At 71.1% G+C, this 115,343-nt stretch carries 101 protein-coding genes and 1 tRNA gene (1 of these 102 running past the window's edge); 66 read left to right on the top strand and 36 right to left on the bottom strand.

The genetic code is table 11. From position 1 onward, the window contains the following. The 4 genes from ACFY2Q_RS15370 to ACFY2Q_RS15355 all read right to left on the bottom strand — a co-directional run. On the bottom strand, positions 1–2,699 hold the 5' portion of the coding sequence (locus ACFY2Q_RS15370) for a multifunctional oxoglutarate decarboxylase/oxoglutarate dehydrogenase thiamine pyrophosphate-binding subunit/dihydrolipoyllysine-residue succinyltransferase subunit (RefSeq protein ID WP_387130573.1). It extends 1,042 nt beyond the left edge of the window; 2,699 of the gene's 3,741 nt are visible here — the first part of the coding sequence; the start codon lies at positions 2,697–2,699; the stop codon falls past the left edge of the window. A 256-nt stretch (positions 2,700–2,955) separates the two neighbouring features. Then, positions 2,956–3,780 (bottom strand): ABC transporter permease, encoded by an 825-nt coding sequence (locus ACFY2Q_RS15365; RefSeq protein ID WP_387130571.1) that lies wholly within the window; start codon positions 3,778–3,780, stop codon positions 2,956–2,958. Next, complete coding sequence (locus ACFY2Q_RS15360) at positions 3,777–4,712, bottom strand: ABC transporter ATP-binding protein (protein WP_387130569.1); 936 nt, start codon at positions 4,710–4,712, stop codon at positions 3,777–3,779. The genes ACFY2Q_RS15365 and ACFY2Q_RS15360 overlap by 4 nt, the downstream gene beginning before the upstream one ends. A 141-nt stretch (positions 4,713–4,853) precedes the next feature. Beyond that, positions 4,854–5,501 (bottom strand): hypothetical protein, encoded by a 648-nt coding sequence (locus tag ACFY2Q_RS15355; protein ID WP_387130567.1) that lies wholly within the window; start codon positions 5,499–5,501, stop codon positions 4,854–4,856. Positions 5,502–5,651: 150 nt separating this feature from the next. On the opposite strand from ACFY2Q_RS15355, the gene ACFY2Q_RS15350 reads away from it, so the two are divergent. The 8 genes from ACFY2Q_RS15350 (at position 5,652) to ACFY2Q_RS15315 (ending at position 14,166) form a co-directional block, all read left to right on the top strand. Then, complete coding sequence (locus ACFY2Q_RS15350) at positions 5,652–6,437, top strand: GNAT family N-acetyltransferase (RefSeq protein WP_387130565.1); 786 nt, start codon at positions 5,652–5,654, stop codon at positions 6,435–6,437. Further along, positions 6,434–7,384 carry a lysophospholipid acyltransferase family protein gene (locus ACFY2Q_RS15345; RefSeq protein WP_387130563.1) on the top strand — a complete coding sequence of 317 codons (951 nt, stop codon included), beginning with the start codon at positions 6,434–6,436 and terminating at the stop codon, positions 7,382–7,384. The genes ACFY2Q_RS15350 and ACFY2Q_RS15345 overlap by 4 nt, the downstream gene beginning before the upstream one ends. Before the next feature lie 142 nt (positions 7,385–7,526). Continuing rightward, complete coding sequence (locus tag ACFY2Q_RS15340) at positions 7,527–8,138, top strand: PadR family transcriptional regulator (protein WP_387130561.1); 612 nt, start codon at positions 7,527–7,529, stop codon at positions 8,136–8,138. Between the two features lie 99 nt (positions 8,139–8,237). After that, positions 8,238–8,939 (top strand): response regulator transcription factor, encoded by a 702-nt coding sequence (locus tag ACFY2Q_RS15335; protein ID WP_387130559.1) that lies wholly within the window; start codon positions 8,238–8,240, stop codon positions 8,937–8,939. Beyond that, positions 8,936–10,492, top strand: coding sequence for an ATP-binding protein (locus tag ACFY2Q_RS15330; RefSeq protein WP_387130557.1), 1,557 nt, complete (start codon positions 8,936–8,938; stop codon positions 10,490–10,492). Before ACFY2Q_RS15335 ends, ACFY2Q_RS15330 begins: the two co-directional genes overlap by 4 nt. A gap of 62 nt (positions 10,493–10,554) precedes the next feature. Continuing rightward, the gene (locus ACFY2Q_RS15325) at positions 10,555–12,096 is read left to right on the top strand and encodes a trypsin-like peptidase domain-containing protein (protein ID WP_387130555.1); all 1,542 of its coding nucleotides are present in this window, start codon (positions 10,555–10,557) and stop codon (positions 12,094–12,096) included. Between the two features lie 174 nt (positions 12,097–12,270). After that, entirely contained in the window at positions 12,271–12,951 is a 681-nt protein-coding gene (locus ACFY2Q_RS15320) for a BON domain-containing protein (RefSeq protein ID WP_387130552.1), read from the top strand. Positions 12,952–13,050: 99 nt separating this feature from the next. Further along, positions 13,051–14,166: a glycosyltransferase family 4 protein gene (locus ACFY2Q_RS15315; protein ID WP_387130550.1), complete on the top strand. Its 1,116-nt coding sequence runs from the start codon at positions 13,051–13,053 to the stop codon at positions 14,164–14,166. A gap of 26 nt (positions 14,167–14,192) precedes the next feature. On the opposite strand, the gene ACFY2Q_RS15310 is transcribed toward ACFY2Q_RS15315, so the two are convergent. After that, positions 14,193–15,749, bottom strand: coding sequence for a protein kinase (locus ACFY2Q_RS15310; protein ID WP_387130548.1), 1,557 nt, complete (start codon positions 15,747–15,749; stop codon positions 14,193–14,195). Positions 15,750–15,915: 166 nt separating this feature from the next. Here ACFY2Q_RS15310 and ACFY2Q_RS15305 point away from each other — a divergent pair, with 166 nt between their 5' ends. The 7 genes from ACFY2Q_RS15305 (at position 15,916) to ACFY2Q_RS15275 (ending at position 24,562) form a co-directional block, all read left to right on the top strand. Further along, a complete protein-coding gene (locus tag ACFY2Q_RS15305; RefSeq protein WP_387130546.1) occupies positions 15,916–16,749 on the top strand; it encodes a patatin-like phospholipase family protein in 834 nt (277 codons plus the stop codon). After that, positions 16,750–17,766 (top strand): 1-acyl-sn-glycerol-3-phosphate acyltransferase, encoded by a 1,017-nt coding sequence (locus ACFY2Q_RS15300; RefSeq protein WP_387130544.1) that lies wholly within the window; start codon positions 16,750–16,752, stop codon positions 17,764–17,766. It abuts the gene before it with no gap. A gap of 9 nt (positions 17,767–17,775) precedes the next feature. After that, the gene (gene cutA / locus ACFY2Q_RS15295; RefSeq protein ID WP_387130542.1) at positions 17,776–18,096 is read left to right on the top strand and encodes a divalent-cation tolerance protein CutA; all 321 of its coding nucleotides are present in this window, start codon (positions 17,776–17,778) and stop codon (positions 18,094–18,096) included. A gap of 132 nt (positions 18,097–18,228) precedes the next feature. Beyond that, complete coding sequence (locus tag ACFY2Q_RS15290) at positions 18,229–21,837, top strand: SCO7613 C-terminal domain-containing membrane protein (protein WP_387130539.1); 3,609 nt, start codon at positions 18,229–18,231, stop codon at positions 21,835–21,837. A gap of 136 nt (positions 21,838–21,973) precedes the next feature. Beyond that, a complete protein-coding gene (locus ACFY2Q_RS15285; protein ID WP_387130537.1) occupies positions 21,974–23,023 on the top strand; it encodes a fatty acid desaturase family protein in 1,050 nt (349 codons plus the stop codon). A gap of 94 nt (positions 23,024–23,117) precedes the next feature. Continuing rightward, positions 23,118–23,411, top strand: a complete 294-nt coding sequence (locus ACFY2Q_RS15280; protein WP_387130535.1) for a 4a-hydroxytetrahydrobiopterin dehydratase — start codon at positions 23,118–23,120, stop codon at positions 23,409–23,411. Then, a complete protein-coding gene (locus ACFY2Q_RS15275; protein ID WP_387130533.1) occupies positions 23,408–24,562 on the top strand; it encodes an FHA domain-containing protein in 1,155 nt (384 codons plus the stop codon). The genes ACFY2Q_RS15280 and ACFY2Q_RS15275 overlap by 4 nt, the downstream gene beginning before the upstream one ends. A 104-nt stretch (positions 24,563–24,666) precedes the next feature. Here the strand turns inward: ACFY2Q_RS15275 and rocD are convergent, their stop codons facing one another. The 4 genes from rocD to ACFY2Q_RS15255 all read right to left on the bottom strand — a co-directional run bounded on the left by rocD (position 24,667) and on the right by ACFY2Q_RS15255 (position 28,232). Further along, positions 24,667–25,881: an ornithine--oxo-acid transaminase gene (rocD, locus tag ACFY2Q_RS15270; RefSeq protein ID WP_387130934.1), complete on the bottom strand. Its 1,215-nt coding sequence runs from the start codon at positions 25,879–25,881 to the stop codon at positions 24,667–24,669. Beyond that, positions 25,881–26,696: a dimethylargininase gene (gene ddaH, locus ACFY2Q_RS15265; protein ID WP_387130933.1), complete on the bottom strand. Its 816-nt coding sequence runs from the start codon at positions 26,694–26,696 to the stop codon at positions 25,881–25,883. The genes rocD and ddaH overlap by 1 nt, the downstream gene beginning before the upstream one ends. 342 nt (positions 26,697–27,038) lie before the next feature. Beyond that, complete coding sequence (locus ACFY2Q_RS15260; RefSeq protein ID WP_387130531.1) at positions 27,039–27,869, bottom strand: thrombospondin; 831 nt, start codon at positions 27,867–27,869, stop codon at positions 27,039–27,041. Between the two features lie 132 nt (positions 27,870–28,001). Next, on the bottom strand, positions 28,002–28,232 hold the full coding sequence (locus ACFY2Q_RS15255; RefSeq protein ID WP_387130529.1) for a hypothetical protein: 231 nt from the start codon (positions 28,230–28,232) through the stop codon (positions 28,002–28,004). A 426-nt stretch (positions 28,233–28,658) separates the two neighbouring features. Here ACFY2Q_RS15255 and ACFY2Q_RS15250 point away from each other — a divergent pair, with 426 nt between their 5' ends. The 3 genes from ACFY2Q_RS15250 (at position 28,659) to ACFY2Q_RS15240 (ending at position 30,646) form a co-directional block, all read left to right on the top strand. Continuing rightward, positions 28,659–29,546 carry a helix-turn-helix domain-containing protein gene (locus tag ACFY2Q_RS15250; protein ID WP_387130527.1) on the top strand — a complete coding sequence of 296 codons (888 nt, stop codon included), beginning with the start codon at positions 28,659–28,661 and terminating at the stop codon, positions 29,544–29,546. Then, positions 29,542–29,757, top strand: a complete 216-nt coding sequence (locus ACFY2Q_RS15245; protein ID WP_387130931.1) for a DUF397 domain-containing protein — start codon at positions 29,542–29,544, stop codon at positions 29,755–29,757. Before ACFY2Q_RS15250 ends, ACFY2Q_RS15245 begins: the two co-directional genes overlap by 5 nt. A 79-nt stretch (positions 29,758–29,836) precedes the next feature. After that, positions 29,837–30,646, top strand: coding sequence for an Fpg/Nei family DNA glycosylase (locus tag ACFY2Q_RS15240; protein ID WP_387130525.1), 810 nt, complete (start codon positions 29,837–29,839; stop codon positions 30,644–30,646). Between the two features lie 81 nt (positions 30,647–30,727). On the opposite strand, the gene ACFY2Q_RS15235 is transcribed toward ACFY2Q_RS15240, so the two are convergent. From ACFY2Q_RS15235 to ACFY2Q_RS15225, 3 genes are read right to left on the bottom strand one after another with little or no spacing between them, the layout of a single operon-like run. Then, positions 30,728–31,594: an aminoglycoside phosphotransferase family protein gene (locus ACFY2Q_RS15235; RefSeq protein WP_387130523.1), complete on the bottom strand. Its 867-nt coding sequence runs from the start codon at positions 31,592–31,594 to the stop codon at positions 30,728–30,730. A 36-nt stretch (positions 31,595–31,630) separates the two neighbouring features. Beyond that, a complete protein-coding gene (locus ACFY2Q_RS15230) occupies positions 31,631–32,236 on the bottom strand; it encodes a YdeI family protein (RefSeq protein WP_387130521.1) in 606 nt (201 codons plus the stop codon). A 54-nt stretch (positions 32,237–32,290) separates the two neighbouring features. Then, positions 32,291–33,067, bottom strand: coding sequence for a hypothetical protein (locus ACFY2Q_RS15225; protein WP_387130519.1), 777 nt, complete (start codon positions 33,065–33,067; stop codon positions 32,291–32,293). An 89-nt stretch (positions 33,068–33,156) separates the two neighbouring features. On the opposite strand from ACFY2Q_RS15225, the gene ACFY2Q_RS15220 reads away from it, so the two are divergent. From ACFY2Q_RS15220 to ACFY2Q_RS15210, 3 genes are all read left to right on the top strand, one after another. After that, a complete protein-coding gene (locus ACFY2Q_RS15220; RefSeq protein WP_387130517.1) occupies positions 33,157–34,026 on the top strand; it encodes a phosphotransferase in 870 nt (289 codons plus the stop codon). A gap of 241 nt (positions 34,027–34,267) precedes the next feature. After that, positions 34,268–35,533, top strand: coding sequence for an AGE family epimerase/isomerase (locus tag ACFY2Q_RS15215; RefSeq protein ID WP_387130515.1), 1,266 nt, complete (start codon positions 34,268–34,270; stop codon positions 35,531–35,533). Continuing rightward, positions 35,530–36,483, top strand: coding sequence for a carbohydrate kinase (locus tag ACFY2Q_RS15210; RefSeq protein ID WP_387130513.1), 954 nt, complete (start codon positions 35,530–35,532; stop codon positions 36,481–36,483). The genes ACFY2Q_RS15215 and ACFY2Q_RS15210 overlap by 4 nt, the downstream gene beginning before the upstream one ends. 196 nt (positions 36,484–36,679) lie before the next feature. Here ACFY2Q_RS15210 and ACFY2Q_RS15205 read toward each other — a convergent pair whose 3' ends face one another. From ACFY2Q_RS15205 to ACFY2Q_RS15195, 3 genes are all read right to left on the bottom strand, one after another. Beyond that, positions 36,680–37,663, bottom strand: a complete 984-nt coding sequence (locus tag ACFY2Q_RS15205) for a LacI family DNA-binding transcriptional regulator (RefSeq protein WP_387130929.1) — start codon at positions 37,661–37,663, stop codon at positions 36,680–36,682. Positions 37,664–37,732: 69 nt separating this feature from the next. Then, positions 37,733–39,112, bottom strand: coding sequence for an FAD-dependent oxidoreductase (locus ACFY2Q_RS15200; RefSeq protein WP_387130511.1), 1,380 nt, complete (start codon positions 39,110–39,112; stop codon positions 37,733–37,735). A 12-nt stretch (positions 39,113–39,124) separates the two neighbouring features. Further along, positions 39,125–40,273 (bottom strand): glutamate--cysteine ligase, encoded by a 1,149-nt coding sequence (locus tag ACFY2Q_RS15195; protein WP_387130509.1) that lies wholly within the window; start codon positions 40,271–40,273, stop codon positions 39,125–39,127. 228 nt (positions 40,274–40,501) lie between these two features. Between ACFY2Q_RS15195 and ACFY2Q_RS15190 the strand changes: the two genes are divergently transcribed. The 3 genes from ACFY2Q_RS15190 to ACFY2Q_RS15180 all read left to right on the top strand — a co-directional run bounded on the left by ACFY2Q_RS15190 (position 40,502) and on the right by ACFY2Q_RS15180 (position 43,174). Further along, positions 40,502–40,795, top strand: a complete 294-nt coding sequence (locus tag ACFY2Q_RS15190) for a DUF6412 domain-containing protein (protein WP_387130507.1) — start codon at positions 40,502–40,504, stop codon at positions 40,793–40,795. Positions 40,796–40,895: 100 nt separating this feature from the next. Continuing rightward, positions 40,896–41,624: a YidC/Oxa1 family membrane protein insertase gene (locus tag ACFY2Q_RS15185; RefSeq protein ID WP_387130505.1), complete on the top strand. Its 729-nt coding sequence runs from the start codon at positions 40,896–40,898 to the stop codon at positions 41,622–41,624. 131 nt (positions 41,625–41,755) lie between these two features. Then, entirely contained in the window at positions 41,756–43,174 is a 1,419-nt protein-coding gene (locus tag ACFY2Q_RS15180; RefSeq protein ID WP_387130503.1) for a chitinase, read from the top strand. Between the two features lie 35 nt (positions 43,175–43,209). Here the strand turns inward: ACFY2Q_RS15180 and ACFY2Q_RS15175 are convergent, their stop codons facing one another. After that, on the bottom strand, positions 43,210–43,881 hold the full coding sequence (locus ACFY2Q_RS15175) for a DedA family protein (RefSeq protein ID WP_387130501.1): 672 nt from the start codon (positions 43,879–43,881) through the stop codon (positions 43,210–43,212). 86 nt (positions 43,882–43,967) lie between these two features. Continuing rightward, positions 43,968–44,582: a DUF1349 domain-containing protein gene (locus tag ACFY2Q_RS15170; protein WP_387130499.1), complete on the bottom strand. Its 615-nt coding sequence runs from the start codon at positions 44,580–44,582 to the stop codon at positions 43,968–43,970. An 80-nt stretch (positions 44,583–44,662) separates the two neighbouring features. Here ACFY2Q_RS15170 and ACFY2Q_RS15165 point away from each other — a divergent pair, with 80 nt between their 5' ends. Next, positions 44,663–46,315 carry an alpha-amylase family protein gene (locus ACFY2Q_RS15165; RefSeq protein ID WP_387130927.1) on the top strand — a complete coding sequence of 551 codons (1,653 nt, stop codon included), beginning with the start codon at positions 44,663–44,665 and terminating at the stop codon, positions 46,313–46,315. Between the two features lie 42 nt (positions 46,316–46,357). After that, positions 46,358–47,116 (top strand): 3-oxoacyl-ACP reductase FabG, encoded by a 759-nt coding sequence (gene fabG / locus ACFY2Q_RS15160; protein WP_387130497.1) that lies wholly within the window; start codon positions 46,358–46,360, stop codon positions 47,114–47,116. 112 nt (positions 47,117–47,228) lie between these two features. Here fabG and ACFY2Q_RS15155 read toward each other — a convergent pair whose 3' ends face one another. Both ACFY2Q_RS15155 and ACFY2Q_RS15150 read right to left on the bottom strand, forming a co-directional pair. After that, a complete protein-coding gene (locus tag ACFY2Q_RS15155) occupies positions 47,229–47,645 on the bottom strand; it encodes a hypothetical protein (RefSeq protein ID WP_387130495.1) in 417 nt (138 codons plus the stop codon). Next, a complete protein-coding gene (locus ACFY2Q_RS15150; protein ID WP_387130494.1) occupies positions 47,638–48,033 on the bottom strand; it encodes a hypothetical protein in 396 nt (131 codons plus the stop codon). The genes ACFY2Q_RS15155 and ACFY2Q_RS15150 overlap by 8 nt, the downstream gene beginning before the upstream one ends. A 243-nt stretch (positions 48,034–48,276) precedes the next feature. On the opposite strand from ACFY2Q_RS15150, the gene ACFY2Q_RS15145 reads away from it, so the two are divergent. Continuing rightward, positions 48,277–49,179, top strand: a complete 903-nt coding sequence (locus ACFY2Q_RS15145) for a Gfo/Idh/MocA family protein (protein ID WP_387130925.1) — start codon at positions 48,277–48,279, stop codon at positions 49,177–49,179. Between the two features lie 127 nt (positions 49,180–49,306). On the opposite strand, the gene ACFY2Q_RS15140 is transcribed toward ACFY2Q_RS15145, so the two are convergent. Then, a complete protein-coding gene (locus ACFY2Q_RS15140) occupies positions 49,307–49,498 on the bottom strand; it encodes a DUF2795 domain-containing protein (protein ID WP_387130492.1) in 192 nt (63 codons plus the stop codon). A gap of 101 nt (positions 49,499–49,599) precedes the next feature. Here ACFY2Q_RS15140 and ACFY2Q_RS15135 point away from each other — a divergent pair, with 101 nt between their 5' ends. Then, positions 49,600–50,853, top strand: coding sequence for an erythromycin esterase family protein (locus tag ACFY2Q_RS15135; RefSeq protein WP_387130491.1), 1,254 nt, complete (start codon positions 49,600–49,602; stop codon positions 50,851–50,853). 79 nt (positions 50,854–50,932) lie between these two features. On the opposite strand, the gene ACFY2Q_RS15130 is transcribed toward ACFY2Q_RS15135, so the two are convergent. The 3 genes from ACFY2Q_RS15130 to ACFY2Q_RS15120 all read right to left on the bottom strand — a co-directional run bounded on the left by ACFY2Q_RS15130 (position 50,933) and on the right by ACFY2Q_RS15120 (position 54,262). Next, positions 50,933–53,140, bottom strand: a complete 2,208-nt coding sequence (locus ACFY2Q_RS15130; RefSeq protein ID WP_387130489.1) for an MMPL family transporter — start codon at positions 53,138–53,140, stop codon at positions 50,933–50,935. Next, the gene (locus ACFY2Q_RS15125; protein WP_387130487.1) at positions 53,140–53,727 is read right to left on the bottom strand and encodes a TetR/AcrR family transcriptional regulator; all 588 of its coding nucleotides are present in this window, start codon (positions 53,725–53,727) and stop codon (positions 53,140–53,142) included. Before ACFY2Q_RS15125 ends, ACFY2Q_RS15130 begins: the two co-directional genes overlap by 1 nt. Before the next feature lie 100 nt (positions 53,728–53,827). After that, complete coding sequence (locus tag ACFY2Q_RS15120) at positions 53,828–54,262, bottom strand: winged helix-turn-helix transcriptional regulator (RefSeq protein WP_387130485.1); 435 nt, start codon at positions 54,260–54,262, stop codon at positions 53,828–53,830. 75 nt (positions 54,263–54,337) lie between these two features. Here ACFY2Q_RS15120 and ACFY2Q_RS15115 point away from each other — a divergent pair, with 75 nt between their 5' ends. The 5 genes from ACFY2Q_RS15115 to ACFY2Q_RS15095 all read left to right on the top strand — a co-directional run bounded on the left by ACFY2Q_RS15115 (position 54,338) and on the right by ACFY2Q_RS15095 (position 60,440). Continuing rightward, complete coding sequence (locus tag ACFY2Q_RS15115; protein ID WP_387130483.1) at positions 54,338–55,801, top strand: MFS transporter; 1,464 nt, start codon at positions 54,338–54,340, stop codon at positions 55,799–55,801. Then, positions 55,798–56,757, top strand: coding sequence for a DNA polymerase domain-containing protein (locus ACFY2Q_RS15110; RefSeq protein ID WP_387130481.1), 960 nt, complete (start codon positions 55,798–55,800; stop codon positions 56,755–56,757). The genes ACFY2Q_RS15115 and ACFY2Q_RS15110 overlap by 4 nt, the downstream gene beginning before the upstream one ends. Positions 56,758–56,848: 91 nt before the next feature. Next, positions 56,849–57,295, top strand: a complete 447-nt coding sequence (locus ACFY2Q_RS15105) for a helix-turn-helix transcriptional regulator (protein ID WP_387130479.1) — start codon at positions 56,849–56,851, stop codon at positions 57,293–57,295. A gap of 91 nt (positions 57,296–57,386) precedes the next feature. Then, positions 57,387–59,747 (top strand): ATP-binding cassette domain-containing protein, encoded by a 2,361-nt coding sequence (locus ACFY2Q_RS15100; protein WP_387130477.1) that lies wholly within the window; start codon positions 57,387–57,389, stop codon positions 59,745–59,747. A gap of 114 nt (positions 59,748–59,861) precedes the next feature. Next, a complete protein-coding gene (locus ACFY2Q_RS15095; RefSeq protein ID WP_387130475.1) occupies positions 59,862–60,440 on the top strand; it encodes a dihydrofolate reductase family protein in 579 nt (192 codons plus the stop codon). Here the strand turns inward: ACFY2Q_RS15095 and ACFY2Q_RS15090 are convergent. After that, positions 60,422–61,126 carry a helix-turn-helix domain-containing protein gene (locus tag ACFY2Q_RS15090; protein ID WP_387130473.1) on the bottom strand — a complete coding sequence of 235 codons (705 nt, stop codon included), beginning with the start codon at positions 61,124–61,126 and terminating at the stop codon, positions 60,422–60,424. The genes ACFY2Q_RS15095 and ACFY2Q_RS15090 overlap by 19 nt on opposite strands. Positions 61,127–61,190: 64 nt before the next feature. After that, positions 61,191–61,817, bottom strand: coding sequence for a TetR/AcrR family transcriptional regulator (locus tag ACFY2Q_RS15085; protein ID WP_387130471.1), 627 nt, complete (start codon positions 61,815–61,817; stop codon positions 61,191–61,193). 124 nt (positions 61,818–61,941) lie between these two features. Between ACFY2Q_RS15085 and ACFY2Q_RS15080 the strand changes: the two genes are divergently transcribed. After that, a complete protein-coding gene (locus ACFY2Q_RS15080; protein WP_387130469.1) occupies positions 61,942–64,074 on the top strand; it encodes an ABC transporter permease in 2,133 nt (710 codons plus the stop codon). A gap of 153 nt (positions 64,075–64,227) precedes the next feature. Here ACFY2Q_RS15080 and ACFY2Q_RS15075 read toward each other — a convergent pair. From ACFY2Q_RS15075 to ACFY2Q_RS15060, 4 genes are all read right to left on the bottom strand, one after another. Next, positions 64,228–64,299 (bottom strand) — tRNA-Arg (locus tag ACFY2Q_RS15075). Between the two features lie 92 nt (positions 64,300–64,391). After that, entirely contained in the window at positions 64,392–65,087 is a 696-nt protein-coding gene (locus ACFY2Q_RS15070) for a winged helix-turn-helix domain-containing protein (protein WP_387130467.1), read from the bottom strand. A gap of 415 nt (positions 65,088–65,502) precedes the next feature. Beyond that, entirely contained in the window at positions 65,503–66,171 is a 669-nt protein-coding gene (locus ACFY2Q_RS15065; protein WP_387130464.1) for a DUF305 domain-containing protein, read from the bottom strand. A gap of 9 nt (positions 66,172–66,180) precedes the next feature. Further along, a complete protein-coding gene (locus ACFY2Q_RS15060) occupies positions 66,181–66,993 on the bottom strand; it encodes a DUF3105 domain-containing protein (protein ID WP_387130462.1) in 813 nt (270 codons plus the stop codon). A 98-nt stretch (positions 66,994–67,091) separates the two neighbouring features. Between ACFY2Q_RS15060 and argS the strand changes: the two genes are divergently transcribed. The 10 genes from argS (at position 67,092) to ACFY2Q_RS15010 (ending at position 85,666) form a co-directional block, all read left to right on the top strand. Continuing rightward, positions 67,092–68,765 carry an arginine--tRNA ligase gene (gene argS, locus ACFY2Q_RS15055; RefSeq protein ID WP_387130460.1) on the top strand — a complete coding sequence of 558 codons (1,674 nt, stop codon included), beginning with the start codon at positions 67,092–67,094 and terminating at the stop codon, positions 68,763–68,765. Position 68,766: 1 nt separating this feature from the next. After that, on the top strand, positions 68,767–70,152 hold the full coding sequence (lysA, locus tag ACFY2Q_RS15050) for a diaminopimelate decarboxylase (RefSeq protein ID WP_387130458.1): 1,386 nt from the start codon (positions 68,767–68,769) through the stop codon (positions 70,150–70,152). Positions 70,153–70,160: 8 nt separating this feature from the next. After that, positions 70,161–71,471 (top strand): homoserine dehydrogenase, encoded by a 1,311-nt coding sequence (locus ACFY2Q_RS15045; protein WP_387130923.1) that lies wholly within the window; start codon positions 70,161–70,163, stop codon positions 71,469–71,471. Positions 71,472–71,609: 138 nt separating this feature from the next. Then, positions 71,610–72,659 carry a threonine synthase gene (thrC, locus tag ACFY2Q_RS15040; protein WP_387130456.1) on the top strand — a complete coding sequence of 350 codons (1,050 nt, stop codon included), beginning with the start codon at positions 71,610–71,612 and terminating at the stop codon, positions 72,657–72,659. Between the two features lie 148 nt (positions 72,660–72,807). Continuing rightward, positions 72,808–76,113 (top strand): efflux RND transporter permease subunit, encoded by a 3,306-nt coding sequence (locus tag ACFY2Q_RS15035; protein ID WP_387130454.1) that lies wholly within the window; start codon positions 72,808–72,810, stop codon positions 76,111–76,113. 155 nt (positions 76,114–76,268) lie between these two features. Continuing rightward, entirely contained in the window at positions 76,269–77,084 is an 816-nt protein-coding gene (locus ACFY2Q_RS15030; RefSeq protein WP_387130452.1) for a polysaccharide deacetylase family protein, read from the top strand. Between the two features lie 11 nt (positions 77,085–77,095). After that, complete coding sequence (locus ACFY2Q_RS15025; RefSeq protein ID WP_387130450.1) at positions 77,096–78,340, top strand: MFS transporter; 1,245 nt, start codon at positions 77,096–77,098, stop codon at positions 78,338–78,340. 63 nt (positions 78,341–78,403) lie between these two features. Then, entirely contained in the window at positions 78,404–79,348 is a 945-nt protein-coding gene (gene thrB, locus ACFY2Q_RS15020) for a homoserine kinase (RefSeq protein WP_387130448.1), read from the top strand. Positions 79,349–79,642: 294 nt separating this feature from the next. Next, positions 79,643–81,874, top strand: a complete 2,232-nt coding sequence (gene rho, locus ACFY2Q_RS15015; RefSeq protein ID WP_387130446.1) for a transcription termination factor Rho — start codon at positions 79,643–79,645, stop codon at positions 81,872–81,874. A 237-nt stretch (positions 81,875–82,111) separates the two neighbouring features. After that, the gene (locus ACFY2Q_RS15010; RefSeq protein WP_387130443.1) at positions 82,112–85,666 is read left to right on the top strand and encodes a phosphodiester glycosidase family protein; all 3,555 of its coding nucleotides are present in this window, start codon (positions 82,112–82,114) and stop codon (positions 85,664–85,666) included. Positions 85,667–85,718: 52 nt separating this feature from the next. Here ACFY2Q_RS15010 and ACFY2Q_RS15005 read toward each other — a convergent pair whose 3' ends face one another. After that, the gene (locus ACFY2Q_RS15005) at positions 85,719–86,615 is read right to left on the bottom strand and encodes an AAA family ATPase (protein ID WP_387130441.1); all 897 of its coding nucleotides are present in this window, start codon (positions 86,613–86,615) and stop codon (positions 85,719–85,721) included. Between the two features lie 273 nt (positions 86,616–86,888). Between ACFY2Q_RS15005 and rpmE the strand changes: the two genes are divergently transcribed. Both rpmE and prfA read left to right on the top strand, forming a co-directional pair. Further along, positions 86,889–87,113, top strand: a complete 225-nt coding sequence (gene rpmE / locus ACFY2Q_RS15000) for a 50S ribosomal protein L31 (RefSeq protein ID WP_387130921.1) — start codon at positions 86,889–86,891, stop codon at positions 87,111–87,113. Positions 87,114–87,247: 134 nt separating this feature from the next. After that, on the top strand, positions 87,248–88,336 hold the full coding sequence (prfA, locus tag ACFY2Q_RS14995; RefSeq protein ID WP_387130439.1) for a peptide chain release factor 1: 1,089 nt from the start codon (positions 87,248–87,250) through the stop codon (positions 88,334–88,336). A gap of 47 nt (positions 88,337–88,383) precedes the next feature. On the opposite strand, the gene ACFY2Q_RS14990 is transcribed toward prfA, so the two are convergent. After that, positions 88,384–89,931 carry a diguanylate cyclase domain-containing protein gene (locus ACFY2Q_RS14990; protein ID WP_387130437.1) on the bottom strand — a complete coding sequence of 516 codons (1,548 nt, stop codon included), beginning with the start codon at positions 89,929–89,931 and terminating at the stop codon, positions 88,384–88,386. A 72-nt stretch (positions 89,932–90,003) separates the two neighbouring features. Between ACFY2Q_RS14990 and prmC the strand changes: the two genes are divergently transcribed. The 4 genes from prmC to ACFY2Q_RS14970 all read left to right on the top strand — a co-directional run bounded on the left by prmC (position 90,004) and on the right by ACFY2Q_RS14970 (position 94,431). Further along, positions 90,004–90,951, top strand: coding sequence for a peptide chain release factor N(5)-glutamine methyltransferase (gene prmC / locus ACFY2Q_RS14985; protein ID WP_387130435.1), 948 nt, complete (start codon positions 90,004–90,006; stop codon positions 90,949–90,951). Further along, a complete protein-coding gene (locus ACFY2Q_RS14980) occupies positions 90,951–91,598 on the top strand; it encodes an L-threonylcarbamoyladenylate synthase (protein WP_387130920.1) in 648 nt (215 codons plus the stop codon). Before prmC ends, ACFY2Q_RS14980 begins: the two co-directional genes overlap by 1 nt. After that, a complete protein-coding gene (locus tag ACFY2Q_RS14975; protein WP_387130433.1) occupies positions 91,599–92,210 on the top strand; it encodes a phosphotyrosine protein phosphatase in 612 nt (203 codons plus the stop codon). Positions 92,211–92,316: 106 nt separating this feature from the next. Continuing rightward, positions 92,317–94,431, top strand: coding sequence for a transglycosylase domain-containing protein (locus tag ACFY2Q_RS14970; protein ID WP_387130431.1), 2,115 nt, complete (start codon positions 92,317–92,319; stop codon positions 94,429–94,431). Positions 94,432–94,625: 194 nt separating this feature from the next. On the opposite strand, the gene ACFY2Q_RS14965 is transcribed toward ACFY2Q_RS14970, so the two are convergent. Further along, complete coding sequence (locus tag ACFY2Q_RS14965; RefSeq protein ID WP_387130429.1) at positions 94,626–96,089, bottom strand: SDR family oxidoreductase; 1,464 nt, start codon at positions 96,087–96,089, stop codon at positions 94,626–94,628. Positions 96,090–96,124: 35 nt separating this feature from the next. Between ACFY2Q_RS14965 and glyA the strand changes: the two genes are divergently transcribed. From glyA to ACFY2Q_RS14900, 13 genes are all read left to right on the top strand, one after another. After that, a complete protein-coding gene (gene glyA / locus ACFY2Q_RS14960) occupies positions 96,125–97,411 on the top strand; it encodes a serine hydroxymethyltransferase (RefSeq protein ID WP_387130427.1) in 1,287 nt (428 codons plus the stop codon). Next, complete coding sequence (locus tag ACFY2Q_RS14955) at positions 97,408–97,839, top strand: hypothetical protein (RefSeq protein ID WP_387130425.1); 432 nt, start codon at positions 97,408–97,410, stop codon at positions 97,837–97,839. Before glyA ends, ACFY2Q_RS14955 begins: the two co-directional genes overlap by 4 nt. 191 nt (positions 97,840–98,030) lie before the next feature. Next, positions 98,031–98,252: a hypothetical protein gene (locus ACFY2Q_RS14950; protein ID WP_387130423.1), complete on the top strand. Its 222-nt coding sequence runs from the start codon at positions 98,031–98,033 to the stop codon at positions 98,250–98,252. Between the two features lie 42 nt (positions 98,253–98,294). Continuing rightward, a complete protein-coding gene (atpB, locus tag ACFY2Q_RS14945) occupies positions 98,295–99,074 on the top strand; it encodes a F0F1 ATP synthase subunit A (protein WP_387130421.1) in 780 nt (259 codons plus the stop codon). A 94-nt stretch (positions 99,075–99,168) separates the two neighbouring features. Continuing rightward, on the top strand, positions 99,169–99,393 hold the full coding sequence (gene atpE, locus ACFY2Q_RS14940; RefSeq protein ID WP_355591314.1) for an ATP synthase F0 subunit C: 225 nt from the start codon (positions 99,169–99,171) through the stop codon (positions 99,391–99,393). Between the two features lie 29 nt (positions 99,394–99,422). Continuing rightward, a complete protein-coding gene (locus ACFY2Q_RS14935) occupies positions 99,423–99,953 on the top strand; it encodes a F0F1 ATP synthase subunit B (RefSeq protein ID WP_387130419.1) in 531 nt (176 codons plus the stop codon). Then, the gene (locus tag ACFY2Q_RS14930; protein ID WP_387130918.1) at positions 99,950–100,774 is read left to right on the top strand and encodes a F0F1 ATP synthase subunit delta; all 825 of its coding nucleotides are present in this window, start codon (positions 99,950–99,952) and stop codon (positions 100,772–100,774) included. Before ACFY2Q_RS14935 ends, ACFY2Q_RS14930 begins: the two co-directional genes overlap by 4 nt. A gap of 90 nt (positions 100,775–100,864) precedes the next feature. Continuing rightward, on the top strand, positions 100,865–102,517 hold the full coding sequence (gene atpA, locus ACFY2Q_RS14925; RefSeq protein WP_387130417.1) for a F0F1 ATP synthase subunit alpha: 1,653 nt from the start codon (positions 100,865–100,867) through the stop codon (positions 102,515–102,517). A 4-nt stretch (positions 102,518–102,521) separates the two neighbouring features. Then, on the top strand, positions 102,522–103,451 hold the full coding sequence (locus ACFY2Q_RS14920) for a F0F1 ATP synthase subunit gamma (protein ID WP_387130415.1): 930 nt from the start codon (positions 102,522–102,524) through the stop codon (positions 103,449–103,451). Next, positions 103,451–104,887 carry a F0F1 ATP synthase subunit beta gene (gene atpD / locus ACFY2Q_RS14915; protein ID WP_387130413.1) on the top strand — a complete coding sequence of 479 codons (1,437 nt, stop codon included), beginning with the start codon at positions 103,451–103,453 and terminating at the stop codon, positions 104,885–104,887. The genes ACFY2Q_RS14920 and atpD overlap by 1 nt, the downstream gene beginning before the upstream one ends. A 219-nt stretch (positions 104,888–105,106) precedes the next feature. Further along, on the top strand, positions 105,107–106,246 hold the full coding sequence (locus ACFY2Q_RS14910) for an LCP family protein (protein ID WP_387130411.1): 1,140 nt from the start codon (positions 105,107–105,109) through the stop codon (positions 106,244–106,246). Between the two features lie 90 nt (positions 106,247–106,336). Further along, a complete protein-coding gene (locus tag ACFY2Q_RS14905; protein ID WP_387130410.1) occupies positions 106,337–106,618 on the top strand; it encodes a F0F1 ATP synthase subunit epsilon in 282 nt (93 codons plus the stop codon). Between the two features lie 13 nt (positions 106,619–106,631). Beyond that, a complete protein-coding gene (locus ACFY2Q_RS14900; protein WP_387130408.1) occupies positions 106,632–107,087 on the top strand; it encodes a DUF2550 domain-containing protein in 456 nt (151 codons plus the stop codon). Positions 107,088–107,226: 139 nt separating this feature from the next. Here the strand turns inward: ACFY2Q_RS14900 and ACFY2Q_RS14895 are convergent, their stop codons facing one another. Next, complete coding sequence (locus ACFY2Q_RS14895; RefSeq protein WP_387130406.1) at positions 107,227–107,799, bottom strand: cob(I)yrinic acid a,c-diamide adenosyltransferase; 573 nt, start codon at positions 107,797–107,799, stop codon at positions 107,227–107,229. On the opposite strand from ACFY2Q_RS14895, the gene murA reads away from it, so the two are divergent. After that, positions 107,798–109,240: a UDP-N-acetylglucosamine 1-carboxyvinyltransferase gene (gene murA, locus ACFY2Q_RS14890; protein WP_387130404.1), complete on the top strand. Its 1,443-nt coding sequence runs from the start codon at positions 107,798–107,800 to the stop codon at positions 109,238–109,240. The two genes, ACFY2Q_RS14895 and murA, sit on opposite strands and share 2 nt — an antisense overlap. Positions 109,241–109,339: 99 nt before the next feature. Then, positions 109,340–110,188 (top strand): 3-hydroxyacyl-CoA dehydrogenase family protein, encoded by an 849-nt coding sequence (locus ACFY2Q_RS14885; protein WP_387130402.1) that lies wholly within the window; start codon positions 109,340–109,342, stop codon positions 110,186–110,188. A gap of 42 nt (positions 110,189–110,230) precedes the next feature. Here the strand turns inward: ACFY2Q_RS14885 and ACFY2Q_RS14880 are convergent, their stop codons facing one another. Further along, the gene (locus ACFY2Q_RS14880) at positions 110,231–111,076 is read right to left on the bottom strand and encodes an ABC transporter permease (protein WP_387130400.1); all 846 of its coding nucleotides are present in this window, start codon (positions 111,074–111,076) and stop codon (positions 110,231–110,233) included. Next, positions 111,073–111,924 carry an ABC transporter ATP-binding protein gene (locus ACFY2Q_RS14875; protein WP_387130398.1) on the bottom strand — a complete coding sequence of 284 codons (852 nt, stop codon included), beginning with the start codon at positions 111,922–111,924 and terminating at the stop codon, positions 111,073–111,075. The genes ACFY2Q_RS14880 and ACFY2Q_RS14875 overlap by 4 nt, the downstream gene beginning before the upstream one ends. A 151-nt stretch (positions 111,925–112,075) precedes the next feature. On the opposite strand from ACFY2Q_RS14875, the gene ACFY2Q_RS14870 reads away from it, so the two are divergent. Beyond that, on the top strand, positions 112,076–114,082 hold the full coding sequence (locus ACFY2Q_RS14870) for a protein meaA (RefSeq protein ID WP_387130396.1): 2,007 nt from the start codon (positions 112,076–112,078) through the stop codon (positions 114,080–114,082). Between the two features lie 190 nt (positions 114,083–114,272). On the opposite strand, the gene ACFY2Q_RS14865 is transcribed toward ACFY2Q_RS14870, so the two are convergent. Further along, positions 114,273–114,569: a DUF1540 domain-containing protein gene (locus ACFY2Q_RS14865; RefSeq protein ID WP_387130394.1), complete on the bottom strand. Its 297-nt coding sequence runs from the start codon at positions 114,567–114,569 to the stop codon at positions 114,273–114,275. Between the last annotated feature and the right edge of the window lie 774 nt (positions 114,570–115,343).

The following is a 115,343-nucleotide window of genomic DNA, read 5'->3' as shown; positions in this document are numbered from 1 at the left end:
TCGACGGACATCTTGGCCCGCCGGTCGAGCAGTTGCTGGATCCGCTTGTGCGGGGTGAAGCCCTCCGGCAGGTTGACGTGCGCCTCGCCGATCGCCTTCACCACTGACGCGTCGGTGGCGGTGTCGACCTGCGGCTCCGGCTCCTCCTCGCGGCGCGGCCGGTTGAGCTGCCGTGGTGCCGAGGCGGCGTCCCGGGTGGCCTTGAAGACCTTCTCCAGCTGCGCCTGGTAGTCCCGCAGCAGCTCCTCCGCGTCCTCCACGGTGATGTCGCCGCGACCGATCAGCTCCTCGGTGTAGAGCTTGCGCACCGAGCGCTTCGAATCAATGATCTTGTACATCTGAGGGTTGGACATCGACGGGTCGTCGCCCTCGTTGTGCCCGCGCCGCCGGTAGCAGACCATGTCGATCACGACGTCCTTGTTGAACGTCTGCCGGTATTCGAAGGCCAGCCGGGCCACCCGGACCACGGCCTCCGGGTCGTCGCCGTTGACGTGGAAGATCGGCGCCTGGATCATCCGGGCCACGTCGGTGCTGTAGAGGCTGGACCGGCTGTATTCCGGGGCGGTGGTGAAGCCGACCTGGTTGTTTACCACCACGTGCACGGTGCCGCCGGTGCGGTAACCGCGCAACTGCGACAGGTTGAGCGTCTCGGCGACCACACCCTGCCCGGCGAACGCGGCGTCACCGTGCACCGCCAGCGGCAGGACTGTGTAGCCCTCCAGCTTGAGGTCTATCCGGTCCTGCTTGGCCCGGACGATGCCCTCCAGCACCGGGTCGACGGCTTCCAGGTGCGACGGGTTGGCCACCACCGACACCTTGACCGAGTGGTCACCGTCGGGCGTGGTGAACTTGCCGTTCTGGCCCAGGTGGTACTTCACGTCGCCGGAGCCCTGCGTCGAGCGCGGGTCCAGGTGGCCCTCGAACTCCGAGAAGATCTTCTCGTACGGCTTGCCGACGATGTTGGCCAGCACGTTGAGCCGACCCCGGTGGGCCATGCCGATGACGACCTCGTCCAGCCCGCCCTCGGCGGAGCACTCCAGCACCTCACCGAGCAGCGGGATCAGCGACTCGCCGCCCTCCAGCGAGAAGCGCTTCTGGCCGACGTACTTGGTCTGGAGGAAAGTCTCGAACGCCTCGGCGGCGTTGAGCCGGTTGAGGACGTGCTTCTGCTCGTCGGCGGACGGCTTCTCGTACTTGAGCTCGATCCGCTCCTGCACCCAGCGCCGCTCCTCCGGGTCCTGGATGTGCATGTACTCGATGCCGACCCGGCGGCAGTACGAGTCGCGCAGCACACCAAGGATCTCGCGCAGCTTCATCCGCTTGCGGCCGGCGAAGCCGTTGACCGGGAACTCGCGGTCGAGGTCCCACAGGGTCAGCCCGTGCTGGAGGACGTCCAGGTCGGGGTGCTTGCGGATGGTGAACTCAAGCGGGTCGGTGTCGGCCATCAGGTGACCGCGCACCCGGTACGCGTGGATCAGCTCGTGCACCCGGGCGGTCTTGTTGATCTGCCCCTCGGAGTTGACCGCGACGTCGCGCATCCACCGCACGGGCTCGTACGGGATACGCAGCGAGGTGAAGATCTCGTCGTAGAAGCCGTGCTCACCGAGGATCAGCTCGTGCATCACCTTGAGGAACTCGCCGGACTGCGCGCCCTGGATGACCCGGTGGTCGTACGTGCTGGTCAGCGTGATGATCTTGCTGACCGCCAGTTCGGCGAGAGTGGTCTCGGACATGCCCTGGTAGGGCGCCGGGTATTCCATCGCGCCGACGCCGATGATCGCGCTCTGCCCCTGCATCAGCCGCGGCATCGAGTGCACGGTGCCGATGCCGCCCGGGTTGGTGAGCGAGATCGTGGTGCCGGAGTAGTCCTCCATGGTCAGTTCGTTGCGCCGCGCCCGCCGGACCACGTCCTCGTACGCCTGCCAGAACTGCCGGAAGTCCATCTGCTCGCAGCCCTTGATGGAGGGGACCACCAGGTTGCGGCTGCCGTCCGGCTTTGCCAGGTCGATCGCGATGCCCAGGTTGACGTGCGCCGGGCGGACCACAGCCGGCTTGCCATTGGCCTCGGCGAACGAGTTGTTCATCTCGGGGTGCTGGACCAGCGCCCGGACCATCGCGTAACCGACCAGGTGCGTGAAGCTGACCTTGCCACCGCGCCCACGGGCGAGGTGGTTGTTGATCACGATGCGGTTGTCGACGAGCAGCTTGGCCGGGACCGCGCGCACGCTTGTCGCGGTGGGCACGCTCAGCGAGGCGTCCATGTTCTGGACGATCTTCGCGGCGACACCCCGCAGCGGCGTGGTCTGCGGGCCGTCTGCGCTCGGCGTGGCTGCCTTGGCGGCCGGCTTCGCCGGTGCGGCTGCCTTGGTGGGGGCTGCCTTGGTCGTGGCGGCGGGCGCGGCGGCCTTGGCCGGCGCCGGCTTGGCGGCGGCCGGCTTACTGGTGCTCGGCTGGCTGACCGTGGCGGTCGCCTCCGGCTGCCCGTCCGGCTCGGGAGAGGCGGCGGGCTTGCCCGTCGCCTCGGCCCCGCGTGGTGTGCCGGCGCCCGGCGCCGGTCGATAGTCGGCGAAGAAGTCGTGCCAGGCCGAATCAACACTGGTGGGGTCGGCGAGATACCGCTGGTACATGTCCTCGACGATCCACTCGTTCGGGCCGAAACCCGCCAGTGGGTTCTCCTGCGAAGTCTGCTGGGTCGACACGGCCGGTAATCGCCTCTTTCACGCGGGTTTGTGTGTCACGCGGTGTCCGTCGCGCCCAGTTAGGAGCACGGACAGGACGGCTCCCAGGCTACGCCGTATGGATCCGTCAGGCATTTCCGCCTCGGTCCCGTGGTCGAATTCACAGAAGATGCCAGAAGTTCTGGTAACGCTGCGTGCGCCGTCGGCAACTGGTAACAACCACCAGTTTGAGGGCCCCGGGGCGGTGGCCGTGCCGCCGCCACCCCGGGAGCCGCGGTCAGGAGATGTCGCGCCGACGCATCAGCAACGTGCCGACCACGCCGGTGACCACCGCGTACCCGATGAGCACGGCGGCGCCCGCCCAGCGCGGCGGGTTGCCGGGGATGTCCGCCCCGGTGACCATCAGCGACGAGGCCAGCGACGGCACCAGCAGTTGCAGGTTGTTGATCCAGTCGCCCCAGCGGGCGGCCAGAATGCCGATCACCACGATGGCCCCGATCGAGCCACCCAGGTACAGCAGGATGCCTGTCACCGTGGCGCCGATCTGGCTGCGGATCAGCACGCCGATGCCGACGCCGAACACCGCCCAGAGCAGGTACGCGAGCAGGTTCAACCCGACCGCCCGCCAGGCCGCGTCGTTGCCGAGTTGCGAGCCCAGCCCGACCGAGTTCAACACGGCTGCGCCGGCGACCAGGTTGAACGCGGTCGTGACCAGCCAGAACAGCAGCGCCAGCACGCTCGCCGCAGCCAACTTGGCGGCCATCACCGCGGTGCGGTGCGGGTTGGTGAGGAACGTCGTGGTCACCGTCTGGTGGAAGAACTCGCTCGTCACCACGATGATGCCGAGCAGCATCACGATCAGCAGACCGAAGAACTGCCCGTTTGTGAACAGGTTCGACGAGAGCGCGTCCGCGCTGGCCGCCGCCGTCAGGGTGTCGACCTGGTCGGCCGGCACCTCGCCGAACTCCTCGCTGGCCAGGACGTCGGTCTGCAACCAGTTGATGAGCAGGGTGAGCGCCCAGAGCGGCAGGCTGATGAGCGCGAAGACCCACCAGGTGTTGGTAGTACGGATCTTGAGCAACTCGGATCGGACGAGGTTCATCGGATGCCCGCCTTTCCGGCCGTCAGCTCCAGGAAGACCCGTTCCAGGTCGGGCCGTTCGGTTGTCAGTTCGTGCAACTCCACGCCGGCGGCCAGGGCGGCCCGGCCGATCGTCGGGGCGTCCACCCCGGCAACCAGCAGGGTTCCGTGCTCGTCGGTGTCGACGGTGGCCGACTGCGCCTTCAGCGCGGCGACAAGCGTCTCGGCCTGCGGGGTGCGGACCCGCACCCGGGCGCTCTGCGCCATCGACCCGAGGACCTGGTCGACGGGCCCCTGCCGGACGAGCTGCCCGGCCGCGATGATCACCACGTCGTCGGCGAGCAACTGCATCTCCGACAGCAGGTGGCTGGAGACCAGCACGGTGCGGCCCTCGTGGGCGAGGTTCTTGAGGAACCCACGCATCCAGCGGATGCCCTCCGGGTCGAGCCCGTTGGCCGGCTCGTCGAGGACCAGCACCTGCGGGTTGCCGAGCATCGCCGCGGCGATGCCAAGACGCTGCTTCATGCCCAGCGAGTAGCCCTTGAACTTGCGCTTCGCCGCAGGCGTCAACCCGACAAGGGCCAGCGCCTCGTCGGCCCGCTCCTTGGGCAGCCCGGCCGCCGCGCAGATGACCCGCAGGTGGTTGATGCCGGTACGGCCCTTGTGCGCGCTGGATGCCTCAAGCACCGCGCCGACGTGCCGCAGCGGGTCGGTGAGGTCGGCGTACCGCTGGCCGCTGATGGTGGCTGTGCCAGCGGTGGGCGTGACAAGGTTCAGCAGCATGCGCAGCGTGGTGGTCTTGCCGGCGCCGTTCGGGCCGAGGAAGCCGGTCACCCGCCCCGGTGCCACGGTGAAGGACAGGTTGTTCACCGCCCGGACGCTCTTGTACTGCTTGGTCAGACCGGACACCACGATCTGACCGTCGCTGGTGGGGCTTCGCTGCCCGTCAGTCATCGTTCTCCTCCCGTGTGTGGCGTCGAGGTACGCCGTGGCACAGCGTGACCGCCCGTCGCAACAAGGTCAATCAGGCTAGGTCCGTACGGCGTGGTCCGTCTCGCGGTGGAGGCGTGTCCTACCTTTGGACGACGGCGCAGGTCAGCGGCCGATCCAGGTGGCTCGCGCAGCGCCGAGCAGAGCGCCGTCCGGGCCGTACAGACTGGTGTGCACGAGCGCCTTGCGGCCGTCGAGGCCGATCAACGCGCCGGTCACCACGCAGTCGTCGCCCGGTGCCGGCCGGGCGGTGATCTTCGCCGCGATCCGGCCCAGCAGATAGGGGCGGCCCGCCGCGAGCACGGTCCAGCCGCCGGGGCAGTCCAGCGCCGCCCAGACGGTGGCCTCGCTCACCTGCTCGGGTGCCCGAAACGGCGCGGCCGTCCGGCCGTCCGGCAGCCGGCCGGGAAAGATCCGCAGACCGTCCGCCCGTTCCGGACCGCAGACATAGCAGCCGGGAAACGGATGCTCGACCAGGCCCGGGTAGCGGGTCGCCGCGGCCAGCGCGGTCTCCCGGTCAACCGGGGGTACGACGGCCTCCACGTTCCCGGCCGGGCGGACCTCGGCCACCAGGTCGCCGGCCGGGTCACGGACCTCGCCGTCGACCAGGCTCAGCGTGGTCTCCAGCGGTGGCGGCCGACGGAGCGTCACCTCCACCGGGCCGGCTGCACCCACTGCGGCGGCGAAGACACCGGCGCTCCAGCCGCCGTTGCCGGAGCCGGCGGGCCCGTTGTAGCGGGACTCGATGCGCATCGTCGACCTCCGTGGGGTGTGGCCGGCGGCGTCGCCGGTACGTCCCGCAGCCTCGCACGACTTGGGTCGGGCTCATCTGCCGGCAGGCGTTCACCCGATCGACACCGGTGGTCACCGAGGTTGGCAACCCGGGGCACCTACACAGATCCCATGGCCGTTCTGCATGTCGCTGGCGCACCTCTGACGACCAGCGGATACACCCTGCTGATCGCCGACGACCACACCCAGGTCGCGGCCGCGCAACGCCTGCGCCACAAGGTGTTCGCCACCGAACTCGGCGCCACCCTCCGCCCCGGTGGGGCGGGGTTGGACGTGGACCCCTTCGACGCACACTGCGACCACCTGATCGTCCGCCACGAGAGCACCGGCGAGGTGGTCGGCACGTACCGGCTGCTACCGCCCGGGCGCACCAACAAGCGGTACGCGGAGGGCGAGTTCGACCTCACCGCCCTCGACCCGCTGCGCGACGACCTCGTCGAGGCGGGCCGGTCCTGCGTGCACCCGGACCACCGCTCGGGTGCGGTGATCAACCTCATGTGGGCGGGCATCACCAGGTACCTGCACCTGCGTGGCCCCCGCTGGCTCGGCGGCTGCGCCTCCGTCCCGGTCGCCGACGGCGGTCGGACGGTCGCCGAGGTGTGGGCACAGGCACAGGCCCGGCACCTGTCGCCACCGCCGCTGCGGGTCCGGCCGCTGCGGCCCTGGTTCGCCGAGCCGGCCGCTGCTCCCGCCGAGCCGGCCGCCGCGCTCGACCCGTCGGCCGGGCGGGCCGCGGTTCCGCCGCTGCTGCGTGGTTACCTCCGGCTCGGCGCGTGGATCTGCGGCGAGCCGGCGTACGACCCCGACTTCGGGTGCGTGGACTTCTACGTCCTCTTCTCCCTGGACCGGATGAACCCGCGCTACCTGCGCCACTTCCTGGGCGGAGAGCAGCGGTGACCGCCGTGCCGCGCGACCTGTGGCGGCCGTCGTCCGGCTGCGGCGAGCAGTGCCTGCCGGCGGCCGGCGAGGTGCCGACGGTGCCTGTCGCCCGCCGGGTGCTCCGGCTGGTCGCCGCGACAGGAATGCTGCTGGCCGGGGTGGGTGTGGCGGTGGTGCTGCCGGTGCTGCCGGCGCGCGAACGGCAGGCGTTGCTGGGCGGCTGGGCGCGGGCCACCGTGCGGGCGTTCGGGGTCCGGTTGGTGATCAAGGGCCGGCTGCCCCGGCGGCGTGCGCTGCTTGTCGCCAACCACGTCTCGTGGCTGGACGTCCTGGCCGTGCTGGCTGTCGCGCCCACCCGCCTGGTGGCGAAGCGGGAGATCCGCTCCTGGCCGCTGCTCGGCCTGCTCGCGGCGGCGGGGGGCACGGTCTTCGTGGACCGTTCCCGGCCGCGGGCGCTGCCGACCACCGTGCGGCGGCTCGCGGACACGCTGCGCGCCGGCCGGTCGGTCGCGGTCTTCCCGGAGGGTACGACCTGGTGCGCCGGCGACCGAGCGGCACAGTGCCGCCCCGGGGGCGGGTTCCGGCCGGCGATGTTCCAGGCGGCCATCGACACGGGCAGCCCTGTGGTGCCGCTGCGGCTCAGCTATCGCTGTGCGGCCACCGGGTCCACCACCACGGCAGCGGCCTTCCTCGGTGCGGACATCCTGCTGCGCTCGGTGGCCCGGGTGGTCGCGGCGCGGGAACTGGTGGTCTCGGTGACGATCGCCGGCGCGCTGCACCCGGCCCCTGACGCCGACCGGCGGTTGCTGGCCCGGGCCGCCGAGTCGGCCGTACACCTGTTGCCCACGGGGAACGCCGCGGCGCGGGCCCGGCTGCGGCCGGTGCCCACAGTTCCTCCGGCGGTCGGGCCCCCGGTAGCCCAGGGGCTGCCCGATCCCGAACGGGAACTGGACCTGGCGGCCTGACCGGATCGAGGTTGGATTTCGGCCACCAATCGGAGGTCGCCAGCGACAGTCTTGTGGTATCGCGATGTATCGCGTTACTGTCGTCTCGTCGACGCGCGCCGGCGCGTTGTCGAGGGGAGGATCCCATGGCCGAGGAGCTGCCGTGACCGCCGTGTTCAGCCACGGGCGGCTCCGGCTCTATCTGCTCAAGCTCCTCGACGACGGCCCGAAGCACGGCTACGAGCTGATCCGCCTGCTGGAGGACCGGTTCCTCGGGCTGTACGCGCCCAGCGCCGGCACCATCTACCCCCGCCTGCAACGGCTGGAGGCCGAGGGTCTGGTCAGCCATATCGCGGCCGGTGGCCGCAAGACGTACGAGATCACCGACGCCGGCCGTGCCGAGCTGCGCCAGCGGGCCGGCGAGTTGACCGCGCTGGAGGCGGACATCGCCGCCTCCGTGGCGGACCTCTCCAGCCTGGCCGGTGAGATCCGCAGTGAGGTACGCGGGTCGGTACGCGACCTCAAACGGGAGCTGAGCGAGGCCACCCGGCAGACCCGGCAGACCCGGTGGGAGCCCCCCGCACCGCCGCCCCGGCCGACGTCGGCCACCGGGCCGCAGGCCGAGCTGCTCGACGAGTTCGACAAGCGGCTGGCCGCGTTCACCGCCGAGGTGGGCCGGGTGGTGCGCGCCCGGCAGTTCAGCGACACCCAGCTGAGCACGGCGATCAGGCTGCTCGACGGCGCCCTCGACGGGCTTCGCCGGCTGCTGCGCTGACGGTGGCGACGCCCCCGGTGCGAGGATCGTCGGACGACTCACAGGGTCTTTTCAGGAAGCGTCCAGCGCCGGCGCAGTGAGGTCGCCGATGATGGGCCCATGCCGGCTACCCAAACCGAGGCGCGACTTCTCGTTGTCGAGGACGATCCCAACATCCTCGAACTGCTCTCCGCGAGCCTGCGCTTCGCGGGCTTCGACGTGGCCACCGCGACAAGTGGCAGCGCGGCCCTGAACGCCGCCAAGGACCACCGGCCCGACCTGGTGGTCCTCGACGTGATGTTGCCGGATCTGGACGGTTTCGAGGTCATCCGGATGCTCCGCGAGGGCGGTACGCGTACCCCTGTGGTCTTCCTGACCGCGCGGGACGCCACCGACGACAAGATCCGTGGGCTCACCCTGGGCGGCGACGACTACGTCACCAAGCCGTTCAGCCTGGAGGAGTTGACCGCCCGTATCCGCGCCGTGCTGCGCCGCACCACCTCCGGCGAGCAGGCCCCGTCCCGGCTCACCTTCGCCGACCTGGAGTTGGACGAGGAGACGCACGAGGTGCACCGGGCCGGGCAGCGGGTGCAGCTCTCGCCGACGGAGTTCAAGCTGCTGCGCTACCTGATGCTCAACGCCAACCGGGTGCTGTCCAAGGCGCAGATCCTCGACCACGTCTGGAACTACGACTTCCGTGGTGACGACAACATCGTCGAGTCCTACATCTCCTACCTGCGACGCAAGATCGACACCACTCAGCCTCGGCTGATCCACACCCTTCGCGGCGTGGGGTACGTGCTGCGCAAGCCGGCGGCGTGAACGCGGTCCAGCAGGCGAAAGGGCGGGTCCGCAGCGTGCCGCTGCGGGTGAAGCTTGTCACTTCGGTGCTCACGCTTGTCGCCGTCGCGCTGCTGGTGATCAGCTCGCTGACCGCGTACTTCTTGCGCAACTACCTGCAGGGCCAAGTGGACGGGCAGATCAGGTCGACCGCTCAGGGGGTCGGTCAGCTGCTTCCGAAGCTGCGCAGCGGACAGGTCAACGCCATGTTGCCCAGCGACTACGTCGTGTCGGTGGCTGACGAGCAGCGGGTCTACCCGGCGATCTACGACGACATCAGTCTCGATCCCGTTCAGCTGCCCACCTTCCCCACCAGCCGTGATGGCTTCGTGGAATTGGAGGGGGAGCCGCGGACGGTCGTGTCCCACGACGGCTACACCCGGTGGCGGGTCTACTACGCGGCCCAGCCGGACGGTTCGGTGCTGGCCGTGGGTCTGCCGTTGACCGAGGTGGACCGGGCGGTGAAGCAGCTCGTCTGGATAGACCTGCTGGTGGGCGGCGCGGTGCTGATCCTGCTCGCCTCGGTGGGCGCGGCGATCATCCGGACCAGCCTCAAACCGCTCGTGGAGATCGAACGGACCGCCGCGGCCATCGCCGGCGGTGATCTGACCCGCCGGGTGCCCGACCCTGAACAGGGGCATGAACATCCCACCTCCGAGCTGGGACGGTTGTCCCGCGCCCTGAACGCGATGCTCACCCAGATCGAGGCAGCGTTCACCGCCCGGGCCGCGTCGGAGAGCGCCGCCCGCTCGGCGGAGAGCAGCGCCCGGGACGCGGCTGCCGCCGCTCAGGCGTCCGAGGCGCGGGCACGCCGCTCCGAGGAGCGGATGCGGCGGTTCGTCGCGGACGCCTCACACGAGCTGCGTACCCCACTCACCACCATCCGGGGCTTCGCCGAGCTGTACCGGCAGGGCGCGGCGCGGGCCCCGGAGCAGACCGCCGGCCTGCTGCGCCGGATCGAGGACGAGGCGGCCCGGATGGGTCTGCTGGTGGAGGACCTGCTGCTGCTCGCCCGGCTGGACCAGGAGCGGCCGCTGTCGCTGGCCCCGGTTGAGCTGCCGGTGCTCGCCTCCGACGCGGTGCAGGCGGCCCGGGTGATGGCTCCGGACCGGCGGATCGATCTGGAGATCGAGCCCGGTTCGGGGCCGCTCGTCGTCTTCGCCGACGACGCGCGGTTGCGTCAGGTAATCGGCAATCTGGTGACCAACGCGTTGACCCACACCCCGCCCGACGCCCAGGTGAGCCTGCGGCTGCGCGCCGAACCGGGGAACCTCGCCGTGGTGGAGGTGGCCGACACCGGCCCCGGTCTCTCCGCCGAACAGGCGGAGCGGGTCTTCGAGCGGTTCTACCGTGCCGACGCGGCACGGACCCGGCGAGCCGACGGGATCACCAGCACCGGCCTCGGCCTGGCCATCGTCGCGGCGCTGGTCGCCGCGCACCATGGCTCGGTGGAGGTTGTCGAGACGCCGGGCGGCGGGGCCACCTTCCGGGTTCGGCTGCCGCAGGTGCCACACGTCGACGACGTGACGGAGTGACTTTCAGGCAACTTCCAGGACGATTCCAGGTTGGTTGCAGTGCCCGGGGAGAAGGTAGTGCCATGACCGAGTTCGAGTCCGACCCGCAGCGCCGGCCGGCACCTACCGACGCCGAGCCGTCGCACCCCACCGCCGAGCTGCCACGCGACGTGCGCGCGCAGTCCGACTCCCCGACCACCTCCGTCCCGACCAGCGGCGACGCGGAGAACACCACGGCGACCCCGGCCGCCGCCGACGCCCCGGCCCCCACCTCCGGGTACGCCGGCCAGCCGACCGGTTACGAACCCCCGACTGCCACCCCCTCCGCCGCGCCGTACCCGGTCTCCGGCAACCCGACGTACGGCCAGTTCGGCTATCCGCAGCAGCCTGCCGGCCAGTACCCTGCCGCAGCCTGGTACGCGGGTCAGCAGTCCGGCTGGGCCGGCGGGGGCCAGCCGGGCATGGCTTACCAGCAGCACGCCCAGCACCAGCAGCACGCCCAGCAGCACTCGGGGCAGCCGGTGCCGCCATGGGGCCCGCAGGCCACGCCGCCCGGCACCGGGCCGCGGCCGAGTCGGATCGCCAAGTTCGCCGGCGCCGGTGTCGCGGTGTTCGCCCTCATGCTCGGCTCCGGCGTGGCCGGTGGCGCGCTCGCGCTCGCCCTCGACGGCGACAACGGCGGTGTCACCCGCACCTACACGGCGGCCCCGGTGCTCAACAGCGCCGACCTGCCGAAGATCGCCGCCGCCGTTCAGGACAGCGTCGTCTCCATCAGCACCAACAGCGGTGAGGGCTCCGGCGTGGTGCTCAGCGCCGACGGATACGTGCTCACCAACAACCACGTGGTGGCCTCCGCCTCCGGGGACATGGTCCAGGTTGTCTTCGCCAACGGCACGAAGGCCGAGGCGAAGATCATCGGCACCGACCCGAAGACCGACCTGGCCGTGGTGAAGGCCAACGGCGTGAGCGACCTCAAGCCGGCCACCTTCGGCGACAGCGACGCCATGCAGGTCGGCGACCAGGTGCTCGCCCTGGGCAGCCCGCTCGGCCTGCAGGGCTCGGTGACCGCGGGCATCGTCAGCGCCCGGGACCGCACCATCCGGGCCGGCGACAACCAGCCCCAGGACCCGAGCCAGCAGGGCCAGGCGGTCAGCTCCATCTCCGGCCTGCTGCAAACCGACGCCCCGATCAACCCGGGCAACTCCGGTGGCGCGCTCGTCAACACGCGGGGCGAGGTGATCGGCGTCAACACCGCCATCGCCACGTCCGGTCAGAGCACCGGCAACATCGGCGTCGGCTTCGCCATCCCGAGCAACAAGGCCAAGGACGTCGCCGGCAAGCTCCAGCGCGGCGAGAAGGTCAGCCACCCGTCGCTCGGGGTCGGCGTCAACCAGGCCGAGGGCGGCGGCGCGCTCGTCGCGTCGGTCACCCCGGGCAGCCCGGCCGAGAAGGCAGGCCTCCAGCGTGGCGACGTCGTCACCCGCTTCGGCGACAAGCCGGTAAACGACTCCGACGACCTGGTCGGTGCCGTGCAGGCCGGCAAGGTCGGCGACCGGGTCGAGGTGCAGTTCAAGCGCAACGGCGCCGAGAAGACGGCAACCGTGACGCTCGCCGAGACGTCCTAACCGACAGCTGACACCTGCCCCCCTCCGGCGGCGGGTGGCGGAGCCAAGGGGGTTGGCTCCGTCACCCGCCGCTTTTTGCCCTGGACGGCGGTTCACCCGGATCGGGTGAACCGCCGTCACCCGTTGGCCCGGCACGTTCGGCAGGCGAGCCGGCGACCGTACGGGGGTGGGGGCATGAGCACGTTGGTGGTGGTGGTGGATGGTCACGACGACGAGCGGATCCAGCGCGATGTCCAGGCCGAGTTGGCCTGGGACCCGCGGTTGCGACCGAACGAGATCGGCGTGAGCGTCGACCGGGGCGTCGTGACCCTCACCGGATTCGTGGACGGCGCCGCACGCGGCTGGGCCGCGACCCGCTGCGCACAGCGGGTCCGTGGCGTCCGCGCGGTCGCCGACACCATCGAGGTACGCCTGCCGGGGACACCGGGGCGTACCGACGCCGAACTCGCCCTCGCCGCCTCCCGGGCCCTGGAGTGGGACAGCTTCGTGCCCGACGAGGCGCTTGACGTGACGGTCGCCAACGGCTGGCTGATGCTGCGCGGCGAGGTCGAGTTCGGGTGGCAGCGCCGCGCCGCCGAGGGAGAGTTGCGCCGCCTCGACGGCGTACGCGGCATCACGAACCTCGTCGAGGTACGACCACCGGCGTCACCGGCCGGCGAGGAGTTGCGGCAGGACGTCCAGCGGGCGCTGGCGCGGACGCTCGGCGGCGATCGGGTGACTGTGGACGTGGACGGCGACACGCTGGTCCTCGCCGGGGTGGTCCGCTCCTGGTGGGAGCGGGACCAGGTCGAGCGGGTGGCCTGGTCCGCCCCGGGGGTCCGGGTTGTCCACGATCAGCTCCTGGTGGGCGGGTGAGCGTCCGTCTTGTCCGGTTTACCGACGACGCCATGGGGAAACCGCCGCGGACGCGCCGAACGGTGGCGACACCTGACCGGGGATCAACGGGGAGGACTCGTGGCAGTGAACCACCCGCCTGCCGACCGCCCGCCGCAGCGGTCGTTGCGCATCGCGATGGTGGTCCCGCCGTGGCTGTCCGTGCCGCCACCCGGCTACGGCGGCCTGGAGCAGGTGGTCGCCGCCCTCGTGGACGCGTTGACCGCGCACGGGCACGCGGTGACTCTTTTCGGTGCCGGTGACCAGCACGGCACCGACGCCGACGGCTTCGTCTCGACAGTTGCCGAGGTCCAGTACGAGCGGCTCGGCGAGTCGCTGCCGGAGCTGGCCCACCTGGCCCGGGTCAACCGCATGATCCACGCGTCCGACTTCGACGTGATCCACGACCACACGACGATCGGCCCGCTCGTGGCCCGCCGCCGGGCCGTACCGACCGTCGCGACCGTGCACGGCAACCCGGTGGGGGAGTACGGCGACGTGCTCAGCGACGTCGACGAGGGCGTGGCACTTGTGGCCATCTCGCACGCCCAGCGTCGGCTCAACCAGGCCCTGCCCTGGGCCGGCACCGTGCACAACGCACTGGACCTGCGCGGTTTTCCGCGCAAGACCGCACCCGGCCCCGGGCCGGTGCTGTGGCTGGCCCGGTTCAGCCCGGACAAGGGTCCGGACATCGCCATCCGCGCCTGCCGGGAGGCGGGGCTGCCGCTGCTGCTGGCCGGCAAGTGCAACGAGCCGGCCGAGCGCCGTTACTACGATCAGGTCGTCGCCCCACTCGTCGACGAGGACGTGACGGTCGTGCTCAACGCCGACCGTGCCGAGACGCTGCGGATGCTTGTCGACGCCCGCTGCCTGATCATGCCGATCCAGTGGGACGAGCCGTTCGGCATGGTGATGCTCGAAGCGATGGCGACCGGCACGCCTGTGGTGGCGCTCGACCGCGGCGCGGTGCCCGAACTGGTGCGGCCGGGTCTGACCGGGCTGGTCTGCCAGCGGCCCGACGAGCTGCCCGCAGCGCTACGGGCGTCGATCGAGCTGAACCCCGCCGACTGCGTGGCGCACGTCGCGGAGAACTTCTCGGTGGAACGGATGGCGTACGGCTACGAGGACATCTTCCGGCGTGCCGCCCTCGGTCGGCCCGAGGCGGTCCGCGAGGCGGCCCAGGTCGCGGCCCGCTGACCCACCCGGGTGGCGGTGGGCCGGGATCAGACCCGGGCCGCGCCCAGCTCGGCGATGGCGGCGTCGAGCCGCTGCGCGTACTCCGGACTGATTCCGCCCTCGCCGAGCCGGACCGCGACCTTCTCGCGCAGCCGGGCCACCGGCGGGGCCAGCTCGTCCCGGCCGGAGCTGACCGCGGCGGTCAGGTTGCGCAGCTCGTTGCGCAGGTCGAGGGCGATGTCGGAGCGGATCTCGCCAGCGCTCAGACCGGCCCCGATCAGGCCATCGACCCGGTTGGCGGCCTCCAGGAGAGTGCCCGGCGCCGGTGTGGGGGCGCCGGTGGACGGCAGCGCCGACGGCGGCCCGCTCGGCCGGGACGGCTCGATGGCCGGCGGATCGGACGGGGCGTCGGTGGGCGCGGGCGCCACCGGGGCAGTCGAGGGCTGCGTCTGATGATCCGGCTGCCGATCGGGCAGCAGGGCCACACCGACAAGTGCCAGAGCGACAAACAGGGCCGCCGGGATCAGCAGCAGCGCCAGGCGTCGGCGCGACCGGCCGGGCTCGTCGCCACCCGGAGCCCCCACGACCGTCGCGCCGGTCGCGGTCACCGCCGTCGGCCCAGCCGCCTGCCCCGCCGTGGGGTGAGTCGCGGTCACCGCCGTCGGGTCGGTGGCCGGCAGGGCTGTCGGGTCGGTGGCCGGCAGGGCCGGTGCCGGTGCCGGTGGCATGGTCTGGGTGGGTACCCGGATGGCGGCGGTCGGCGGATCGGCCGGTGACAGATTGCCGCGTAGCACGGTGGCCACCTGGCGGGCCGTGGGCCGGTCGGCCGGGTCCCGGGAGAGACTGCGCAGGCAGATCCGGGCCACCGGTGGCGGCAGCTCGGGCAGCTCGGCAAGCGTCGGCGGTAGCCCTTTGGCCAGCGCTTCGCTGAGCTGTTCCCAGGTGTCCGCCGGGTACGGCACCCGGCCGGTGAGCGCCTCGTGCAGCAGGACACCTAGCGAGTAGACGTCGGTGGCCGGCTGGGCGGGTGCGCCGTCGAGCCGTTCCGGGGCGACGTACGCCGGGGTGCCGAAGGTCTCCCCGTCCTCGTCCTCGTCCGGCGCGCCGATGCGGGTGGCGATGCCGAAGTCGAGCACCTTGACACCCGTAGCGGTCATCATGACGTTGGCCGGGGTGATGTCCCTGTGCACGATGCCGAGCCGGTGCGCGGCGGCCAGCGCGTCAGCGATCTGGGCACCGAGCGCGATCGCCTCGGGCCACGGCAGCGGCCCCTCGGTCAGCCGCAGCTCCAACTCCTCGCCGCTGAGCAGCTCCATCACGACGAACGAGGTAATGGACCCGTCCGGGTCGACCGTCTCGCCGTAGTCGTGGACAGACGTCACGTGCGGGTGCACCAGTTGGGCGGCGGCTCGGGCTTCCTCCCGCACCATGCCCCGGAAACGCGCGTCGGCGGCCAGTGAGGGCGCGAGCACCTTGAGCGCCACGACCCGATCGAGCACCTCGTCCCGGGCGCGCCAGATGACCGACATGCCGCCGGCCCCGATCTGGTCGACCAGCCGGTACCTACGGGCCAGCAATCGGCCCGATTGCAGTGCTGTGTTCACGGATCGCACCTGCCCTCTGGGGTGGGAGCGGTATCAGGTTGCGCGAATGTGTCCTGCCTGTCAACGGCGATGACCCGAGTCGTCGGCGGGCGGTGCCCGCTGTGCGTCGACGGTCCTGCGCCGGTGGCCCACCGGGCGGCAGCGCACCCGTGCCAGGATGAGAGGCATGGCGGGGGGACCAGTTGCGTTCGTCCTCGGCGGCGGCGGAGTGCTCGGCGCGGTCGAGGTGGGCATGTTGCGGGCACTGTTCCGTGCCGGGATCCAACCCGACATGGTGCTCGGCACCTCGATCGGTGCGGTCAACGGCGCGCTTGTCGCGGCCGACCCGACCGAGGCGGTGACCGACCGGCTGGTCCGGCTCTGGGCGTCACCGGAGGCCAGCGAGGTGTACGGCGACTCGGTCGCCCGGCAACTGCGCCGCTTCGCCGCGCGTACCCACCTGCACTCGCCCCGGCCACTGCGCCGGCTGCTGGAGTCCGAGTTGGGGGTGGACACCACATTCGCCGACCTGCGGGTGCCGTTCCGCTGCTGTGCCGCGCACATCGAGCGCGCGGCCGAGCACTGGTTCACAAGCGGCCCGGTGGTGCCGGCCGTGCTGGCGTCGGCCTCGGTGCCGGGCCTGCTCCCACCCACCGAGATCGACGGTGCGCACTATGTGGATGGTGGCATCGTCAACTCCATACCCATCGGCGAGGCGGTGGCCGTCGGCGCGACGCAGATCTTCGTCCTCCAGGTGGGTCGGATCGAGCGGGAGTTGACGCCGCCCCGGCGGCCGTGGGAGATCGCGCAGGTGGCGTTCGAGATCTCCCGCCGGCACCGCTTCTTCCGCGAGATGGCCGCGCTGCCCGAGGGGGTCGAGGTGCACGTCCTGCCGACCGGGGGGCTGAATCCCCGCGACGACACACCGTGGGCATATCGGGACATGGCGGCGGTGGGACGGCGGATCAGCCGTGCGTACACCGCGTCCCGCCGGTACCTCGCCGCCAACGTGGAGCGGTAAATGCCGCTGCCCCCAAGGTGGCTGCGCCGGTTGTTGATCGCCCCTGCCGTGGTGCTGCTGGCGATAGCCGTGGTGACCACGCTGCCGGTGTGGGCGCTGCTCGCCATCGCCGCGTCCCCGCTGGTCCCCGGTCGGCTGCGCCCGCTGCGACTGCTCTGGATCGGCTGTGTCTACCTGGTCTGGGACGCAGCCGCGCTGCTCGCGCTCTTTCTCCTGTGGGTCGCCTCCGGGTTCGGCTGGCGCACCCGCTCGCCCGCCTTCCAGCGCGCACACTACGTGCTGGCCGGCTGGTTCCTGCGGGTGTTGTTCTGGCAGGCCCGCTGGACGCTGAGGCTCAGCATCGACGTGGTCGGCACCGATCCGGACACCGCTCTGCCCGGCCGGCCCGAGCTGGTGCTGTGCCGGCACGCCGGGCCGGGCGACTCGTTCATCCTGATCCACGGGCTGGTCAACTGGTTCTCTCGGGAACCGCGGATCGTGCTGAAGGACAGCCTCCAGTGGGACCCGGCGATCGACGTGCTGCTCAACCGTCTGCCCAACCGCTTCATCGCGCCGACGCCGGAGCGCGGCGAGGAGACCGTACGCCAGGTTGGACACCTGGCCGCCGGGCTCGACGACGACGACGCCTTCGTGATCTTCCCAGAGGGTGGCAACTTCACCCCGAAGCGGCGGCTGCGCGCCATCGCCCGACTGCGCTCCCTCGGCCTGGAGCGCATGGCGCAGCGTGCCGAACGGATGCGCCACGTGCTCGCCCCGCAGCCCGGCGGGATGCTCGCCGCGCTGGACGCTGCTCCGGACGCCGGTGTCATCTTCGTCGCCCACACCGGCCTGGACCGGATGCTCACCGTCGCCGACGTGTGGCGGGAACTGCCCATGGACAAGCGGATCGTGATGCGGTTCTGGTCGGTGCCCCCCGAGGAGGTGCCGACCGGCCGTCAGCAGCGCATCGACTGGCTCTATGACTGGTGGGCGCAGATCGACAGCTGGATCGCGGCCAACCGGGACGTTCCCGCGTAGGGTTCGGTCGTGGACCAGATCTGCGTGGTGACGACTGTGGTGGATGCGCGTTCGGTCGCCGACGTGCTGGCGGCCGCGGCAGTCACCGGGCGGCTCGCCGCCTGCGCCCAGGTCGGTGGTCAGGTGGACAGCACCTACTGGTGGCGCTCCGGTGTGGACACCAGCACGGAGTGGTCCGTGCAGTTCAAGACCGCACCGGATCGGCTCGCCGCGCTCGTGGACCAGATCCGGGCCAGCCACCCGTACGAGGTGCCGGAGATCCTGGTGTCCAGAGTGGAAAGTGGTGACCCCGGTTACGCCACGTGGGTGCACGAGCACACGCGGCCCTGACATCGGACGTTTCAGCCGCCAGGCCGCCCAGCGGTGCATGAACGTCCAGGGTCGCCCACTTATCAGTTCGGAAAGCCGTACCTAGGTACGCGCACTCTGGGCAGTTATCGATCTTGCCTGGATGATGGCCGGGTGGACGACTCACGCTACCCCTGCCCCGCCTGCGGTGCCTCCGCTGATCTGGAGGCCGGCTGCACCGGTTGCCGCCGCCCACCCGACCCGGTGGCGGCCGAGGTGGTTCGACTGGGGCGGGAGGTCGCCCGGCTGGGGCCGGAGGTGGAGCGGGCTCGCCGGACGTACACCGAGTTGGCCGGACAGCTGACGGCGGCCTCGCGGCGGCGGGCCGAGCTGGCGGCGGTCGTCCGCGCGGCGCGGCAGGTCGTGCCGGCACCGCAGGTCGCTCAAGCACCGCAGTTCGCTCAAGCACCGCAGTTCGCTCAAGCACCGCAGTTCGCTCACATGCCGCAGGTCGCGCCGGGGCAGCAGGTCGCGCCGAGGCAACCCTTCGCGCCGGCACCGATGGTCACGACGGGTTCGGGGCCGCGTGCGGCGGAAGCCTCGACCCGCACGGTGCAGGGTCTGCTGTTCGTCCTGGGTGGACTCCTGCTCGGCACCGCGGCGGTGGTCTTCACGGCCGTGGCCTGGGCGTCGGTGGGGGTCGGTGGCCGGGCGCTGATCCTCATGGCCGTCACCGCGCTCACTCTGGCCGCCCCGCTGGTGGCGGTCCGTCGAGGGTTGCCGGGCACGGCGGAGACGTTCGCCGCGGTGGGGTTGCTGCTCGTGCTGCTCGACGGGTACGCGGCCTGGTCGGTGAACCTGGGCGGGGTGGCCGGTTGGCCGGGCACCAGGTACGCCGCGCTGGTCGGGGGGGCCAGCGCGGCGGTCGCCATGGGGTACGCCCGGTTGAGCGGGTTGACCGGGCCGTGGTTCGCCGCCCTGGTGGCCGCACAACCGGTGCTGCCGTTGCTCGCCGCGGAGACCGATCTCGGTGCGGCCGGCTGGACGCTTGTCCTGCTCGGGGTGGCGCTGCTGAACCTGGCGGTGCTGTACGTGCTGCGGAACGGGGCCGGCTCGGCGCGGTTCGCCGGCCAGATCGTCGCCGGCGCCGGCCAGATCCTCGCGCTTGTCGCAGCCGTCAACTGCGCCCTGGTGCCGCTGTCGTACGGGGAGGCGTTCGACTCGCCGCTGCTGGCTGGTGCGCCGCTGCTGCTTGTCGCGCTGACCGGGCTCGGAGCGTCCTTGCTGGTCGGCGGCCCGGCGCTGCGGGCCACGGCCGCGGGGCTGCTGGTGCCGGTGCTCGCGGCCGCGCTTGTGCGCCCGGTGGGCGAACTGCGGCCGTCGCTGCTGCTGCTCGCGGCGGCGACGGTGGCACTCGGCCTGGCCGGTGCGGTGCGACAACTGCCGGCCGACTGGCGGACCGGCCCGCGCGCAGGGGCGCTCCTGGTCGCGGTGGGTGCGGCGCTGACCGCGCTGCTGATCACCGCCGCATTGGCGTTCATCACCGTCGGCCGGTCGCTGCCGCCGTGGGGTGGGGCCCCCCTGGGGCCGGACCTGTCCTGGGGATGGCAGGTCGCTCCCGCCGTGGCGTTGACGTTCGGCGCGTCGGCGCTGCTGCTGCCCCGCCGCGCGTGGGGGGTGCTCGCGTCGGCAGGCGCGGTGGCGGTGCTGCTCGCCGTGCCCATGGCCTGGACGGCGTCGTGGCCGGCCGTGGTGGCCCTGGACCTGGCGGGCGGGGTCGTGCTGCTGCTCGCCGCGCTGGTCCGCCCGTCGACCCGACCGGCCATCCTGCTCAGCTGGGCTTTCGGTGGTGCTGTCCTGCTCGCCCACGCGCTGCTTGTGGCACTTGCCGCCCCCGTCGGGTTCCTTGTGGTGCTCGGCACCGTCGCGGTGCTCGGTGTGGCGCTGGCGGTGCGCCGGGCCGTCGGGGCGTACCGGTGGGTCGCGGGTGTCGGTCTGCTTGTCGCGCAGGTCGCGCTGCCCGGCATCGCCGTGGTGGCGTTGTTCGCGGCGGGCGCACCGCCCTGGTGGCAGGCCCGCGCCGCGCTGGCCACCGCCGGGCTGGCGCTGGCCGGGGTGCTCGCGGTGCGTCGCCACCGGGCGAACCTGACCGGGTACGCGGTTGGCGGCGCGATCATCGTGGCGTCCGCATCCGGGCTCGCGCCGCTTGTCGTGGCGCGCGACGAGCCCGTGACGTTGTACGCCGCGCTGGCGGCGCTTGGTGTCGCGTTCGTCGCCCGGTGGGGCCTGTCGACGACCGGTGCCGAGCCGGCCGGGGCGGGGGAGCAGCCGGCAGCCGACGAGACGTCGGGCACGCAGCCGGGAGTCGGGGGGCCGTCGGCGGTCGGGGGGCCGTCGACGGCGTTGAGCGCGGTGGGTGTGGTGCTGGCGGGGGTCGCCGTGCTGGCGGCGCTGCCGACGGTGCTCAGCGCGCTCGTGGCGCCGTACGACGGGTGGGGAAAGGTCTGGGCCGGTGTGCCGGCCGTCGTCGCCGACCCGGAGCGGTTCCCCGCCGGGCTGGCGCTTGTGGCGGTGGCGCTTGTCGCCGTACTTGTCGGTCGAGGGGCGCGCCCGCCGTGGCTGCCCGCGCTGCCGTTCGCCGCTGTCGCGCTGCCGGTGCTGCTCGTGGCAGCGGGCGCACCCTGGCCCGTGCTGCCGGCCGCGATGCTGCTCTCCGGGGTTGCCGCACTCGTGTACGCCGCCCTGGCGGCACCTCGGCCGGCGCTCGCGCTCATCGCCGTACCGGTGGGGGTGGTGCTTGTCGCGGTAGGGGTGGCGGGGCTCGTGGCCAACCGGGCGGGCACGCTCGCCGCGGAGGGGGTGCTGTTCGTGGCGGCGGTCGTCATCGCCGTCGCGGCGCGGGCTGCCGGGGTGCGTGTCACAGGTTGCCTCGCGGCGATCGGGGCAGCGTGTGCGCTGGCGGTGACCGCTCCGCTGGCCGGAGGGCAGCCGCTGCGCGCGGCGGCGTACCCGTTGCTGGCGGTGGCCGCGCTGGCCCTCGCCCTCGGTGCGTTCACCGCACGGCCGCGGCCCGCAGGGGCGGCTGCGGCATCAACTGTCCCACCGTCGACACCGCGCGCCCAGGTCGGTCCGGTGTTGGACGCCGCCGCGCAGGCGGTGGCGGCGGTGGCGGCGCTGCTTGCCATCGAGGTGGCGCGGCACCTCGCGACGATCTGTGTGCTCTGGGGTGTAGCCGTCGCGCTGCGGCTGCTGCGCCGGAGCGAGTCGGCCGGCCGGCGGTGGGCGTTCGCCGTCGCGGCGGGCGGCAGCGAGTTGCTGGGGGCGTGGGTGCTGCTGGCCGCCGGCGGGGTGACCGTGCTGGAGGCGTACACCGTGCCGGCTGCGGCGCTCACCCTCGGCGCGGGCCTGCTGGCGTTGCGCACCCGGCCCGACCTGACGAGTTGGCTGGCGCTCGGCCCGGGGCTGGCTGCGGGCCTGCTGCCGAGCCTGGCGTCGGTGCTTGTCGGGTCGGACCCACAGCCGTGGCGGCGGCTGCTGCTCGGTGCGGCGGCGCTCGGTGTGGTGCTGGCCGGAGCCAACCGCAGCTGGCAGGCTCCGGTCCTGCTCGGCGGCGCGGTGCTGGCGGTCCTGGCGCTGCACGAAGTGGCCCTTGGCTGGGACCGGCTGCCCCGATGGATCTACCTGGGCGCTGGCGGGTTGGCGCTTATCGCGCTCGCCGCCACCTACGAGCGGCGGCGTCGCGACCTGACCCGGCTGCGCAACGCGGTGGGCCGGCTGGGCTGAGAGCGAGTGGGGGGTAGGGCTCGCCCTACCCCCCACTCGGGGGTTGCCAGGGTTACTCAGCGCAACTGCTTGCCGGATACTCAAATGGTGAACCCGGCCACTCCGGCACGGGTGTGAGCGGGGACGGGGAGCAGCGATGGCGCTCGGAGCGGTGGCAGAACCGCCGGTACAACGGCGAGGCAGTGATTACGCACAGTTGTCCCGACGGATCAGCCAGGCCGGCCTGCTGGAGCGCCGGCCCGCCTCGTACGTCGCCCGGATCGTGCTCACTCTCGGTGCATTCGTGGCCGGTTGGGTCGCTGTGTTCCTGGTCGGCGACTCCTGGTGGCAGGTGCCGCTCGCGGCGTTGATGGCGGTGGCCACGACCCAGGTCGCGTTCCTCGGTCACGATGCCGGGCACCGCCAGATGTTCCGTCGGCGCGGCCCCAGCGAGCTGGTGGGGCTGGTCGCCGGCAACCTGGCGGTCGGGCTCAGCTACGGCTGGTGGGTCGACAAGCACAACCGGCACCACGCCAACCCGAACCACGAGGACGAGGACCCGGACGTCGGCGCGGGCGCCCTGGTGTGGACGCCCGAGCAGGCGCTGGAGACCCGTGGGTTCGGCCGTTGGATGGCTCAGCGGCAGGCGTACTTCTTCTTCCCGATGCTCTTCCTGGAGGGCCTGAGCCTGCACGTGGCGAGCATCCGGGCGATCGTCGGCCGTTCGGACGGCCGGTACAACACGCCGATGCGGCACCGCGCCGTCGAGGCGGTGCTGTTCGTCGCGCATACCGTCGGCTACGTGGCGCTGCTGCTGGCGGTCATGTCGCCGGGCAAGGCGTTGCTCTTCGCCGTCGTGCACCAGGGCCTGTGGGGTCTCTACATGGGCTGCGCGTTCGCGCCGAACCACAAGGGCATGCCGATGCCGACCGCCGACGAGGAGTTGGACTTCCTGCGCAAGCAGGTGCTGACGTCCCGCAACGTGCGGGGCAGCCGGTTCGTGGACACCGCGCTGGGCGGGCTCAACTACCAGATCGAGCACCACCTGTTCCCGAACATGCCCCGGTCCAACCTGCGCCGGGCGCAGCCGATCGTTCGGGCCTACTGCGCCGAGCAGGGCGTCTCGTACGCCGAGACCGGGCTTGTCGAGTCGTACCGGCAGGCGCTCGGTCACCTGCACGAGGTGGGCCGGCCGCTGCGCGGCTGAGCGGAGACGGCCGCTGTGCGGCCGGCATGAGGGTTGACTGGCGGGGCGGCATCTGATGATGCCGCCCCGCAGTCGCCACCGGTAGGGTCTGGTCATGGCAGACCTGCTCACCGCGGACGCGGTGCGAGAAGAGCTGGGCGGGCTGACCGACTGGTCGGGTGACCCGACCGGCATCGGTCGCACGGTCCAGCTCGGCAGTTTCCCGGACGCCATCGCCGTGGTGGACCGGGTGGCGGCGGTGGCCGAGGAATCCGACCACCATCCCGACATCGACATCCGATGGCGGACCCTGACCTTCCGCTGTGTCACCCACTCGGCCGGTGGGGTCACCCACCGGGACATCGAGCTGGCTCGGCGGATCGACGACATCGTCCGGAGCGCGGCATGAGATTCGAGATCAGCAAGGTTCTGGACGCCATCGAGGGTCGGGTCTGCACGGACCCGTCACTGGCCCGGGCCGTGCTCGACCTGGCCGAGGTGATCCGCTACCAGGACATCGACGGCGGCCGACCGGCCAGCCTGCTGCGACTCGGCATGGTCATCGACGCGCTCTCCCGCGAGTTGGAGGAGGACAGCGTCCAGGTGTACGCGGTGGTGCACCGGGCCCTGCTCTCCGACGCGGACCTCACCTCCAACGAGCGGATGGTTGTCCGCCGCTGGGCCGATGACGGCCTCGTCGAGGTGCTCGACAACCCGGGCGACCGGATGCTTGAGGTCGCCGACCTGCTCGGGCTGCCCGTGCTCAGCCGGGTTCGCTTCGACGGCCTGCGCGGCCGGTTCCCGTGGCTTGTCGAGCAGCCCGGTCGAGTGGTGGCCCCGGTGCCGGGTGCCGGCGGGCCGGTGTTCGTCGCGCACGTCGGTGGCGGGCACGCGCCGGTCGCCGGCAAGCGTTCGCCGACTGGCGTGAAGCTGCTGGCCCGCCAGTGGCGTTGCCCGGAGTCGGGTTGCGCGTTGTTCGGCGGCGGTGGTGGGGGTGGCGCGTTCGCCGACCTGGCCGGGGGTGCCGACCGCAGCCCCGCAGCGCAGCCGCCGCCCGCGCTGCGCAACGGCGTGCCCACCTGCCCCCGGCACGGCGTACGCCTCGGTGACGGTGGCCCACGGCCACGCAGCGAGGTGCTCGCCGTGCGCGTCGGCGGCCTGGTCCGGCGGCGGTTCGTGCTCACCGAGGACCAGCCGGTGGTGGCCGGTCGTGCCCCGGAGCAGGACGGCGGAATCATGCTCGGGCAGTGGCTCAACGACGAGGCGCGGCGGTGGATCAGCCGCGGTCACGTCCATTTCGAGCTGCGGGTCGGCGAGGTCATCGTGACCGACATCAGCACCAACGGCTCCGGCATCCGGCCCTCCGGCTCGATGGCCGAGTCGGACCGGATTCCGCTGGCACCCAAGCAGTCGAGGGTGCTGGGCGAGAACGACATGGTGGAGCTCTACCCGGGGGTGCAGATCGGTCGCGCCGAGGAGTTGCCCACCGGCGCCCCGTTCACCCCCACGTCGGTGATGGCCGAGGCGCCCACAATGGCGATGCGCCTGCCGCGCCCCTGACGAGGCGGCGGTCGGGCCAAGCTCCGCACAAGATCAGGGAAAGTGCTGCCTCGATGACGTCCGAGGCAGCACTTTCCCTGTAGTTGCGGTTCAGTGGCGGTCCGTCAGCCGGCCAGCACCTCGGCCAGCCGGGCCACCGCCAGGTCGATCTCCTCCTCGGTGATCACCAGCGGCGGGGCGAGCCGGATGGTGGAGCCGTGGGTGTCCTTGGCGAGCACACCCCGCGCGGCGAGCCGCTCGCACGCCTCCCGGCCGCTCATCAGCGCCGGGTCGATGTCCAGACCGGCCCACAGGCCGCGCACGCGGACCGCGACCAGACCCTTGCCGACCAGGGCTTCCAGGCCGTTGCGCAGCCGCTGCCCAAGCTCGACCGAGCGGCGCTGGAACTCGCCGGTGGCGAGCAGCCGGACCACCTCGATGGCCACCGCGCAGGCGAGGGGGTTGCCGCCGAAGGTGGAGCCGTGCTGGCCGGGCTTGAGGACGCCGAGCACGTCGGAGTTCGCGGCCACCGCGGAGACCGGCACGATGCCGCCGCCGAGCGCCTTGCCCAGCAGGTACATGTCCGGCACGACGCCCTCGTGGTCACAGGCGAAGGTCGCGCCGGCCCGCCCCAGACCGGACTGGATCTCGTCGGCGATGAAGAGCACGTTGCGGTCGGTGCAGACCTGGCGTACGCCCGACAGGTAGCCCTCGGGCGGGATCACCACGCCCTGCTCGCCCTGGATCGGCTCCAGCAGCACGGCAACTGTGTTCTCGTCGATCGAGGCGGTCAACGCGGCCAGGTCGCCGTAGGGCACGACAGTGAACCCCGGGGTGTACGGCCCGAAGTCGGCGCGAGCGTCCTCGTCGGTGGAGAAGCTGACGATTGTGGTGGTCCGGCCGTGGAAGTTGCCCTCGGCGACCACGATGTTGGCCTGACCGGCGGGCACGCCCTTGACCTGGTAACCCCACTTGCGGGCGACCTTGATCCCGGTCTCCACCGCCTCGGCGCCGGTGTTCATGGGCAGCACGAGGTCCTTGCCGCACAGTTCGGCCAGCTCACGGCAGAAGTCGGCGAACTGGTCGTGGATGAACGCGCGGCTGGTGAGCGTCAGCCTGTCCAGTTGCTCGTGCGCGGCGGCGATCAACTGCGGGTGCCGGTGACCGAAGTTGAGCGCCGAGTAGCCGGCCAGGCAGTCCAGGTAGCGGCGGCCGTCCACATCGGTGAGCCAGGCGCCCTCCGCGGACGAGATCACCACCGGCAGCGGGTGGTAGTTGTGCGCTGTCCAGCGCTCGGCGTCCCGGACCGCTCCCGGCGTACGCAGGATGTCATCCACGATCACTTGCTTGCCTTTCCCTGACGGAGTCGCAGCGTGCAGCACTTCGGTCCGCCGCCAGCCTTACGCAGCTCGGACAGGTCGACACCGATGGTTTCGTAGCCCCGGTCGCGCAGCTTGGTGGCCAGGTCGGTGGCCTGCGCCGGCAGCACCACGTGCCGGCCGTCGCTCACCGCGTTGAGGCCCAGCACCTCGGCGTCGGCCATTGTGGCGTGCACCGCGTCCGGGAAGAGCCGCCGCAGCACGGCCTGGCTGCCGGGGGAGAACGCCTCGGGCAGGTACGCCACGGTCCGCTCGTCGAGCACGGTAAGCGCGGTGTCCAGGTGGTAGAAGCGCGGGTCGACGAGCTGCAAGGTGATCACCGGATAGCCGAAGACCTCCTGCAACTGGGCGTGCGCGGCGTGGGAGGTGCGGAAGCCGGTGCCGGCCAGCAGGTGCTCGCCGGCCAGCAGGATGTCGCCCTCGCCCTCGTTGACGTGCTTCGGGTCGTACATCTCGAAGCCTGCGGCCTCGAACCAGGCCCGGTAGGCGGGCGCCTCGTCGGCGCGCTGCGGGTCGCGGAACTGCACGGCCATCGCCTTGCCGTCGATCACGGTGCCACCGTTGGCGGCGAAGACCATGTCGGGCAGGCCGGGCACCGGAGTGATCTCCTCGACGGTGTGGCCCAGGTCGCGGTAGACCTGGCGCAGCCGCTCCCACTGCCGGACGGCCAGCGTGGCGTCGACCGGAGCGCTCGGGTCCATCCAGGGGTTGATCGCGTAGTCGACGGCGAAGTACGTCGGCCGGCACATCAACAGGTGCTGGCTGGTGGCGTCCATCGTCATTGTCCTGCTCCCAGGGGTCGGGCGCGCCCTGGCCACCGTGGCCCACGGGCTGGCGCCGTTGCTCAACGCTATGCGGCGTCAGCGGCAGGATCCACCACCGAGAGTTGCGCGGACCGAACATTCGTTGCGTCTGAGCGGTCTGCGGCTGTGATTCGTTGCGTGACGAGGGTTGGCGAACCCGACCCCGATTCCCGTCGGACCCCGGACACACTTCAGGGGCGGCGAACCGCCGCCCCTGAAAGAGTGTGCCCGGCCGGTGAACCACCGGGGGGTCGGGCTGCCGGCGAACCGCCGGGTCTTTCACCGGCGCACCGCCGGCGAGCCGAACAGTGCCCGCTAGAAACGATCCACAAACTGTGAGTCAAGCCACTCGCGGAAGCGCTGCACCCAGTCGCCGTCGGTGGTCGGCCAGTCGAACTGACCGGTCATCGCCAGCACGCCGATCACCACTGCCGCGAGCCCGATCAGCACGCCGAAGAGCGCGTCGGTCTTGCCGGCGACGTGCCGGCGGCGGGTGGCCATCAGGCCGAGCACCGAGAGCACCGCGCCGAACGCGCCGAGCCCGATGCCGTAGCCGGCCAACGTGCCGGTCAGCACGAACAGCGCACCGGCGACGGCCACGATCAGGCCGAGGGTGGCGAGCAGGCTGGCCCGAGGCTTCGGGCCGCGCGTCACCGCCGGCTCGGCCACCTGACGGTCGGCGGTCGGGTCGACGGGACGGTCCGTCACGCTGTCCGCCGGTCGTCCGGGACGGTCCGTCACGCTGTCCGCCGTTCGGGTGGGGCGGGTCTCGCTGTCCACCGCCGTGGTGGTGGCGGAGCGGCTGTCGCTCTCCACAGGCGTGGTGGTGACGGGGCGGGTCTCGCTCTCCGTGGGCCGGGTGGTGGCGGCTCGGGCCACCGCGGCCCGCTTGGCGGCCTGCCGCTCGGCCTCGCCGGCCTCGTCGGTTGGCACTGCGGCGCTGCGGTACGTCGTATCGTCGGCGTCCCGGTCCGTGACCACCGGGCGGGCGGTGCCGCCGTCATTCGACCGGCCACCGGTCATCACCGTGTTCCCCCGGTCGTTGACCGGGGTGTCGCGGCCGTCAACGCGGCCGTCGAGGTTTTCGTCCTGCGTCGGCGTCGGCGCCGGCTCGGATCGGCCGGACAGCGAAGGAATCTTGACCACTACACACCTCCTGTTGAATGCGTGGTGGCCGACGGCATCGGGTGGCACCCACGCGGTACCGCCCCGGAATACCCCGCTGGGCGTTTTCTGACACCAATGCCGGGTACGCCGGCCGATGCCCTCCCGTGTCGATCACGGGTCGGTGGGGAGCACGCGCACTCCGGCCAGTTGCACGTACACCTCTCGGCGCTCGACGGCCAGACCCTTGCCGTCGAGGACATAGCCGGTCAACCAGACCCAACCGGGGTACGTCGGGCGAGCGTCCACACTCACCAGCCGCAGACGTAGCGCCCGCCCGCCGGCGAACTGGACCGAGCACTCCTCGCCGAGAAGCAGCAGGCTGCCGGGTTTCAGCTCGGTCACGTCGGCCAGTGCCCACGGCTGATCGGGATGCGGTGGCGGGCTCGGCAGGGCAACTCGGCGCCGCAACGGCACATCATGCGCCAGTGCGCCCAACTCCAGACCGGTCGATGCCTGCGTGCCAGGGTCAGCGCGGTGACCAAGAGATATTCGTTGTACGACACACGCACCGCGTCGTCCCTCCGCAGGAATGGCGTCACCACAGCCGACCCGCTAACGCGGATGGCTGCGACAGTGGACTATTGCCGACGCTATTTCCGGTGACGCTGCACGGGAGGCTCCGGCGCGTGACAGCGTGTTCCATGCTGGCCACCTTGTGCAACACGCCAAGCCGTTCTAATCTCAACCCGAATTGACGCACGATGAATGCACTAAAAATATGTGCGGGGTGAAACACCCGGTGTTGCAGGAAGGGCGCGGCGGTGTTGCATGACGGATGAAACAAACGGGTCCACGGTGCCTCGGAGGCAGCTCGGGCGGCTGCTCACACAGCTTCGCGAGGCCGCCTCGGTGACGCTGGAAGCCGCAGCCGAAGCGCTGGACTGCTCCCGGCAGAAGGTGTGGCGCATCGAGAAGGGGCTGGTCCCGGTGCGCGTGGTGGATGCGCGTGCCATGTGCGCTCTCTATCGCGTCCCCGATGATATGAAAGAGATCGTCGCCGGGCTCGCGAAGGAAACTCGCGCCACAGGGTGGTGGCATTCCTACGGTGATGTCGTCCCGTCGTGGTTCTCGCTGTATGTCGGTCTGGAATCGTCCGCCGTCGCGCTGCGCCAATATGACGCGGAACTAATCCCCGGGCTTCTGCAAACCCGCGAGTACGCCACCGAACTGTTCCGCAGGAAGAACCCCACCATGAGCGCGGAGGACCGGGAAAAGCTTGTGGAGGTCCGGCTGCAACGGCAGGGCATCCTCGTTCGCCGGCTGCCCGCCGCACCCACGCTGCGGGTCGTCCTGAGTGAGGCCGTGCTCCGCCGCGTGATCCCCGACCGCCGGGCCATGGTGGGGCAGTTGCGGCACCTGCTCGACGTGGCGACCCTGCCGACCGTGAGCCTGCGCGTGCTGCCGCTCGCCGCCGGTCCGCCGCTGGCAAGCGAGACGGGCACGTTCGTCCTGCTGGGCTTTGCGCAGGCGCTCGGGCGGGCGTCGAGCGAGCCGACCACCGTCTATCTGGAGAACATCACCGGAGCGCTCTACCTGGACAAGCCGGCCGAGGTGGCAGCGTTCGAACATGTCTGGTCTGATCTGGAAGCGCTCGCATCGAGTGAGGCAGAATCAGAGAAAATGATCACTTCGATCATCGAGGAGCATCATGATTGACCTTGCCGGTGCCGTCTGGCGCAAGAGCACCCGCAGCGGCGGGAGCGGTGGCAACTGCGTCGAGGTGGCCGACAACGTTCCCGGTGTCGTCGGCGTCCGGGACAGCAAGGCCCCGACCGGCCCGACGCTTGCCTTCGCCCCGGCCGCCTGGGCCGCCTTCGTGACCGGCGTGCAGGGCCAGCACCCGAGGCTGACGACAGCGCGTCCCTGACCGGCGTGCGGCAGCGCCAGCGCCGGGGCTGAGGCAGCTCAGGCGTCCGCTCCGAACGGGCTGGCTATCCTTGGCCCCCGTGCCAGAGGGACACACGATTCATCGCCTGGCAGCCCGGCACGCCGAGCTGTTCGCCGGGGACAAGCTGCACGCCAGCAGCCCGCAGGGCCGCTTCGCCGAGGGCGCCGCGCGGCTCTCCGGCACCATGCTGGAGAGCACCGAGGCGTACGGCAAGCACCTGCTGCACCACTACGCCGGCGAGCTGACCCTGCACGTACACCTTGGGTTGTATGGCAAGTTCACCGACGGGCCGGGGGAGCCCCCGGAGCCCGTCGGCCAGCTACGGCTGCGGTTGGCCAGCGACAGGCACTGGCTGGACCTGCGCGGCCCCACCGCCTGCGAGCTGCTCACCCCGCCCGAGGTCGCCGCGCTGCGAGGCCGGCTCGGGCCGGATCCGCTGCGCGGCGACGCCGACCCCGAGCGGGCGTACGCCAGGATCTGCCGCAGTCCGACGCCGCTCGCCGCGTTGCTGCTGGACCAGTCGGTGGTGGCCGGCACCGGGTTGATCTTCGTGACCGAGGCGCTGTTCCGGGCCGGGTTGCCGCCGACGATGCCCGGTCGAGGGCTGACCCGCTCCGGCTGGGACGCGCTCTGGGCCGACCTGGTCGGGCTGATGCGACTCGCGGTCACGCACGGTCGGATCGACACCGTCCGCGACGCGCACCTGCCGGAGGCGATGGGCCGGCCGGCGCGGGTGGACCGGCACGGCGGCGAGGTGTACGTCTACCGCCGCCCCGGCGCGCCCTGCCACATCTGCGGCACCGAGGTCAGCCGGGGCGAGCTGGCCGGCCGCAACCTCTACTGGTGCCGCACCTGCCAGGCCGGCTGAACCCGCCGCGCCGCACGCCGCCCCCGCATGATCGCACCGCGTCCGCGCGGTTGATCGCGCTGGACCCGCGCCGGCGCTCGGTCACCTGCCGTCGAGCAGCCAGCGGACCACCTCGATCTGGTGCGGAAGGACGACCTCGCCGTCGATGCTCCAGGCCAGCGTCTGCCCGATCGTCCAGCCCCGGACCCGCTCCCTGTTGAGCTCCAGCTCGGCGCTGAGTCGGTCCAGTCGGTGCCGGACAGCGGCCCGCGAGTGGCCGAGTTCCCGGCCGCGCACCATCGGCACCACCGAGAACTCCCGTTCGCCGGTTAGCGGCTTCGGGTCGATCACCAGCCAGGGTTCCCGGTCGGCGGCGAGGACGTTGCCGGCGTGCAGGTCCTGGTTGACCAGCACCTGCTCGCCCTGGCTCGACGACAGACCGCCGAGCAGGTCGAGGGCGGCGTCGAGGAGTCGCCGCTGGTAAGGCCGGCCGGCCCGCTCCCAGTTGCCGGGCATCCGGTCGATCCAGCCGGCGGCCTCGGCGGCCAGCGGGGTGAACGGTTCGCCAGCCGATCGCCAGAGTCGAGGCAGCAGGCCGACCGTCACGTCCAGTGCCCTGTCCATCGGTAGCTGGTGCAGGGCAGTGCCGGGTCGGCAGCGTTCCACAAGGAGGGCGCGTCGGTGCGGGTCGTGGGCGAGCAGCCGGACTGCGCCGTCGCCGTCCCAGTGGGCAAGTGCGTCGGCTTCGTGCCGGCTGTCGTCGTCCGGGTACTGGAGTTTCAACACGGCCGCCGTGCCGTCCGCCAGGTCGGCGGGCACAGCGAGGGAGGCGTGGGCGTACTCGAAGGGTTTTCCGAGCCGCAGTGACCACCGCTCGGCGCACTCGGCCAGCCAGGTCGGGAGCGTGGCCAGCCAGGCCCGGCCGGCGGGTGACGCGCGTACCCAGTCAAGTCCTTCGGGCAGATCCATCCGGCCATCCTGGGGCATCGACAGGTGCGGCGACGGTCACTGGGTCGTCGGAGGCTTTGCCTTCTGGGGGTAGATCGTCTCGTGGCGGGCCAGCATGGCGACGTACTCGCCGATCTTGCGCTCGCGGGTCTCCGCCCGTTTGACGGCGTTGAGCCGGTGGATGAGGGCGAAGCGGTTGGTCTTGGTGAGCACGTCGAACATGGCCTGGGCGGCGGGGTTGACGGCGATGGCGGCGAGCAGGTCGGCCGGGACCTCGGCCGTCGACGGTGGGGCGTAGGCGGCGGCCCACCGTCCGTCGGCCTTGGCGGCCTCCACCGCGGCGCGGCCCGAGGGCTGCATTCGCCCCTGCGCCTCCAGCCGGGCCACGTGGGCGACGTTGATCTGGGACCAGGAACTGCGGGGGCGGCGCGGGGTGAACCGGATCCAGGAGGTTTCCGCGTCCCGTTTGCGTGCCTGCCCGTCGATCCAGCCGAAACACAGGCCTTCGTCGACCGCATCCTGCCAGGTCAGCGCGGTAACGGTGCCGCCCTTTTTGGTCAGGGCGAGCCAGACGCCGGGCGACGTGGCGTGGTTGATCGACAACCAGGCGCGCAGCCCGTCGCCGTCCGCGACGATCAGCTCATCCAGCTCGGCGCTCGTCATGGTCGGCAGGCTATCGCCGCACTACGACAACAGCCCCGGCTCCGTGTCGCACGTTCAGCTCCGGACGATGATCGTCGCGTCGTCGGCGGCGACGCCGTCGCGGGCCTCGACCTCCCGGACCAGGCGGATGACCTCGGCGGGGCCGTCGGATTCCAGCAATCGCAGCAGCCCGGCCCAGTCGGTACGCCCGAAGGTGTCCACGAGTCGACTCGCACCGTTGCTCAGCAGGGCTGCCGTGGTCACCTCGTCCGCCGGACAACTGCCGCAGATCGCCTCGTCCACCACTCGCGGGTCGTCCTTGGCCACCCAGAAGCCGCCCGGGTTGTTGCGTCGGGCACGCAACTCCATCAGCAGTCGCCGGTACTCGTCGCTGCCCCCGCGGAGCCCCTTCAGCCGGGCCTCGAAGGACCTGGCGATCACCACCTCACGCGGGTCGTGGGCGACGAGCGGCACGTTCCCGGCCCGGCCGACGAGCACCACGGCGTCACCGAGGACGAGGTGCTCGACGAGCCCGTCGGCGCATCGGAGGATCGCGACGGCCGCGTGCGGGCTTATCGAATGGGCCACGTCGCACGTGTCGCGGTGTTCGTCGGTGATCCGCTCGATGCTCTGGGCCAGCACGTCACGCAGGCTCCGGTCCAGCGACAACGCGCCCAGGAGGGCGCCGCCCAGGCGGCTGGCGTACCAGGCCACGCCGTGTTTGCAGACCTCGTCGGCGCCGGCGATGCCGCCCGCGCCGTCGACAAGCACCAGGCCCGACGCAACGGCACCGGCAAAGTCCTCATTGGAACGCCCCGGGTGCCCCGCATCGGTCGCCATCGTCACGCGCACGGCCCGATCGTCGCAGATCACCCATCGACGCGCAGCGGCCGAAGCTCGGATCCCCCCGCCACGGTCGGTCGCTTCGTATCATGCCGGGCGTGGCTTCCGCGCTCGACAACCTCTCGCCGCAGCAGCGGGCGCTTGTCGACACGTGGCTACCGGGCGCGACCGTCGAGAAGGATCACAGCTGGGGCCTTGTGGCGACCACAGTCCTCGAAATGACCCACGCCGGGTCGCGATTCGTCGTCAAGGCGGGCGGCGACGATGACCATCACATCCAGCGGGAACTCCACGCCCACCGCCACTGGCTGCGCCCCTGGACCGACAGGGGTCGTGCGCCGGCCCTCGTGCGGGGCAGCGCAGAGGCGAAGCTGCTACTCACCCGATACCTGCCGGGCGAACTGGTGCTCGGCAGCGCGTACGCCGACGACCCCGGCATCTATCGGCAGGCAGGCGAGCTGCTGGCCCTGTTGCACGCGCAGACCGCCGTCCGGGGTGACAACTATGAGAAGAGCGAGAACGAGAAGTCGCTGACGGCCCTCAGTGGGCCACACCGAATCGCCCCGAGCACCGTGCAGCGATTGCGAGCCGAGATCGCCGGCTGGCCGACGCCGCCCGCGACCCTCGTACCCACCCACGGCGACTGGCAGCCCCGGAACTGGATCGTTCATGACAGCGCCGTGAGCATCATCGACTTCGGGCGTGCCGCGCTGCACCCCGCGGCCTCGGACTTCGGCCGGCTGGCCGACCGCGACTTCCGGCGTAACCCGGCTCTGGAGGCGGCCTTCCTCGACGGGTACGGGACCGATCCTCGCGAGCCGGGCGCCTGGTATCGCAGCCGGATCCGCCAGGCGATCGGCACCGTCACCTGGGCCTACCGGGTGGGCGACGAGGCGTTCGAAGCCGAGGGCCACCGCACGTTGCGCCTGTTGCAGGCAGAGGGCAAGGGCTCCGTCGGCAGCATGTGAACCACGCGTTGGCGCGTTCGGGCACGGGCATTTGACAGTCGAGCCGACTGCGGAGCAGGCTTGAGAGCTGACAACGATGTCAACGGACAAAAGGTGATGAACCGTACCCGCGCATTTCTCGTCGACGCACCCGGCCGGCCAGCCGGATCGCGGCGGCCCGTGGCCGTTTTCCGGCGCGGACCCGGTTCGTCCGCCCATCCTGGCCGTATGTCCCTTCCCTACCCGGCGGTGAGCAGCTGAGATGACCGACGTGCCCCGATCCACAGCCGAAACTGCCCCCGCCCCGGCAGGGTCACCCGACCTGCCCGACCTCGACGAGTTCCTCGCCGACCAGACCCGCGCGCTGCTCGACACGGCCCGCAGCGCGCTCCGGCCCGAGGGCGCTTTCTGGTGGCTTACCGACGACCGCACCCCCGACCCCGACGAACCGTTGTTCACGTGGATCACCTGCCGGATGACCCACGTGGCCGCCCTCGCCTACCGCAACGGCGACCCGGACGCCGCCGCCCTTGTCGACCACGGGGTGACGGCACTGCGCACGCTGCTGCGCGACGACACCTACGGCGGTTGGTTCGCTGCCGTGGACCAGCAGGGCGAGCCGATCAACGAGCGCAAGGCCGGGTACGACCACGCCTTCGTGCTGCTCGCCGCGTCAGGCGCGGCCCGAGCCGGGCGACCCGGCGCCGACAAGCTGCTCGCCGACGCACTGGCCGTGGTGCTCGACCGATTCTGGGACGACGACGCCGGCGCGGTCCGCGAATCGTGGAACCGCGACTGGACCGCCACCGAGGACTACCGGGGCGCCAACAGCAGCATGCACATGGTCGAGGCGTTCCTCGCCGCGAACGCCGCCACCGGCGACGCGAGCTGGGCGGACCGCGCCCTGCGGATCGCCACCCACCTGGTGCACGGCGAAGCCGCCCGACACGACTGGCGGTTGCCCGAGCACTTCACCGCCGACTGGACGCCGCTGCCCGACTACAACCGGGACCAGCCCGCCGACCAGTTCCGGCCGTACGGCTCCACGATCGGGCACTGGCTGGAATGGGCCCGGCTGCTGCTGGAGTTGGAGGCCGTCCTGCCGCAACCGCCCCGCTGGCTGCTCGCCGACGCCCGCGCCCTGTTCGCCGCCGCCGTGCGACGCGGCTGGGCGGTCGACGGCGCCGACGGCTTCGTCTACACGATCGACTGGGACGACCGGCCGGTGGTCCGCTCCCGAATGCACTGGGTGCTGGCCGAGGCCATCGGCGCGGCGGTCACCCTGCACCGACGCACCGGGGACGCCGTCTACGCCGACTGGTTCCAGGTCTTCTGGGCGTACGCCCGCCGCAACCTCATCGACGCCACCGGGTGGCGGCACGAACTGGACGCGCAGAACCTGCCCTCGGACACGGTGTGGCACGGCCGACCGGACGTCTACCACGCGTACCAGGCGGTGCTGCTGTCCCGTTCCGCCGACGGGCTCGGCGGCCCCGGCCCGCTCAACCCGGGCGAGGTGACCGCATGATCGTGGTGGCGGGCGAAGCCCTCATCGACCTGGTGGTCACCGCCGACGGGCAACGGGCGGTGCCGGGCGGGTCGCCCGCGAACGTCGCGGTCACCCTGGCCCGGCTCGACCAGCCGACACGCCTGCTGGCCCGGATCGGCACCGACGAGTACGGCCGTCAGCTCACCGAGCACCTCAGCGCCAACCGGGTGGACCTGGCCTGGGCGGTCCGCGCTGAGCAGCCCACCTCGGTCGCGGTCGCCACCCTGAACGCCGCCGGGCAGGCCAGCTACGAGTTCCGGCTGGCCGGTGCCGCCGACTGGCAGTGGACGCCGCAGGAGTTGCCCGACCTGACCGGGACACCGGCGACCGCCCTACACACCGGGTCGCTCGCGCTCGCGCTGGCACCCGGCGCGCAGGTCCTGGAAGATCTGCTCGCCCGCGAACGCAAGCGGGACGCGATCACCATCTCGATCGACCTCAACCTCCGCCCGAGCATCGTCACGGACCGGGCGGCGGAGCAGGCGCGAGTACGCCGGCAGGTGAGCCTCGCCCACCTGGTCAAGGCCAGCGACGAGGACCTGGCCTGGCTCCACCCGGACCGCTCGGTGGCCGACGTGATGGCCGAATGGCGCGAGGCCGGGGTGTCCTGCGCGGTGGTGACCCGGGGAGGGGACGGCGCCTGGCTGCTCGCCCCGGACGGCTCACTGCACGAGCAACCAGCGGTACGCACCACAGTGGTCGACACCGTCGGCGCCGGCGACTCGTTCACCGGCGGCCTGCTGGCCGCGCTTGCCGACCTCGACGCGCTCGGTGACCGCACGGCCGACCGACTCGCCGCCGTAACCGAGCCGCAGTGGAATGCGGTGCTCCGCCAGGCCGCGACGGTGGCCGCACTGACCTGCGCCCGCCGTGGCGCCGACCCACCCCGCCGCACCGAGGTAGAAACCCTCCTCCACCCCACGCCCTAACCCCGCCCCCGCCCTCGCTCCTGCCCCGCCCTCGCTCCTGCCCCGGCCCCGCCCCGCGCCCCGGCCCCGCCACTCTCGCCCCGCGATCTTGCACTTTCTGCCCCGGCAAATGGTGCATTCAACGCCAATAGGCGACCGAAAGTGCAAGATCGCGGGGGCGGGGTGGGGCGGCTCGCGGGGTGGGGTGGGGGGGTGGTTAGGGGGGTGGCTGGGTTGGTAGGCCGCGGCGGAGTAGCCGGGTGGGGAGCACTGTTGTCGCTGGTGGGGAGTCGTCGCCGGCTATCCGTTGGAAGAGGCGCTCGGTGGCGACCCTCGCCAACTCCCTCGTGTCGTACGCGACGACCGTCAACGGCCGGGGCATCAGGTGGGCCAACTCGAAGTCGTCGAAGCCGACAAGCGCCGCGTCGCTACCCCGACGGTGCAGCTCCTGAAGCGCGCCGACGGTGAGCCGGTTGTTGCCGCAGAAGAACGCGGTGGGCGGGTCGGGAAGGTCGAGCAGCGTGGCGACCGCGCGGGCGGCATCCTCCGGCGCGATGAGCCGGTCGCGGAGCAGCGACTCGTCCGGGTCGACTCCGGCGTCGGCCAGCGCCGCCCGTGCGCCGGTCAGCCGCTCGCGCATGGTGGACACGCTTGGCGCGCCGAGCAGGAGGCCTACCCGCCGGTGCCCCTCGTCGAGCAGCGCGGCGACCCCGGCCCGGCCGCCACCGCGGTTGTCCAACAGCACGGCGTCGGCGAGCAGCCCCTGCGGGGGCCGGTCCAGGAAGACCACAGGCACGCCCAGCTCGACCTCGCGGCGCAGGAACGAGTGGTCGGGGCCGGCCGGCACCACGAGCAGCCCGTCGACCCGGCGTTGGGTGAAATCCTGGAGTACGGCGCGTTCCCGCTCCGGATCCTCCTCGGACGAGGCGGTGATCAACATGGTGCCGTGCGCGGCGGCGATCTCGGCGGCGACGCTGGCGATTGTGGCGTAGAACGGGTTGGCGATCTCCTCGATGAGCAGCCCGACGGTGGCGTTGAGCTGCCGGGAGCGCAGGTTGCGGGCGATGTCGTTGCGCCGGAAACCCAGCTCGGTGATGGCGGCCAGCACACGCCCGAGCAGTTCCTGACCCACCGGCTCGTCGTTGACGACCCGGGAGACCGTCTTCAGGCTGACCCCGGCGTGCCGGGCGACGTCGACCATCGTCGGGCGGCGCGCGGTCGGCCGGGTGGGGGTCTGGGTCACGGGGTGGTCCTCCACGGCGGGCGCGGGTCAGCGGTCGACGGCGGCGAGCGCGTCGACCGCCTTTCGGGCGGCGATCAACACCGGATCCCAGACCGGCGCGTACGGCGGAGCGTAGCCCAGGTCCAGTGCCGTCATGTCATCCACTGTCATGCCGTTCCACAGCGCAACGGCTAGCGTGTCGATCCGTTTGGCCGCCTCGGACCAGCCGACTATCTGCGCGCCGAGCAACCGGCCGCTGGGTCGTTCGGCGATCAGCTTGACGGTCATCGGCCGGGCGCCGGGGTAGTAGCCCGCGCGGCTGGTCGACTCGGCGATCACCGAGATGAAGTCGAAACCGGCTTCGGTGGCGTCCCGTTCACGGAGGCCGGTCCGGCCCACCTCCAGGTCGCAGACCTTCGTCACGGCTGTGCCGATCACGCCGGTGAAGGTGGCGTACCCGCCGCCGATGTTGATTCCGGCCACCCGGCCCTGCTTGTTGGCGTGCGTGCCCAGCGGCACGTGCACGGGCATCCCGCTGACCCGGTGCAGCGTCTCCACGCAGTCGCCGGCCGCCCAGACCCCGCGCAGCCCCGGCACCCGCATGCGGCGGTCCACCCGGATCCCGCCGGTCGGGCCGATCGGCAGCCCGGCAGCCTCGGCGAGCGCGGCGTTGGGGCGTACACCGAGGCCAAGGACCACGACGTCGGTCGGAATCGGCCCCTCGGCGGTGACGACCGCGGACACCCGGCCGTCCTGCTGTTCCAGGCCGGTCACCTTGAGGCCGGTGCGGATCGTGACGCCCAGGCCGCGCATCGCCTCGACGACCAGCTCGGCCATGTCGCCATCCACGGTCGACATGGCCTGGTCGGACGCTTCGACCAGGGTGACGCCCAGGCCGCGTTGGATAAGCGCCTCGGCCATCTCGACGCCGATGTATCCGCCGCCGACCACCACTGCCCGCCGCGGCTGCGGCGCGGCATCCAGCCAGTCGCGCAGCGCGGCTCCGTCGTCGAGGGTCTGCATGCCGAACACGCCACCCGCGTCGGTCTGCGCCCACGGTGGCTTCACCGGCACCGCGCCGGCCGCGTACATCAGCTCGTCGAAGGGCTCGCGGACCTCGCCGCCGCCGTCCAGGTCCCGTGCGACGACCTCGCGGCGTTCCAGGTCGATGGCGGTCACCTCGTGGCGCATCCGCACGTCCATGGCGAACTTCGAGCGGAACGTCTCCGGGGTCCGCGCGATCAGCTCATCCGGGCCGGCCACCTGACCGCTGATCCAGTAGGGGATGCCGCACGCCGAGTAGGACGTGAAGTGCCCCCGCTCAAAGACAACGATCTCCAGGTCGGTGTGGTCCCGGCGGCGTCGGGCCTGGGATGCCGCCGACATGCCGGCGGCGTCCCCGCCGATGACTATCAATCGTTGCGCCACGTGAACATCCTGTCACGAAGATCCTGAGCCACGGGTCTGTCGCGCCACGTCCTGCACCACGTCGACGAGCCGCCCGGTGCGGGCGAACACCGCCCGCTGCCGGGCCGCGCCCGTGCCATGCCGGCGCAGCCCGCCCAGCAGGTCGGTCACCTCGGCCCAGTCGCCGTGCTGCTCCAGGGCCGGGCGCATCCGCTCCACGAACCGGTCCAGCAGTTCCCACGCCGGGCGCAACTCCCCGGTGGTCACGTCGACGCCCTGGCCTTCCAGGCCGTCGTGGGCGGCCCGCCAGTGCGCGCCGACGAGCAGGTGGTGATCGGTCTGTAGGGCCGGGCGGTCGGCGTCGACGTCGGCCATGGCGGTGGCCACCAGAGCACGGACCAGCGCGGCGACAAGCACGGCGTCGTCCACTGACGGGCAGACGTCGCCGATCCGCAGCTCCACGGTGGGGTACTTCGCCGACAGCCGGGCGTACCAGTAGAGCATCCCCTCGTCGAGCATCACCCCGCTGGCGATCAGTTGGCGGATCAGCCGCTGGTAGTGCTCGTGCGACTCCAGCCAGGGCGTCGGCGCCACCGACGGCCAGCGCTCCCACTCCACCGAACGCCAACTGGCATAGCCGGTGTCCTCACCCCTAGCGAACGGGGAGTTGGTGGTGATCGCGTGCAGCATCGGCAGCCACGGCCGGACGTGGTTGAGCACCTGTACGCCGGTCTCCGGGTCGGGGACGCCCACGTGCACGTGCATGCCGTTGTTTCCCGGGCCGGGAACGAGCAGCCGGAACCGTTCGATCATCCGGTCGAAGCGCGGCTTGTCCACCACCGGCGGCACCGGCCCGTCGACCGGCCCGGTGCCGATGGCCAGCAGCCGTACGCCCGCCCGCTCGGCGGCGTCCGCGAGCGCGCTGCGCAGTACGCCGAGGGAGTGCCGGATCGAGGACAGCTCCAGACCGGGCGGGCTGCCGATCTCGATCTGGCTGGTCTGGAACTCCCGCTCCACCTGCCCGCGCAACTCCGCCGGCACCTGCTCCAGCACGAGGTCGACGGCGGGGACCGCGGCCCCGGTGTGCGGGTCGACGAGCAGGAACTCCTCCTCGACACCCACGGTGAGCAACTCGGTCCCCGCGGCCGTCCCGCTGGGCGCCTCCGTCACCTGGCCCGTCATCGCGACACCACCGTCCGTTCCAGCCGTTCGCGGTCGATCCGCGTCGGTCAGTCGCTTGGTTACCCACCGTGGTGACGCCGGGAAACGTGGCAAACGGCGCGTCGCCCCGCGTGTCGGCCCGCCCGGGCTCCTGCGTCGGGACCTGAGCGCACACCGCCTGCCCGTGGGCGTCCGAGCGCTCGTCGCCGTTTGGCCGACCGGAGTGACACCGGGTCCTATGCTGAGCCCGTGCCGGCACCGCTGGGGTTCCTCTGGGTGGAGTGGATGTCCGCGTTCACCCAGCTCACCCTGCTCGCGGAACGCCCGACCGACATGCTGGCGGGTGCCGCGCTGACCGCCCTGGTGCTGTTCACCGCGCTGCTCGCGGCGCGGGTGCCCGGCCCCTCCGGAGGGCCGGGCTTCGCGCGCCGCTGGGCCGGGCTGCGGGCCCGCTCCCGCGGCCGCCGGATGCCCCGTCAGATCGACCCGGACGCCGCCGGGCGACCCCGACCTCGCGCACCCGGTCACCCCTCGGCCGCGTAGCGCCACACCGCCGCGCGGCCGATCCCGCCGTCACCGGTCCTTCCGCCCGGCGGACGCCGCCGGGGGAGGACCCCACCGGAATCGGACCGAGGGGTTTCCCATGCTCGCCTTCGCACCACTGCACAGCGTCGTCGGCGCGGCCGGCGCCGCGCTGTCCTGGCTCACCGATCTGCTCGAACCGCTTGCCGGCGGCATGGCGACCGCCGCCGCCATCGTCCTGTTCACCATCGCCGTGCGGTTACTGATCTCCCCGCTGACCGTGGCGCAGGTCCGCGGGGAGCGGCGCCGCGCGGCGCTCGCTCCACAGGTCCGCGACCTTCAGCGGCGGTACGCGAACGACCCCGCGAAGCTTCAGGGTGAGGTGTTCGCGCTGTATCGGTCGGCCGGCGCCAACCCGATCGCGGGCTGCCTGCCGCTGCTGATCCAGGCGCCGTTCCTGCTCGTCCTGTACCGGCTCTTCGGCACCAGTGAGGGCGGCACCGGCCTGCTGACCGAGCGGCTGGCCGGGGTGCCGCTCGGCCACCATGTCAGTGACGGGTTGTCCGGGGCGGCCGGCCCGCTCTTCGGCGTCCTGCTGGTCCTGCTGCTGGTGGTGGCGTGGTGGTCGTCGCGGCGTGCCCGTCGGGCGTCGGCGGCGGTCGGGACGGTGGCCGGTACGCCCACCGAGGGGCCGGGTGCCGCGACGCTCGGCCGGCTGCTGCCCCTGCTGCCGTTCACGACCGTGCTGGTGGCGCTTGTGCTGCCGCTCGCCGCGGTGATCTATCTGCTGACCACTACCGCCTGGTCGGCGCTGGAGCAGGTGGTGCTCCGGCGTCCGCAGGCCGCGTAGCGGGGACGGCCCCTGCCCGCGATCGGGCAGGGGCCGTCGGCAGTGCCCCTCTGGACAGGAACAGTTAACTGTCTTAATAATTAGCGCCTACGTTGACATCCATGGATGCCCAATCGGGCGTGGAGGGCCGCATGAAGCCTGCCAGATCCCTTGTCCTGTCCCTCGTCACCGCACTCGCCGCGACGCTCGGCGCGGCCTGGGTCGCGCTGCCCGCGTTCGCCGCCGGAGCAACCGCCAGCTTCGTCAAGACCGCCGAGTGGGGTGCCGGCTGGGAGGGGAAGTACACGATCACCAACGGCGGCGGCTCGACCATAAACGGTTGGAACCTCGTCTTCGACCTGCCGTCCGGCACCACCCTGGGCAGCTACTGGGACGCGTTGCTCACCTCCGCCGGCCAGCGGCACACCTTCACCAACCGCTCCTGGAACGGCAGCATCGCCCCCGGTGCGTCGGTCTCCTTCGGCTTCCTGGCCAGCGGCTCCGGCTCGCCGACCGGCTGCCAACTCAACGGGGCACCCTGCGGCGGCGGCACCCCACCGACCACAGCGCCCCCCACCACAGCGCCGCCGACCACGGCACCCCCCACCACAGCGCCCCCGACCACGGCACCCCCCACCACAGCGCCCCCGACCACGGCACCGCCGACCGGCGGGTTGCCGAAGCACCTGCTCACCGGCTACTGGCACAACTTCGACAACCCCGCCGTCGAGCTGCGACTGCGCGACGTCCCGATCCAGTACGACCTGGTCGCGGTCGCCTTCGCCGAGGCCACCGCCACACCGGGCGCGCTCACCTTCGGCGTCGACCCCGGGCTCTCCGCCGCGCTCGGCGGCTACACCGACGCGGACTTCACCGCCGACGTGCGTACGCTGCACAGCCGCGGCCAGCGGGTGATCCTCTCCGTCGGGGGCGAGGCCGGCCGGGTCACTGTCAACGACGCGGCGTCGGCCACCGTGTTCGCCGACACCGCCGCCGCGCTTATCGCCCGTTACGGCTTCGACGGCATCGACATCGACCTGGAGAACGGGCTCAACCCGACCTACATGGCGCAGGCGCTGCGAGCGCTGCGGGCCAAGGTCGGCGCCGGCCTGATCATCGCGATGGCCCCGCAGACGATCGACATGCAGTCCCCGGCCAGCGGCTACTTCAAGCTGGCCCTGGACATCAAGGACATCCTCACCGTCGTCAACACCCAGTTCTACAACTCCGGTGCGATGCTCGGCTGCGACCAGAACGCCGCGTACTCCCAGGGCACTGTGAACTTCATCGTCGCGCTGGCCTGCATCCAACTGGAGGCTGGGCTGCGCCCCGACCAGGTCGGTCTCGGCCTACCCGCGGGCCCCGGTGCGGCCGGTGGCGGCATCGTCGCGCCCAGCGTGGTCAACGCGGCCCTGGATTGTCTCGCCCGGGGCACCAACTGCGGCAGCTTCCGGCCGCCGCGCACCTACCCCGGCATCCGGGGTGCGATGACCTGGTCGGTGAACTGGGACGTCAGCAACGGCAACGGCTTCGCCCGCACGGTGGCCCCGCACCTGGACACCCTGCCCTGAGTCGTCGCCAACCGCCCGGCTGACCGGGACGCGGATCAACGACCGGCGGTCACCGACCGCCGGTCGTCGCGCTCCCGGCGGCGGCGGATCTTACGGAGGGCCCAGCTCGCCAGCATGACGACGAAGACCGCGATGATGGCGTAGTTGAACCAGTCGCTGTACCGCCCGACGTCCTGCCAGCGGCTGCCCAACAGGTATCCGGCGCCGACGACCAGGCCGTTCCACACGCCGCTGCCGATCGTGGTGAGCAGGATGAACTCGCCCAGCGGCATCCGGTTGGCCCCGGCCGGAACGGAGACCAGGCTGCGGACCACAGGCACCACCCGGCCGATGAGCACCGCCCACCTGCCGTGCCGCTCGAACCAGCGGTCGGCCCTCTCCAGGTCGTCGCGGTCCACAAGCGGAATGTGATCCAGCCACCGCTTGAGCCGCTCCTCGCCCAGCGCCGCGCCCAACCAGTAGAGCGCCAGCGCGCCCACAAGCGAACCGACCGTCGCGGTCAGCACCACCAGGAAGACGTTGAACTGGCCCTCGTGGGCCAGGAAGCCGGCCATCGCCAGCACGATCTCGCTGGGGATGGGCGGGATGATGCTCTCCAGGGCCACCAGCAGGGCCACGCCGAGCGGACCCATCGCCTCGATCACCATGGCCACCCAGCCGGTCAACCCGGTGAACTCGGACGGGTCGCCAGCCTGGGCGTAAGCCATTGGTCGTCCTTCCGCGCCGGTGAGGGGGGATCAGACCCTCATACCCACTGGCGGGCGACGCACACACACCCGGCGGGACGCGGCGGTCAGTGCTCCGGGTGCACCGCCGTGTCCGCCGGCCCCTGTCGCCAGCCGCTGAACCGCACGGTGAGCCCGGCCCGCGACGGCGCGCAGCAGAACGGGCCGGCCGTGACCTGTGCCGTCGGGTCCAGCGGCGTCAGCCGGACCAGCCGCCACGGCTCGTCGTCCACCCGGGCGCGCACGGTCAGCGCGTCGCCGGCCCGGCTGACCCGGATCGTGACCTCCCGGCCCGCCCACTGCGGCACCGGGGCCACCGACCAATCGGAGAACTCCCGCGTCACCACCGCGCCGAGTTGCAGATCGCCGTCGCTCATCTCGACGCCGGCCTTGGTCCAGGTCCGCTCGTCCGCCCGCACCAGCACGCCGGCCTGGTCGAACTGCTCGCTCAGATCGAGGGCGAAGCTCACCTCCATGGCGCTGCCGACCGGCAGCGGCGCCAGCAGGGCCGGGGCGTCGTCGTGTACGAAGCCGTAGCTGGTACGCCGCCAGAGGTCGCTCTCCGCCGCCGGCTCGACCACCAGCTCCCCGGCCGGGCCGTGCTCGACGCGCACCGGCTGACGCAGCCAGGTGCCCCGGGCCCAGTCCAGCGGTTCGCTCGGCGGTACGAGGCTGATCTCCATGCCCCGAACGGTACCGCCGGAGCGGGCCAGCCCCGACGGCCGGGTTTGCCGCGATGATCAACCGGAAATGTTCGTACGGCATGGGTGACCGTTGGTATTCCGAAGCCGTTGTTTACTGCCTCGACATCGACACGTACGCCGACTCCGACGGTGACGGGGTCGGTGACATCCGTGGATTGATCGGCCAGTTGGACTATCTGGCCCGGCTGGGCGTGACCTGCCTGTGGCTGCACCCGATCCACCCGTCACCCAACCGCGACGACGGCTACGACGTCACCGACTTCTACAACGTGGACCCGCGCTTCGGCACCCTCGGCGACTTCGCCGAACTGCTGCACCAGGCGCAGAACCGGGGCATCCGCGTGATCATCGACCTGGTGGTCAACCACACCTCCGACGAGCACCCGTGGTTCCAGTCCGCACGCTCCTCACCGGACTCGCCGTACCGTGACTGGTTCGTCTGGTCCGACACCGAGCCGGACGACAGGCACCAGGGCATGGTCTTCCCCGGGGAACAGCGCGAGACCTGGAGCTACGACCGCACCGCCAAGGCCTGGTTCTACCACCGGTTCTACAAGTTCCAGCCGGACCTCAACATGGCCAACCCGCAGGTCCGCGCCGAGGTCAAGAAGATCATGTCGTTCTGGCTCCAGCTCGGTGTCTCAGGCTTCCGGATGGACGCCGTGCCGTTCATCATCGAGCTGACCGAACCGGGCAACCCGAACTCGCCAAAGGACTTCGAGTTCCTCACCGAGATGCGCCAGCACGTGCAGTGGAGGCGCGGCGACGCCGTCCTGCTGGCCGAGGCGAACGTCGAGCCCGACGAACTGCCGACGTTCTTCGGCGACAGCAGCGGCTCCGGCAACCGCATCCACATGCTCTTCGACTTCATGCTCAACGGTCGGCTCATGCTCGCCCTGGCCCGGCAGGACCCGGAGCCGCTGATCGACGCGCTGCACGACACCCCGAAGCTGCCGGTCGGCGGGCAGTGGGCCACCTTCCTGCGCAATCACGACGAGATCGACCTGTCCCGGTTGACCACCGAACAACGCAACCAGGTGTACGCGCAGTTCGGCCCCGACGAGAACATGCGCATCTACGACAGGGGCATCCGTCGCCGGCTCGCCCCGATGCTGGGCAACGATCGGCGGCACATCGAGCTGGCGTACGCCCTCCAGTTCTCCATGCGCGGCACTCCGGTGCTGCGCTACGGCGAGGAGATCGGGATGGGCGAGGACCTGTCGCTGCCCGGTCGGGAGGCGATCCGTACGCCGATGCAGTGGTCGTACGCCGCGAACGCCGGCTTCTCCACGGCGGACCCGGAGAAGTTGGTCCGCCCGGTCATCGACAAGGGTGAGTTCGGCTACCAGAAGGTCAACGTCACGGCCGCGCGCAGCGACACCAAGTCGCTGCTGGCCTGGTTCGAGCGCATGATCCGGACGCTGCGGGAGGCGCCGGAGATCGGCTCCGGGTCGACCACCCACATCGACGTGGCGATGCCGGCCGGCGTGCTGGCGCACCGGGCGGACGGGCCGACCGGGACCATGGTGTTCGTGCACAACCTCGGCACGGACGACGTCGAGGTGGACCTGAGCAGCCTCGAACCGGAGGCCGACATGCCGATCGACGTGCTCTCCGACCGTGGCTACGGCGAGTTGGGCAAGCTCGGCGCGGTCAAGGTCTCCGGGCACGGATACCGGTGGATTCGCCTATGCCGGGGTCGGGGGTTCTGACGCTAAGCTCCTCCGATCACCCCAAGTTACCCGGAGGTAGTCATGTCGGAGGAGCCCCGCGTCGCCATCGTCACCGGAGCCGCACGCGGTATCGGTGCGGCCACCGCCCGGCGGCTGGCCGCCGACGGCATGGCCGTCGCTGTCGTCGACATCGACGAGGCGGCCACCAAGGAGACGGTGGACGCCATCGCGGGCGCGGGCGGCCGTGCCCTCGGTGTGGGCGCCGACGTGTCCGACCGGGCGCAGGTCGAGGCGGCCGTCGAACGGGTCGCCACCGACCTGGGCGCGCCCACCGTGCTTGTCAACAACGCCGGCGTGCTCCGCGACAACCTGCTGTTCAAGATGACGAACGCCGACTGGGACACGGTCATGGGCGTACACCTGCGCGGCGCGTTCCTGTTCAGCCAGGCCGCGCAGAAGCACATGGTGGAGCGCAAGTGGGGGCGGATCGTCAACCTCTCCAGCACCTCCGCGCTTGGCAACCGGGGCCAGGCCAACTACGCCGCCGCCAAGGCGGGCCTGCAGGGCTTCACCAAGACCCTCGCCATCGAGTTGGGGCCGTTCGGGGTGACCGCCAACGCGGTCGCCCCCGGCTTCATCGTCACCGACATGACCGCGGCCACCGCCGCCCGGATGAAGGTCGACTTCGAGGCGTTCAAGCAGCACGCTGCCGCCGAGATCCCTGTACGCCGTCCGGGCCTACCGGAGGACGTCGCGCACACCATCTCGTTCCTGACCAGCGAGGGCGCGGGGTTCGTCTCCGGCCAGGTCATCTACGTCGCTGGCGGCCCGCGGGCCTGATCGTCTCGCCGACGGGGGCGCTCCATCCACCAGGGAGCGTCCCCGTTCGCGCGGTCGTTGTGCGGTCTTCGCGCGCTCGGGTCGGCGGTGCGGTGCGGTTTGTTTTGGGCGGTCAGGCCACGTCGCGGCGGGTCCGCCAGAGCCAGAACAGGCCGAGCACCGGCAGCACCAGCGGGATATAGCCGTATCCGCTGCCGAACTGCGACCACACGGTCTCGTCCGGGAAGAGTTCCTTGTCGACCAGGCTCAGAACACCGACCGCGACGACCCCGACCAACTCCACTGAGCAGCAGACCAGCGCCACCCGGCGGCCGGCGTGCCCGGCGCGGGCTAACCCCACAGCGGCCACGATGTAGATGAGCGCGGCCACAGCGGAGAGCAGGTACGCCACCGGCGCCTCGTCGAACTTGGTGGCGATCTGCAGGCCGGCCCGGCTGGTCGCCGCGATGGCGAAGATCAGGTAGACGGCGATCAGCAGGCGACCCGGCCCGCTGTTTGTGGTACGCCGAGCCGGTCGTGTCTCAACCACCGAGCACCTCCCAGGTCTGCTGCAACCGGACCACCACCACCGGCGTCACCAGGCAGACCGCGCAGACGATCCCGGAACCCCACCGGGTCGGCTCCATCCGGGCCAGTACCCAGGCCAGCGGCGGCAGGCAGACAAGTGTGACGAGGTAACCGAAGAACGCGCCCGGCTCACCGGGTCGATCGCCGCCACCGATCGCGACAAGCGCGACCACACCCAGCGCGAGCAACGCCAACTCCAGCAGGGCCAGGCCGGCGAACTGCACCCGGTCCGGTGGCCTGTGACGTACGGCCATGACCAGCGCCCACACCGCGACGAGCAGCGACAGCACGATAGATACCGTCGCGAGGATCCCATCCACCGGCGAGTTGGCCGCCGCCGCGCTGGTCATCGGCCACACCCGGTCGTTGCCTCGGTCACCGGCACAGCCTACTAACCGTCGTAGTACCCCCTCGATTCCGCCTCGCTGTCGTCGCGGTGCTCGTTGTCGTCCGCTGCTCGTCGTCGCGCGGCCACCACGACCATCCCGGCACTCCGGTTGGTCAACCCGCCGCCGGCACGCCCGCTGCGGCGACTAGCGTGGATCAGGGCCGTGGCGTCGCCGCGGTGGGGGAAGACAGCGGAGGTACACGTGCTGCGGTTCGGCTTGTTCGGCACCGGTCACTGGGCGATCGAGACGCACGGGAAGGCGTTGCACGCACACCCGGACGCGGAACTCGTCGGGGTGTGGGGGCGCAACCCGGAGCGGGCCGCCTCCCTGGGCGAGATGTACGGGGTGCCGACGTTCAACGACATCGACGCCCTCATCGAGCAGTGCGAGGCGGTCGCCGTCGCGCTGCCGCCGGACATCCAGGCCGACATCGCGGTCCGGGCGGCCACGGCCGGCCGCCACCTGCTGCTGGACAAGCCGCTGGCGCTCACCGTCGCCGACGCCGACGCGGTGGTCGCCGCAGCCGAGGCGTCCGGGGTCGCCTCGGTCGTCTTCTTCACCCAACGGTTCCAGCCGAACGTCACCGCGTTCCTCGCCGCGACCGCCGCCGCAGGTGGCTGGCAGCACGGTCGGACCACCGCGTTCGCGTCGATCTTCCAGGAGGGCAGCCCGTACGGCGGGTCGCTGTGGCGCCGGGAGCACGGCGCGCTCTGGGACATCGCCCCGCACGCGCTCTCGATCCTCCTGCCGGTCCTCGGCCGCGTGACCCAGGTCGCCGCCATGGACGGGCCGAGCGGGATGGTGCATCTGCTGCTCACCCACGACGGCGGCGCCACCAGCAGCGCCTCGCTCTCCCTGGACGCCCCGACCGAGGCGATGGCCCGGGAGTTCGTGTTCTACGGCGAGAACGGCATCGAGACCGTTCCCCAGGGCGAGTACGACGCCGCCACGGCGTTCGGCGTGGCCATCGACCAGCTCATCGAGCAGGTACGCGCCGGCACCCGCGACCACCGCTGCGACGTCCGCTTCGGCCGCGAGGTGGTCAACATCATCTCCGCCGCCGAAACCGCCCGCGAAACCTCCCGCACAGTCCCCGTCCGCTCGTAACCGCACCCCACCCGACCCGCCCGGTCCGGGCCCCTGCTCCCCCCGGTGATCATGAAGTTATTGCCCTCGATCCCGGCGCGTCGTGACAATAACTTCATGATCACCGGGGTGGGGGAGGGTTTGGTCTTTAGGCGGGGGGCGTTAGCGCGGCGGCCAGCTCGTTCGGTGACTCGAACTGCTCCACCGGCAACGCCCGCAACGTCTGTAACAGGGCTGTGCTGGCCCCGTTCTCCTGTGCCCAGCGGACCAGGTCCTCGCGGGAAACCGGGTAGTCGAGCCCGGCCAGGTAATCCTGCAACTGCACCCCGGTGACGGCCATGCCGGCCGGCTACCCGCTCGGTGTGGGCGTACACGGATGGACGGCGTGTTGCCGGCGGCGCGCCGACGGTTTGTCGAAGCGGTCGTCGGGTAGCCGCTGCCATGCTGGTTCAGCGGCTCGGCGCGCCGAGCGACTTCGACCCGTTGCTGGAGCGCGTTCGAGACGCCCGGGTGGTGATGATCGGTGAGTCCACCCACGGCAGTTACGACTACTACCGGCTGCGCGAGCAGCTCACCCGACGGCTGATCGCGGAGGGCGGCTTCTCCTTCGTGGCAGTGGAGGGCGACTGGCCGGACTGCGACCGGGTGCACCGCTCGGTCACCGCCGCGCCGGGCGGCGCGTTGGAACCACAGAACGCGCTGGAACGGTTCGAACGGTGGCCGACCTGGATGTGGGCGAACGCCGAGGTGGCGAGGTTCTGCAGCTGGCTGCGGGCGTGGAACCTGGAGCGGCCGGAGCACCAGCGGGCCGGCTTCCACGGGCTCGACGTGTACAGCCTCTGGGAGTCGATGCAGGCGATCTTCGACTACCTGGGGGAGGAGGACCCGACCTCGCTGGAGGCGGCGCAGGACGCGTACCGGTGCTTCGAGCCGTACGGCAAGCGGGTCGAGGATTACGGCGCGGCCAGCCGGTTCGTCTCCGCCCGGTGTGAGGAGGAAGTGATCCGGCTGCTGGCGCGGACCCGGGAGCAGGCGCTCTCCGGCGGCCCGGACCGCTTCTCGGCCTGGCAGAACGCCGAGGTGGTGGCCGGCGCGGAACGCTACTACCGGGCGATGGTGGCCGGCGGCCCGGATTCGTGGAACATCCGGGACACCCACATGCAGGACACCCTGGACCGGCTGCTGGAACGGTACGGCCCGGACGCCCGCGGGATCGTCTGGGCGCACAACACGCACATCGGTGACGCGCGGGCCACCGACATGGCCGCGGACGGGATGGTCAACATCGGTCAGTTGGCCCGGGAGCGGCACGGCGACGACGCGGTGACGCTTGTCGGGTTCGGCAGCTACCGAGGAACTGTGATCGCCGCTCCCCGGTGGGGTTCACCGCCGGAGCCGATGGTGGTGCCGCCGGCGCGGGAGGGTTCGGTCGAGCGGCGGTTGCACGAGCTGATGCCGGAGCGGGCGGTGCTCGTCTTCGGTGGCGACCAGCCGGACTGGGTCACCGACACCGCTGACCACCGGGCGATCGGGGTGGTCTACGACCCGTCCTTCGAGTCCTGGGGCAACTACGTGCCGACGCGACTCGGTGAACGCTACGACGCGTTCATCTGGTGCGACGAGACGACAGCCCTGCACCCGCTGCCCGTCCCCGCCGTCCCTGGCGAGATGGAGACGTACCCAGCCGGGGTGTGATCAGGGCTGGCGCCGATCATGGAGTTGTGGTGCGTCGGACGAACGCCAGCACCACAACTCCATGATCGACCGGTCGGGCTCAGACCTGGGACGGGGCCCTGTCATTCAGTTCGGTGCGCAGCTTCTCGCCCTCGATGTCGACGTTGGGCAGGACGCGGGACAGCCAGCGTGGCAGCCACCACGCCCGGTCGCCGAGCAGCGACATCACGGCGGGGACGATCGTCATGCGGACCACGAAGGCGTCGATGGCCACACCGATGGCGAGCGCGAAGCCCATCGACTTGATCACCGGATCCTCGAGGAACACGAAGCCACCGAACACGGAGATCATGATCAGGGCGGCGGCGGTGACCACCCGGGCACCGTGCCCCATGCCGCTGATCGTGGCCTGCCCGGCGGTCTCGCCGTGTACGTAGTCCTCCCGCATCCGCGACACCAGGAAGACCTCGTAGTCCATGGCGAGGCCGAACAGGATGCCGATGAGCAGGATCGGCAGGAAGCTGATCAGCGGAGCGGGGCTGTCCAGGCCCACGAGGCTGGCGAGGTGCCCCTGCTGGAAGACCGCGACAGTGATGCCGAACGTGGCGGCGACGGTGAGCAGGAAGCCCAGCGCGGCCTTGATCGGCACCAGCAGCGAGCGGAACACCAGCATCAGCAGCAGGATCGAGAGCCCGACCACCAGCAGCAGGTAGACCGGCAGCGCGTCGGAGAGTTTCTCGGAGACGTCGATGCCAACGGCGGTGACACCGGTGAGCAGCACCTCGGCGTCGGGGATCCCGCCCACCGAGTCGCGGATGTCGTTCACCACGGTTTCGGTGGCCTCGTCGGTCGGGCCGGTCTTGGGCACCACCCCGAGCAGCGCGGTCCGACCGTCCGGGCTGACCTGCGGCGGCGTCACCGCGAGGACGTTCTCGGTGCCCTGGATGAGGGCGGTGACCTGCGGCACGGCGGCAGAGGTGGCCTGCGGCGTGTCACCGGCGACCACCACCGCGAGGCGGCCGGTGAAGCCCGGCCCGAAGCCCTCGGTGGTCAGGTCGCTGGACACCCGCGCGGGCGAGCCGACGGCCGCCGTCGACGGGTCCGGCAGGGCCAGGCGCATGTCCGGCGTGGGCAGCGCGAGCAGCCCCAGGCCGAGCAGGCTGAGCAGGATGACCGGTACGCGGAACCGGGTCACGAACCGCGCCCAGCGGAAGCCGAAGGCGGATCGGTCCTCGGTCGGCGCGGTCGCGGGCTGCTCGGCGCGGTCCGGGCCATCGGCCGACCCAGCAGCACCGGCGCGCAGCCGGCGGGGGAGCACCCGGCGGCCGGCGAAGCCGAGCAGTGCGGGCTGGAGGGTGATCGCGACGAGCACCGCGACGGTGACGGTGCCGGCTGCGGCGAGACCCATGACGGTGAGGAACGGGATGTTCACCACGGCCAGCCCGGCCAGGGCGATGACAACTGTGGCGCCCGCGAAGACCACTGCGGAGCCGGCGGTGCCCACGGCGCGGCCGACCGCTTCCTCCGGTGAGAGGCCGTCGATCAGGTTCTGCCGGTGCCGGGAGGTGATGAACAGCGAGTAGTCGATGCCGACCGCGAGACCGAGCATCAGCGCGAGGATCGGCGCGGTGCTGGTCAGCTCGATGACACCGCTCAGCGCGAACAGGCCGGCCATGCCGACGCCCACGCCGATCAGGGCGTTGAGCAGGGTCATCCCGGCGGCGACAAGCGAGCCGAACGTGATGACCAGAACGATCGCGGCCACCAGCACGCCGAGCGCCTCGGTGGAGCCGACCTCCGGCTCACCACCAAGCACCTCGCCGCCCGGTGCGACCTGCCAACCCTTCGCCTTGACGGCGGCACCGACCTCCCCGTACGCGGTGCGCTGCTCGTCGGTCACCCCGTCGGAGCCGTTCGCGAACTGGACCTGGACCAGCGCGTACCGGCCGTCGGGCGAGACCGCGCCGACCTGGAGTGGGTTGACCGCGCCGACCACGCCGGGCAGCGCGGAGGCCTCCTGGACCAGCTCCTGCACCACGGCCTGGCCCTCGGGGGTGGCCAGTTGGCCGTCCGCCGGTGCCTTGACGGCGATGGTGCCGGTGGCGCCGCTGGCCGCCGGGAACTGCTCGGCGAGCAGGTCGAGGGCGCGCTGGCTCTCGGTGCCGGGCATCGTGAAGTTGCTCGCTGTCGGGCCGCGCAGGGTCGCCGCGGCCAGACCGGCACCGACGAGTACGACGAGCCAGAGCGCGACGACGAGACGTCGCCGGCGCAGCGCGCCCCGGCCGAGCCGGTAGAGCAGGGTGGCCATCAGGAGTCCTTGTCCGTGGTCGTGGATTGTTGGGGCAGGGTTGCATCGACGGGGGCGATTGCCCGTCGGGCGAGGGTGAGCAGGGCGACGCGCAGGTCGTCGTCTCCTACGTCGGCGAACTCGGCGCACGCCTCGGGGATGCCGGCGAGCAGCACGAGCGCGGTGATCCGGGCGACTGGCTGGTCGGAGTGCCCGGCCAGGGCGTCGCGCAGGCGTTCGGAGATCTGCTGGATGTGGGCGAAGGCCGGCTGGCAGAGCAGCTCCGCGAATTCGCCGCGCAGGAGCGCGATCTCCCGCCGGAACCGGACGGCGAGGTCGACGAAGCCGACTGCGGCGGCCTCCTGGCCGTCGGCGCCGGTGCGGCCAACGAGTTGCTCGTCGAGGTCCCGCAGCACCGCGATGGCCGGTGCCATCAGCTCGGCGAGGAGGGCTTCCTTGTTGGCGAAGTGGTAGAGCACTGTGGCCTTGGAGCAGCCGACCTCGCGGGCGATGTCCTGCAGGGAGGTGCCCCGGTAGCCGCTCACCGCGAACTGCCGCGCCGCTGCGGCGAGGATCTCGCCGTGCGTCTCGGACACTGCTCTCACCATGACTGGTCCACCTCCGCAGACCAGCATGCCTGACCGATCGGTCAGACCCTGACCGATCGGTCAGATAACACTCGTGGTGTTCCCCACACCCGGGCCGGGTTTATCCGGCGTGCTCCCTGTCGTACCTGGTCCGGGCCTCGGCGATGGCGCGGCGATGCCGCTCGGCCCAGTTGGTCAGCGCGACCAGGGCCTCGTACAGCTCCAACGCCATCGGCGTGGCCGTGTACTCGACCTTGGGTGGCACGGTCGGGTAGACCCGGCGGTGCAGCAGGCCGTCGCGTTCGAGGTTGCGCAGCGTCAGCGTGAGCATACGGCGGCTGATCCCCTCGATGTGCCGCTCCAACTCGGTGAAGCGCACCGGCCCGTTGGAGGCGGCCACCAGGATGCTGATGCTCCACTTGCCGCCGACCCGGTCCAGCACCTCGCGGACGGTGCACGCCCGGGCCTGCCCCGGGGTGAACGGCACGTCTTCGGCCGCGCAGGCCAGCTCCGCCGCGACCAGCGCGGACACATCGCTGTTCCTCTGGGACATCACAGTGCCTCCTTCCGCTCGGACTCATGGTCACAGACGATGACGTCGGTAACAAACCGTGCACCAAGGAGGAGTTTCATGGACCGGGTCGTCCCGTCCCGTTGGCCGGCGCTGCTCGTGCTCTGCGCCGGAAGCATGATGATCATTCTGGACGGCAGCGTGGTGGCTGTCGCGCTGCCCGCGATCCAGCGCGACCTGGGCTTCACCGCCCCGGGCCTGGCCTGGGTGGTAAACGCCTACCTGGTCGCGTTTGGCGGGCTGCTGCTGCTCGCCGGCCGCCTGGGCGACCTGCTGGGCCGGCGGCGCGTCTTCCTGGCCGGCGTCACGCTGTTCACTCTGGCCTCGCTGGGCTGTGCCGTGGCCACCGGGCCGGCCCTGCTCGTCGCCGCGCGGTTCGGTCAGGGTGCCGGCGGTGCGCTGGCCATGGCGGTAAGCCTCGGCATGATCGTCCGGCTGTATCCCGAGCCGGCCGAGCGGGCTCGTGCCATCGCGGTCTTCGCCTTCACCGGCGCGGCCGGCGCGTCGATCGGGACGGTGGCCGGCGGGTTGCTGACCGAACTGGCCGGCTGGCGGTCGATCTTCCTGGTCAACCTGCCGATCGGCGTGCTCATCCTGGTCGCCGCCGTCCGCACCCTCCCCGCCGAACGCGGGATCGGCCTGCGGGCGGGCCTCGACGTACCCGGGGCCCTGCTCGCCACCTCCGGCCTGATGGCTGCGGTGCTGGGCATCGTGGGCACCGGCGAGCACGGCTGGACCAGCCCTCGGACCCTCGGCGCGGCGACGCTCGCGACGCTGCTGCTCGGCGGATTCGCCGTCCGCCAACGCACGGCGCCGACTCCGCTGCTGCCCGGCCGGGTGCTGCGCGTGCCGGGCCTGGTCGCGGCGAACAGCGTGCAGTTCCTCATGGTCGCCGCGTACTTCGGCTTCCAGTTCCTGCTCGCCGTGGAACTGCAACTGGTCCTCGGGCTGGACGCGGCGGCCACCGGCTGGGCCTTCCTGCCCACCCCTGTGGTGATCGCCGTGATCTCGCTCGGCCTGGCCGGCCGGCTGATCGCCCGCTGGGGCGCCCGGAGCGTGCTGGTGACCGGGCTCGGCCTGGCGACAGTCGGCTTCCTGCTGCTCGCCCGGCTTACCGTCGACGGCGGCTACCTCACCGACGTGCTCCCCGCGATGGTGATCTTCGGGGTTGCCGGCGGTCTGACCCTGCCGGCCGTCACCACCCTGGCCATGGCCGGGGCGACCGACGCGGACGCCGGGCTCGCGTCCGGGCTCGCCAACACCACGCAGCAGATCGGCGGCGCGGTCGGCCTGGCCGCGTTGAGCACCCTGGCCGCCGCCCGCGCCGACGGCCTGCGGGCCGCCGGCTGGGACGAGGTGGCCGCGCTGGCCGGCGGCTACCGGGTCGCGTTCGCCGTGGCCGCGGCCCTTGTGGTCACCGCGCTGGCGGTCGCGTTGGCCACCCTGCCCCGCGCGGAAAACCGGAAACGACGCGCGCCGGAGCGGTTGACCGACAGCTCCCCCGCCGGGAGGGTGATCGGGTGACCGAGGCTGACGAGACCCGCGACGGCGTGGCCCTTACCAACCTGGACCAGCCGCTGTCCGACCGCGCCGACGCGACCAAGCGGGACCTGGTCGACTACCTCGACGCGGTCCGGGACCAGATCCTGGCGCAGCTGCGGGACCGGCCGCTGTCGGTCATCCGGGTGCGCCCGGGGCAGCCGCCGTTCATGCAGAAGAACCTGCCGAAGTACACCCCGGACTGGGTGCGCCGGGTGCCGGTCTGGGCCGAGGCCTCGCACCGGGAGATCTCGTACGCCCTCTGCGACGACAGGCGGACCCTGCTCTGGTTCGCCAACCAGAGGGCCGTCGAATATCACCCGACTTTGGCCACCGCAGCCGACCTGGGCCGCCCGACCCACCTGGTGCTCGACCTGGACCCGCCCGAGGGCGATGGGTTCCGCGCGGCGGTCGGCGCGGCCCTGCTGGTCCGTCAGGCGCTCGCCGACGCCGGTCTGGCCGGGGCGGTCAAGACCAGCGGCGCCAAGGGCGTGCACGTCTTCGTCCCGGTGGCCGGCGAGCCCACGGCGGAGGAGTTGGCCGCCGCCACCCGCGCTCTCGCCGTCCGCGCCGAGCGGCTGGACCCGGCGCTCGCCACCACGGCGTACATCAAGGAGGACCGGGGCGGCAAGGTCTTCGTGGACGCCACCCGGGCCGGCGGGGCGACGGTCGTGGCCGCGTACAGCCCTCGGCTGCGTCCCGGGATGCCGGTCTCCTTCCCTGTCGACTGGGCCGACCTGACCGAGGTGACCCCTGCCGACTTCACCATCCGGACCGTGCCGCCGCTTGTCGCCGAGACCGACCCGTGGGCCGCGCTGATGCCGGCGCCGCAGCCGCTGCCCGCCGACCTGGTGGCCGAGGGCCGCACCATCCCGGTGGCCCGGGTGCAGGCCATGCACGAGGGCAAGCGCCGGGCCCGCGCCCGCCGCGAAACCGCCTGACGGTACGCCCCGAAGCGCCGCGCCCCGACCTGGCCGCGTGCCGTGCCTCGGTGATCGAGGTTTGTCGGTGGTCTGTGGCACGATTTTCCGGGTGAGCAGCAGACCTGCCGCAGCGCGCCTGGACGATCTGGCGCGGCTGCGCCGCGTGCGCGACCGGATCGACCGTGAATACGCCCAGCCGCTCGACGTCGAGGCCCTCGCCCGGGGCGCGCACATGTCGGCCGGGCATCTCAGTCGGGAGTTCCGGCTCGCCTACGGCGAATCTCCGTACAGCTATCTCATGACCCGCCGCATCGAGCGCGCGATGGCCCTGCTGCGGCAGGGCGACCTCAGCGTCACCGATGTCTGTTTCGCTGTCGGCTGCTCGTCGCTCGGCACCTTCAGCACCCGCTTCACCGAACTTGTCGGTGTGCCGCCAAGCATCTACCGCCGGGATGCGGCGGACGCGACCGAGGGCATGCCGTCCTGCACTGCCAAACAGGTGACCAGACCGGTCAGAAATCGAGAAGCGCAGGTTACGCCACCGCGCCTAGCGTGACCGCCACGGGTCGAGGTGGCGCGGGCAGCCCTGGTGCCACCGCCGAGCGCAGTCCCGCCCCAGCGTCAGCCTGCCCGACAGATGGAGAGACATGAGCAAGCATGCCGCCGACAGTCACGACCTGATCCGGGTGCAGGGCGCGCGCGTCAACAACCTCAAGGACGTCACGGTCGAGCTGCCGAAGCGCCGTCTGACGGTGTTCACAGGCGTCTCCGGGTCGGGCAAGAGTTCGCTCGTGTTCGGCACCATCGCCGCCGAGTCGCAGCGCATGATCAACGAGACGTACAGCGCCTTCGTGCAGGGGTTCATGCCGACGCTGGCCCGGCCCGAGGTCGACGTGCTGGACGGGCTGACCACGGCGATCATCGTCGACCAGGAGCGGATGGGCGCCAACGCCCGATCGACTGTCGGCACCGCCACGGACGCCAACGCGATGCTGCGTATCCTCTTCAGCCGGCTCGGGCAGCCGCACATCGGCTCGCCCAACGCGTTCTCCTTCAACGTCCCTTCGGTCCGGGCGAGCGGCGCGATCACTGTCGAGCGTGGCGCCGGCAAGACCAAGACCGAGAAGGCGACATTCAACCGGCTCGGTGGCATGTGTCCGCGCTGCGAGGGCATGGGTTCCGTCACGGACTTCGACCTGTCCGCGCTCTACGACGACAGCAAGTCGCTCAACGAGGGCGCCATCACCATCCCCGGCTACAGCATGGAGGGCTGGTACGGCCGCATCTTCCGTGGTTGCGGCTACTTCGACCCGGACAAGCCGATCGGCAAGTTCAACAAGAAGGAGTTGCAGGATCTGCTCCACAGGGAGCCAACCAAGATCAAGATCGAGGGCATCAACCTGACGTACGTCGGCCTGATCCCGCAGATCCAGAAGTCGTTCCTCTCCAAGGACGTCGACGCGCTGCAACCGCACATCCGCGCCTTCGTGGAGCGGGCCGTGACGTTCACGACCTGCCCCGAGTGCGGCGGCACCCGGCTCAGTGCGGAGGCCCGGTCCTCGAAGATCAACGGTAGGAACATCGCCGAGGTCTGCGCCATGCAGATCAGCGACCTGGCCGGCTGGGTCCGGGGCATCGACGACTCCTCGGTCGCCCCACTGCTCGCCGGGCTGCAACACCTCCTCGACTCGTTCGAGGAGATCGGGCTGGGCTACCTGTCCCTGGACCGGCCGTCGGGCACCCTCTCCGGCGGCGAGGCGCAGCGCACCAAGATGATCCGCCACCTCGGTTCGTCGCTCACCGACGTCACCTACGTCTTCGACGAGCCGACCATCGGTCTGCACCCGCACGACATCGCGCGGATGAACAACCTGCTGCTGCGGCTGCGCGACAAGGGCAACACGGTGCTTGTCGTCGAGCACAAGCCGGAGGCCATCGCCATCGCCGATCACGTGGTCGACCTCGGCCCCGGCGCCGGTACGGCCGGTGGCGAGGTGGTGTTCGAGGGCACCGTGGCCGGGCTGCGGGCCAGCGACACCCTTACCGGGCGGCACCTCGACTACCGGGCCGGCGTGAAGCCGTCCGTCCGGACGCCGTCGGGTCTGCTGGAGATCCGGTGCGCGAGCACCCACAACCTGCGCGACGTCGACGTCGACATCCCGTTGGGTGTGCTTGTGGTGGTGACCGGTGTGGCCGGGTCGGGCAAGAGTTCACTGATCCACGGCTCGGTGTCCGGCCGGGAGGGCGTGGTGTCGGTCGACCAGAGCGCGATCCGCGGGTCGCGGCGGAGCAACCCGGCGACGTACACCGGGCTGTTGGAGCCGATCCGCAAGGCGTTCGCGAAGGCCAACGGGGTGAAGCCGGCGCTGTTCAGCGCCAACTCCGAGGGCGCGTGCCCCGGCTGCAACGGCGCCGGAGTCATCTACACCGACCTCGGAATGATGGCCGGTGTGGCGGCCACCTGCGAGGAGTGCGAGGGCAGGCGGTTCCAGGCGTCCGTCCTGGAATACCGCTTCGGTGGCCGCAACATCAGCGAGGTGCTGGCCATGTCGGTGACCGACGCGGAGCGGTTCTTCGCCGAGGGCGAGGCGCGCACGCCGGCCGCGCACGCCATCCTCGACCGGCTCGCCGACGTCGGCCTCGGTTACCTCAGCCTCGGCCAGCCGCTCACCACGCTGTCCGGCGGCGAGCGGCAGCGGCTCAAGCTGGCCACGCGGATGGCCGAGAAGGGCGGCGTCTACGTCCTCGACGAGCCGACCACAGGCCTGCACCTGGCCGACGTGGAGCAGTTGCTCGGCCTGTTGGACCGGCTGGTCGACTCCGGCAAGTCGGTGATCGTCGTCGAGCACCACCAGGCGGTCATGGCGCACGCCGACTGGATCATCGACCTGGGCCCCGGGGCCGGCCACGACGGCGGCCGGATCGTCTTCGAGGGCACCCCGGCCGACCTCGTGGCCGCCCGCTCGACGCTCACCGGCGAACACCTCGCCACGTACGTCGGCGGCTGAGCGCCGGCGTGCGTCGTGCGGGCAGAGGCCCGTGTCGTTTTCGTCCAAGACGGCTGCCGCGGCGCCACCTAGCGTGGACCCCGGCAGCCGTCCTGACGTATGAGGAGAAGCACGATGCGTGACCTGGTCTACACCGGTTTCATGTCGCTCGATGGTGTGGTGGATTCCCCGGGCGGTGGGCCGGGGGAGGAGCACCGCAGCGGCGGGTGGGTGTTCAAGGATCTCGAGTTCGTCCCGGAAGCCTGGTCGCTGAAGGGCGAGGAGTTGGCCGACACGACGGCGCTGATGTTCGGCCGCCGCAGCTACGAGGCGTTCGCGCCGGTCTGGCCCGGCTCGGAGGACCACGCCGCCTACAAGGACCTCCCCAAGTACGTGGTGTCGAGCACGCTCTCCGACGATGCCCTGGTGGACGGGTGGGGGCCGACGACGGTCCTGCGTTCGACCGAGGACGTCGCGGCGCTCAAGGAGGGCGAGGGCGGTGCGATCTTCATCCACGGCAGCGCGGAGTTGGCCCGGCGGCTGTCCGACGCTGGCCTGATCGACAGGTACCACCTGCTGGTCTTCCCCGTCCTGCTCGGCGCCGGCAAGAGCCTCTTCGGCCGGGCCGACCGGGACAAGCACATGCTGACGCTGCGCGAGTCGGAGAGCTACCCGAACGGGATCCTGAAGCTGGTCTACGACGTCCGGCGCTGATCGACGTCGAGGGCGATAGCGCCGCCGACGCCCTCGCGTAACTGCCCGACGGTCCGTCCCACGTACGCGCGGAGCGCCCGCGCCAGGTGCGGCTCGTCGTAGTAGTCGAGCTTGGCGACCACGTCCGGGGTCGGCTCGCCGGCAGCCAGCAACTCCGCCGCCGTACGGGCCCGCTCGATCTGCCGGACCGCGCCCCGCGACAACCCGGTGGCGGCGCGGAACCGGCGTTCGACGGTACGGTCCGAGAGGGCCGGCCGGTGACCACGCAGCACGTCGACGATAAGCACGTCCCGGACCACGGCCCCGGCGCGGACGAGCCTGTCGACCAGGGCCTCGGCGTCGTCGGGGCCGGGCGTCTCCCAGCGCGCACCGTCCAGCCGGAACGTCCGGTGTGTGGTGTCGGGCAGCACGATGCCGCCGTCGACAAGTGCGGGCACCGCCCGCAACGAGGTGCCCACGGCGAACTCGATGCCCGTGAACGTCGCGCCCTGCGGGACAGGCGCGGTGCCCGTGCGGGTCTCCGGGCCGGTGATGCTCGCGTACGCGCGGCCGGCCTGCTTCCAGAACACCAGGCCCCACCGCGCCCCGGCCACGGACGTCATGGAGGTGGTCTGCTCGCTCGCGCACGTCCACACCGTGTCGACCCACGGCGAGTCCGACCGACGTGTCGTGAACCGCAGCCCCATGGGCGAAGAATACGCCGCAGCGATCATGGCGCGCGGCGACTGGATCTTCGACCGGCGGCTGAGGTCAGCTCTCGGCTCGGCCCGGTCGGCTGATGGGGGCGGAGAGCATTCCGGTGATGGCGTCGACGAGGAAGTCGCCGACCTGCGGCCATCGGGGGTCTTCGCCGTCGCGTTCGGCGCGTGCCTCGACCTCGGCGGCTGCGGTGCTGACGATGCGGGTGATCAGGCGCGCGCGGCCGGCGACGATGTCCGGGTCGAGGTGTCGCAGCCGTGCCGCGAGTGACGCGCGCAGTTGCATCGCCTGTGGCGTGGTGTCCTGGGTTTCCCGCACGAGCGGCAGCGTGGCGGGGTTGTGGAGCACGTTGTCGAGGAACCGGGCTCGCCAGCTCGGTCGCGGCAGGTGGTCGAGGACCCGCATGCTCGGCTCCACGAGGCCGCGTATGTCGCCGAGGACAGAGTCCTCAGGTGGGGGCATCTTCTCGCGTTGTTGCGCCACGTCGTGCACGTGGCGGGCCATGAGTGCCTTGAGTAGGCCCTCGCGTCCGCCGAAGTAGTAGCGCACCGCCGAGTGGTTGGTGTTGCCGGCCGCCTCTGCCACTCTCCGGTCGGAGATCTCCGCGACGCCCGACTCGGCGAAGAGCCGTTCGGCCGCGTCGAGCAGGGCGGTGCTTGCCGCCACCGACCGCCTCATGACCGGCTCCTTCGCTCTCTTCGCCCCGGATGTGACTCAGGTCAACCTAGCCGGATTCCCGGTTTCGACAGGCGCCGCCTACAGTTCGTAAGTCACCTGGCTTACAAACTGATCTGGAGAGTGCATGGATACCGAAGCCGTTCTCGAGGCTGCCGACGTGATCGACGGTCGCCCGCCCGGCCCGGATCGCAAGGAACACATCATCCGAATGGTCGCCCTGTTCGTGATGCCGTTCCTCATGGTCACGATGATGTTCGCGACCTACATGTCGACCATGCACTCACCGCACCCCCGGGACATGCCGGTGGCGGTCGTCGGCAGCGGCGCCACCGCGCAGGCGATCGTCGACGGCCTCAACGCCGCTCCGGGTGGCAGCACCGAGGCCACGCTGGTGCCCACCCGCGACGACGCTCTCGACCTGCTGCACGACCAGAGAGCCGCCGGCGCGCTCATTTTGCCCTCCGAGGGCAGCACCAGCGCGACGATCCTCACCGCCTCGGCGGCCGGCGCCGCGCAGGGCGCCACCGTCCAGCAGTTGCTCGCCCCCGTGGCCGTCGAGAACAGCTGGCAGGCCACCACCGAGGACGTGGCACCGCTGCCCGACGGTGACCGGGCCGGCATCGTGGTCCTGTTCGCCGCCATGGGCATGATGCTGGCCGGCTACGTGCCGCTGAGCATGATGGTGATGGGCACCCCCCACCTGCTGCGGCTGCGGCGGTTCCTGCCCGTGCTGGCCGGCTGGTCCGCCTTCACCAGCTCGATCATCTGGCTCATCCTCGGCCCGATCGTGGGTGCCGTCGAGGGCCACTACCTCACCTTCCTCGGCGTCGGCATGCTCGCCACCGGAGCCGTCGGCATGGCCCAGCTGCTGTTCTCCAAGGTGATGGGGCCCCTCGCGGTGCTCCCCGGCATGCTGCTCTGGGTCGTGTTCGGTATGCCCGCGTCCAACCTGGCGCTGTCCGTCCACAACATGCCCGGGTTCTTCCAGTTCCTGCACGGCGTGCTCCCGCTCCCGGCGGCCGGTGAGGCGCTGCGCTCGATCCTCTATTTCGACGGCGCCGGTCTGGGCGGCCACCTGATCGTCCTGGCCGTGTGGATCATCGCTGCGCTCGCGCTCTGCCTGCTCAAGGAGCGCAGCGCGACCGGGGACGTCCTCCCCGGCGTTCCGCCGATCCCCGACCCCGAGGCGAAGGCGCCCGCCCTCGCCGGCGGGCCGCCGCGCTCCAAGCGATTCCGGTACGTCGCCGCGGCCGCCTTCCCGCTGTCCATCCTCGTTGTCGTCGTGGGCGCGATGGGCTTCTCCATGCACAAGCCGCAGCCGCACGACATCCCTGTCGTCGTGGTCGCCGCGACGCCCGAGGTGGCCCAGCAGACCGCCGACGGCCTCAACACCCAGCTCGACGGCATCCTCGACGTCACAGTCGCGAACACCACCGAGGAGGCCACCGAGCAGATCCGTGCCCGCGACGTGGTCGCCGCCTTCGTCCTGCCGTCGGCACCCGATGCCCCGGCGGCGCTCTACTCGGCCTCCGCGGCCAACCCGAGCCAGCAGTCAACGATCCGCGCGATCTTCCAGCCGATCGCTGCGGCCCAGGAGCTGCCGCTCACGATGACTGACGTGCAGCCCCTGAGTGACACCGACACCGGCGGCAGCAACAGCATGTACGTCGGCATGTCATGGATCATGGCCGGCTTCCTGTTCCTGGCCGTCCTGCGCGGGGGCGCACCACACCTGCGCCGCCTGCCACAGTTCCTGCCGCTGCTGGGAGGCTGGGCGGTCGGCATGTCCGTCTGGCTGTGGTTCCTCTTCGACGTGCTCATCGGCGCCATCAGCGGCAACGCCCTGGAGATGATCGGCTACGGTGCCCTGACCATCTTCTCGGTCTCCCTGGCCACCGGAGTCCTCACCCGCACCATCGGCCTGGCCGGCATCATCCCGATGATGGTGGTGCTGATGATGGCCGGCCTGCCCGCCTCCGGCGGCGGCATGTCGGTGTACCTCGTCCCCGAAGTGTTCCGACCCCTCCAGGACGTGCTGCCGCTGCCGGCGGCGGTCGACATCGCCCGCTCGCTGCGCTACTTCGACGGTGTCGGCGTCGGGCAGAATCTGCTGGTCATCGCCATCTGGGGTGCCGTCGGGCTGGTCCTCAACCTGCTGATCGACAAGTGGCTCAACCGCCGCTCGGATACCGACGCCGAGGACGCCGGCCCAGTGCCGGAGGCGCCGGTGAAGCTGGTGCCGGCCGACGCGCACTGAACCCGAGGTCCACCGCCGACCCCGCATGGGTCGGCGGTGGACCGAACGGATCGATCCGTTCGGTCCACCCGAGTGCCTCATACATGCACCAAGGCCCCTGACCGGTTTCCCTGGTCAGAGGCCTTGTTCTGCTCTCGAACTTCTTAGCAAGTGTGCCCCCGGCAGGATTCGAACCTGCGCCCCCGCCTCCGGAGGGCGGTGCTCTATCCCCTGAGCTACGGGGGCTCAGCGACTGGAGAAGACTAGCAAACCCGCTCCGTGAACGCCGAATCGGTATCGGGTGAGCCGATCGTGTCGACGACCGGCTCACCCGGCGTTCAGGCCGCCGCGATCGCCCGCCCGCAGCTGGGCAGCGGGTGCAGGACGATCCGCCGGGGCAGTCGGCGCGGCCACTCGTTGCGCGGCCAGGAGCCGTCGACGATCAGGTGCACGGTGCGCTGCTCCTCGCCGCTGAGCCGCAGCACGAAGTCGCGGGGAAGCGGCGGGTCGACCGTCGGAGTGGTGATCATGAACCGCACCCGGCCCCGGGACGAGACCGCGGAGATCACGTCGGCGGCCGGCATGGTGCCGCGCAGCCGCACCCGGCCGATCCAGTAGACCTCCGCCAGGTGTTCCTGGGCGGCCCGGGTGATCGCCGGGTACTCGGTGCGTACCCAACGCTCGACCGCGCTGACGCAGAGCCCGCAGGCGCGCTCGCGCGGTTCCCGTGGACCCAACCCCCAGGCCCGCAGGTACGCCCCGACGGCGCCCGCCTCCAGCGGCAGGTCGAACCGGCTCTGGATGAGCGTGGTGAGGCTCTGCCGCGTCCACAGCTCCTCATCCAGGCCGAACTCGTCGGGGTGGACGCCCCGCAGCGCGTCGATCAGTTCGAGTTCCTGTTCGCGGCTGAGCATTCCCGGCTCGCCCTGCCGCTGTCCGCGACGGACGGCTGCCACCGCCCCGTCACCGCCGATGGTGTGGCGTCGGCACCAACTGGTGACCGAACGCCGTGCGTCTCTGAGTGCAACCCCCACGTCTTGGGCAACGAGCCCGAATCGCAACTGGTCACGATATGTGGGGAGAAAACTCTCTAAGCAACGTAATAGGTTGGACCGCTCTAAACGGTTATACCGGGCGCGGCCGGACAAAGGCCTGCATGTCGGTCGGGTCGATCATGCGGCGGGCGCAGCGGTCGGCTTTTGATCCACTCCATGTCGCCGATATGGGGGCATCCGCTCGCAGGGACACCCCCATGTCGGCGACATGGAGTGGATCAAGCTAGGCGCCTCGGCCCGGCCCGGCCCCGGCCTCGGCCCGGCCCGGCCCCGGCCCCGGCCCGGCCCGGCCTGGCTCGGCCCGGCTCGCACCGCACCTACGCCGGACAGGCGCGGGCCCGCGCCTACCGCCGACGTGCGGCGGGGCGCGGGCCCGATGTGTCCGTGCGGCGGGTCAGCCCTTGGCCTGCGCCTGGAGCTGCCGGAGGTTGTTCAGCTCGGTCTGCTGGGTGGACTTCATGGTCTGCGCCACCCGCACCACCTCGTCGTTGTCGGTCTCGCCGAGCACCGCGTCGATCATGTGGATCCCGCCCAGGTGATGATTGATCATCAGGGTCAGGAACTGCCTGTCGACCTCGATGCCCTGGGCGTCGCGCAGCGCGGCCATCTGCTGCGGGGTGGCCATCCCCGGCATCAGCCCGTCCCTGACGGCAGCCCCGTCGGACATCCAGGCCATCGGCCGTTCCGTCCCGGTCGGGCTGAGGCCCCACTCCCGCAGCCAGGTCTGCATGGCGCCGATCTCGCCCTGCTGCCCGGTGGCGATGTCCACTGCCATCTGGCGGACGGCAGGCAGCGTCGCCGACCGGTAGGCGGTGAGGCTCATCTCCACGGCCTGGGTGTGGTGCGTCGTCATGTCCCGTGCGAAGCCCGCCTCGACCGAGGCGTCGCCGGGTCGGGTGAGCTGCGGGGTGAGCAGCCCACCGGCGTACCCGAGCAGCAGGCCCACCACGAGCATGATGGCGAGCGCGGGGACGCCGTAGCGACGCGCCGACCCCCGGCCGCCCTCGTCGGGGTCGGCCGGTGCCGCGTCGTGCTCGCTGTCGGTGGTGGTGGGCGCAGTCATTCGCCGTCCTTACTGGGTGGGCATCTGGGCCTGGAGGTCACGCGGCGTGGTGCCGGTGGCCGTCACGCCCTGGTTGCACAGTGCGGTCGGACCCTCGATGGAGGCGTTCACCCGCAGGGACTTGATGAACTCGTCGATCCGCGAGTCGTCGGCGTTGTCGACCTTGAGCTGGTAGCCCCACGCCTGGAGCGAGATCGGCTTGTCCAGACCCTCGAACGGGCTCATCATCATCTTCTCGACGCCGCGAACCTTGCCGGCGAGCTTGTCGACCTGGTCCTGCGGCAGGTTCGGCTGGTAGGTGATCCACACCGCGCCGTGCTCCAGGCTGTGCACCGCGTGCTCGCTGGCGATCGGGGCGTCGTAGACGTCACCCATGCAGTTCTGCCAGGCGGCGTTGTGCTCCCCGCCCACCGGCGGCGAAATCTTCCAGGTCAGCGGGCCCGACTTGTGCGACTCGTACTTCAGGCTGTCCGGGTCGGACTTGCGGATGTTGGCGATGCCCTCGATGGCGTTCGCGCGCTTGTCCCACGGCTTGGCGCCCTGGAACGACGCCCAGGCGCCGTACCCGATGATGCCGGCCGCGAGCACGCCCACGGCGACGAAGAGCGCGATCGGGCCCCAGGCCCGGCCCTGGCTCACCTTGACCGGCGTGACCGGCTTGCGGGGGCCTTTGCCGCCTGCCCGTGGGCCGCCGGCTGGCTTGCCGGTCGGCTTGCCGGAGCCGGCCTTGGTGCCGGACGCAGGCCGGCCCGCAGCCGGCTTCTTGCCGGTGCTGACCACGGTCGGGCGGCGCTCAGGGCCGCCCGGGGTGCTGATGCTCATCGTGCCTCGTCAGGTCGGTCGGTCGGGGGAGGTGGCGGGCCGGATGATGCGCAGGGTTGCCGCCGAGTGCCCGAGTCTACCCCCGATAACATGGGGTGGTGACTCCTGCAGAACTCGCCTCGGTCGTCCTCACCGCCGCTCACGCCGTCTTCGACGAGCGTGGCCTGGATCACGCCGCGCTGCCGGAGCGCACCGTGGTGGAGCGACCGCGCAACCCCGAGCACGGCGACTACGCGTCGACGCTCGCTCTGCAGTTGAGCAAGAAGGTGGGCGTCCCGCCACGGGAACTGGCTGCCGCACTGGCCGACCAGTTGGGTCGGGCGTCCGGCGTCAAGTCGGTGGAAATCGCCGGGCCGGGCTTCCTGAACATCCGCCTCGACGCCGCCGCCGCCGGCCAACTCGCGCGGCTGATCGTCGAGGCCGGCGCGGAGTACGGCCGCAGCGACCGGCTCGCCGGCGAAAAGATCAATCTGGAGTTCGTCTCGGCCAACCCGACCGGGCCGGTGCACATCGGCGGGGTCCGCTGGGCGGCCGTCGGTGACGCGCTCAGCCGGCTGCTGCGGGCCACCGGCGCCGAGGTGGGCACGGAGTACTACTTCAACGACGCCGGCTCCCAGATCGACAGGTTCGCCCGCTCGCTGCTCGCCGCGGCGAAGGGCGAACCCGCGCCGGAGGACGGCTACGGCGGGGCGTACATCGCCGAGATCGCGACCGAGGTGCAGGCCCGGCGGCCCGACGTGCTGACCCTTGACGACGCCGCCGCCCAGGAGGTGTTCCGGGTCGAGGGTGTCGCGCTGATGTTCGACGAGATCCGCTCGTCGCTGCGCGACTTCGGCGTGGAGTTCGACACCTACTTCAACGAGAAGGACCTGCACGACAGGGGTGAGCTGGATCTCGCCCTGGTGCGGCTGCGCGAGCAGGGTCGGGTCTACGAGTCCGAGGGCGCCACCTGGCTGCGGACCACCGACTTCGGTGACGACAAGGACCGGGTGCTGCGCAAGTCCAACGGCGAGTGGACGTACTTCGCCGCGGACTGCGCCTACTACCTCGACAAGCGGGAGCGCGGCTTCGAGCGGATCGTGATCATGCTGGGCGCCGACCACCACGGCTACGTCGGGCGGATGAAGGCGATGGCGGCCTGCTTCGGTGACGACCCGGACCGCAACCTGGAGATCCTCATCGGGCAGCTTGTCAACCTGCTGCGCGACGGCGCCCCGTTGCGGATGAGCAAGCGGGCCGGCACGGTCATCACGCTTGAGGACCTTGTCGACGCGATAGGCGTGGACGCCTCCCGGTACGCCCTGGCCCGCTACTCCAGCGACTCGCCCATCGACATCGACATCGAGCTGTGGACGCGGGCGAGCCGCGACAACCCGGTCTACTACGTGCAGTACGTGGCGGCTCGGACGGCAAGCGTGGCCCGGCACGCCGCCGAGGTCGGCCTGACCCGGGGCGAGGCCGACGCGTTCCGCCCCGACCTGCTCGGCCACGAGAAGGAGAACGAGCTGCTCAAGGCGCTCGCCGAGTTCCCCGCCGTGGTCGCCTCCGCCGCCGAGCTGCGCGAGCCGCACCGGATCGCCCGCTACCTCGAAGAGCGCGTTGCTCAGGCGTACCACAGGTTCTACGACGAGCCGTCCTGCCGGATCCTCCCGCGCGGCGAAGAGCCGATCTCCGACGCCAAGCGGGCCCGGCTCTGGCTCAACGACGCCACCCGCACCGTGATCGCCAACGGCCTGCACCTGCTCGGCGTCTCCGCGCCCGAGAGGATGTGACATGAGGGCTCACGAGGCCGGTGCGATGCACGGCGACATCGGCAGCCGGGAGCCGGCGTGGCTGCGTACCCCGGAGGACGTCAACGCCCTGGTCCCGGCGCTGTGGCCGCGCAGCGTGACGCGCGCCGCCGACGGCGCGGTCGCCGTCGCGGGCCTGAGCGTCCGCGACATCGCTGCCGAGTTCGGCACCCCGGTGTACGTCCTCGACGAGGCCGACCTGCGTTCGCGCTGCCGGGACTTCCGGGCGGCCTTCCCGAACGAGGACATCTACTACGCCGGCAAGGCGTTCCTCTGCCGAGCGGTAGTCCGGATGATCGCTGAGGAGGGTCTCCACCTGGACGTCTGCACCGGCGGCGAGCTGGCCACAGCGCTGTCGGCGGGGATGCCGCCGGAGCGGATCGGCTTCCACGGCAACAACAAGTCGGTGGCCGAGCTGAGCCGGGCGCTGAACGCGGGTGTGGGCCGGATCATCCTCGACTCGTTCACCGAGATCGACAGGCTCACCGCGCTGGCCCGTGAGCGGGGCGTCCGGCCCCGGGTGCTGGTCCGGGTCACCGTGGGTGTCGAGGCGCACACCCACGAGTTCATCGCCACCGCGCACGAGGACCAGAAGTTCGGCTTCTCGCTGGCCGGCGGCGCCGCCGCCGAGGCCGCGTTCAAGATCCTCGACGAGGGCGTGCTGGAGCTGCGTGGGCTGCACTCGCACATCGGCTCGCAGATCTTCGACGCGAGCGGCTTCGAGGTGTCCGCCCGCCGGGTGCTCGCCCTCCAGGGGCAGATCCGCGACGCGCGCGGGGTGGAGCTGCCCGAGCTGGACCTGGGGGGTGGCTTCGGTATCGCGTACACCACCCAGGACGACCCGGCCTCTCCGCAGGACCTGGCCAAGCGGCTGCGCAAGATCGTCGACTCGGAGTGCACGGCGGAGAACCTGGCCGTGCCCCGGCTGTCGATCGAGCCCGGCCGGGCCATCGTCGGGCCGGCCGTGTTCACCCTCTACGAGGTCGGCACGGTCAAGGACCTCAACGGCCTCCGGACGTACGTCAGCGTCGACGGTGGGATGAGCGACAACATCCGCACGGCGCTCTACGACGCGTCCTACTCGGCGACGTTGGCCTCCCGGGCATCGACCGCGGAGCCCCTGCTCGCCCGCGTGGTGGGAAAGCATTGTGAGTCCGGGGACATCGTGGTGAAGGATGAATTCCTGCCCGCCGACGTGCAGCCCGGAGATCTTGTAGCAGTGCCCGGCACCGGTGCCTACTGCCGGAGCATGGCCAGCAACTACAACCACGTGCCTCGGCCAGCGGTCGTCGCGGTGCGGGACGGCCAGGCGCGTCTGATCGTCCGGCGGGAAACGGAAGAGGACCTGCTCGCATTGGATGTTGGATGACGTCACCTGTGCGTTTGGCGCTGCTCGGCTGTGGCACGGTCGGCCAGGAGGTCGTCCGGCTGCTGCACGAGCAGTCGGCCGACCTGACCGCCCGGATCGGTGCTCCGCTGGAGATCGCCGGCATCGCCGTACGCCGGCTCGGCCGCGACCGCGGTGACCTGCCGGTCGATGAGTCCCTGTTCACCACCGACGCGCTCGGCCTGGTCAAGCGCGACGACGTGGACGTGGTGGTCGAGGTGGTCGGTGGCATCGAGCCGGCCCGCACCTGGCTTGTCGAGGCGCTGCGCGCGGGCAAGAGCGTGGTCACCGCCAACAAGGCGCTGCTCGCCGAGGACGGCGTGGCCCTGCACGAGGCGGCCGCCGACGGTGGCGCCGACCTCTACTACGAGGCGTCCGTCGCCGGGGCCATCCCGCTGCTGCGCCCGCTGCGGGAGTCGCTGCACGGCGACCGGATCAACCGGGTCACCGGCATCGTCAACGGCACCACCAACTTCATCCTCTCCGCGATGGACGCCACCGGCGCCGGCTTCGCCGAGGCGCTCGAAGAGGCAACCGAACTGGGGTACGCGGAGGCCGACCCGACCGCCGACGTGGAGGGCTTCGACGCGGCGGCCAAGGCGGCGATCCTCGCCTCGCTGGCGTTCCACACCCGGGTCGCCGCCGCCGACGTGCACCGCGAGGGCATCACCGAGGTGACCGCCGCGGACATGGCCAGCGCCCAGGCGATGGGCTGCACGATCAAGCTGCTCTGCATCGCGGCCCGGGGCGTCGACCAGGCCGGCCGCGAGACGGTGAGTGTCCGGGTGCACCCGGCGATGATCCCGCGCAGCCATCCACTGGCAAGCGTCGGTGACGCCTTCAACGCGGTCTTCGTGGAGGCCGACGCGGCCGGGCAGTTGATGTTCTACGGCCGGGGCGCGGGTGGCGCGCCGACCGCGAGCGCCGTGCTCGGCGACGTGGTGGCGGTGTCCCGCAACCGGCTCGCCGGGGTCCGCGCGGCAAGCGAGAGCGCGTACGCGGCCCTGGCGGTCCGGCCGATGGGCGAGGCTCTGACCCGCTACCACATCAGCCTCGACGTGGCCGATCGTCCGGGTGTGCTGGCCGCGGTGGCCGGCGTGTTCGCTCGGCACGACGTGTCGATCTCGACAGTGCGACAGGGTTCCGCCGGCGGAGCGCCCGGGCGGGACGGCGACGCCGAGTTGGTCATCGTCACGCACGTCGCGCCGGACGCCGCGCTCGCCGCGACCGTTGGTGAGCTGCGTGGCCTGGACATCGTCCGATCGGTCACGAGTGTGCTGCGGGTCGAGGGCGGGGCCTGAATCGTTGCACCGGTCGTGGGGCGTTCGCTCGTCCCGCCAGGTGGGTAACCCGGGGTGTGCCACCGGGCGCTCCGACAGGCTGGTCCATGGTGACCGTGTGCGCAGGTCGGCGCGAGGATCAGAGGCGAGGAGAGCGACATGTGGCGGGGTCTGATCGAGGCGTACCGGGATCGGCTGCCGGTCACCGCGGCCACGCCCGTCGTCACGTTGCACGAGGGGAACACCCCGCTGCTGCCGGCGCCGGTGCTGTCGGCCCGGCTCGGCTGTGACGTCTACCTCAAGGTCGAGGGTGCCAACCCGACCGGCTCCTTCAAGGACCGGGGGATGACCGTCGCGGTGTCCAAGGCGGTCGAGGCCGGCAACAAGGCGATCATCTGCGCCTCCACCGGCAACACCAGCGCGTCCGCCGCGGCGTACGCGGCCCGTGCCGGTCTGACCTGCGCGGTGCTCGTGCCGCAGGGCAAGATCGCGCTGGGCAAGTTGGCCCAGGCGCTTGTGCACGGGGCGAAGCTGCTCCAGGTGAACGGCAACTTCGACGACTGTCTGGCGCTCGCCGCCAAGCTGGCCCAGGATCACCCGGTCGCGCTCGTCAACTCGGTGAACATCGACCGGTTGCAGGGCCAGAAGACCGCCGCCTTCGAGATCGTCGAGGCCCTCGGTGACGCGCCCGACATCCACTGCCTGCCGGTCGGCAACGCCGGCAACATCTCCGCCTACTGGATGGGTTACTCCGAGGAGCTCGCCGCCGGCACCACCACGCGGGCACCGAAGATGTACGGCTTCCAGGCCTCCGGGGCGGCCCCGATCGTGACCGGCCAGGTGGTGCCGGAGCCGTCGACGATCGCCACCGCGATCCGGATCGGCAACCCGGCGAGCTGGACCAAGGCCCTCGACGCCCGGGACGCCTCAGGTGGCCTGATCGCCGCGGTGACCGACCGGGAGATCCTGTCGGCGTACCGGCTGCTCGCCCGCGAGGTCGGGGCCTTCGTGGAGTTGGGCAGCGCGGCAAGCGTGGCCGGCCTGCTCCAGCAGGCTGCGGCAGGTGCGGTGCCGGCCGGTTCGACTGTCGTCTGCACGGTGACCGGTCACGGCTTGAAGGACCCGGAGTGGGCGATCTCCACGGCACCCGCCCCGCTGACCATCGCCAACGACCCGCTGGCGGCGGCCCGCGCCCTCGACCTGGCATAAGGCGGTAACCACCCGACCGGGTGGGCGGCGGTGGGCTGCGGCCTGCCGCCGTCGAGCGGGCGTGGGGGCGGCGAGTGCCGGCGTGATCGAGTCCGGCACACTCTCGGATATCCCCGCACGCAATCTCGTTCAGGAGTGAACCAGGCCGATGTCGCTGCTCGCCAGATTCAGCCTCGCCAACCGAGGGCTCGTCGCCCTCATCGCGGTGGTGATCACGGCGTTCGGAGCGTTCGCCGTGCCGTCGTTGAAGCAGCAACTGCTGCCATCACTGGAATTCCCGGGCGCGTTCATCGTGGCCGCCTACCCCGGCGCCGGACCCGAGATCGTCGAGTCGCAGGTGACCGAGCCGATCGAGAACGCCCTGCAGGGCATCCCCGGCCTGGACAAGATCAGCTCCACGTCCCGTGAGGGCTCGGCGACCGTCCAGGTCCAGTACGTGTTCGGCACCGACCTGGACGACGCGGTCAACAAGATGCAGACCGCGCTGAGCCGGATCGACGCCCAACTGCCGGAGAACGTCGACCCGCAGGTCATCGCGGGCGGCACCGACGACCTGCCGGCGATGGTGCTGGCCGCCGCCGGCGCCGGTGACGAACGGGCCCTCGCCGACAAGCTGCGCTCTGCCGTGGTGCCCGAGCTGGAGGGCATCGACGGGGTGCGCGCGGTCGAGGTGACCGGGACCCGCGACGACATCGTGGTGGTCACCCCGGACCCGGCCAAGCTTGCCGCGGCGAAGCTCCCGCCGACCGCGATCGGATCGGCGCTCAAGACCAACGGCGTGTCGATGCCGGCGGGTGCGGTCACCGCTGACGGCCTGGCCCTCCCGGTGCAGGTCGGTACGCCGGTCGCCACCCTGGACGACCTGCGCGGCATCGTTGTCGCGCCCGGCCCCGTCCCGGTGCGTCTCGGTGACGTGGCGACAGTCGAGCAGACGCTCGCCCCGGCCACCGCGCTCACCCGGACCAACGGCAAGGAAAGCCTCGGCATCATGATCACCGCCGCGCCGGACGGCAACGCGGTGGAGATCTCGCACGAGATCCGGGACCGGCTCGCCGACCTCAAGGACGCCTCCGGCGCGGAGCTGACGGTGGTCTTCGACCAGGCGCCGTTCGTCGAGAAGTCGATCGAGTCGTTGACCACCGAAGGTCTGCTGGGCCTGGTGATGGCGGTCATCGTCATCCTGGTCTTCCTGCTGTCGGTGCGTTCCACGATTGTCACCGCGGTCTCCATCCCGCTCTCCGTGCTCGTGGCGCTGCTCGCCCTGTGGATCGGCGACTACTCGCTCAACCTGCTCACCCTCGGCGCGTTGACAATCGCGGTGGGCCGGGTGGTGGACGACTCGATCGTGGTGCTGGAGAACATCAAACGGCATCTGGAGTACGGCGAGGAGAAACAGCACGCCATCATCACAGGCGTCCGTGAGGTGGCTGGCGCGGTGACCGCGTCCACCCTCACGACGGTGGCGGTGTTCGCGCCGATCGCGCTCGTCGGCGGGTTCGTCGGGCAGCTCTTCGCGCCGTTCGCGATCACCGTGACGGTGGCACTGCTGGCCTCGCTGCTGGTCTCGCTGACCGTGATCCCGGTGCTGGCGTACTGGTTCCTCAAGCCGCGCGGCGGCACCGTCGACGACGAGGCGGTGCGGCGCGGCGCGGAGGAGAAGGAGCTGCGCAACCCGTTGCAGCGGGCGTACCTGCCGGTGATCGGCTTCGCCACCCGCGAGCGGTCGACCCGCTGGATCACGGTCGGGCTCGGCTTGGTGGTGCTCTTCGGCACGTTCGGGCTGGCGCAGAAGTTGGAGACCAACTTCCTGGACGACTCGGGTCAGGACACGCTGAGCTTCCGCCAGGAGTTGCCGGCCGGCACCGGGCTCGCCGCCACCGACGAGGCGGCCAAGCGGGTCGAGGCGGTGCTCGGTCGTCTCGACGGGGTCGAGACGTACCAGGTGACCGCGGGTGGCGGGGACAACCCGTTCGCGGGCGGCGGCGGCAACAACGTCGCGAGCTGGTCGCTGACGCTCGACGGTGACACCGATGCCAAGCAGATGCGTACGCGGCTGCGCGAGGAGTTCGACAAGCTCGGCATCGACAAGGAGGAGATCACCTTCGCTGGCGGGCAGGACGCCTCGACCAGTCGGCTGGAGGTGATCGTCCAGGGCAGCGACCCGGAGGCGCTGAGCCGCGGCGCGGAGGCCGCCCGGGCGGCGATGGCGGGGGTGCCGGACGTCGAGGACGTGTCCACAAGCCTCGCCGAGCAGGTGCCGCGGGTAAACGTGGCAGTCGACCGGGTCGCCGCTGGTCGGGTCGGGCTCACCGAGGCCGCTGTGGGCCAGCTCGTGTCGCAGGCGTTCCGTGGCGCTCCGCTGGGTCAGGTGGCGCTCGACGGCCGCCAGCAGAACGTGGTGCTGCGGTTGAGCGCGACGGCGCCGGTGTCGGTGGAGGAGTTGCGTGCCCTTCCGGTCGGCCCGGTGAAGCTGGACGACATCGCCGACATCACGCAGGCCGAGGGCCCGCAGCAGGTCACCCGGATCGACGGTGAGCGCAGCGTCTCGGTGACCGGCACGGCGACCGGCTCGAACCTGGGCGCGACGAGCCAGGAGTTGCAGAAGCGGCTGGACGCCATAAATGTGCCGGGGGCGACCTTCGCCATCGGCGGGGTCAGCGCCGATCAGGCGGACGCCTTCGGCGACCTGGGCTTGGCGGTGCTTGCCGCCATCGCGATCGTGTTCCTGATCATGGTGGCCACGTTCCGTAGCCTCACCCAGGCGTTGATCCTGCTGATCTCCATCCCGTTCGCGGCGACCGGCGCGATCGGCCTGCTGCTCATCACCGGGACGCCGCTGGGCGTGCCGGCGTTGATCGGCGTGCTGATGCTCGTCGGCATCGTGGTGACCAACGCGATCGTGCTGCTCGATCTGATCAACCAGTACCGGGCGCAGGGCATGGGCGTCCAGGAGGCGGTGGTCGAGGGTGGCCGGCGCCGACTGCGCCCGATCCTGATGACCGCCATCGCGACCATCTTCGCGCTGTTGCCGATGGCGCTCGGGTTGACCGGCGAGGGCGGCTTCATCTCCCAGCCGCTCGCGGTGGTGGTGATCGGTGGCCTACTCAGCTCGACGCTGTTGACGCTGATCCTGGTGCCGACCCTCTACACGATGGTGGAGCACACAAAGGGTTCGCTGCGGGACCGGCGTCGCCGTCGGCGTTCCGGGGCCGAGGACCGCCCGGCGGGTCCGGAGAACGCCGAGCCGACCAGCCCGAACCAGGTGGCGGTGCCAGCCGGCGCGTCGACTTCCAGGTCCGCCTCGGGTGCCGGTTCAGCAGCCGCGGGGGAGGGCTCGCAACCGCCTGCTGGGCGGCCCTCGGGTGCGCTTGTGGACGGCACCGACCAGTTCGAGGTGCTGCGGCTGCCCCGTAGCCGCACCTCGCCGCTGCCCCCGGCGGAGCCGACCGAGTAGCCGACCTTGCAGTTTCGCCACGCCCCCGGCAGGTGCCTACCTGCCGGGGGCGTGGTGTTTCGTGGACACTCCGATGGTGCGACCAAACCGGCACTTAACGTCACGTAATGCATACTTCTAGTAGGGATGCGGTGTGCGACGAAGCGGGGCGGCGGATGAGCGAGGGCGCGCGGAGGTGGTCCCGACGCGACCTGCTGCGCCGGAGCGCGCTCCTGGCCGGCGGGGCGGTCTTCGGAGCGGTAGCGACCGAGACGTGGTGGCGCACCCGCCGACTGCCGATCGGCGGTGGCCCGGCCAGCGCCACTGTCGGCAACAGGATCCAGGACGTCGGCAGCGGTGCGCTGACAGCCGTGTGGTCGGTGGCGACCGAGCGTCCACTTGTGGCGCTCACCTTCGACGACGGGCCGGCCCCACAGTGGACGCCAATGGTGCTGGACACCCTGGCCCGGCACCAGGTGCCCGCCACGTTCTTCCTGGTCGGCGCGAAGGTCAGGAAACACGCCGACGTCGTACGCGACAGGCTCGGCGAGCACGAGGTGGGCAACCACAGTTGGGCCCACCATGACCTTGCCCAACGGGACGCCGCCGAGGCGTACGACGACCTGAGCCGCAGCCATGACGCCATCGCCGACGTGACCGGAAGGACGCCCCGACTGATCCGCCCGCCGTACGGGCACATGGGCGGGGCGGTGCTGCACGCGGCGGCGCGGCTGAACTGTCGCCTGGTGCTCTGGTCACTGCAGATGGTGGAGGGGCAGTATCCCGACGACCCGGCCGGACACGCCCGGCGGATCGTGGGCGACGTCCGGCCGGGAACGATCCTGCTCGGGCACGATGTGGGGCCGCGGAATCGCCTGGTCGCGCTGAACGGCCTACCGGACATGATCAATGGATTGCGGGATCGGGGCTACACCTTCGTGACCGTCTCGACGCTGCTCGGAGCCGGCGTAAGCCCCGCACAGACCGGGTAGGGTCCCGCTCCGTGGCGACCACCCTCTCCGTCCTCACCGGCAACCGGAGCTTCCGCAACCTGTTCCTCGCCGAGTTGGTGGTCTTCGGTGCCGACTGGTTCGTCATGGTGCCGCTGCTGGTGCTGCTGCCCCAACTGACCGGCAGCGGAGTCTGGGGCGCGCTGGTGCTGGCGGTGGACACCGGCATCGTGGCGCTCCTGCTGCCGTACACCGGCACCGTGGCCGACCGGTTCGACCGGCGGAAGATCATGATCGCCGCGAACGTGGCCGCCCTGGTGGGCGTGCTGCTGCTGCTCGGCGTCCGCAGCGCCGGCACGGCGTGGCTCGCGCTCGTGGCGATAGGCGTGGTCGCCGTGGCCAAGGCGTTCTACTCACCGGCCGCCCAAGCCGCGCTGCCGAACGTGCTCCGGCCGCACGAACTGGCCGCCGGCAACGCGGTCGCGGGCTCGGCCTGGGGCACCATGACTGTGGTCGGCGCCTCGCTCGGCGGCGTACTCAGCTCGGCTGCCGGCCCGTACATCTGCTTCTGGGTGGCGGGGGTGGGCCTGCTGCTGGCCGCGGGCCTGGCCACGCGGATCCGCCGGCCGTTGCAGGCGGCCCGCGACCCGGAACTGCCGGCCCAGCGGACCTGGCCGGCGGTCCGCGAAGCGCTCGGCTACATCGGGCACCGGCCCCGCGTGCTGGCGCTTGTCACAGTCAAGTCGGCGGTCGGCCTGGGCAACGGGGTGCTTACCGTGTTTCCGCTGCTCGCCACCGTGTACGGGGTCGGTCCGCTCGGTGCCGGCCTGCTCTTCGCGGTACGCGGGGCCGGGGCGTTGGTGGGGCCGATCCTGATGCGGCGGGTACTCACCAACCGCTCGTGGCTGCTGCCCGGGCTCGCGTTGTCCATGTCGCTCTACGGCCTGTCCTACCTGGGCACGTCGGTGGTCCGCTGGTTCCCGTTGGTGCTGCTGCTGGTCTTCGTGGCGCACTTCGCGGGCGGCAGCAACTGGGTGATGTCGAACTTCGCCCTCCAGGGCGAAGTGCCGGACCGGTTGCGCGGGCGCGTCTTCGCCACCGACATGATGCTCGCGACGCTTGCCATCTCGGTGAGCCAACTGGCGGTGGCCCTGGTGGTGGACGTGGTGGACGCACGTGTGGTGCTTGCCGGCTGTGGCCTGGTCACCCTCGTGTACGCGATCGGCTGGCGGATCGCCACCCGCCGGCTGTCGCTCACCGACCCGGCCGCCGAGCCGATTCCGAACCCGACCGGTTGACCTGGCGGTCCCATGCTGCGGGCAGCGGACCGGAACGTCGGTGCGGACCCCTAGCATGGGCGCGTGCCGACCAACTTCACCGCCGGGCCGGTTCGGGTCCGGGTTCCCGCGACCAGCGCCAACCTGGGCCCGGGCTTCGACGCGCTCGGCCTCGCCCTCGGGCTCTACGACGACCTGGCTGCCGAGGTCGCGCCCGCCGGCGTCCGCGTGACGGTGACCGGCCAGGGCGCCGGCGAGTTGCCGGACGACGACCGGCATCTGGTAATTCGGGCCATGCGCGCCACCTTCGACGTGCTCGGTGCGCAACCCGACGGGCTGAGCGTGGAGTGCGTCAACCGGATCCCGCAGGCACGTGGGCTGGGCTCATCGTCCGCCGCGATCGTCGCCGGGGTCCTCCTGGCCCGCGCACTGGTCGCCGACGGGGAGCACCGGCTGGACGAGCCCGGCGTGCTCGGGCTGGCCGCCGAGATCGAGGGCCATCCGGACAATGTCGCGCCGTGCCTGCTCGGTGGCTTCACACTTGCCTGGTCCGAGCCCACCGGTGCCCGCGCGGTGTCCCTGCCGGTCGCCGAGGGGGTCCGGCCCACGGTTTTCGTGCCGGCTGAGCGTGGCCTCACCGCGACCGCGCGGGCCGCTCTGCCGGCCACCGTCCCGCACGCCGACGCCGCGTTTACCGCCGGGAGGGCGGCCCTGCTGGTCCACGCGCTTACCGCTGACCCGGCCCTGCTGCTGCCTGCCACCGTCGACCGACTCCACCAGGATTACCGCGCGGCCGGGATGCCGGGCACATCTGCCCTGGTCAGCGCGTTGCGAGCAGCCGGTGTGGCGGCTGTGGTCAGTGGGGCTGGGCCGACCGTGCTGGCGCTGAGCGAGCCGCCAGCGGATTTCCCGCTGGGAACAGACTGGGAGTTCTGGAAGTTACCGATAGACGTCAGCGGTGCCCGGGTCGCCCGGGGTAGACTTGGACACGCCGAGCGGGACCCTGTTGCCGCAGGTCGGAAGAGTTGATTACGCTCTAGGCCTAGCACAGCCGCGAAGCACGCGATCTCCTGCGGGGCGGCGCACCCCCGAAGCTCTCGGCGGTCAGCCCGTCACCCCTGCCCAAGGCCCACGCCGCGCCGCAGTTTCCACAGGTCGCCGCAGACGGCGAGACCTGCTCACCGATGTTGGTGAGTCGGGAAACCACCGGCTGCTGTGTCACAGACTCCCGCGACGCGTCCTTGCGAGGCGGGTGCACCGAGGCCGCCCGGCCACCTGAGTTCCGACTCCGGGCAGTCCCGGCCTATCGAGGGAAGGAATCCATTGAGCGACACCACCGACGTGACGTCGGATGTTTCCAACGTCGCTGGCGATGCCACCGCAGCCGCCCCCGCCCGTCGTCGGCGCAGCGGCACCGGTCTGTCGGCGATGCTGCTGCCAGAGCTGCAGAGCCTGGCTGCGTCGCTCGGCATCTCCGGCACGGCTCGCATGCGTAAAGGCGAGCTGATCGCCGCGATCTCCGAGCGGCAGGGCGGCAACGCCGCCGGGACCCCTCGACCGCGAGCCGAGGTCGCGGCTGCGGCCGCTCCGGCCCGTGAGGAGGTGCGCGAGACCGTGGATCGCCCAGCGGCCGAGAGTCGCAGCGCTGAGCAGGCGCCGGCTGAGCCGGCTGCCGAGACCGAGACCCGGGGTCGTACCCGTCGTACCCGGACCGCCCCGGCTGAGGGGCGCAGCACAGGGGCCCGCAGCACCGAGTCCCGTGCCGCTGAGTCCCGTGCCGCTGAGCCCCGCACCACCGAGGCTCAGGCCACCGAGCCTCGCGCCGCTGAGGCGCGCAGCACCGAGGCGCGCAGCACCGAGGCGCGCACGGACGAGGTGGAGACCGGCGAGCGGGCCGACCGCGGTGACAACCGCCGGGAGCGTTCCGAGCGTTCTGACCGGGGCGAGCGTGCCGAGCGGGGCGACCGCGCCGAGCGGGGCGAGCGTTCCGAGCGGGGCGAGCGTTCTGACCGGGGCGAGCGTTCCGAGCGGGGCGACCGCGCCGAGCGGGGCGAGCGTTCTGACCGGGGCGAGCGTGCCGAGCGCACCGACCGGGCCGAGCGCACCGACCGGGGCGACCGTAACGAGCGGGGCGAGCGTTCCGACCGGGGCGAGCGTTCCGACCGGGGCGACCGCAACGACCGGGGCGAGCGTGCCGAGCGCAACGACCGGCCGGAGCGCGCCGACCGCAACGACCGCAACGACCGTGGTCAGCGGGTCGAGCGTGCCGAGCGGGACAGCGACGACGACGATGGCGAGGGCGGCGGCCGGCGTGGCCGGCGTAGCCGCTTCCGCGACCGCCGACGTGGCCGTGGCGAGCGCGCCGAGACCGGTGGCGACACCGGTGGCCGCGAGCCGCAGGTCAGCGAGGACGACGTCCTCGTCCCCGTCGCCGGCATCATCGACGTGCTCGACAACTACGCCTTCGTGCGGACGACCGGCTACCTCGCCGGCCCGAACGACGTGTACGTCTCGATGTCCCAGATCAAGAAGTACGGCCTGCGTCGCGGTGACGCGATCACCGGCGCGGTGCGCGCCAACCGCGAGGGTGGCAACAGCGGTGACCAGCGGCGGGACAAGTACAACCCGCTGATGCGGCTGGACACGATCAACGGGATGGAGCCGGAGGAGGCGCGGCGCCGGCCGGAGTTCTACAAGCTCACGCCGCTCTACCCGCAGGAGCGCCTGCGGCTGGAGACCGAGCCGCACATCCTCACCACCCGGGTCATCGACCTGGTCATGCCGATCGGCAAGGGCCAACGGGCACTCATCCAGTCGCCGCCGAAGGCGGGTAAGACGATGGTGCTCCAGGCGATCGCGAACGCGATCACCCGGAACAACCCGGAGTGCCACCTGATGGTGGTGCTTGTGGACGAGCGGCCTGAAGAGGTCACCGACATGCAGCGGTCGATCAAGGGCGAGGTCATCGCGGCCACGTTCGACCGTCCGCCGCAGGACCACACCACGGTGGCCGAGCTGGCGATCGAGCGGGCGAAGCGCCTGGTCGAGCTGGGGCACGACGTCGTCGTGCTGCTCGACTCGGTAACCCGGCTCGGTCGGTCGTACAACCTGGCGGCGCCGGCCAGCGGCCGGATCATGTCGGGTGGTATCGACTCCACCGCTCTCTACCCGCCGAAGCGCTTCCTCGGTGCGGCACGCAACATCGAGAACGGCGGCTCGCTGACCATCATCGCGACGGCCCTGGTGGAGACCGGGTCCATGGCGGACACGGTCATCTTCGAGGAGTTCAAGGGCACCGGCAACGCGGAGCTGAAGCTGGACCGGAAGATCGCTGACAAGCGCACCTTCCCGGCCATCGACATCAACCCGTCCGGCACCCGTAAGGAAGAGGTCCTGCTCGCGCCCGAGGAGCTGGCCATCATCCACAAGCTCCGCAAGGTGCTGCACTCGCTTGACTCGCAGGCGGCGATGGACCTGCTGCTGGACCGGCTCAAGCAGTCCCGCACCAACATCGAGTTCCTGATGCAGATCGCGAAGTCGACGCCGGGGGAGTAACAACTCCCGGGTGAGACACGACGAAGGGGCACGGCCGCAACGGCCGTGCCCCTTCCGCATGTCCGCCCACCGTCCTTTGCTCTGCTTCAACCGGCGCAACACTTCACGCCACTTTGTGGTGCGTCCGTTGAAGCAGAGCAAAGGAGGCCCGGAGGGGTAGCCGGGCTGGCGGAATTTTCCTTCGGTTCAGTCGACAGGTCTTGAAACTTCTATTCAGTGGCGGGTTGACTGTCGTCCATGCGTACCCGCAGACGATCCGCCCGTCGCACCGGCGTCCTGCTGCTGACGCCGCTGCTCGCCCTGGCCGCGCCGCTGCCGGCCACCGCCGCACCCGTAACCTCACCCGTCGCGCCCGCGACCTGGTCCCTTGCCGCCGGGTCCACCGGGACTCCTCTGTCGGTGGCCGCGCCCACCGTCGCGGAGGACGCGCCGCAGGCGTCGTCCCGGCCGACCGGCTCGACGAGCCTGGCCGCCGACCCGGCGGCTGCGACCGCTTCGACCGCCCCGAGGGCCGCTGCCGAGGGCCTGGAGCCCGCCGGCGGCCTGGAGACCACGAAGGCCACCCGGCCTGTCGCGCCCGGCGTTCAACTGACGTCCTTCGACAGGTACGACGCCGACGGCTGGCTGCGCGCCGACGCGCTCACCACGGACCTCGCCGGCGGCGCCACAGTCGGCTACGTCAACTCCGGGGCGGTCAGCCGGGCCGAGCCGCTGCGCAAGGCGGTGGACGACTCCCGCGCGGTCGCCGCGGTCAACGGCGACTTCTTCGACATCAACAACTCCGGTGCCGCCCAGGGCGTCGGCGTCCGTGACGGCGAGCTGGTCCAGTCGGCGGTCAGCGGCCACCGCAACGCGGCGGCGATCACCGTGGACGGGCTCGGCCGGGTGATCGAGGTGAACTTCGACGGCACCGCCACCCTGCCCAGCGGGCCGGTGCCGCTGACCCAGTTCAACAACCTGGTGCAGGCCGGCGGCATCGGCGCGTTCACCGAGCTGTGGGGGACGTACTCCCGGCAGCGTCCCGTGGAGGGCGCAGGCCGCGTGGTCGAGGTCACCGTGACCGGCGGTCGCGTGGCCGCGGTGGCCGGCGCGGCCGGCAGCGGCCCGATCGTCGCCGGCAGCACCGTGCTGCTCGGCCGCGACGCGGGCGCGGACGCCCTCGCCGGGCTTCGCCCCGGTGACCCGGTGACGGTGGCCTGGCGGCCCAAGCCGTCCGACGGCAGCACCCTGCACGCGGCTGTCGGAGGCGGCAACGTCCTGATCCGCGACGGTGTCGTGCAGAGCATCGCCGACCCGACGCTCGCCCCGCGTACGGCGGTCGGGTTCAGCGCCGACGGTCGGAAAATGATCATGTTGACGGTGGACGGTCGGCAGGTCGACAGCCGTGGGGTGACGCAGACCGAGATGGGCCGGATGATGGCCGAGTTGGGTGCCCACCACGCGCTCAACCTTGACGGTGGCGGCTCGTCGACGCTGCTGGCCCGTGAGCCGGGCGCGCCGGCCGTGCAGGTGGAGAACGCCCCCTCCGACGGCACCGAACGGGCCGTACCCAATGGCCTGGCGATCTACGCGCCGAAGGGCAGCGGCCGGCTCACCGGCTTCTGGGTCGAGACGGCAAGCGACCCCACCGTCGCCCCGGGCGTCTCGCCGGTGCGCGGTGGCCGGCCCGACCGGGTTTTCCCGGGGCTGACCCGCACCCTCACCGCAGCCGGCTACGACGAGACGTACGGTCCGGCTGCCGGCGCGCCCACCTGGCGGGCGACCCCGGCGGTACGTGGGCGGGTCGGCCGCGACGGTGTGTTCCACGCGGGCACGCCGGGGGCCAGCACGGTCACCGCCGCGCGGGGCCGGGCCAGCGGCTCGTTGAACCTCACAGTGCTCGGCCCGCTGGCCCGGATCGGCGCCACAGTGCCGAGGGTGGGGTTGACCGGCCGGGACGGCAGCGCCCTGGTCGGTGTGGTCGGGTACGACGCCGAAGGCAACACCGCGCCGATCGAGCCGGCCGACGTGACCCTCGATTACGACAGGGACCTGCTGCGGATCACCCCGACCGGCGACGGCAACCTGAGCGTCAGCGCGCTACGGGACACCGGCTCCGCCCTGGTGACCGTCCACGTTGGACGGCAGAGCACCGTCCTGCCGGTCACCGTCGGCCTGACCGACGTTCCGGTCGCCGGCTTCGACGACGCCGCGTCCTGGCGGTTCAGTCAGGCCCGGGCCAGCGGGTCTGTCGCGCCAGCGCCGGGACACACCGGCACCGGCCTGCGCATGTCGTACGACTTCAGCCAGTCCACGGGCACCCGGGCCGCGTACGCCGACCCGCCGGCCTGGATCGAGGTGCCCGGCCAGCCGCAGGCGTTCGGCATGTGGATCCACGGCAACGGCACCGGGGAGTGGCCCAGCCTGCACCTGCACGACGCCCAGGACACCCAGCACGTGCTCCGCGGCCCCCTGATCACCTGGACGGGCTGGCGGTACGTGGAGTTCGCGGTGCCGGCAGGCGTGCAGTACCCGGTGCGGGTGCGCCGCTTCTACGTGGCCGAGACGAACGCCGCCGCGCAGTACACAAGCGAGGTGATCATCGACGACCTGGTGGCGAAGGTGCCGCCTACTGTCGACGTGCCGGAGGCGTCCCCGCGTACCGATCGGGTGGTGGTCCGCGACGGCGCTGTGGACGACGCGCCGTGGCGGTTCGCGGTGCTCTCCGACGCCCAGTTCGTCGCCGCCGCACCGGACAGCGACCTGGTCGCCCAGGCCCGGCGGACGCTGCGTGAGGTGCGGGCGGCCAAGCCGGAATTCCTGCTGATCAACGGCGATTTCGTGGACACCGCCTACCCGGCCGATTTCGCGCTGGCCCGGCGGATCCTGGACGAGGAGTTGGGCGACGCGCTGCCCTGGTACTACGTGCCCGGCAACCACGAGATCATGGGTGCGCCGATCAGCAACTTCGAGGCTGCGTTCGGGGTCACCTCACGGGTGTTCGACCACAACGGCACCCGGTTCGTCACCCTGAACTCGTCCACCGGGACGCTGCGTGGTGGCGGCTTCGACCAGGTACGGATGCTGCGCGAGGCGCTTGACGCGGCGGCGACCGACCGGCGCGTCGGCTCTGTCGTCGTCCTGCACCACCACCCGGCGCGTGACCCCAGCCCGGCGCAGGCGAGCCAGCTCGGTGACCGCAAGGAGGCGGCGCTGCTGGAGCAGTGGCTTGCCGACTTCCAGCACCGCACCGGCAAGGGCGCGCTGTTCGTCGGCGGGCACGTCGGCACCTTCCACGCCGACCGGGTGGACGGAGTGCCCTTCGTGATCAACGGCAACGCGGGCAAGACGCCCTCCACCCCCGCCGACCAGGGCGGCTTCACCGGCTGGACGGAGTTCGGTGTGGACCCGGTCACCCCAGCCGAGGCCGACCGGGCCCGCCGTGACCCGCTCGCCGAGGGGCCACGCTGGATCGACGCGGAGTTCCACGCGCACCTGGACCGGCTCACGCTCAACGCCCCGCCCAGCGTGGCTGTCGGCACCCCGGCGACAGTCGACGCCACGCTCACCCAGCCCGGCGGGCGTACGGTGCCGGTGGCCGCGCCGGTAAGCGCCGACTGGTCGGCCTCGCCGGGCGTGCACATCGGCTCCGCGGCCGGGGTGCGCCCGTGGCACACCGCCCGCTTCGACCCGGCCACCGGCACCCTCACGGCGCTGCGCCCCGGGTCTGTGGTGCTGGCGGTCACCGTCAACGGTGTCCGCGCCGAAGCCGCTGTCACCCTCACCGCTCGGGCCGCCGCGCCCGCGGCCTGACCCCGCCGCCGCCCCGCCCGTCGAGCCGTACGGGCCGGGGCGGCGGGCCGGGTCAGAAGTCGCCGTCTGCCACCTGGAAGACGGTGAGGCCGAGGGCACGCCACATCTGGACCACCTGCACACGGTCGTCGAACACGCCGACCACCCGGTAACGGTTCCGGATCTCCCGGTCGTAGATCTCCCGCTTGACGATCGAGTCCTTGCGGGAGTCGCCGACCGCGCGGAGGTGCAGCCCGAGGTAGGGGACGCGGACGTGCCGGGCCAGCCACGCCTCGGTTGCCGCTCGGGCGGAGGCGTCCCGCCCGGAGCAGAAGACCACCCCGTACCCGGCGGCGTGCATGGCCCGGACCGCCGCGATCACCGCCGGGTTGGGGTGGTCCTGGCCCACCCGGGTCATGTCGTACGGGCTGCGGGAGACGGCCAGCGCGACAGTGCCGTCGATGTCCACGAGCACGATCTCCGGTGGTTCGGCCGACGGCGGGTGCACGGCGGCGGGCCGTCCGGTGCGGGCCTGCGGCACCGGCAGGGGCAGTGTGCGCCCCTGTAGGTGCCGCTCGTGCAGTCGGCGGATCCAGTCCGCGCCGACCTGGTCGTCGACCGGGCGGGCGGCGTCGCGGCGCAGGCACTCGTCCAGTGGCACGTCGGTGAAGTCGTGGACCTCGAATTCCGCGCCGTGGCGGGCGGCCAGTTCGGCCCAGCCCCGAAGCGTCCGTGCCCGCAGGTTCGTGTCGTCCACGCACACGTTGGCCCGTGCCCGCAGCAGCGCCTCGACCTGGGCCTGCTGCACGGCGGTCACCTGCGCCTCCGCCCACTGGGTGAAGAGCCGCTCGCCATGCAGCATCCGCCGCAGGTCGTCCCGGTTGACCCGGAGCACGGACGGCTGGAGCGTGCGGGCGAATGTCGTCTTGCCGGAGGCCGGCAGGCCCCGGGTGGCGATCAGGCGGGTCATCGGGGCACCTCGGGCTCGACGGGCGTACCCCCGGCGGGGCACACGACGGCGGTTCGTCGGGCGGACGAATGCCGGGCTGGGCGGCGGGAATGCGGACGGGGAGGCACGTGTTGACGATGCCGGACGAGGTGTGTGGCCCGATTATCGGGTCGGCTCAGGCCCATGGCACACTTGTCAATCGGCCACCGGTTCCGGTTCACGCCCGAGCCCGTCGTGTACGGCGCGACGAGCGATGACGGCGACCCGGCGACCATCAACGAGAGGACCGAGGCGATGAAGGCAAACATCCACCCGGAGTACGTGACCACCGAGGTCAGCTGCTCCTGCGGTAGCACGTTCACGACCCGTAGCACCGCTAAGGGCGGCTCGATCCACGTCGAGACCTGCAGCGCCTGCCACCCGTTCTACACCGGTAAGCAGCGCGTTCTCGACACCGCCGGCCGGGTCGCGAAGTTCCAGCAGAAGTACGCCAAGGTTCAGGCCAAGAAGGCCAAGTAACTCACGTTCGGCGCCCGCGTCCGGTTTCACACCGGATGCGGGCGCCGTCCGCGTTTCGCCCCGTTTTCGTCCCGGCCCGGCAGTCCGCCCGGCCCGGCCGGCGTCCCCCGTACCGTCGAAGGAGCATCCGCAGCATGAGCAGCGAGCGTCTGGTACGTCTCCTCGACGAGTACGCGGAGCTGGAGAAGCGGTTGGCTGACCCGGCCATCCACGCCGACCAGGCCACCGCGCGTCGGGTCGGCCGCCGGTACGCCGAGCTGGTGCCGCTGTACAAGGCCGCCGGCGAGCTGGAGCAGGCGCGTGCCGACCTGACCGCGGCCCGCGAGTTGGCGGCCGAGGACCCCTCCTTCGCCGGCGAGGTGGAGTTGATCGCGTCGTCCCTGCCGGTGCTTGAGGAGCGCCTCGCGGAGCTGCTCATCCCGCGTGACCCGCATGACGCCAAGGACGTGATCGTCGAGATCAAGGCCGGTGAGGGTGGCGAGGAGTCGGCGCTGTTCGCGGGTGACCTGCTGCGGATGTACACCAGGTACGCCGAGCGGCACGGTTGGATCACCGAGGTGATCGACGCCCAGGATTCCGACCTCGGCGGCGTCAAGGACGTCTCCCTGGCGATCAAGACCAAGGGTGTGCCGGACGGCGGCAACGGCGTCTGGTCGCGGCTCAAGTGGGAGGGCGGCGTGCACCGGGTGCAGCGCGTCCCGGTCACCGAGTCGCAGGGTCGGATCCACACGAGCGCCGCCGGGGTGCTGGTGCTGCCCGAGGCCGAGGATGTCGACGTCACCCTCGACCAGAACGACCTGCGCATCGACGTGTTCCGGTCGTCCGGGCCGGGTGGTCAGTCGGTGAACACGACCGACTCGGCCGTGCGGATCACCCACCTGCCGACCGGCATCGTCGTGTCCTGCCAGAACGAGAAGTCCCAGTTGCAGAACCGGGAGCAGGCGATGCGGATCCTGCGGGCACGGCTGCTCGCCGCCGCCCAGGAGCAGGCCGACGCCGCCGCCTCGGACGCCCGCAAGGCGCAGGTCCGCACGGTGGACCGCTCGGAGCGGATCCGCACCTACAACTTCCCGCAGAACCGGATCACCGACCACCGGATCGGCTACACCGCGTACAACCTGGATCTGGCGCTCGCCGGTGACCTGGACGGGGTGCTGGACGCGCTGGCCGAGGCCGACCGCGCGGCCCGCCTGGCCGGCGACACCGAACTGACGCGGCGCTGACCGCACAGCCCCGCCTGACCGCACAGCCCCGCCTGACCGCACGGCCGTCAGCTCGCGCGGAGGCGTGACTTGGCGCGCAGCATTTCCCGGTCGGCCTCCTCGAAGGCGACGCTCAGCGCGTCGCGCCGCCCGCTGCCGCCGGACACCTCCGCGAAGCCGATGCTCACCCCGACCGGGGTGCCCGGCACCAGTGACTCCCAGTCCTCGGAGCCGACCGCCGCCTCGATCCGTCGCGCCACCTCGGCGGCCTCGGCCATGCCGGTGTCCGGCAGCACCACCACGAACTCGTCGCCGCCGTAGCGGGCCACGAAGTCCCCCCTGCGCATCACCCGGTTGATCACCCCGGCGATGCGTTGCAGGACCAGGTCACCGGAGTGGTGCCCGTGCCGGGTGTTGACCGCCTTGAAGCCGTCCAGGTCGCAGACACCGATCACCACCCGGTCGCCCCGGGTGACCACCGCGGTGATGTACCGCTCCAGCCGGCGCCGGTTGGGCAGCCCGGTGAGCGGGTCGGTAAGCGCCTCACCCTCGTACCGTGCCGCCTCCCGGCGCATCTCCTCGTGGTCGATCCGGGCGGCGATGCCGTCGATGTAGACGTCGCGGAGCCGGTTGTTGCGCTGTGCGGCGAGCCGGAACGCCAGCCGGTCGGCCCGGTGTGCCGCCGAGTGGTCGCCGGCCCGGCTCAGCGCGATGCTGCGCAGCCGTGCGGGCTCGGCGGAGCCGAGTGTCTCGGTGGACACCCGGATGGTGTCCAGTCGGGCGACCGCCTCGATGGGCCGCCCGTCGGCCACGGCCAGGCAGACCATCCCGAGTTGCCGCATGTCGCGGGCGCGGGCGCTGTCCCCGCCGTGGCTGAGCAGCTGGGACGGCTCGGCCTCACCCGTCGAATCCATCGGGTCGCCCAGCGCGGCCTGCCGCGCCGCCGAGTAGCCGTACGCGGCGAGGCTGCTGGGACGCAGGTTGTCGGCCCGCCCGGTGCGGACGAAGCGGGCCAGGTCGGCGGCAACGTCCCGGAGTACGCGCAGACATCCGTCGCTGTCCCCGTTGTGGTCAAGTGCCACGGCGTTGCGCAGCCGGATGCCCGGCGCGGCGAACGTCTCCTCCGGGATGCCGGCGGTCATGCCGAGCTGCCGGGCGCGTTCGATCGCACCCAGGGCGTACCCGTGGAAGCTGAGGTAGCTGTAGGCCATCGCGAGGTCGTGCCAACCCCAGGCGGTGTCCCGGTCGGGGTCGTCCACGGCGCCCAGCGCCCGGGCGGCCTTGACCAGGTGGGTGACGCAGCGGTCCAACGCGCCCTGGTGGTGCGCGGCGAGGGCGGCCAGTGCGTTGAGGTGCCCGTGCAGGTAGGGCTCGGCGAGGTCGCGGACAGCCGCCGACGCCTCCTCGATGGCCCGGGTGAACTCCGCCGTCCGGCCGAGATTGATCAGCGCGGAGAGCCGCTGCACCATGGCGTCCGCGCGCGCCGCCGGGTCGTTGGTGGTGCGGATCACCCGATCCAACAGGGTGTACGCCTCAGCGGAGCGGCTGGCCTCCTGCAACGCCCGGGCATGCGTGAGGGCGTCAACCTGGTCATCGACCCGGTCGAGCCAGCCCACTCACAGCCTCCTGTCGTGTGCGCCTCGACGCGCCCGTTCGTTGCGGCGTCGGTGACGCTTCATGATTATGTCGTGAGTACTTTGCCGCAACACCCATCCGAAGGGACAGGCCGCGTCCGTCCGTCCGCAGCCGTGGTCCGGGCAGCGCGGGTGCTCGCCGCCGCAGGGGTGGAACCGGCGCGGGTGGAGGCCGAACTACTGACGGCGTACGTGCTGGGGGTGCCCCGGGGGCGGCTGGCGCTCGCCGACGACCTGGACGACGACCAGGTGACCCGGCTCGACGAGTTGGTCGAGCGCCGCGCCAGCCGGGAGCCGTTGCAGCACCTGACCGGTCGGGCCGGGTTCCGGCACCTGGAGCTGGCGGTCGGCCCGGGTGTCTTCGTGCCCCGCCCGGAGACGGAGTTGCTCGCCGGCTGGGGTGTCGAGCAGGGCCGGGCTCGGCCCGATCCGCTTGTGGTGGACCTGTGCAGCGGCTCCGGCGCGATCGCGTTGGCTGTGGCACAGGAGCTGCCCGGGGCGCGTGTGGTGGCGGTGGAGCGGTCCTCGGCGGCGCTGGTGTGGCTGCGCCGTAACGCCGCCGAGCGGGCCGCGGCGGGGGACCGGCCTATCGAGGTGGTCGAGGCCGACGTCACCGCGCCGGACCTGCTTGCCGATCTGGTCGGCCGGGTGGACGTGCTGCTCTGCAACCCGCCGTACGTGCCGGTGGAGGTGGTGGTGCCGCCGGAGGTGGCCGGGCACGATCCGGCGGAGGCTGTCTTCGGCGGCGTGGACGGCCTGACGGTGATCCGGCCGGTGCTCACCCGGGCGGCGGACCTGCTGCGCCCCGGCGGCGTGGTCGGGGTCGAGCACGACGACACGCACGACGTGGCGGTGCCCGCGCTGCTCGTCGCGGACGGCCGGTTCACCGCCGTCACGGAGCATCGGGACCTCACCGGCCGCCCCCGATATGCCACCGCGTCCCGATCGGCGGAAGGCCAGCACGCCGCTTCCGGCTCGGCGTGGCAGACTGACTCCTCGTGATGCTCTACGACTGCCGGTCGCCCGCCGATCGGGACCGCGGCATCGCTGCGGCCATCGAGGCGGTCAAGAACGGCGAGCTGGTCGTCCTTCCGACGGACACCGTCTACGGAATCGGCGCGGACGCGTTCACGCCGTACGCGGTCAAGGCGTTGCTGGACGCGAAGGGCCGGGGCCGGCAGATGCCGCCGCCGGTGCTGATCGGTTCGCGCCACACCCTTGACGGGTTGGTGTATTCGCTGCCCACAGCCGCTCGGGAGCTGGTGGAGGCGTTCTGGCCGGGTGCCCTGACGATCGTGGTCGAGCACTCGCCGAGCCTCCAGTGGGACCTGGGCGACAAGTCGGGCACGGTGGCGGTGCGGATGCCGCTGCACCCGGTGGCGCTTGAGGTGCTGCGGGAGACCGGCCCGATGGCTGTCTCGTCGGCAAACAAGACGGGCCAGCCGGCGGCGGTGACTGCCGAGGAGGCACGCGACCAGCTCAGCTACTCGGTGCGGGCATACCTGGAGGCCGGGCCCTGTCCGGACCCGGTGCCGAGCACGATCGTGGACCTGACCGGCGAGGTGCCGCAGTTGCTGCGGGCCGGCGCGATCCCGCTGGAGAAGCTGCGCGACGTGGTTCCGGATCTCATCGACATCCAGGGGGTCTGAGTGCCCCCGTTCACCGTTCTGCACGTCTGCATGGGCAACATCTGCCGGTCGCCGATGGCCGAGCGGTTGCTCGCCCTCGCGGTTCGGGAGCGGTTGGCGCGGCGTGCGCAGGACCCAGCCGGGGCCGAGGAGTTGCTGCACAGCCACAGCGCCGGCACCGGCGGCTGGCACGCCGGTGAGGAGATGAACCCGCCGGCGGCCCGGCAGGTCATCGGTCGGGACGGGGACGTCGAGGGGTTCGGGGCGCGCAAGCTGCGCTCGGACCACATCGACGCCGCCGATCTGGTCCTGACGGCCACGGCCGACCAGCAGGAGTACGTGGTGGCGCTGCGTCCGGACGCGGCGGCCCGCACGTTCGTGCTCGGTGAGTTCGGCCGGTTGCTGGCGGCGGTGGACGCCGCCGCGCTGCCGCCGGCGGAGGCGACCCCGGAGGCTGTGTACGCCCGGGGCGTGGCCCTGGTGGCGGCTGCCCACGGCAACCGGCTGGGTGCCTCGGTGCTGCCCACCGATGACCTGGACGACCCCTGGGGTCGCGGTGACCAGTGCTTCAGCCGGGTCGCCGACGAGATCGAGGAGACGGTCCACCCGCTGGCCGCCGCTCTGCTGCCCTGAGCGCCGTGCGAGTTTTCTCCGGGTTTGGGGAAAACGAGGGGCGAAAGGGGTGTTCCGGGTCATTCTGAACGGGTCCTAGTGTGACCGGCTCCTGCGGGGAGAGCTGATGATCCGGGCCCGACTCGACAAACTACTGACCGTGGTGATCGCCGGCGTGCTGGCCGGACTGGTGCTGGCCGGAGCCGCCCTGCCCGCGGCCCTGGTCTTCGGGATCGGCTTCAGCGCCCTGTCCACGCCGTACTCGGAGCTGCCGAACACGCTCCGCACGCCACCCACCGCCCAGCGCTCCAACCTCTACGCCAGCGACGGCACCACCCTGATCACGTCCTTCTACCAGGAGGACCGGGTCGACGTGCCCCTGGACGAGGTGGCGCCGGTGATGCGCGAGGCCATCGTGGCGGCCGAGGACGTCCGGTTCTACAAGCACAGCGGGGTGGACCTGCGCGGCGTCGTACGCGCGTTCACCGTGAACAGGCGCGACGGCCGCACCCGGCAGGGCGCCTCCACGCTGACCATGCAGTACGTCCGCAACGTGCTCGCCAGCGACCCCCGGCTCACCGAGCGGCAGCGCCGGGCGGCCACCGAGGTCACCACCGCCCGCAAACTCCAGGAGATGCGGTACGCGCTCGCGCTGGAACGGGAGCTGAGCAAGGAGGACATCCTCACCCGCTACCTCAACATCGCCTACTTCGGCGCCGGGGCGTACGGGATCGCCGCCGCCAGCAAGCGCTACTTCTCCCGGTCGCCGGCCGAGCTGACCCTGGCCCAGGCGGCGCTGCTGGCCGGCCTGGTGCAGTCGCCGGACAGCGACGACCCGATCAACGGCGACGCCGACAGCGCGTTGGAGCGTCGGACGTACGTGCTGGAACGGCTTGTGGAGTCGGGCCAGGTGCCTGCCGACGAGGCGGCCGCGGCGCGGGCCGAGCCTTTGCAACTGCGACCCAGCGAGACCCCTAACGACTGCACGGGCGTGCCCGAGGGGCACAACGACTGGGGCTTCTTCTGCGACTGGTTCACCCGCTGGTGGAGCAGCCAGCCGGCGTTCGGGTCGACCGCCGACGAGCGCCAGCGCACGTTGCGCCGGGGCGGGTTCTCCATCGTCTCCTCGCTGGACCCGGCGGTGCAGCGGGCCACCACCGAGCAGGTGAGCAAGATCTACCGGCCGACCGACGCGCGGGCGGTGCCGACCGTTGTGGTGCAGCCCGGCACCGGGCGGGTGCTGGCGATGTCGGTCAACCGCGCCTACAGCGTGGAGGACAACCCGGTCGGGCAGAAGAACCACCCGAACACCGTCAACCAGCTCGTCGCCGGCGGCGGGGCGATCGACGGCTACCAGGGCGGCTCGACGTTCAAGCTCTTCGCCCTGCTGGCCGCGCTGGAGTCCGGCCTGCCGCTGTCGACCGAGTTCACCGCACCGAGCCAGATCCTCACCCGGTTCCCGGTGACCGGGAACGCCAGCTGCGACGGCCGCTGGTGCCCGTCGAACGCCAACCCGTCATCGATGGACGGCCCCCGCACCATGTGGAGTGCCTTCGGCCGCTCGGTCAACACCTACTTCGCGTGGCTCACCGAGAAGGTCGGCGCCGACCGGGTGGTGGAGATGGCCGAGCGGCTCGGCATCGTGCTGCGCGCCGACGCCGACGAACGACTGGCCCGCTACGGAGCGAAGAACTGGGGCCCGTTCACCCTGGGCGTCGCCGCGACGACCCCGCTCGACCTGGCCACGGCGTACGCCACGGTGGCGGCCGAGGGGACCTGGTGCGCGCCGCTGCCGGTGGTCTCGATAAGCGACTCGGCCGGCCGGCCCGTGGACGCCGCCAAGCCGGACTGCCGGCAGGTCCTGGACACCGACGTGGCCCGGGCGGCGATCGACGCCTCCCGCTGCCCGGTCGGCGACCAGTCGATGTACGGGCGGTGCGACGGCGCCACCGCACCCGACCTGCGGGCCCGGCTCGGCCGCCCGGTGGCCGGCAAGACCGGCAGCTCCGAGCGGTACGAGACGGAGACGGTTGTGGCCTTCACGCCGCAGCTCGCGGTCGCCTCAATGGCGGCCAACCCGGATGATCCCCGCGACGCGGTCGGTCAGGCGGTGCAGGCCCGAATGGTGGACGCGGTAGGCGAGGTGCTCGCCACTGCCCTGAAAGGCGAGCCGGTACGCGACTTCGTCCCGCCAAGCGAACGAGCAGCCTTCGAGGTAACAGGCCCCCGCAGCGGCAACTAACCGCCCAGCGCTGCCCTCCCACTGCCCTCCCGCCCCCGCGCAGCCCTCCCGCCCCCGCGATCTTGCACTTTCTGCCTCGACAAAAGGTGTGCAAGCTATCAAACCGGCGACCGAAAGTGCAAGATCGCGGGGGCGGGGGGGGCGGGGGGTGCGGGGGTCCGGGGGGCCCGGGGAGCGGGGTGTGGGGCGCGGGTTTAGGGGAGGGTCTTTGCGCCTTTTGCTATGTTGCGGGCCATTCCTCCGAAGACCAGCGCGTGGAACGGTGCGACCGACGCCCAGTAGGCGTGTCCGGCAAGCCCGCGGGGCAGGAAGACGGCGCGTTGGTGGTAGCGGCTGCGTCCGTCGTCGGCGGGCAGCACCCGCATCTCCAGCCAGGCGCGGCCGGGCAGGCGCATCTCGGCGCGCAGCCGGAGCAACTCGCCCGGGACGATCTCCTCCACTCGCCAGAAGTCCAGTGCCTCGCCGACCTGTAGCCGGTGCGGGTCGCGTCGGCCGCGTCGCAGCCCCACTCCGCCGACGAGCCGGTCTAGCCAGCCGCGGATCGACCAGGCGAGCGGGAAGGAATACCAGCCGTGCTCCCCGCCGACGCCCTCGATGACCCGCCAGAGCGCGGCCGGTGGTGCGTCCACAGTCGTCTCCCGGAGGTCGGTGTAGGCGGTGCCACCGGACCAGTCCGGGTCGCTGGGCAGCGGCTCGGCGGGGGCGTCCGGGCCGCTCGCGGTGGACCAGCGGGTCTCCACCTGGGCGTCGCGCACCTTGGCCAGCGCCAGGGACACCGCCTGGTCGAAGCCGGTCAGGCCGCCGGGCGGGTCGGGTACGTACCTGGCGATGTCGTGCTCGTGCGCGACCGCCTCGTGGATCAGGCTCTCCACGAGTGGGCGGGCGATGGCGTTCGGCACCGGCGTGATCAGGCCGACCCAGTGCGAGGAGAGCGACGGGGTGAGCGGCCGGACCGGCACGATGATCCGTCGGCGCAGCCCAGCCACCCGCGCGTACCGCTGCATCATGTCGCGGAAGGTCAGCACGTCCGGTCCGCCGATGTCGAAGCCCCGGTTGACCTCGGGCGGCAGCGCGGTGCAGCCGGCCAGGTAGCGCAGCACGTCACGGACCGCGATCGGCTGGATCCGGTTACCGACCCATCGTGGGGTGACCATGGCGGGCAGCCGTTCGGTCAGGTAGCGCAGCATCTCGAACGACGCCGACCCGGAGCCGATGATCACCGCGGCGCGGAGCACCGCCGTGGGCACCCCGCTGGCGAGCAGGATCCGACCCACCTCGGCCCGGGACCGCAGGTGCGGGGAGGGGACCTCCTCGTCGGATGCCGGCTCCGGACCGCCCAGATAGACGATCCGGTGTACGCCTGCCGCGCGGGCCGCCGCCGCGAAGTTTGTGGCCGCCGCGCGGTCGGCCGCCTCGAAGTCGGGTCGGCCGAGCGAGTGCACGAGGAAGTAGGCGACGTCCACGTCGGCGAATGCGGCGGGCAGTGTCTCCGGTCGGCTGAGGTCCCCCTCGACGATCTCGGCAGCCGAGGCCCAGGGCACGTCGCGCAGCCGCACGGCCTTACGGGCCAGGCAGCGTACGGTGTGCCCGTCGGCGAGCAGGAGCGGCGTCAGTCGCCCGCCGATGTATCCCGTTGCACCGGTGACGAGGCATCTCACGGGTCCCAGTGTGCGGCCCTCTAGACTCGTTCGCTGTGGAGACCGAGACGAGCACCTTCTGGGGGCCGGATTTTGCGCAGCTCAGGGCCACCGATCCGGAGATCGCCGGGGTGGTCCTCGGCGAGCTGGACCGGTTGCGGGGTGGTCTGCAGCTGATCGCCAGCGAGAATCTGACCTCGCCGGCGGTGCTTGCCGCGCTCGGTTCGACGCTTACCAACAAGTACGCCGAGGGTTACCCGGGCCGCCGCTACTACGGCGGCTGCGCGGAGGTGGACCGGGCTGAGGAGATCGGCATCGCCCGGGCCAAGGAGCTGTTCGGTGCCGAGCACGCCAACCTCCAGCCGCACTCCGGGGCGAGCGCCAACCTGGCCGCGTACGCCGCGCTTGTGCAGCCGGGTGACACGGTCCTGGCGATGGACCTCCCGCACGGCGGGCACCTCACCCACGGCAGCCGGGTGAACTTCTCCGGCAAGTGGTTCCACCCGGTCGGCTACCCGGTCCGGCCGGACACCGAGGTGATCGACTACGACGAGGTACGCGACCTGGCGCGTGCGCACCGACCGAAGCTGATCATTTGTGGCGCGACCGCGTACCCCCGCCTGATCGACTTCGCGCGGTTCCGGGAGATCGCCGACGAGGTCGGCGCGTACCTGATGGTGGACGCGGCGCACTTCATCGGCCTGGTCGCCGGCCGGGCGATTCCGTCCCCGGTGCCGTACGCCGACGTGGTCTGCGCCACCACCCACAAGGTTCTGCGCGGCCCGCGCGGCGGCATGATCCTGTGCCGAGAGTCGCTGGCCCAGCGGATCGACAAGGCGGTCTTCCCGTTCACCCAGGGTGGCCCGCTGATGCACGCGGTCGCGGCCAAGGCGGTGGCGCTGCGCGAGGCCGCCCAGCCTGAGTTCCAGACGTACGCCCGGCAGGTGGTCAGCAACGCCCAGGCGCTCGCCGCCGGGCTGGCCGAGGAGGGGATGCGCCCGGTTTCCGGTGGCACCGACACCCACCTCGCCCTTATCGACCTGCGGGAGGTGGGTGTGACAGGCGCGGAGGCCGAACGACGCTGCGACGCCGCGTCGATCACCCTGAACAAGAACGCCATCCCGTACGACCCGCAGCCGCCGATGGTGGCCTCCGGCATCCGGGTGGGCACGCCGAGCGTCACCACGCAGGGCATGCGGGAGGGGGAGCTGCGGCAGGTGGCCGCGCTGATCGCCCGTGCCGTGCGCACCGATGCCGGGGCGCCCGGCGGTGCCGACGAGCTGACCCGGATCGGCGCCGAGGTGGCCGAGCTGGTCGCGACGTTCCCGGCGTACCCCCGATGAGCGAGCCACGGGCGGGTGAGCCGGGCGCCATCCGGGTTCGGCTGCCGTACCTTCGCCTTACGCTGCTGAGTTGTGCGGTGCTGGCGGTGCTGGCGGTCCCTCTCGCGGCAGCCCTGCAGGGCGCCGAGGGCGCCGCCGGAGTGGCCGCCGGGATCGCGCTGGTGGTGGTGAGCTATCTCATCTCCGGCTTCTCCGTCGCCTGGGCGGACGCCATCAACCCGCGCATGATCATGTCCGTCGGGTTGGTCACCTACAGCGTGAAGATCGTGATCCTCGGCCTGACCATGTCCGCCATCGCGGCCACCGGTTGGGGTGGTTTACGGGCCATGGGCGTGGGCGTGATCGCGGCTGTGGTGGTCTGGACCGGAGCCCATTTGACCTGGGCATTGCGGTCTCCGCTGCCGACCTTCCGGTCGCGGCGCGACTGACCACGTCCGACCACTGGTTCATCGACGGACGATTGTCGGCAATTTGCCGGTCCCGTCGGGCTGCCTCGGCGGACTCGACGGGAGTAGCCTTGGCGACGGTTGACGCGCCCGTAGTGCGACCCGCACGCTGCCCGCAGTGTGGGGGGTGCCGCACACCCTGGCACGCCCCGGCTGATATCGTTCGCGACGTCATGGCCGACGACCTTCACCCCAAGAAGTCCGATGAGCACTCATCGGAGGGCGTTGCCGGCACCGTTCTTGGCTATCTCCTCGCCGGCATTCTGGTGTGGGGTTTCCTCGGGTGGCTCGCTGGACGCCTCATTGGATTTCCCACGGGCATCGGGATCGCCACGGGCATGATGTTCGGCGCAGCCGGAGCGATCTACTTGATCATGAAGAGGCTCGGTGCTTGAGTTCCAGCACACGCGGGTCTGTCGAGTGCGGAGGATGACACGGTGAGTGGACAGCTCGTCGCCGCAGAGGGGCTTCCCTGGCCCCCCAGCGTCGGAGATTTCTACCCGCCGAACGTGGCCGGCCCCTGGGTCACCAAGTTCGGGATCATGATCTGGCTCGCGGTCGCGTTGCTGATCGTCTTCTTCCTGCTCGCCTACCGGAAGCCCAAGCTGGTCCCCGGTAAGGCCCAGTGGTACGCGGAGTCTGTCTACGGCCTCGTCCGGGACAACATCGCCCGCGAGCAGATGGGCAACGCGGGCATTCGCTTCGCGCCCTACTTCACCGTGCTGTTCAGCTTCATCCTGCTGACCAACATCTTCAGCATCGTGCCCGGGTTGCAGATCTCGCCCAACTCGCACATCGCCTTCCCGATCGTGCTCTCGGCCGTCTCGTACGTCATGTACCTCTACATCGGCGTCCGAAAGCACGGCTTCGGCAAATACATGAAGATGATGCTGATCCTGCCCGGTGTTCCGTGGCCGATGCATTTCCTTCTGATCCCGATCGAGTTCCTCCAGAACTTCATCGTTCGGCCGGTCACCCTGGCGCTGCGGCTCTTCGCCAACATGTTCGCCGGCCACCTGCTCCTGCTGGTCTTCACCGTCGGCGGGTTCGTGATGCTCGCCTCGGACAGCATCTTCGTCCAGGTGACCTCGGTCTTCTCCTTCGCCATGGCGATCGTGATGGCCTTCTTCGAGGTCCTGGTCGCGGTGTTGCAGGCCTATGTCTTCGTCACACTGAGCGCCAACTACGTCGGGTCGTCGCTGGCCGACGAGCACTGAGATCCGCTCGGCGGGTCACCCGGCCCGACCAAGCTTCTGGATACCGACCGCGTACGCGTGAGAACTCACGTGTTAACTAGGAGGAATACCCGCAATGGACGTTCTCGCCGCCATCAACGGTAACGTCAACACCATCGGCTACGGTCTCGCCGCCATCGGCCCCGGTATCGGCGTCGCCCTGGTCTTCGCGGCCTACATCCAGTCGAGCGCGCGTCAGCCCGAGTCCGCCGGCTTCAACCGGACCTGGCTGGTCCTGGGCTTCGCCCTGGTCGAGGCGCTCGCCCTGTTCGGCCTGGTGCTCGCCTTCGCCGTCAACTGACCGTCCGCTTTTCGACCCGGAGGTCTGACATGTATCTCGCTGCCGAAGGCGTCGAGCACAACCCGATCCTTCCGATCTGGCAGGAGATCGTCGTTGGCTCGATCTCCTTCGCCCTGCTCGTCTTCGTCCTGCTGAAGTTCGTCATGCCTCGCATGGAGGCGATGTACCAGGCGCGGGTCGATGCGATCGAGGGTGGCCTCAAGCGTGCGGAGGCGGCCCAGGCCGAGGCGAACCAGCTGCTCGAGCAGTACCGCGCGCAGTTGGCCGAGGTGCGTACCGAAGCCGCCAAGATCCGTGACGACGCCCGTTCCGACGCCGAGGGGATCCGACAGGACATCCTCGCCAAGGCGCGGGAGGAGTCCGAGCGGGTTGTCGCCGCGGGCAAGGAGCAGCTCATCGCCGAGCGGGCCACGATCGTGCGCGATCTGCGCGCGGAGGTCGGCGGTCTCGCCGTCGACCTGGCCAGCCGGATCGTGGGGGAGTCGCTCGCCGACGAGGCCCGTCGCAAGGGCACCGTCGAGCGTTTCCTCACCGATCTTGAGAGCGCGGGGGCCCGCTGATGCACGCCGCCAGCCGGGAGTCGTACAAGGCAGCCGTCGAGCGGCTGGAGGCCTACACCCGCGGCGCGCAGCCGCAGGCGGTCGCCGCCACCGCCGACGGTGTCCTCTCCGTCGCGGATCTGCTGCGGCGGGAGGTCCGGCTGCGCCGGGCGCTCTCCGATCCCGCACGGTCCGGTGAGGACCGCGCCGGCCTGCTCGGCACCATGCTGCGCGGCAAGCTCGACGAGCAGGCGCTCGACCTGGCCAGCACGTTGGTCGCCAGCCGCTGGTCGGCACCGTCGGAGTTGCTCGACGGCACCGAGCGGCTCGGTGTGGAGGCGCTGCTCGCCAGCGCCGACGCCACCGACGACCTCGGTGAGGTGGAGGACGAGCTGTTCCGGTTCGGCCAGTTGGTCGCCGGGCAGCCGCAGCTCGCCACCGTGCTGACCGACCCGATCGCGCCGTTGGCTCAGCGCGCCGGGCTGGTTCGTGAGCTGCTGGAGGGCAAGGCCCACCCGGTGACGGTCCGCCTGATCGAGGTGGCTCTATCCGGGTTCGGCGGTCGCTCGTTCAGCGGCGCGCTCACCCGACTGGTCGAGCTCACCGCCGACCGGCGGGACCGGCAGGTCGCGTACGTGACCGTGGCGGCCCCGCTTGATGACGCCGAGGAGCAACGGCTGGGCGCTCGACTTGCCGAGCTATACGGTCGACAGGTCGACATCAAGCAGACGGTCGACCCCGAGATCCTCGGCGGCATGAGCGTCCGGGTCGGTTCCGACCTTTACGACGGGACGATCCTGCGCCGACTCAACGAGACTCGTAACGCGTTCGCCAAGCGCTGACGGCTCCCGCGAAGCACCTGAATGACAGACGCCATTCGGACCGGTCGGTACTAGGTATCCCCGGGCCCCTGAATTTTAAGGAAGCAGAGGATGGCCGAGCTGACCATCTCGACGGAGGAGATCCGCGGCGCCCTGGAGCGCTACGTCTCCTCCTATTCGCCCGACGTCTCCCGCGAGGAGGTCGGCACTGTCGCTGACACCGGCGACGGCATCGCCCACGTCGAGGGCCTGCCCTCGACCATGACCAACGAGCTCCTGGAGTTCGAGGACGGCACGCTCGGCGTGGCGTTGAACCTCGACGTCCGGGAGATCGGCGTCGTCGTTCTCGGTGACTCCTCCAAGCTGGAAGAGGGGCAGCGCGTCAAGCGCACCGAGCGGGTTCTCTCCGTTCCGGTCGGCGACGCCTTCCTCGGGCGCGTGGTCAACGCGCTCGGCGAGCCCATCGACGCGCTCGGCGACATCGCCAACGAGGGCTTCCGCGAGCTGGAGCTGCAGGCTCCGAACGTGATGGCCCGGCAGTCCGTCGACGAGCCGCTGCAGACCGGCATCAAGGCCATCGACGCGATGACCCCGATCGGTCGGGGCCAGCGGCAGCTGATCATCGGTGACCGGAAGACCGGCAAGACCACTGTCGCTCTGGACGCCATCCTCAACCAGCGGGACAACTGGCGCACCGGCGACCCGAAGCAGCAGGTTCGCTGCATCTACGTCGCCATCGGCCAGAAGGCCTCCACGATCGCCTCCATCAAGGGGCAGCTCGAGGAGGCGGGCGCGATGGAGTACACGACCATCGTGGCCTCCCCGGCGTCCGACCCGGCTGGCTTCAAGTACCTCGCTCCGTACACCGGCTCGTCCATCGGGCAGCACTGGATGTACGGCGGCAAGCACGTTCTGATCGTCTTCGACGACCTGAGCAAGCAGGCCGAGGCGTACCGCGCCGTGTCGCTGCTGCTGCGCCGCCCGCCGGGCCGTGAGGCGTACCCGGGTGACGTCTTCTACCTGCACTCCCGCCTGCTGGAGCGCTGCGCGAAGCTCTCCGACGAGCTGGGTGGCGGCTCGATGACCGGTCTGCCGATCATCGAGACGAAGGCCAACGACATCTCGGCCTTCATCCCGACCAACGTCATCTCGATCACCGACGGCCAGATCTTCCTGGAGACCGACCTGTTCAACCAGGGCGTCCGTCCGGCGATCAACGTCGGCACCTCGGTCTCCCGGGTCGGTGGCGCCGCGCAGGTGAAGCCGATGAAGAAGGTCGCCGGTTCGCTGCGGCTCAACCTGGCCCAGTACCGCGAGCTGGAGGCGTTCGCCGCCTTCGCCTCCGACCTGGACAAGGCCTCCCGGGCCCAGCTGGACCGCGGTTCGCGTCTGGTCGAGCTGCTCAAGCAGCCGAACTACTCGCCGTACCCGGTGCAGGAGCAGGTCGTCTCGGTCTGGGCCGGCACCGAGGGCAAGCTGGATGACGTCCCGGTGGGTGAGGTTCGTCGCTTCGAGGCGGAGTTCCTCCAGTACCTGCGGCACAAGCACGAGGGTGTGCTTGCGGCGATCGCCGGCCACCAGTGGAACGACGACATCATCGCCTCGCTCGACAACGCGATCAGCGAGTTCAAGAAGGTCTTCCTCGGCAAGGAGGACGAGCCTCGGATCAACGACGCGCAGGCCAAGCCGCTCGAGGGTGAGCAGAACCGTGAGACGGTGACCCGCTACCGCGACGGCGCGCCCGCCGGCTCGACCGAGAGCTGATCTCATGGCGGCCCAGGTACGCGTTCTTCGTCAACGGATCCGCTCGGCGAAGTCGATGAAGAAGATCACCAAGGCGATGGAGCTCGTGGCGACGAGCCGGATCGCCAAGGCCCAGGCCCGGGTGCAGGCGTCCCTGCCGTACGCCCAGGCCATCACCGGTGTGCTCACGGCTCTGGCGTCCAACGCGCGGATCGACCACCCGCTGCTCACCCCGCGCGAGCGGGTGCGGCGGGCGGGCGTCCTGCTGGTCACCAGCGACCGTGGCCTGGCCGGCGGCTACAGCTCCAACGCGATCAGGATGGCCGAGTCGCTCATCGCGCGGCTGAAGGCGGACGGCAAGGAGCCGGTGCTCTACGTCATCGGGCGTAAGGGCGTCGGGTTCTACCGGTTCCGTGACCGGCCGATCGAGGCGAACTGGACCGGGTTCAGCGAGCAGCCGTCGTTCGAGGACGCCCGTACCGTCGGTGAGACGCTGATCAAGGCGTTCACTGCCGGCGCGGACGACGTCGACGGCGGTGCCGGTGCGGACGGCGTGCTCGGCGTCGACGAGTTGCACATCGTCTACACCGAGTTCCACTCGCTGATGACGCAGACGCCGGTCACCAAGGTGATCGGTCCGATGCAGGTGGAGGACCGGCCGCGCTCCGAGGGGCTGCTGCCGGCGTACGAGTTCGAGCCGGAGGCGGAGGCGCTGCTCGACGCGCTGTTGCCGAGGTACATCAACACGCGGATCTACGCGGCGTTGATCGAGTCGGCGGCGAGTGAGTCGGCGGCACGGCGGCGGGCGATGAAGAGCGCCACCGACAACGCCGAAGAGATGATCGAGAAGTACACGCGCGAGATGAACTCGGCTCGCCAGGCCGGGATCACCCAGGAGATCAGCGAGATCGTCGGCGGCGCCAACGCGCTTGCCGCGTCGGGAAGTGAAGTGTGATGACTGCACCAGTAGAGACCAAGACGGCCACGGGTCGCGTGGTCCGGGTCATCGGCCCGGTCGTCGACGCCGAGTTCCCGCGCGACGCCATGCCGGCCCTGTTCAACGCGCTCAACGTCGATGTGAAGCTGTCCGGCGGTGAGAAGACGCTGACCCTGGAGGTCGCCCAGCACCTGGGTGACAACCTGATCCGCGCCATCTCGATGCAGCCGACGGACGGTCTGGTTCGCGGCGCGGAGGTGCGTGACCGCGGCGAGCCGATCACCGTTCCGGTGGGCGACGCGGTCAAGGGCCACGTGTTCAACGCGATCGGCGAGTGCCTCAACCTCACCGAGGGTGAGACCATCCAGGCCGACGACCGGTGGGGCATCCACCGTAAGGCCCCGGCCTTCGCCGACCTGGAGCCGAAGACCGAGATGCTGGAGACCGGCATCAAGGTGATCGACCTGCTCGCCCCGTACGTCAAGGGCGGCAAGATCGGCCTGTTCGGCGGCGCGGGTGTGGGTAAGACGGTGCTCATCCAGGAGATGATCACCCGTGTTGCCCGCAACTTCGGTGGTACCTCGGTGTTCGCTGGCGTGGGTGAGCGCACCCGTGAGGGCAACGACCTCATCGCCGAGATGACCGAGTCCGGCGTCATCGACAAGACCGCGCTCGTCTACGGCCAGATGGACGAGCCGCCGGGCACCCGGCTGCGGGTGGCGCTGTCCGCGCTGACCATGGCGGAGTACTTCCGGGACGTGAAGAAGCAGGAGGTGCTGCTCTTCATCGACAACATCTTCCGCTTCACCCAGGCGGGTTCGGAGGTCTCCACCCTGCTCGGCCGTATGCCGAGTGCGGTGGGTTACCAGCCGACCCTTGCCGACGAGATGGGCGAGCTCCAGGAGCGGATCACCTCCGTCCGGGGCCAGGCCATCACCTCCATGCAGGCGATCTACGTGCCGGCGGACGACTACACCGACCCCGCCCCGGCCACCACGTTCGCCCACCTGGACGCGACCACCAACCTGGAGCGGTCGATCTCCGACAAGGGCATCTACCCGGCCGTGGACCCGCTGGCGTCCTCGTCCCGGATCCTCGCCCCGGAGTTCGTCGGCGCCGAGCACTTCCAGGTGGCCACCGAGGTGAAGCGGATCCTGCAGCGCTACCGCGACCTGCAGGACATCATCGCCATCCTCGGTATCGAGGAGCTCTCCGAGGAAGACAAGATCACCGTGGCGCGTGCCCGGCGGATCGAGCGCTTCCTGTCGCAGAACACCTACGCTGCGGAGCAGTTCACCGGCGTGCCGGGCTCGACGGTCCCGATCAAGGAGACCATCGAGGCGTTCCGCAAGATCAGCGAGGGGGAGTACGACCACTTCCCCGAGCAGGCGTTCTTCATGTGCGGCGGTCTCGAGGACCTCGAGGCCAAGGCCGCGGAGCTGATGAAGGACTGACAGCTCGACTAGAGCTGACACAAAAGACTGCCCCGGCAATGCCGGGGCAGTCTTTTGTTCATCTTTGCGCCCTACCATCGTCGCGGTCCGTTACTCGTGGTCGGCGCTCGGGCGACCCGCGAGATACGGTCGTTGCGCACGTTCCCCGAACGAGCGTTGATCTCGGCAACCTTTCGGCGACGTGGGCCCGTCTTCTACTCGTGGGCGTGACGAACGGAGATGCTCGTGGGTAAGGCCGGCAAGAGTGGCCGCAAGTCGATCTGGCGGGGCGTGCCACGCTGGGCGCGGATCTGCACGGTGTTCGGCACCGTGCTGACCATGCTCAGCGGGATGGTGCTTGTCGGCACCGAGGTGCTGATGGCCCGCTACGAGGGCGCGGTCGGCAAGGCCGACCTCTTCGGCGACCAGGCCGCCGGTGCTCAGGCGAAGAAGAGCGAGATCAAGGGTCCGCTCAACCTTCTGCTTGTCGGCATCGACCCGCGTACGCCGACGGCGGCGCCGCTTGCCGACTCGATCATGATTCTGCACGTGCCCGCCTCGATGGATCGGGCCTACCTGTTCTCGGTGCCCCGCGACCTCTACGTCGACATCCCGCCGTTCAAGAAGGCCAACTTCAACGGCGAGACGACCAAGATCAACGCAGCGATGTCGTACGGCAGTCATGTGCCGGGCGGAAACCCCGACGCCGCTCGCGGCTTCGAGTTGCTGGCCACGACCGTGCAGAAGGTGACAGGCATCAAGCGGTTCGACGGTGGCGCGATCATCAACTTCACCGGCTTCCAGAAGATCGTCGACGCGATGGGCGGCGTCAACATGTACGTCGAGCGGGAGGTCAAGTCCGAGCACAAGCAGCCGGACGGCACGGCCCGGCCGGGCAACCCGCGCGGCGAGGGCTACATCGGCCCGCAGGCGGTCTACACGAAGGGCAACCACCACCTCAGCGGGTGGCAGGCGCTCGACTACGTCCGGCAGCGCTACCCGAAGAACGGCGTCCCGGACGGCGACTACGGCCGGCAGCGGCACCAGCAGCAGTTCGTCAAGGCGATGGTCGGCCAGGCGTTCAGCGCCGACGTGGTCGCCAACCCGATCAAGCTGGACAAGGTGCTCCGCGCCGCAGGGCAGTCGCTGATCTTCAACGGTCGGGGCAACAGCGTTGTCGACTTCGGGATCGCCCTCAAGGACATCCGCCCCAACACCATCCAGATGATCAAGCTCCCGGGTGGCGGGGTCTACGAGGGCAAGAAATACAAGGGTGAGCAGTTCGAGCCTGGCGTCTCGGACTTCTTCACGGCCCTGCACAATGAGCAACTGGACCCGTTCCTGTTGGAGCACCCGGAATTCCACAACAAGGCGAAGTAGTCGTGGCGCAACTCTCCCCACCCGCGTTGGGGGCGGGTCGTCGTCAGGACTAGACTTTCGGAAATCCGCCCGCCGCAGCAAGGAGACAGCGTGGCACAGCAGCTGCACGTCGAGCTCGTCGCCGTCGAGGAGAAAGTCTGGTCCGGTGACGCCGAGATGCTCGTCGCCCGGACCACCGAGGGTGAGCTCGGCGTCCTGCCGGGGCACGCACCGCTGCTCGGTCAGCTCGCCGAGCCCGGTCAGGTCCGCATCAAGCTCGCCGGCGGTGAGCAGATCTCGTACGACGTGGCCGGCGGCTTCCTCTCGGTGAGCCCCGACGGTGTGACCGTGCTGGCCGAGAGCGCTACCCCGGTTTCCGCGCAGAGCCACTGAGCGCGTAACGGGGATGGAGATCGTCGAAGGAATCGGGATCGGCGTCGCCGTCGTCCTCCTTGCGATTCTCGTCCTCTTCGTCCGCCGGGCGCTTGTCACTCGCAGCGGCGGCATCATCCGGCTCAGCGTCCGGGTCACCACCATGCTCGACGGCCGCGGCTGGTCACCGGGCTTCGGCCGGTTCGCCGGTGAGGAGCTGCGCTGGTACCGGATGTTCAGCTTCGCGCTGCGGCCCAAGCGGGTGCTCTCCCGCAAAGGGCTCGCGGTGGAGCGCCGCCGTTTGCCGGAGGGTCAGGAACGGCTCTCCATGCCGGCCGACTGGGTGATCCTCCGCTGTACCAGTCACCACGCACCGGTGGAGATCGCCATGGCGCGGTCGACAGTTACCGGTTTCCTCTCCTGGCTCGAGGCCGCCCCTCCGGGGGCGGTCTCGCCGCGTATGGCCTCGCAGGACTGGCCGGCTGCCTGAGCCGTCGAACTCGTCGTGTTTTTCCCGGGGTGCCCGCCAGCTCACTGAGCTGAGCGGGCACCCCGATCTCGTCCCGACTACGCGTGATGGCGGCCAGATCGGGAACCCACACCTCCGCGTGCCGGCGAGGCGCCCACGATCAGCGCTTGCCGCCCGGCACCCATAGCACATCGCCCGCCGGATTTGCCGTTCTTGACAGGATGAAGAGCAGATCGGAGAGCCGGTTGAGATACTTTGCCGGGAGCGGGCTGGTCCGTTCCGGATCGTGGCTGACCAGTGCCCACGCGGCCCGTTCGGCACGCCGGGCGATGGTCCGCGCCACGTGCAAGAGCGCCGCACCCGCGGTGCCGCCGGGGAGGATGAAGGAGTCGAGGTTGGACAGGCGTGCGTTGAACTCGTCGCACCAGCCTTCCAGGCGCTCGACGTACTCCTCGGTCACCCGCAGCGGCGGATACTTCGGGTCCGGCTCGACAGGGGTGGCCAGATCGGCGCCAACGTCGAACAGATCGTTCTGGATGGACTCCAGCACCCCCCGCAGCTCGTCGTCGAGCTGTCCCAGGGCGATTGCGACGCCGATCGCCGCGTTGCACTCGTCGACATCCGCGTACCCGACGATTCGTGGATCGGTCTTCGGCACCTGCTCGTTGTTGCTCAGCCTGGTCATGCCGGCATCGCCGGCCTTGGTGTAGATGCGCGTGAGGTGGACGGCCATGACGCACAGCCTACGGATACCGGATCTGACGATCCCTGCGCGGCCGGACACCACTGCCAGCTGGCCGGCAGTGGTGGGTCCTGGTGACGCCGGCGATCCGGCGATCAACGATGTCGACGTCATCCGGGTGCGCGGTGATGCCCGGCTGGCCGGCACCGTGCACGTGGTCGGTGCCAAGAACTCGGCGCTGAAGCTGATGGCGGCCGCGTTGCTCGCCCCGGGTCGGAGCGTGATCACCAACGTTCCACGGATCACCGACATCGCGATCATGGGGGAGGTGCTGCGCCGGCTGGGCTGCGACGTCCGGTTCGACGTGGACGATCCGGTCGACCCGATGGTCGCCCGAGGTGGCGTCGCCCGGTCCCGCTCGGTGACGATCGACGTGCCCGAGCAGCCCGGCGCGGACGCCGACTACGACCTGGTCCGGCGGCTGCGCGCGTCGATCTGCGTGCTCGGCCCGCTGCTGGCCCGTCGCGGGTACGTGCGGGTGGCCCACCCCGGCGGCGACGCGATCGGCTCCCGTGGGCTGGACATGCACATCTCCGGGCTGACGCGGATGGGTGCGGAGATCTCCGGCGAGCACGGGTTCGTCATCGCGGCCGCCCCGCACGGCCTGCGCGGCGCCGACATCGTGCTGGACTTCCCCAGCGTGGGGGCGACCGAGAACCTGGTGATGGCGGCGGTGCTGGCCCAGGGCACCACGATGATCGACAACGCGGCTCGGGAGCCCGAGATCGTCGACATCTGCACGATGCTGAACCAGATGGGCGCGCGGATCTCCGGCGCCGGCACGTCCACCCTGCGGATCACCGGCGTACCCGGGCTGCGCCCGGTGCGGCACGCCACGGTGGGGGACCGGATCGTCGCGGGCACGTGGGCGTTCGGCGCGGCGATGACCAGGGGCGACGTGACGGTGACCGGGCTGGACCCGGCCTTGTTGGAGGTCGCGCTGGACAAGGTCGTCGCGGCCGGCGGCCTTGTCGAGACCCGGGCCGACGGCTTCCGGGTACGCATGGACGACCGGCCCCGGGCGGTGGACGTGGTGACACTGCCGTACCCGGGCTTCGCCACCGATCTGCTGCCGATGGCGATCGGGCTCGCCGCCGTCGGCGACGGGGCGTCCCTGATCACCGAGAACATCTTCGACGGCCGGTTCATGTTCGCCAACGAGATGATGCGGCTCGGCGCGGACATCAAGACCGACGGGCATCACGCGGTGGTCCGGGGCCGCGAACGGTTGTCCGGTGCGCCGGTGCGGGCCACCGACATCCGTGCCGGGGCCGGGCTGATCATCGCCGGGCTCTGCTCGGACGGCGCCACCGAGGTCTCCCACGTGCACCACGTCGACCGGGGTTACCCGGACTTCGTTGCGGACCTGCGCGCACTCGGGGTGGCGGTCGAGCGGGGCACCGCGCCGGAGGAACCGTCGTTGGAGATATGACGCCGACGGCCGTGGGGCTCCCGACCGCCCCTTAGCCGTCGTTCAGGCTCGCCGACTAGGGTGCAGGCAGGCACTCAATCGCAGCGAGGGAGAAGTGAGATGGCGGGTCGACTCGCGGTCGTCGGGGCCGGACTGATGGGCTCCGGCATCGCCCAGGTGGCGGCGCAGGCGGGCTGGCAGGTGACGCTGCGCGACCTGGACGACGCGGCCACCGCCCGGGGGATCGGCGGCATCCGGAAGTCGCTTGAGAAGTTCGCCGAGAAGGGCAAGATCGAGGCGCCCGAGGTCGAGGCGACGCTCGCCCGGATCACCCCGACCACCGATCTGGAGGCGGCGGCGGACGCGGACATCGTGGTCGAGGCGGTCTTCGAGCGGCTGGAGATCAAGCACGAGGTGTTCCGCGCCCTGGACAAGATCTGCAAGGCCGACGCGGTGCTCGCCACCAACACGTCGGCCATCCCGGTCACCCAGATCGCGGCGGTCACCGAGCGGCCCGAGGCGGTCGTCGGCACCCACTTCTTCTCGCCGGTGCCGATGATGCAGCTCTGTGAGCTGGTTCGCGGCTACAAGACCAGCGACGCCACGCTTGCCACCGTACGGGCCTTCGCCGAGGAGATCGGCAAGACGGTAGTGGTGGTCAACCGGGACATCGCCGGCTTCGTCACCACGCGGCTGATCTCCGCCCTCGTGGTGGAGGCCGTCAAGCTCGTCGAGTCGGGCGTGGTGTCGGCGGAGGACCTGGACACCGCCTGCCGGCTGGGCTTCGGGCACGCCATGGGCCCGCTGGCCACCACCGACCTGACCGGCGTGGACGTGCTGCTGCACGCGTCGAAGAACATCTACACCGACACGGCGGACGAGAAGTTCTTCCCGCCGGAGCTGCTCCAGCGCATGGTCACCGCCGGCGACCTGGGCCGCAAGACCGGCAAGGGCTTCTACACGTACTGAGGTTCACGGCGGCCGGGGCGGGCACCCGCCCCGGCCGACCGCTCAGCCGTCGCGCTTGGTGGTCCAGCGGAAGGTGGTCAGGCAGAGCACCAGGCCGATCACGCACCACAGGGCCAGCACCAGCGCCACCCGGCCCAGCTCGAACGAGCCGGCCGGTTCCTGCGCGCCGAAGCTGTCCGGCAGGAAGACCGCGCGCAGCCCCTGGCACATCCACTTGAGCGGGAACAGCGCCGCCACCTGCTGCATCCAGGTGGGCAGCTCGGTGAAGACGAAGAACACCCCGGAGATGAACTGGAGCACCAGGGAGACCGGGGTGACCACCGCCGAGCCGCTGCGGGCGGTACGGGCCAGCGACGAGATGGCGATGCCGCACAGGGTGCAGGCGGTGACCCCGAGCACGGCGACCCAGCCGAAGGTGAGCCATTTCGCGGCGGTGCCGGGCAGGTCGAGGTCGAACAGCGCCACGGCGACGGCGAGCAGGAGCGCCGTTTCGACGATGCCGATCGCCACCACCATGATCACCTTGCCGGCGAACCAGACCCACTTCGGCATCGGCGTGCCCCGGTAGCGCTTGAGCACCCCACGGTCCCGCTCGATCGGGATCCAGATGCCCAGGTTCTGGAAGCTCACAGTCATCAGGCCGGTCGCGATCATGCCGGTGATGAAGTACTGGGTGAACTTGACCCCGCCGCCGATCTCGCCGCCGAAGATCGACGCGAAGATCAGGATCATGATGATGGGGAAGCCCATCGTGAAGACCACGGATTCCCGACTGCGCAGGAACTGGGTGATCTCCAGCCGGCCCTGGCGCAGGGCGAGCGCGCCGGCACCCGGCCGGCGTCCGCGGCTCGCGGCGACAGGCGTCGCCGGCCTCGTCGTGGTCGTCATCGCGCGTGTCCGATCATGGTGAGGTAGACGTCCTCCAGGGTCGGCCGGGTCACGGTGAGCCCCGGGACCTCGCCGCCGTAGCGCGCCGCCAGGTCGGCCACCACTGCCGTCGGCGTCGCGCTCTGCGTGCTCTCCAGCGTCCCGTCCGGGGTACGCCAGGACACCGTGGCCAGGGCCTCCTGCCGGTTGCCCAACTGGTTCGGGGCGGCCACCTCGACGAGCCGGCCGGCGGCGATGACACCCACCCGGTCGGCGAGTGACTCCGCCTCGTCCAGGTAGTGCGTGGTCAGCACGATTGTGGTGCCGGCCGCGGCGAGGTCGCGGATCAGCTCCCAGAACTCGCGGCGGGCCTCGGGGTCGAAGCCGGTGGTGGGCTCGTCGAGGAAGAGCAGTTCGGGGCGGCCGATGATGCCGAGCGCCACATCGAGACGGCGCCGCTGCCCGCCGGAGAGGGTGTGCGTGCGGGCGCTCGCCTTGCTGGCCAGACCCACCCGCTCGATCACCTTGTCCGGGTCGTCGGCGTCGGGGTAGAAGCCGGAGAAGTGCCGGATCACCTCGGCCACGGTCAGCTCGTCGAACTCGCCGGTGCCCTGCAAAACGATGCCCACCCGGGACCGCCAGTCCGGGCTGGGGTGCGCGGGGTCAGCGCCGAGCACCGAAACCTCGCCCGCATCGCGGCCCCGGTAGCCCTCCAGGATCTCCACCGTGGTGGTCTTCCCAGCGCCGTTCGGGCCGAGCAGGGCGAACACCTCGCCACGGCGTACGTCGAGGTCCACGCCCGCCACGGCGACGTTGTCTCCGTACGCCTTGCGCAGCCCTCGGACGGAGATGGCCAGCTCGTCATCCATGGCGTCAAGTGTGCGTCCTGGCCCGGCCGGTGTGCTGCCCGGGGTGTGGCGGTCGCCGACATCGTGCGCGTTCCGCACCCGGATGTCCGCGACATGGACGTGTGCGGTTTTGCACAACCCGTTTTACTGAACGGTAACTTAGACTCCGGCCATGGATGAGATGGCATCTGTGAGCCGGCTGCCCGAGCGGGACCGCCCGTGGGTGATGCGCACCTACGCCGGCCACTCGTCGGCCGCCGCCACCAACGCCCTCTTCCGCCGCAACCTGGCGAAGGGGCAGACCGGCCTATCGGTCGCCTTCGACCTGCCCACCCAGACCGGGTACGACCCCGACCACGAACTCGCCTCCGGTGAGGTCGGCCGGGTCGGCGTGCCGGTGGCCCACCTCGGCGACATGCGGGCGCTCTTCGACGGCATTCCGCTCGCCGAGATGAACACCTCGATGACCATCAACGCCCCGGCGATGTGGCTGCTGGCTCTCTATGGCACTGTCGGCCTGGAGCAGGGCGCGGAGCTGGCCCGCTGCGCCGGCACCACCCAGAACGACATCATCAAGGAATACCTGTCCCGGGGGACGTACATCTTCCCGCCGGCGGCGTCACTGCGACTCACCGCCGACGTGGTCGCGTACACGCTGCGGGAGATGCCCCGGTGGAACCCGGTGAACATCTGCTCGTACCACCTCCAGGAGGCCGGGGCCACTCCCGTGCAGGAGGTCGGCTTCGCGCTGGCCACCGCCGTCGCCGTGCTCGACGCGGTCCGCGACTCCGGCCAGGTGCCCGCCGAGCGGATGGGCGACGTGGTGCAGCGGATCTCGTTCTTCGTCAACGCCGGCGTGCGTTTCGTCGAGGAGATCGCCAAGATGCGCGCGTTCGGCGCGCTCTGGGACGAGATCACCCGGGACCGGTACGGGGTCACCAACGCCAAGCAGCGCCGCTTCCGCTACGGCGTACAGGTCAACTCGCTCGGCCTCACCGAGGCGCAGCCGGAGAACAACATCCAGCGCATCGTGCTGGAGATGCTCGGCGTGACGATGTCCCGCGACGCCCGCGCCCGCGCCGTGCAGTTGCCCGCGTGGAACGAGGCGCTCGGCCTGCCCCGCCCCTGGGACCAGCAGTGGTCGCTGCGCATGCAGCAGGTCCTGGCGTACGAGTCGGATCTGCTCGAATACCCCGACATCTTCGCCGGCTCGCACGTGATGACAGCGCTCGTCGAGGAGATCGTCACCGGCGCCCGGGCCGAGCTGGACAAGGTGCAGGAGTTGGGCGGGGTGGTCGCCGCCGTGGAGACCGGCTACCTCAAGAGCGCGCTCGTCGCCTCACTCGCCGAGCGCCGCCGCCGGATGGAGTCCGGCGCCGACGTGGTGGTCGGCGTCAACCGGTACGTCGAAACCGAACCCTCCCCGCTGACCGCCACCGGAGCGGAGTCCGTCGAGCAGGTCGATCCGGCCGTCGAGGCCGCCGCCGTGGACGACGTACACCGCTGGCGTGCCGAACGTGACGCCGCCGCCGTCGACGCGGCACTGGCCCAGCTCCGCGCGGACGCCGCGACCACCACCAACCTCATGACGGCAACCCTGCAATGTGTACGCGTCGGCGTGACCACAGGCGAGTGGGCCGGCGCGCTGCGCCAGGTCTTCGGCGAGTACCGGGCACCGACCGGCCTGGCCGGCGGCACCGGGACCGGCGGCGACCCGGGCCTCGCGGCGGTCCGCGAGCGGGTCACCGCCACCGCCCGCGAGCTGGGCAGCGGCCGTCTGCGACTGCTTGTCGGCAAGCCCGGCCTCGACGGACACTCCAACGGCGCGGAACAGATCGCGGTACGCGCCCGCGACGCCGGCTTCGAGGTCGTTTACCAGGGCATCCGGCTGACCGCAGGGCAGATCGTCGCCGCCGCCGTCCAGGAGGACGTCGACCTGGTGGGGCTCTCGGTGCTCTCCGGCTCCCACCTCGCCGCAGTACCCGCCGTGCTCGACGGCCTCCGCGCCGCCGGCCGGGCAGACCTTCCCGTGGTGGTGGGCGGCATCATCCCCGCCGGTGACGCCGACACGCTGCGGGCAGCCGGGGTGGCCCGGGTCTTCACCCCGAAGGACTTCGCCCTCACCACAATCATCGACGACCTGGTGACGGTTGTCCGCCAGGCCAACGCCCTGCCCTGACCCGCGCGCCCTTGCCAGTTGGGTTCTGGCCTGGTGGTTTTGGCCTAGTGGGGGCTGGCACGGTGGCTCCCGGCCCGGTGGGGCTGCCTGGTGGTTTTGGCCGAGTCGGGCTGGCCTGATGGGCTGGCCCGGTGGCTCCGGGCCTGGCAGAGCTGCCTGGTGGGATTTGTGGGGCGGCTGGTGCGGACGGTCAGCGGTGGTCGTAGGTCATGCAGTCGGCCATGTCATTGTCCGGCCCCACCCTGATCGACGGCGCGTGGCATTCCAGCTGCTCGTTGTGCAGGCAGTCGGCGCGCTGGCAGGCGCCCACCTGGGCGATCAGCGTGCCCAGGCCGCCCTGGACGGGTGACTCGATGAACGTGTGGCAGTGGGCGTGGTCCATGCTGCCGATCGTGATCGCGAAGGCGTGGCAGTCGCCGCCCTGGTTGTACGCGCAGGCCGCGACCACGCACTCCTGGACCCGGGGCATCTCCAACGCTGCAGTCATGTCGACCTCCATAGGCTCTTGCCCCGATCCTAGGCAAATATCAGGTTTGTCGGGCTCGCTGCGCAGACGTCCCGCCAGTGGGCTGCCGGCCCGATGCGCCCCGGCGCCTTGATCGACTCGACATCGCCGATATCGGGGTGTCCGGGCGCGGTTGATGCCCCGATATCGCCGATGTCGAGTGGATCAACCGCGAAGCGACAAGCCCCACCCGGCCTGCCGTGCCGTGTCGGGCGATATGTCCGGTCCCGAGTGGTCTGGGGGTGTGACCGGTGGCATCCTGGGGCCGGAATCGTGGCGGCCCCGGACGGGTTACATATCCTGACGATCGCAGTACCACCGGCCGCCGGCCTGCCCCACACACGGGGTTGGAATGCCAGGCCAGGCACGGTCGTTACATCCCCAGGACCGACCGCACCGGCTCGACGGGCCAACCCCCGGAATGACCTCGGCCCGTCGGTCGTTACATCTGGACCCGGCGCCACGAGCCCCGCCCGTAGGTCGCCGAACCCCCCAAGACTTTCCCCCTTGTATGTGCAGCGCCGGACGAGGTGCTCACACCCTCAGCCACCGTCCCCCTGGTGGTGGGTGTTTCCTACCCCCGAAGGAGCTACCCCTCATGAACACGATCATCCGTAAGAGTGTGCTGTCTGTTGCTGGTCTCGCGTTCGCCGGTGGCGTCTTCGCCGGCCCGATCGCCCACGCCGCCACCCCGGTGGATGGCAAGCCGGTCGCGGTGGTGCAGGCCGACAAGCCCGACACCGCCAAGCTGATCCC

It is taken from the genome of Micromonospora sp. NPDC000316 (genome assembly GCF_042898885.1).
Taxonomy (GTDB): domain Bacteria; phylum Actinomycetota; class Actinomycetes; order Mycobacteriales; family Micromonosporaceae; genus Micromonospora.
This window is presented reverse-complemented; position numbering and strand designations above follow the sequence as displayed.

Coding starts and splice junctions, on each gene's coding strand:
- ACFY2Q_RS15365 (WP_387130571.1), bottom strand. CDS start 3,780: ATGAACCTCGTCCGATCCGAGTTGCTCAAGATCCGTACTACCAACACC.
- ACFY2Q_RS15360 (WP_387130569.1), bottom strand. CDS start 4,712: ATGACTGACGGGCAGCGAAGCCCCACCAGCGACGGTCAGATCGTGGTG.
- ACFY2Q_RS15355 (WP_387130567.1), bottom strand. CDS start 5,501: ATGCGCATCGAGTCCCGCTACAACGGGCCCGCCGGCTCCGGCAACGGC.
- ACFY2Q_RS15350 (WP_387130565.1), top strand. CDS start 5,652: ATGGCCGTTCTGCATGTCGCTGGCGCACCTCTGACGACCAGCGGATAC.
- ACFY2Q_RS15335 (WP_387130559.1), top strand. CDS start 8,238: ATGCCGGCTACCCAAACCGAGGCGCGACTTCTCGTTGTCGAGGACGAT.
- ACFY2Q_RS15325 (WP_387130555.1), top strand. CDS start 10,555: ATGACCGAGTTCGAGTCCGACCCGCAGCGCCGGCCGGCACCTACCGAC.
- ACFY2Q_RS15320 (WP_387130552.1), top strand. CDS start 12,271: ATGAGCACGTTGGTGGTGGTGGTGGATGGTCACGACGACGAGCGGATC.
- ACFY2Q_RS15305 (WP_387130546.1), top strand. CDS start 15,916: ATGGCGGGGGGACCAGTTGCGTTCGTCCTCGGCGGCGGCGGAGTGCTC.
- ACFY2Q_RS15300 (WP_387130544.1), top strand. CDS start 16,750: ATGCCGCTGCCCCCAAGGTGGCTGCGCCGGTTGTTGATCGCCCCTGCC.
- ACFY2Q_RS15285 (WP_387130537.1), top strand. CDS start 21,974: ATGGCGCTCGGAGCGGTGGCAGAACCGCCGGTACAACGGCGAGGCAGT.
- ACFY2Q_RS15280 (WP_387130535.1), top strand. CDS start 23,118: ATGGCAGACCTGCTCACCGCGGACGCGGTGCGAGAAGAGCTGGGCGGG.
- ACFY2Q_RS15275 (WP_387130533.1), top strand. CDS start 23,408: ATGAGATTCGAGATCAGCAAGGTTCTGGACGCCATCGAGGGTCGGGTC.
- ddaH (WP_387130933.1), bottom strand. CDS start 26,696: ATGGACGCCACCAGCCAGCACCTGTTGATGTGCCGGCCGACGTACTTC.
- ACFY2Q_RS15250 (WP_387130527.1), top strand. CDS start 28,659: ATGACGGATGAAACAAACGGGTCCACGGTGCCTCGGAGGCAGCTCGGG.
- ACFY2Q_RS15235 (WP_387130523.1), bottom strand. CDS start 31,594: ATGGATCTGCCCGAAGGACTTGACTGGGTACGCGCGTCACCCGCCGGC.
- ACFY2Q_RS15230 (WP_387130521.1), bottom strand. CDS start 32,236: ATGACGAGCGCCGAGCTGGATGAGCTGATCGTCGCGGACGGCGACGGG.
- ACFY2Q_RS15215 (WP_387130515.1), top strand. CDS start 34,268: ATGACCGACGTGCCCCGATCCACAGCCGAAACTGCCCCCGCCCCGGCA.
- ACFY2Q_RS15210 (WP_387130513.1), top strand. CDS start 35,530: ATGATCGTGGTGGCGGGCGAAGCCCTCATCGACCTGGTGGTCACCGCC.
- ACFY2Q_RS15205 (WP_387130929.1), bottom strand. CDS start 37,663: ATGGTCGACGTCGCCCGGCACGCCGGGGTCAGCCTGAAGACGGTCTCC.
- ACFY2Q_RS15195 (WP_387130509.1), bottom strand. CDS start 40,273: ATGACGGGCCAGGTGACGGAGGCGCCCAGCGGGACGGCCGCGGGGACC.
- ACFY2Q_RS15185 (WP_387130505.1), top strand. CDS start 40,896: ATGCTCGCCTTCGCACCACTGCACAGCGTCGTCGGCGCGGCCGGCGCC.
- ACFY2Q_RS15180 (WP_387130503.1), top strand. CDS start 41,756: ATGAAGCCTGCCAGATCCCTTGTCCTGTCCCTCGTCACCGCACTCGCC.
- ACFY2Q_RS15175 (WP_387130501.1), bottom strand. CDS start 43,881: ATGGCTTACGCCCAGGCTGGCGACCCGTCCGAGTTCACCGGGTTGACC.
- ACFY2Q_RS15170 (WP_387130499.1), bottom strand. CDS start 44,582: ATGGAGATCAGCCTCGTACCGCCGAGCGAACCGCTGGACTGGGCCCGG.
- ACFY2Q_RS15165 (WP_387130927.1), top strand. CDS start 44,663: ATGGGTGACCGTTGGTATTCCGAAGCCGTTGTTTACTGCCTCGACATC.
- fabG (WP_387130497.1), top strand. CDS start 46,358: ATGTCGGAGGAGCCCCGCGTCGCCATCGTCACCGGAGCCGCACGCGGT.
- ACFY2Q_RS15150 (WP_387130494.1), bottom strand. CDS start 48,033: ATGACCAGCGCGGCGGCGGCCAACTCGCCGGTGGATGGGATCCTCGCG.
- ACFY2Q_RS15140 (WP_387130492.1), bottom strand. CDS start 49,498: ATGGCCGTCACCGGGGTGCAGTTGCAGGATTACCTGGCCGGGCTCGAC.
- ACFY2Q_RS15135 (WP_387130491.1), top strand. CDS start 49,600: ATGCTGGTTCAGCGGCTCGGCGCGCCGAGCGACTTCGACCCGTTGCTG.
- ACFY2Q_RS15130 (WP_387130489.1), bottom strand. CDS start 53,140: ATGGCCACCCTGCTCTACCGGCTCGGCCGGGGCGCGCTGCGCCGGCGA.
- ACFY2Q_RS15125 (WP_387130487.1), bottom strand. CDS start 53,727: ATGGTGAGAGCAGTGTCCGAGACGCACGGCGAGATCCTCGCCGCAGCG.
- ACFY2Q_RS15115 (WP_387130483.1), top strand. CDS start 54,338: ATGGACCGGGTCGTCCCGTCCCGTTGGCCGGCGCTGCTCGTGCTCTGC.
- ACFY2Q_RS15100 (WP_387130477.1), top strand. CDS start 57,387: ATGAGCAAGCATGCCGCCGACAGTCACGACCTGATCCGGGTGCAGGGC.
- ACFY2Q_RS15095 (WP_387130475.1), top strand. CDS start 59,862: ATGCGTGACCTGGTCTACACCGGTTTCATGTCGCTCGATGGTGTGGTG.
- ACFY2Q_RS15090 (WP_387130473.1), bottom strand. CDS start 61,126: ATGGGGCTGCGGTTCACGACACGTCGGTCGGACTCGCCGTGGGTCGAC.
- ACFY2Q_RS15085 (WP_387130471.1), bottom strand. CDS start 61,817: ATGAGGCGGTCGGTGGCGGCAAGCACCGCCCTGCTCGACGCGGCCGAA.
- ACFY2Q_RS15080 (WP_387130469.1), top strand. CDS start 61,942: ATGGATACCGAAGCCGTTCTCGAGGCTGCCGACGTGATCGACGGTCGC.
- ACFY2Q_RS15065 (WP_387130464.1), bottom strand. CDS start 66,171: ATGACTGCGCCCACCACCACCGACAGCGAGCACGACGCGGCACCGGCC.
- ACFY2Q_RS15060 (WP_387130462.1), bottom strand. CDS start 66,993: ATGAGCATCAGCACCCCGGGCGGCCCTGAGCGCCGCCCGACCGTGGTC.
- lysA (WP_387130458.1), top strand. CDS start 68,767: ATGAGGGCTCACGAGGCCGGTGCGATGCACGGCGACATCGGCAGCCGG.
- thrC (WP_387130456.1), top strand. CDS start 71,610: ATGTGGCGGGGTCTGATCGAGGCGTACCGGGATCGGCTGCCGGTCACC.
- ACFY2Q_RS15035 (WP_387130454.1), top strand. CDS start 72,808: ATGTCGCTGCTCGCCAGATTCAGCCTCGCCAACCGAGGGCTCGTCGCC.
- ACFY2Q_RS15030 (WP_387130452.1), top strand. CDS start 76,269: ATGAGCGAGGGCGCGCGGAGGTGGTCCCGACGCGACCTGCTGCGCCGG.
- ACFY2Q_RS15010 (WP_387130443.1), top strand. CDS start 82,112: ATGCGTACCCGCAGACGATCCGCCCGTCGCACCGGCGTCCTGCTGCTG.
- ACFY2Q_RS15005 (WP_387130441.1), bottom strand. CDS start 86,615: ATGACCCGCCTGATCGCCACCCGGGGCCTGCCGGCCTCCGGCAAGACG.
- rpmE (WP_387130921.1), top strand. CDS start 86,889: ATGAAGGCAAACATCCACCCGGAGTACGTGACCACCGAGGTCAGCTGC.
- prfA (WP_387130439.1), top strand. CDS start 87,248: ATGAGCAGCGAGCGTCTGGTACGTCTCCTCGACGAGTACGCGGAGCTG.
- ACFY2Q_RS14980 (WP_387130920.1), top strand. CDS start 90,951: ATGCTCTACGACTGCCGGTCGCCCGCCGATCGGGACCGCGGCATCGCT.
- ACFY2Q_RS14970 (WP_387130431.1), top strand. CDS start 92,317: ATGATCCGGGCCCGACTCGACAAACTACTGACCGTGGTGATCGCCGGC.
- ACFY2Q_RS14955 (WP_387130425.1), top strand. CDS start 97,408: ATGAGCGAGCCACGGGCGGGTGAGCCGGGCGCCATCCGGGTTCGGCTG.
- ACFY2Q_RS14950 (WP_387130423.1), top strand. CDS start 98,031: ATGGCCGACGACCTTCACCCCAAGAAGTCCGATGAGCACTCATCGGAG.
- atpE (WP_355591314.1), top strand. CDS start 99,169: ATGGACGTTCTCGCCGCCATCAACGGTAACGTCAACACCATCGGCTAC.
- ACFY2Q_RS14935 (WP_387130419.1), top strand. CDS start 99,423: ATGTATCTCGCTGCCGAAGGCGTCGAGCACAACCCGATCCTTCCGATC.
- atpA (WP_387130417.1), top strand. CDS start 100,865: ATGGCCGAGCTGACCATCTCGACGGAGGAGATCCGCGGCGCCCTGGAG.
- ACFY2Q_RS14920 (WP_387130415.1), top strand. CDS start 102,522: ATGGCGGCCCAGGTACGCGTTCTTCGTCAACGGATCCGCTCGGCGAAG.
- atpD (WP_387130413.1), top strand. CDS start 103,451: ATGACTGCACCAGTAGAGACCAAGACGGCCACGGGTCGCGTGGTCCGG.
- ACFY2Q_RS14910 (WP_387130411.1), top strand. CDS start 105,107: ATGCTCGTGGGTAAGGCCGGCAAGAGTGGCCGCAAGTCGATCTGGCGG.
- ACFY2Q_RS14900 (WP_387130408.1), top strand. CDS start 106,632: ATGGAGATCGTCGAAGGAATCGGGATCGGCGTCGCCGTCGTCCTCCTT.
- murA (WP_387130404.1), top strand. CDS start 107,798: ATGACGCACAGCCTACGGATACCGGATCTGACGATCCCTGCGCGGCCG.
- ACFY2Q_RS14895 (WP_387130406.1), bottom strand. CDS start 107,799: ATGGCCGTCCACCTCACGCGCATCTACACCAAGGCCGGCGATGCCGGC.
- ACFY2Q_RS14885 (WP_387130402.1), top strand. CDS start 109,340: ATGGCGGGTCGACTCGCGGTCGTCGGGGCCGGACTGATGGGCTCCGGC.
- ACFY2Q_RS14880 (WP_387130400.1), bottom strand. CDS start 111,076: ATGACGACCACGACGAGGCCGGCGACGCCTGTCGCCGCGAGCCGCGGA.
- ACFY2Q_RS14875 (WP_387130398.1), bottom strand. CDS start 111,924: ATGGATGACGAGCTGGCCATCTCCGTCCGAGGGCTGCGCAAGGCGTAC.
- ACFY2Q_RS14870 (WP_387130396.1), top strand. CDS start 112,076: ATGGATGAGATGGCATCTGTGAGCCGGCTGCCCGAGCGGGACCGCCCG.
- ACFY2Q_RS14865 (WP_387130394.1), bottom strand. CDS start 114,569: ATGACTGCAGCGTTGGAGATGCCCCGGGTCCAGGAGTGCGTGGTCGCG.